General features: G+C 55.1%; 104 protein-coding genes and 3 pseudogenes (2 of these 107 only partly in view). 52 read left to right on the top strand and 55 right to left on the bottom strand.

From position 1 onward, the window contains the following. The 4 genes from rarA to lrp all read right to left on the bottom strand — a co-directional run. Window positions 1-1,124, bottom strand: the 5' portion of a protein-coding gene (gene rarA, locus AAHF05_RS07215; protein ID WP_129325301.1) for a replication-associated recombination protein RarA. It extends 220 nt beyond the left edge of the window; 1,124 of the gene's 1,344 nt are visible here — the first part of the coding sequence; its start codon is at window positions 1,122-1,124; its stop codon lies off the left edge, out of view. Between the two features lie 9 nt (window positions 1,125-1,133). After that, on the bottom strand, window positions 1,134-1,748 hold the full coding sequence (gene lolA, locus AAHF05_RS07210; RefSeq protein WP_108090351.1) for an outer membrane lipoprotein chaperone LolA: 615 nt from the start codon (window positions 1,746-1,748) through the stop codon (window positions 1,134-1,136). Between the two features lie 129 nt (window positions 1,749-1,877). Then, complete coding sequence (locus AAHF05_RS07205) at window positions 1,878-5,531, bottom strand: DNA translocase FtsK 4TM domain-containing protein (RefSeq protein WP_129325299.1); 3,654 nt, start codon at window positions 5,529-5,531, stop codon at window positions 1,878-1,880. Between the two features lie 135 nt (window positions 5,532-5,666). Next, on the bottom strand, window positions 5,667-6,161 hold the full coding sequence (gene lrp, locus AAHF05_RS07200; RefSeq protein WP_000228469.1) for a leucine-responsive transcriptional regulator Lrp: 495 nt from the start codon (window positions 6,159-6,161) through the stop codon (window positions 5,667-5,669). Between the two features lie 544 nt (window positions 6,162-6,705). Here lrp and trxB point away from each other — a divergent pair. The 5 genes from trxB to infA all read left to right on the top strand — a co-directional run bounded on the left by trxB (window position 6,706) and on the right by infA (window position 12,530). Beyond that, window positions 6,706-7,674 (top strand): thioredoxin-disulfide reductase, encoded by a 969-nt coding sequence (trxB, locus tag AAHF05_RS07195; protein WP_049005462.1) that lies wholly within the window; start codon window positions 6,706-6,708, stop codon window positions 7,672-7,674. Between the two features lie 114 nt (window positions 7,675-7,788). Continuing rightward, on the top strand, window positions 7,789-9,555 hold the full coding sequence (cydD, locus tag AAHF05_RS07190) for a cysteine/glutathione ABC transporter permease/ATP-binding protein CydD (protein ID WP_129325295.1): 1,767 nt from the start codon (window positions 7,789-7,791) through the stop codon (window positions 9,553-9,555). After that, window positions 9,555-11,276: a cysteine/glutathione ABC transporter ATP-binding protein/permease CydC gene (cydC, locus tag AAHF05_RS07185; protein WP_129325294.1), complete on the top strand. Its 1,722-nt coding sequence runs from the start codon at window positions 9,555-9,557 to the stop codon at window positions 11,274-11,276. The genes cydD and cydC overlap by 1 nt, the downstream gene beginning before the upstream one ends. 46 nt (window positions 11,277-11,322) lie before the next feature. Then, window positions 11,323-12,027, top strand: coding sequence for a leucyl/phenylalanyl-tRNA--protein transferase (aat, locus tag AAHF05_RS07180; protein ID WP_129325292.1), 705 nt, complete (start codon window positions 11,323-11,325; stop codon window positions 12,025-12,027). A gap of 284 nt (window positions 12,028-12,311) precedes the next feature. Continuing rightward, the gene (gene infA / locus AAHF05_RS07175) at window positions 12,312-12,530 is read left to right on the top strand and encodes a translation initiation factor IF-1 (protein ID WP_002211347.1); all 219 of its coding nucleotides are present in this window, start codon (window positions 12,312-12,314) and stop codon (window positions 12,528-12,530) included. A gap of 207 nt (window positions 12,531-12,737) precedes the next feature. Here infA and clpA read toward each other — a convergent pair whose 3' ends face one another. Both clpA and clpS read right to left on the bottom strand, forming a co-directional pair. Next, on the bottom strand, window positions 12,738-15,017 hold the full coding sequence (gene clpA / locus AAHF05_RS07170) for an ATP-dependent Clp protease ATP-binding subunit ClpA (RefSeq protein ID WP_014069560.1): 2,280 nt from the start codon (window positions 15,015-15,017) through the stop codon (window positions 12,738-12,740). 27 nt (window positions 15,018-15,044) lie between these two features. Beyond that, complete coding sequence (clpS, locus tag AAHF05_RS07165) at window positions 15,045-15,365, bottom strand: ATP-dependent Clp protease adapter ClpS (protein ID WP_006174393.1); 321 nt, start codon at window positions 15,363-15,365, stop codon at window positions 15,045-15,047. Window positions 15,366-15,632: 267 nt separating this feature from the next. On the opposite strand from clpS, the gene cspD reads away from it, so the two are divergent. Beyond that, window positions 15,633-15,854, top strand: coding sequence for a cold shock-like protein CspD (gene cspD / locus AAHF05_RS07160; protein WP_008499993.1), 222 nt, complete (start codon window positions 15,633-15,635; stop codon window positions 15,852-15,854). Between the two features lie 70 nt (window positions 15,855-15,924). On the opposite strand, the gene macB is transcribed toward cspD, so the two are convergent. Both macB and macA read right to left on the bottom strand, forming a co-directional pair. After that, entirely contained in the window at window positions 15,925-17,865 is a 1,941-nt protein-coding gene (gene macB / locus AAHF05_RS07155; RefSeq protein WP_129325290.1) for a macrolide ABC transporter ATP-binding protein/permease MacB, read from the bottom strand. Continuing rightward, window positions 17,862-18,977, bottom strand: coding sequence for a macrolide transporter subunit MacA (gene macA, locus AAHF05_RS07150; protein WP_129325288.1), 1,116 nt, complete (start codon window positions 18,975-18,977; stop codon window positions 17,862-17,864). Before macA ends, macB begins: the two co-directional genes overlap by 4 nt. Before the next feature lie 159 nt (window positions 18,978-19,136). Between macA and AAHF05_RS07145 the strand changes: the two genes are divergently transcribed. Next, window positions 19,137-20,093, top strand: coding sequence for a VirK/YbjX family protein (locus AAHF05_RS07145; protein ID WP_129325287.1), 957 nt, complete (start codon window positions 19,137-19,139; stop codon window positions 20,091-20,093). On the opposite strand, the gene AAHF05_RS07140 is transcribed toward AAHF05_RS07145, so the two are convergent. After that, a complete protein-coding gene (locus AAHF05_RS07140; RefSeq protein WP_028019268.1) occupies window positions 20,090-21,748 on the bottom strand; it encodes an ATP-dependent endonuclease in 1,659 nt (552 codons plus the stop codon). The genes AAHF05_RS07145 and AAHF05_RS07140 overlap by 4 nt on opposite strands. A 292-nt stretch (window positions 21,749-22,040) precedes the next feature. Here AAHF05_RS07140 and aqpZ point away from each other — a divergent pair, with 292 nt between their 5' ends. The 4 genes from aqpZ to hcr all read left to right on the top strand — a co-directional run bounded on the left by aqpZ (window position 22,041) and on the right by hcr (window position 26,594). After that, window positions 22,041-22,736, top strand: coding sequence for an aquaporin Z (gene aqpZ, locus AAHF05_RS07135; protein ID WP_025204573.1), 696 nt, complete (start codon window positions 22,041-22,043; stop codon window positions 22,734-22,736). 182 nt (window positions 22,737-22,918) lie between these two features. Beyond that, window positions 22,919-23,818, top strand: a complete 900-nt coding sequence (locus tag AAHF05_RS07130) for a lysine exporter LysO family protein (RefSeq protein WP_049005454.1) — start codon at window positions 22,919-22,921, stop codon at window positions 23,816-23,818. Between the two features lie 144 nt (window positions 23,819-23,962). Then, the gene (gene hcp, locus AAHF05_RS07125) at window positions 23,963-25,615 is read left to right on the top strand and encodes a hydroxylamine reductase (protein WP_129325285.1); all 1,653 of its coding nucleotides are present in this window, start codon (window positions 23,963-23,965) and stop codon (window positions 25,613-25,615) included. A 10-nt stretch (window positions 25,616-25,625) separates the two neighbouring features. After that, window positions 25,626-26,594 carry an NADH oxidoreductase gene (hcr, locus tag AAHF05_RS07120; RefSeq protein WP_129325284.1) on the top strand — a complete coding sequence of 323 codons (969 nt, stop codon included), beginning with the start codon at window positions 25,626-25,628 and terminating at the stop codon, window positions 26,592-26,594. 59 nt (window positions 26,595-26,653) lie between these two features. Here the strand turns inward: hcr and AAHF05_RS07115 are convergent, their stop codons facing one another. Beyond that, window positions 26,654-27,088 (bottom strand): DoxX family protein, encoded by a 435-nt coding sequence (locus AAHF05_RS07115; RefSeq protein ID WP_028019272.1) that lies wholly within the window; start codon window positions 27,086-27,088, stop codon window positions 26,654-26,656. Window positions 27,089-27,239: 151 nt separating this feature from the next. Here AAHF05_RS07115 and poxB point away from each other — a divergent pair, with 151 nt between their 5' ends. From poxB to AAHF05_RS07095, 4 genes are all read left to right on the top strand, one after another. Then, entirely contained in the window at window positions 27,240-28,958 is a 1,719-nt protein-coding gene (poxB, locus tag AAHF05_RS07110) for a ubiquinone-dependent pyruvate dehydrogenase (RefSeq protein ID WP_129325282.1), read from the top strand. Window positions 28,959-28,995: 37 nt separating this feature from the next. Continuing rightward, the gene (ltaE, locus tag AAHF05_RS07105; RefSeq protein WP_129325280.1) at window positions 28,996-29,997 is read left to right on the top strand and encodes a low-specificity L-threonine aldolase; all 1,002 of its coding nucleotides are present in this window, start codon (window positions 28,996-28,998) and stop codon (window positions 29,995-29,997) included. Window positions 29,998-30,007: 10 nt separating this feature from the next. Further along, window positions 30,008-31,444 (top strand): SDR family oxidoreductase, encoded by a 1,437-nt coding sequence (locus tag AAHF05_RS07100; RefSeq protein WP_129325278.1) that lies wholly within the window; start codon window positions 30,008-30,010, stop codon window positions 31,442-31,444. Between the two features lie 93 nt (window positions 31,445-31,537). Next, complete coding sequence (locus AAHF05_RS07095) at window positions 31,538-32,551, top strand: NAD(P)-dependent oxidoreductase (protein ID WP_028019276.1); 1,014 nt, start codon at window positions 31,538-31,540, stop codon at window positions 32,549-32,551. 90 nt (window positions 32,552-32,641) lie between these two features. Here the strand turns inward: AAHF05_RS07095 and AAHF05_RS07090 are convergent, their stop codons facing one another. The 15 genes from AAHF05_RS07090 to gspC form a co-directional block, all read right to left on the bottom strand. After that, window positions 32,642-34,435 carry a chitinase gene (locus AAHF05_RS07090; RefSeq protein WP_129325276.1) on the bottom strand — a complete coding sequence of 598 codons (1,794 nt, stop codon included), beginning with the start codon at window positions 34,433-34,435 and terminating at the stop codon, window positions 32,642-32,644. Window positions 34,436-34,566: 131 nt separating this feature from the next. Continuing rightward, the gene (iagB, locus tag AAHF05_RS07085) at window positions 34,567-35,007 is read right to left on the bottom strand and encodes a type III secretion system invasion protein IagB (protein WP_028019278.1); all 441 of its coding nucleotides are present in this window, start codon (window positions 35,005-35,007) and stop codon (window positions 34,567-34,569) included. A 102-nt stretch (window positions 35,008-35,109) separates the two neighbouring features. Beyond that, complete coding sequence (locus tag AAHF05_RS07080) at window positions 35,110-37,803, bottom strand: glycosyl hydrolase family 18 protein (RefSeq protein WP_129325274.1); 2,694 nt, start codon at window positions 37,801-37,803, stop codon at window positions 35,110-35,112. Window positions 37,804-38,058: 255 nt separating this feature from the next. Further along, a complete protein-coding gene (locus tag AAHF05_RS07075) occupies window positions 38,059-38,856 on the bottom strand; it encodes an A24 family peptidase (RefSeq protein WP_129325272.1) in 798 nt (265 codons plus the stop codon). After that, window positions 38,853-39,338: a type II secretion system protein GspM gene (gene gspM, locus AAHF05_RS07070; RefSeq protein ID WP_028019281.1), complete on the bottom strand. Its 486-nt coding sequence runs from the start codon at window positions 39,336-39,338 to the stop codon at window positions 38,853-38,855. The genes AAHF05_RS07075 and gspM overlap by 4 nt, the downstream gene beginning before the upstream one ends. Beyond that, window positions 39,335-40,468 (bottom strand): type II secretion system protein GspL, encoded by a 1,134-nt coding sequence (gene gspL, locus AAHF05_RS07065; RefSeq protein ID WP_129325270.1) that lies wholly within the window; start codon window positions 40,466-40,468, stop codon window positions 39,335-39,337. The genes gspM and gspL overlap by 4 nt, the downstream gene beginning before the upstream one ends. 15 nt (window positions 40,469-40,483) lie before the next feature. Further along, the gene (gene gspK, locus AAHF05_RS07060; RefSeq protein ID WP_129325268.1) at window positions 40,484-41,494 is read right to left on the bottom strand and encodes a type II secretion system minor pseudopilin GspK; all 1,011 of its coding nucleotides are present in this window, start codon (window positions 41,492-41,494) and stop codon (window positions 40,484-40,486) included. Next, on the bottom strand, window positions 41,491-42,087 hold the full coding sequence (locus tag AAHF05_RS07055) for a type II secretion system protein GspJ (protein WP_129325266.1): 597 nt from the start codon (window positions 42,085-42,087) through the stop codon (window positions 41,491-41,493). Before AAHF05_RS07055 ends, gspK begins: the two co-directional genes overlap by 4 nt. Further along, entirely contained in the window at window positions 42,084-42,464 is a 381-nt protein-coding gene (gene gspI, locus AAHF05_RS07050; protein ID WP_028019285.1) for a type II secretion system minor pseudopilin GspI, read from the bottom strand. The genes AAHF05_RS07055 and gspI overlap by 4 nt, the downstream gene beginning before the upstream one ends. Continuing rightward, window positions 42,457-42,942 carry a type II secretion system minor pseudopilin GspH gene (gspH, locus tag AAHF05_RS07045; RefSeq protein WP_129325264.1) on the bottom strand — a complete coding sequence of 162 codons (486 nt, stop codon included), beginning with the start codon at window positions 42,940-42,942 and terminating at the stop codon, window positions 42,457-42,459. The genes gspI and gspH overlap by 8 nt, the downstream gene beginning before the upstream one ends. Then, window positions 42,942-43,391, bottom strand: a complete 450-nt coding sequence (gspG, locus tag AAHF05_RS07040; protein ID WP_028019287.1) for a type II secretion system major pseudopilin GspG — start codon at window positions 43,389-43,391, stop codon at window positions 42,942-42,944. The genes gspH and gspG overlap by 1 nt, the downstream gene beginning before the upstream one ends. Before the next feature lie 3 nt (window positions 43,392-43,394). Beyond that, window positions 43,395-44,603 carry a type II secretion system inner membrane protein GspF gene (gene gspF / locus AAHF05_RS07035; RefSeq protein ID WP_049005441.1) on the bottom strand — a complete coding sequence of 403 codons (1,209 nt, stop codon included), beginning with the start codon at window positions 44,601-44,603 and terminating at the stop codon, window positions 43,395-43,397. Next, complete coding sequence (gene gspE, locus AAHF05_RS07030) at window positions 44,603-46,081, bottom strand: type II secretion system ATPase GspE (RefSeq protein WP_332613554.1); 1,479 nt, start codon at window positions 46,079-46,081, stop codon at window positions 44,603-44,605. The genes gspF and gspE overlap by 1 nt, the downstream gene beginning before the upstream one ends. A 12-nt stretch (window positions 46,082-46,093) precedes the next feature. Further along, complete coding sequence (gene gspD / locus AAHF05_RS07025; RefSeq protein ID WP_129323484.1) at window positions 46,094-47,983, bottom strand: type II secretion system secretin GspD; 1,890 nt, start codon at window positions 47,981-47,983, stop codon at window positions 46,094-46,096. Between the two features lie 13 nt (window positions 47,984-47,996). Then, window positions 47,997-48,728 carry a type II secretion system protein GspC gene (gene gspC / locus AAHF05_RS07020; RefSeq protein ID WP_374936446.1) on the bottom strand — a complete coding sequence of 244 codons (732 nt, stop codon included), beginning with the start codon at window positions 48,726-48,728 and terminating at the stop codon, window positions 47,997-47,999. A gap of 298 nt (window positions 48,729-49,026) precedes the next feature. Between gspC and AAHF05_RS07015 the strand changes: the two genes are divergently transcribed. Continuing rightward, window positions 49,027-50,574, top strand: coding sequence for an ExeA family protein (locus AAHF05_RS07015; RefSeq protein WP_129323486.1), 1,548 nt, complete (start codon window positions 49,027-49,029; stop codon window positions 50,572-50,574). Continuing rightward, window positions 50,574-51,203 carry a hypothetical protein gene (locus AAHF05_RS07010; RefSeq protein ID WP_129323487.1) on the top strand — a complete coding sequence of 210 codons (630 nt, stop codon included), beginning with the start codon at window positions 50,574-50,576 and terminating at the stop codon, window positions 51,201-51,203. The genes AAHF05_RS07015 and AAHF05_RS07010 overlap by 1 nt, the downstream gene beginning before the upstream one ends. Here AAHF05_RS07010 and AAHF05_RS07005 read toward each other — a convergent pair whose 3' ends face one another. The 3 genes from AAHF05_RS07005 to AAHF05_RS06995 all read right to left on the bottom strand — a co-directional run bounded on the left by AAHF05_RS07005 (window position 51,204) and on the right by AAHF05_RS06995 (window position 53,245). Continuing rightward, on the bottom strand, window positions 51,204-51,827 hold the full coding sequence (locus AAHF05_RS07005; RefSeq protein ID WP_028019294.1) for a helix-turn-helix domain-containing protein: 624 nt from the start codon (window positions 51,825-51,827) through the stop codon (window positions 51,204-51,206). 267 nt (window positions 51,828-52,094) lie between these two features. After that, window positions 52,095-52,925, bottom strand: coding sequence for an N-acetylmuramoyl-L-alanine amidase (locus AAHF05_RS07000; protein WP_129323488.1), 831 nt, complete (start codon window positions 52,923-52,925; stop codon window positions 52,095-52,097). Then, on the bottom strand, window positions 52,922-53,245 hold the full coding sequence (locus AAHF05_RS06995) for a heavy metal-binding domain-containing protein (protein WP_023310944.1): 324 nt from the start codon (window positions 53,243-53,245) through the stop codon (window positions 52,922-52,924). The genes AAHF05_RS07000 and AAHF05_RS06995 overlap by 4 nt, the downstream gene beginning before the upstream one ends. Before the next feature lie 97 nt (window positions 53,246-53,342). Between AAHF05_RS06995 and AAHF05_RS06990 the strand changes: the two genes are divergently transcribed. The 6 genes from AAHF05_RS06990 (at window position 53,343) to artJ (ending at window position 57,863) form a co-directional block, all read left to right on the top strand. Continuing rightward, window positions 53,343-53,861 (top strand): lipoprotein, encoded by a 519-nt coding sequence (locus tag AAHF05_RS06990; protein WP_028019296.1) that lies wholly within the window; start codon window positions 53,343-53,345, stop codon window positions 53,859-53,861. A gap of 226 nt (window positions 53,862-54,087) precedes the next feature. After that, window positions 54,088-54,816 carry an arginine ABC transporter ATP-binding protein ArtP gene (gene artP / locus AAHF05_RS06985; protein ID WP_028019297.1) on the top strand — a complete coding sequence of 243 codons (729 nt, stop codon included), beginning with the start codon at window positions 54,088-54,090 and terminating at the stop codon, window positions 54,814-54,816. A gap of 19 nt (window positions 54,817-54,835) precedes the next feature. Then, the gene (gene artI / locus AAHF05_RS06980) at window positions 54,836-55,567 is read left to right on the top strand and encodes an arginine ABC transporter substrate-binding protein ArtI (protein ID WP_028019298.1); all 732 of its coding nucleotides are present in this window, start codon (window positions 54,836-54,838) and stop codon (window positions 55,565-55,567) included. Window positions 55,568-55,573: 6 nt separating this feature from the next. Further along, window positions 55,574-56,290: an arginine ABC transporter permease ArtQ gene (artQ, locus tag AAHF05_RS06975; protein WP_129323489.1), complete on the top strand. Its 717-nt coding sequence runs from the start codon at window positions 55,574-55,576 to the stop codon at window positions 56,288-56,290. Beyond that, on the top strand, window positions 56,290-56,958 hold the full coding sequence (gene artM, locus AAHF05_RS06970) for an arginine ABC transporter permease ArtM (RefSeq protein ID WP_028019300.1): 669 nt from the start codon (window positions 56,290-56,292) through the stop codon (window positions 56,956-56,958). The genes artQ and artM overlap by 1 nt, the downstream gene beginning before the upstream one ends. Window positions 56,959-57,131: 173 nt before the next feature. Further along, entirely contained in the window at window positions 57,132-57,863 is a 732-nt protein-coding gene (gene artJ, locus AAHF05_RS06965) for an arginine ABC transporter substrate-binding protein ArtJ (protein WP_028019301.1), read from the top strand. Window positions 57,864-57,905: 42 nt separating this feature from the next. On the opposite strand, the gene AAHF05_RS06960 is transcribed toward artJ, so the two are convergent. Beyond that, complete coding sequence (locus tag AAHF05_RS06960) at window positions 57,906-59,378, bottom strand: HAMP domain-containing sensor histidine kinase (protein WP_129323491.1); 1,473 nt, start codon at window positions 59,376-59,378, stop codon at window positions 57,906-57,908. After that, a complete protein-coding gene (locus tag AAHF05_RS06955; protein ID WP_028019303.1) occupies window positions 59,375-60,097 on the bottom strand; it encodes a response regulator transcription factor in 723 nt (240 codons plus the stop codon). Before AAHF05_RS06955 ends, AAHF05_RS06960 begins: the two co-directional genes overlap by 4 nt. Window positions 60,098-60,241: 144 nt before the next feature. Here AAHF05_RS06955 and AAHF05_RS06950 point away from each other — a divergent pair, with 144 nt between their 5' ends. From AAHF05_RS06950 to AAHF05_RS06940, 3 genes are read left to right on the top strand one after another with little or no spacing between them, the layout of a single operon-like run. Beyond that, a complete protein-coding gene (locus AAHF05_RS06950) occupies window positions 60,242-60,838 on the top strand; it encodes a cytochrome b/b6 domain-containing protein (RefSeq protein ID WP_049005434.1) in 597 nt (198 codons plus the stop codon). A 9-nt stretch (window positions 60,839-60,847) separates the two neighbouring features. After that, window positions 60,848-61,618, top strand: coding sequence for a molybdopterin-dependent oxidoreductase (locus AAHF05_RS06945; RefSeq protein ID WP_128347884.1), 771 nt, complete (start codon window positions 60,848-60,850; stop codon window positions 61,616-61,618). Between the two features lie 29 nt (window positions 61,619-61,647). Beyond that, entirely contained in the window at window positions 61,648-61,893 is a 246-nt protein-coding gene (locus AAHF05_RS06940) for a pentapeptide MXKDX repeat protein (RefSeq protein ID WP_028019306.1), read from the top strand. Between the two features lie 42 nt (window positions 61,894-61,935). Here AAHF05_RS06940 and rlmC read toward each other — a convergent pair whose 3' ends face one another. The 9 genes from rlmC to nfsA form a co-directional block, all read right to left on the bottom strand. After that, window positions 61,936-63,063: a 23S rRNA (uracil(747)-C(5))-methyltransferase RlmC gene (gene rlmC, locus AAHF05_RS06935; protein WP_129323492.1), complete on the bottom strand. Its 1,128-nt coding sequence runs from the start codon at window positions 63,061-63,063 to the stop codon at window positions 61,936-61,938. 40 nt (window positions 63,064-63,103) lie between these two features. Continuing rightward, window positions 63,104-63,622 carry a YbjO family protein gene (locus AAHF05_RS06930; protein WP_129323625.1) on the bottom strand — a complete coding sequence of 173 codons (519 nt, stop codon included), beginning with the start codon at window positions 63,620-63,622 and terminating at the stop codon, window positions 63,104-63,106. A gap of 20 nt (window positions 63,623-63,642) precedes the next feature. Then, a complete protein-coding gene (gene potI / locus AAHF05_RS06925; RefSeq protein ID WP_023310934.1) occupies window positions 63,643-64,488 on the bottom strand; it encodes a putrescine ABC transporter permease PotI in 846 nt (281 codons plus the stop codon). After that, window positions 64,485-65,438, bottom strand: a complete 954-nt coding sequence (gene potH / locus AAHF05_RS06920; RefSeq protein ID WP_028019309.1) for a putrescine ABC transporter permease PotH — start codon at window positions 65,436-65,438, stop codon at window positions 64,485-64,487. The genes potI and potH overlap by 4 nt, the downstream gene beginning before the upstream one ends. A gap of 10 nt (window positions 65,439-65,448) precedes the next feature. Then, complete coding sequence (gene potG / locus AAHF05_RS06915) at window positions 65,449-66,582, bottom strand: putrescine ABC transporter ATP-binding subunit PotG (RefSeq protein ID WP_129323626.1); 1,134 nt, start codon at window positions 66,580-66,582, stop codon at window positions 65,449-65,451. 102 nt (window positions 66,583-66,684) lie between these two features. Continuing rightward, the gene (gene potF, locus AAHF05_RS06910; protein WP_049005430.1) at window positions 66,685-67,797 is read right to left on the bottom strand and encodes a spermidine/putrescine ABC transporter substrate-binding protein PotF; all 1,113 of its coding nucleotides are present in this window, start codon (window positions 67,795-67,797) and stop codon (window positions 66,685-66,687) included. Window positions 67,798-68,148: 351 nt separating this feature from the next. Then, complete coding sequence (locus tag AAHF05_RS06905; RefSeq protein ID WP_014169308.1) at window positions 68,149-68,625, bottom strand: YbjN domain-containing protein; 477 nt, start codon at window positions 68,623-68,625, stop codon at window positions 68,149-68,151. A 63-nt stretch (window positions 68,626-68,688) separates the two neighbouring features. After that, entirely contained in the window at window positions 68,689-69,591 is a 903-nt protein-coding gene (gene rimK / locus AAHF05_RS06900; protein ID WP_129323493.1) for a 30S ribosomal protein S6--L-glutamate ligase, read from the bottom strand. 69 nt (window positions 69,592-69,660) lie between these two features. Beyond that, a complete protein-coding gene (nfsA, locus tag AAHF05_RS06895; protein ID WP_129323494.1) occupies window positions 69,661-70,383 on the bottom strand; it encodes a nitroreductase NfsA in 723 nt (240 codons plus the stop codon). Between the two features lie 184 nt (window positions 70,384-70,567). Between nfsA and AAHF05_RS06890 the strand changes: the two genes are divergently transcribed. Further along, a complete protein-coding gene (locus AAHF05_RS06890) occupies window positions 70,568-70,837 on the top strand; it encodes a GrxA family glutaredoxin (RefSeq protein ID WP_014883149.1) in 270 nt (89 codons plus the stop codon). A gap of 30 nt (window positions 70,838-70,867) precedes the next feature. On the opposite strand, the gene AAHF05_RS06885 is transcribed toward AAHF05_RS06890, so the two are convergent. Further along, window positions 70,868-71,239: an inner membrane protein YbjM gene (locus tag AAHF05_RS06885; RefSeq protein WP_028019314.1), complete on the bottom strand. Its 372-nt coding sequence runs from the start codon at window positions 71,237-71,239 to the stop codon at window positions 70,868-70,870. A gap of 273 nt (window positions 71,240-71,512) precedes the next feature. On the opposite strand from AAHF05_RS06885, the gene AAHF05_RS06880 reads away from it, so the two are divergent. The 3 genes and pseudogenes from AAHF05_RS06880 to AAHF05_RS06870 form a co-directional block, all read left to right on the top strand. Beyond that, window positions 71,513-73,198: an aspartate:alanine antiporter gene (locus tag AAHF05_RS06880; RefSeq protein WP_028019315.1), complete on the top strand. Its 1,686-nt coding sequence runs from the start codon at window positions 71,513-71,515 to the stop codon at window positions 73,196-73,198. A 1,261-nt stretch (window positions 73,199-74,459) separates the two neighbouring features. Continuing rightward, the gene (gene tnpA, locus AAHF05_RS06875; protein WP_164989090.1) at window positions 74,460-74,969 is read left to right on the top strand and encodes an IS66-like element accessory protein TnpA; all 510 of its coding nucleotides are present in this window, start codon (window positions 74,460-74,462) and stop codon (window positions 74,967-74,969) included. A gap of 133 nt (window positions 74,970-75,102) precedes the next feature. After that, window positions 75,103-75,210, top strand: a pseudogene (locus AAHF05_RS06870) (transposase domain-containing protein); the annotation flags it as partial. Window positions 75,211-75,260: 50 nt separating this feature from the next. Here the strand turns inward: AAHF05_RS06870 and AAHF05_RS06865 are convergent. Both AAHF05_RS06865 and AAHF05_RS06860 read right to left on the bottom strand, forming a co-directional pair. Further along, window positions 75,261-76,103 (bottom strand): WcbI family polysaccharide biosynthesis putative acetyltransferase, encoded by an 843-nt coding sequence (locus tag AAHF05_RS06865; RefSeq protein ID WP_049005424.1) that lies wholly within the window; start codon window positions 76,101-76,103, stop codon window positions 75,261-75,263. 574 nt (window positions 76,104-76,677) lie between these two features. Then, window positions 76,678-77,126, bottom strand: a pseudogene (locus tag AAHF05_RS06860) (replication endonuclease); the annotation flags it as partial. Between the two features lie 237 nt (window positions 77,127-77,363). Between AAHF05_RS06860 and AAHF05_RS06855 the strand changes: the two are divergent. The 6 genes from AAHF05_RS06855 to AAHF05_RS06830 all read left to right on the top strand — a co-directional run bounded on the left by AAHF05_RS06855 (window position 77,364) and on the right by AAHF05_RS06830 (window position 81,555). Continuing rightward, the gene (locus AAHF05_RS06855) at window positions 77,364-77,675 is read left to right on the top strand and encodes a hypothetical protein (protein WP_239664017.1); all 312 of its coding nucleotides are present in this window, start codon (window positions 77,364-77,366) and stop codon (window positions 77,673-77,675) included. Between the two features lie 71 nt (window positions 77,676-77,746). Then, window positions 77,747-78,118 carry a hypothetical protein gene (locus AAHF05_RS06850; RefSeq protein ID WP_239664016.1) on the top strand — a complete coding sequence of 124 codons (372 nt, stop codon included), beginning with the start codon at window positions 77,747-77,749 and terminating at the stop codon, window positions 78,116-78,118. A gap of 453 nt (window positions 78,119-78,571) precedes the next feature. Beyond that, on the top strand, window positions 78,572-78,892 hold the full coding sequence (locus AAHF05_RS06845) for a metalloregulator ArsR/SmtB family transcription factor (RefSeq protein ID WP_049005421.1): 321 nt from the start codon (window positions 78,572-78,574) through the stop codon (window positions 78,890-78,892). A 40-nt stretch (window positions 78,893-78,932) separates the two neighbouring features. Then, complete coding sequence (locus AAHF05_RS06840; protein WP_129323495.1) at window positions 78,933-80,222, top strand: arsenic transporter; 1,290 nt, start codon at window positions 78,933-78,935, stop codon at window positions 80,220-80,222. 12 nt (window positions 80,223-80,234) lie between these two features. Next, window positions 80,235-80,666: a glutaredoxin-dependent arsenate reductase gene (gene arsC / locus AAHF05_RS06835; protein ID WP_049005419.1), complete on the top strand. Its 432-nt coding sequence runs from the start codon at window positions 80,235-80,237 to the stop codon at window positions 80,664-80,666. Window positions 80,667-80,784: 118 nt separating this feature from the next. Then, window positions 80,785-81,555: an SDR family NAD(P)-dependent oxidoreductase gene (locus AAHF05_RS06830; protein WP_129323496.1), complete on the top strand. Its 771-nt coding sequence runs from the start codon at window positions 80,785-80,787 to the stop codon at window positions 81,553-81,555. Here the strand turns inward: AAHF05_RS06830 and AAHF05_RS06825 are convergent. Further along, window positions 81,552-82,103 carry a TetR/AcrR family transcriptional regulator gene (locus tag AAHF05_RS06825; protein ID WP_129323497.1) on the bottom strand — a complete coding sequence of 184 codons (552 nt, stop codon included), beginning with the start codon at window positions 82,101-82,103 and terminating at the stop codon, window positions 81,552-81,554. The genes AAHF05_RS06830 and AAHF05_RS06825 overlap by 4 nt on opposite strands. 82 nt (window positions 82,104-82,185) lie before the next feature. On the opposite strand from AAHF05_RS06825, the gene AAHF05_RS06820 reads away from it, so the two are divergent. Next, window positions 82,186-83,400: an MFS transporter gene (locus tag AAHF05_RS06820; RefSeq protein WP_129323498.1), complete on the top strand. Its 1,215-nt coding sequence runs from the start codon at window positions 82,186-82,188 to the stop codon at window positions 83,398-83,400. Beyond that, window positions 83,390-84,202 (top strand): Cof-type HAD-IIB family hydrolase, encoded by an 813-nt coding sequence (locus tag AAHF05_RS06815; RefSeq protein WP_049005416.1) that lies wholly within the window; start codon window positions 83,390-83,392, stop codon window positions 84,200-84,202. The genes AAHF05_RS06820 and AAHF05_RS06815 overlap by 11 nt, the downstream gene beginning before the upstream one ends. 58 nt (window positions 84,203-84,260) lie before the next feature. Here the strand turns inward: AAHF05_RS06815 and AAHF05_RS06810 are convergent, their stop codons facing one another. Further along, complete coding sequence (locus AAHF05_RS06810) at window positions 84,261-85,493, bottom strand: MFS transporter (protein WP_049005415.1); 1,233 nt, start codon at window positions 85,491-85,493, stop codon at window positions 84,261-84,263. 168 nt (window positions 85,494-85,661) lie between these two features. Here AAHF05_RS06810 and AAHF05_RS06805 point away from each other — a divergent pair, with 168 nt between their 5' ends. From AAHF05_RS06805 to deoR, 3 genes are all read left to right on the top strand, one after another. Further along, a complete protein-coding gene (locus AAHF05_RS06805) occupies window positions 85,662-86,390 on the top strand; it encodes a phosphatase PAP2 family protein (protein ID WP_129323499.1) in 729 nt (242 codons plus the stop codon). Window positions 86,391-86,397: 7 nt separating this feature from the next. Beyond that, entirely contained in the window at window positions 86,398-87,006 is a 609-nt protein-coding gene (gene ybjG / locus AAHF05_RS06800; RefSeq protein ID WP_129323500.1) for an undecaprenyl-diphosphate phosphatase, read from the top strand. Window positions 87,007-87,074: 68 nt separating this feature from the next. After that, window positions 87,075-87,833, top strand: coding sequence for a DNA-binding transcriptional repressor DeoR (gene deoR, locus AAHF05_RS06795; RefSeq protein ID WP_028019333.1), 759 nt, complete (start codon window positions 87,075-87,077; stop codon window positions 87,831-87,833). A gap of 39 nt (window positions 87,834-87,872) precedes the next feature. Here deoR and dacC read toward each other — a convergent pair whose 3' ends face one another. Next, a complete protein-coding gene (gene dacC, locus AAHF05_RS06790) occupies window positions 87,873-89,078 on the bottom strand; it encodes a serine-type D-Ala-D-Ala carboxypeptidase (protein ID WP_049005413.1) in 1,206 nt (401 codons plus the stop codon). Window positions 89,079-89,319: 241 nt separating this feature from the next. Here dacC and AAHF05_RS06785 point away from each other — a divergent pair, with 241 nt between their 5' ends. After that, a complete protein-coding gene (locus AAHF05_RS06785; protein WP_028019335.1) occupies window positions 89,320-89,946 on the top strand; it encodes a glutathione S-transferase family protein in 627 nt (208 codons plus the stop codon). On the opposite strand, the gene AAHF05_RS06780 is transcribed toward AAHF05_RS06785, so the two are convergent. Together AAHF05_RS06780 and bssR are read right to left on the bottom strand one after the other, a co-directional pair. Beyond that, window positions 89,947-91,065 (bottom strand): PQQ-dependent sugar dehydrogenase, encoded by a 1,119-nt coding sequence (locus AAHF05_RS06780; protein ID WP_049005412.1) that lies wholly within the window; start codon window positions 91,063-91,065, stop codon window positions 89,947-89,949. A gap of 106 nt (window positions 91,066-91,171) precedes the next feature. Continuing rightward, entirely contained in the window at window positions 91,172-91,555 is a 384-nt protein-coding gene (gene bssR, locus AAHF05_RS06775; protein WP_028019337.1) for a biofilm formation regulator BssR, read from the bottom strand. A 216-nt stretch (window positions 91,556-91,771) separates the two neighbouring features. Here bssR and rimO point away from each other — a divergent pair, with 216 nt between their 5' ends. After that, window positions 91,772-93,097, top strand: a complete 1,326-nt coding sequence (rimO, locus tag AAHF05_RS06770) for a 30S ribosomal protein S12 methylthiotransferase RimO (protein ID WP_028019338.1) — start codon at window positions 91,772-91,774, stop codon at window positions 93,095-93,097. Window positions 93,098-93,160: 63 nt separating this feature from the next. On the opposite strand, the gene gsiD is transcribed toward rimO, so the two are convergent. The 5 genes and pseudogenes from gsiD to iaaA all read right to left on the bottom strand — a co-directional run bounded on the left by gsiD (window position 93,161) and on the right by iaaA (window position 99,383). After that, window positions 93,161-94,072, bottom strand: coding sequence for a glutathione ABC transporter permease GsiD (gene gsiD / locus AAHF05_RS06765; protein WP_028019339.1), 912 nt, complete (start codon window positions 94,070-94,072; stop codon window positions 93,161-93,163). Between the two features lies 1 nt (window position 94,073). After that, window positions 94,074-94,994: a glutathione ABC transporter permease GsiC gene (gene gsiC / locus AAHF05_RS06760; RefSeq protein ID WP_332613557.1), complete on the bottom strand. Its 921-nt coding sequence runs from the start codon at window positions 94,992-94,994 to the stop codon at window positions 94,074-94,076. 5 nt (window positions 94,995-94,999) lie between these two features. Further along, a complete protein-coding gene (gene gsiB / locus AAHF05_RS06755) occupies window positions 95,000-96,538 on the bottom strand; it encodes a glutathione ABC transporter substrate-binding protein GsiB (protein ID WP_129323502.1) in 1,539 nt (512 codons plus the stop codon). Between the two features lie 23 nt (window positions 96,539-96,561). Beyond that, the gene (gene gsiA / locus AAHF05_RS06750; RefSeq protein WP_129323503.1) at window positions 96,562-98,433 is read right to left on the bottom strand and encodes a glutathione ABC transporter ATP-binding protein GsiA; all 1,872 of its coding nucleotides are present in this window, start codon (window positions 98,431-98,433) and stop codon (window positions 96,562-96,564) included. Continuing rightward, a pseudogene (gene iaaA / locus AAHF05_RS06745) lies at window positions 98,420-99,383 on the bottom strand (beta-aspartyl-peptidase). The gene gsiA and the pseudogene iaaA overlap by 14 nt, the downstream one beginning before the upstream one ends. 188 nt (window positions 99,384-99,571) lie before the next feature. Here iaaA and moeA point away from each other — a divergent pair. Both moeA and moeB read left to right on the top strand, forming a co-directional pair. After that, window positions 99,572-100,804 carry a molybdopterin molybdotransferase MoeA gene (moeA, locus tag AAHF05_RS06740; RefSeq protein ID WP_129323505.1) on the top strand — a complete coding sequence of 411 codons (1,233 nt, stop codon included), beginning with the start codon at window positions 99,572-99,574 and terminating at the stop codon, window positions 100,802-100,804. A 1-nt stretch (window position 100,805) separates the two neighbouring features. Continuing rightward, window positions 100,806-101,558 (top strand): molybdopterin-synthase adenylyltransferase MoeB, encoded by a 753-nt coding sequence (moeB, locus tag AAHF05_RS06735; protein ID WP_129323506.1) that lies wholly within the window; start codon window positions 100,806-100,808, stop codon window positions 101,556-101,558. Between the two features lie 89 nt (window positions 101,559-101,647). Here the strand turns inward: moeB and fsa are convergent, their stop codons facing one another. After that, the gene (gene fsa, locus AAHF05_RS06730; protein ID WP_129323507.1) at window positions 101,648-102,310 is read right to left on the bottom strand and encodes a fructose-6-phosphate aldolase; all 663 of its coding nucleotides are present in this window, start codon (window positions 102,308-102,310) and stop codon (window positions 101,648-101,650) included. Window positions 102,311-102,438: 128 nt separating this feature from the next. Between fsa and AAHF05_RS06725 the strand changes: the two genes are divergently transcribed. The 4 genes from AAHF05_RS06725 to AAHF05_RS06710 all read left to right on the top strand — a co-directional run bounded on the left by AAHF05_RS06725 (window position 102,439) and on the right by AAHF05_RS06710 (window position 108,191). Next, the gene (locus AAHF05_RS06725) at window positions 102,439-103,338 is read left to right on the top strand and encodes a glycyl-radical enzyme activating protein (RefSeq protein ID WP_129323508.1); all 900 of its coding nucleotides are present in this window, start codon (window positions 102,439-102,441) and stop codon (window positions 103,336-103,338) included. 4 nt (window positions 103,339-103,342) lie between these two features. After that, a complete protein-coding gene (locus AAHF05_RS06720) occupies window positions 103,343-105,775 on the top strand; it encodes a formate C-acetyltransferase/glycerol dehydratase family glycyl radical enzyme (RefSeq protein ID WP_129323509.1) in 2,433 nt (810 codons plus the stop codon). Window positions 105,776-105,969: 194 nt separating this feature from the next. After that, on the top strand, window positions 105,970-106,785 hold the full coding sequence (locus AAHF05_RS06715; RefSeq protein ID WP_129323510.1) for a Cof-type HAD-IIB family hydrolase: 816 nt from the start codon (window positions 105,970-105,972) through the stop codon (window positions 106,783-106,785). Between the two features lie 149 nt (window positions 106,786-106,934). Continuing rightward, the gene (locus tag AAHF05_RS06710; RefSeq protein ID WP_129323511.1) at window positions 106,935-108,191 is read left to right on the top strand and encodes a DUF1479 domain-containing protein; all 1,257 of its coding nucleotides are present in this window, start codon (window positions 106,935-106,937) and stop codon (window positions 108,189-108,191) included. Here AAHF05_RS06710 and AAHF05_RS06705 read toward each other — a convergent pair. After that, window positions 108,188-109,261 (bottom strand): LacI family DNA-binding transcriptional regulator, encoded by a 1,074-nt coding sequence (locus AAHF05_RS06705; RefSeq protein WP_032667016.1) that lies wholly within the window; start codon window positions 109,259-109,261, stop codon window positions 108,188-108,190. The genes AAHF05_RS06710 and AAHF05_RS06705 overlap by 4 nt on opposite strands. Before the next feature lie 288 nt (window positions 109,262-109,549). Between AAHF05_RS06705 and AAHF05_RS06700 the strand changes: the two genes are divergently transcribed. Continuing rightward, the gene (locus AAHF05_RS06700) at window positions 109,550-110,851 is read left to right on the top strand and encodes an MFS transporter (protein ID WP_332613558.1); all 1,302 of its coding nucleotides are present in this window, start codon (window positions 109,550-109,552) and stop codon (window positions 110,849-110,851) included. A 17-nt stretch (window positions 110,852-110,868) separates the two neighbouring features. Next, window positions 110,869-113,232: a glycoside hydrolase family 31 protein gene (locus AAHF05_RS06695; protein ID WP_129323512.1), complete on the top strand. Its 2,364-nt coding sequence runs from the start codon at window positions 110,869-110,871 to the stop codon at window positions 113,230-113,232. Window positions 113,233-113,314: 82 nt separating this feature from the next. Here the strand turns inward: AAHF05_RS06695 and AAHF05_RS06690 are convergent, their stop codons facing one another. Continuing rightward, window positions 113,315-114,910, bottom strand: a complete 1,596-nt coding sequence (locus AAHF05_RS06690) for an ABC-F family ATPase (RefSeq protein ID WP_129323513.1) — start codon at window positions 114,908-114,910, stop codon at window positions 113,315-113,317. Window positions 114,911-115,132: 222 nt separating this feature from the next. Here AAHF05_RS06690 and ldtB point away from each other — a divergent pair, with 222 nt between their 5' ends. Next, window positions 115,133-115,343, top strand: partial view of a L,D-transpeptidase gene (gene ldtB, locus AAHF05_RS06685; protein WP_129323514.1) — the beginning only. It continues 710 nt past the right edge of the window; 211 of the gene's 921 nt are visible here — the first part of the coding sequence; the start codon lies at window positions 115,133-115,135; its stop codon lies beyond the right edge, outside the window.

Here is a 115,343-nt window from a genome sequence, read left to right as displayed (position 1 = left end):
GCATTACGCAGATGAACCGGCACATCGTAGTCCGGACGTTCACGCGCATCAGACATTGCCGCTTTAAAGGCGGTATAGACCGCATTGCTTTTCGGCGCACAGGCCAGATAGACAATCGCCTGCGCAATGGCGCGCTCCCCTTCAGCGGGACCGACGCGGGTAAAACAGTCCCATGCTGAGAGCGCCACCTGCATAGCCCGTGGATCAGCATTGCCGACATCTTCCGAGGCAATAGCCAGGCAACGTCGTGCAACATACAGCGGATCGCCACCGGCAGTGATAATGCGTGCGTACCAGTAAAGTGCCGCATCCGGCGCGCTGCCTCGCACGGACTTATGCAGCGCCGAGATCAGATCGTAAAAACGGTCGCCCTTGTTATCGAAACGCGCGCTACGTTCACCGGCAATCTCGGTGAGCAGCTCCGGTTTAAGCACTCTCTTGCCGGAGTCATCAATTTCGGCCATATCGGCCATCATCTCCAGCGTATTCAGTGCCCGACGCGCATCACCGTTGACCAACTCAGCAATCGCACGACGCGTCTCGTCAGGTAAAACGATATCCTGCCCACCGTAGCCGCGTGCTTTGTCGTCCATTGCCTGGGTGAGAACCTTTTCGATATCCTCGGTAGTCAGCGATTTGAGCAGGTAAACGCGCGCACGCGAAAGCAGCGCCGAGTTCAGTTCAAACGATGGGTTTTCAGTGGTTGCACCGATGAAGAAAATCGTGCCGTCTTCAATATGCAGCAGGAAAGCATCCTGCTGGCTCTTATTGAAGCGGTGGACTTCGTCCACAAAGAGGATGGTACGCCGCCCGGCATTGCGGTTCTGCCGCGCACGCTCGATCGCCTCGCGGATCTCTTTCACGCCGGAGGTGACCGCCGAAAGACGTTCAACGTCCGCATTGGCATAGCGGGCGATAACTTCTGCAAGCGTGGTCTTTCCGGTGCCAGGGGGGCCCCAGAGGATCATGGAGTGAAGATGCCCGGCCTCAATGGCGCGCGGCAATGGCTTACCGGCAGCCAGCAGATGCTGCTGGCCGATGTACTGCGCTAAATTTTCTGGCCGCATACGAGCGGCCAGAGGTTGAAACGCGTTATCTGAAAAATCGAGCGACAGATTGCCCACTCACGCCTCTTACTTATTGCGTTGGTCGTCCACCGTTACGCCCTTCGGCGGGGTAAAGGTGAATTTCGATGCATCCACGGCGCCGTTCTGCTGAGACTTAAGCTGGTAGCTGCTGCGCTGATCGTCCTGCTCAACCGCGCCGAACTGATTAATGGTTCCGTTGGTGCTTACGTTAATGGTGAACTGCTTCAGGTTGCCGTTGCTGCCTTTCGGCGTCAGGATAAACTCGTCACCCGTCTGTTTGATATTGTACTGCTGCCAGTCGCTGGACTGGTTGCGGGCAATCAGCATAAACGGCGTATTGCTGGTGGCATCTTTCAGCCAGGTCGCCGTTGCCTGCTCAACGAACGGGTTGAAGAACCATAAGGTTTTACCGTCAGACACCAGGATGCTCTCATCCGGCTGGGTCATGTGCCAGTTAAACAGATTGGGGCGCTTTACCCACAAATCGCCCTGGCCTTCCTGCACCGCGTTGCCGCTGCCGTCAGTCACTTTTTGCGTGAAGCTGGCGTGGAAGCTGCTCACTTTATCCAGTCGGCTTTTAAGGTCGCTGGCTGCATCAGCCCAGACGCTGCTGGCGACAAAACTGGTCAGTAATGCACAGGCGATGGCGATTTTTTTCATTGTTATTCCTTAAAATACGTCTTCCCGAAATGGGGTTTCCGTCTTCTATTCTGGACCTGCCCGAAGGCAGGCGACAGAAGAAAATGCTTAATTTTTTGCTGATTTACCCTTCTTTGCAATCGCTGAAGGTTAGTCAAACGGCGGCGGAGCCAGCACCTCGCGGTTACCGTTATGCCCCTGCTCGCTCACGATGCCCTGCGCTTCCATCTGCTCGATGATACGCGCTGCGCGGTTATAGCCGATGCGGAACTGACGCTGAACGCCAGAGATGGACGCTTTGCGTTTTTCGGTAACGAAGTTAACCGCCTGATCAAATAATGGATCCAGCTCTTCTCCACCGTCAAAACCGCCACCGCCGCCTTCGCTTTCTACATCGCTGGTAATACCGTCAACATACTGCGGACGACCACGCGCTTTCCAGTCCTGCACCACGGCGTGAACTTCCTCATCGCGGACAAACGCGCCGTGGACACGCACCGGAGAGGTGGAGTTCGGGCCGGAATAGAGCATGTCACCCATACCCAGCAGCGACTCTGCGCCACCCTGATCAAGAATGGTACGGGAGTCAATTTTACTTGATACCGTAAACGCAATACGCGTCGGAATGTTCGCTTTAATAAGACCAGTGATAACGTCCACTGAAGGACGCTGGGTCGCGAGCACAAGGTGAATACCGGCCGCACGCGCTTTCTGCGCCAGACGGGCAATCAACTCTTCCACTTTCTTACCGACGGTCATCATCAGGTCAGCGAACTCATCCACCAGAACGACGATATAAGGCAGTTTTTCCAGCACCGGATGCTGGGCATCCATGCTGTCACCCGGCTTCCAGTAAGGATCCGGGATCGGACGTCCCATGCGCACAGCCTGGGCAATTTTCTCGTTATAACCGGCCAGGTTTCGCACGCCCAGCGCAGACATCAGCTTGTAGCGGCGTTCCATCTCATTGACGCTCCAGCGCAGGGCATTGGCGGCGTCTTTCATGTCGGTGACCACTTCGGTCAGCAGATGCGGAATGCCTTCGTAGACCGACAGTTCGAGCATTTTCGGGTCGATCATGATGAAACGCACGTCTTCCGGCTGCGCTTTATAAAGCATGCTGAGGATCATGGCGTTCACGCCGACGGACTTACCGGAACCGGTGGTACCCGCTACAAGCAGGTGAGGCATTTTGGCGAGATCAGCCACCACCGGATCGCCCGCGATATCTTTACCCAGCACCACGGTCAGCGGGGATGGGTTATCGCGGAATTTGGTGTTATCCAGCACTTCGCGCAGGTAAACGGTTTGACGTTTTTTGTTCGGCAGCTCAAGGCCAACGTAAGGTTTGCCGGGAATCACTTCCACCACACGTACCGCAACGGTCGACAGCGAACGCGCCAGGTCGCGGGACAGGTTCGAAATACGTGCGGCTTTAACACCCGGCGCCAGATTCAGTTCAAAACGGGTAATAACCGGGCCAGGAGAGTAGTTCACCACGTCCGCCTTGATACGGAAGTCGGCCAGACGAGCTTCCACCAGACGCGCCATCTGCTCCAGCGCAAACGTATCGACCGGCTCAACTTCAGACGGCGGCGGCGTTAACAGGTCCAGCGACGGTAACGGCGTACTTGGACGTTGCAATGGACGGCTGTCACCATTACGCATCAGCAGCGGGTGAATCAGGCTTTCCTGCGCCTGAGGCGCAGGTTGCTGGAATTGCGGAGGCTGTTGCGCCTGTTGCGGCTGCGTATAAGCCTGCGGAGCTGGCTGCTGGCGCACTGGCTCGGCTTCCGGCATCACGCTCGGGGTAAATAAAGGCTCGCTCGGACCATCATCCACCAGATCCTTCATTGGCGAGAATTCAAAATCAGACAGCGAGAACGGGTTCGCACCAGCAGGTTGTTCACCGGAATAGCGTTGCTGCTGCGTTGCGGCAAACTGGCGCGCTAATTCGGCTTCCGCCGCGTCATCTTCATCTTCCAGAATCGGTTCATCGTGCTGGTATTCCTCACCGTAACGTTGATTCTGTTGCGCTGCGAACTGGCGGGCCAGCTCGTCCTGCTGCATTTCATCGGCGTCATCTTCGTAGTCTGGTTCACGCGCTTTTTCTTCGGCCATACGCTGGGAAGGCAGCTTGATACCGTAAGAAGCAAGCTCACGACGAGTGGGAACGCGGACGCGGTTAGGACGAGGCAATTGTGGGCCAATACCCTCTTTCACCTGAGGACGTGGTGTCCCACCGGTTGCCAGACTGAAGACAGGTGCAGCCACGGCCGCCGCCGCAGTTGCCTGCTTAACGCTTTCCGTAACAGGAGCAACAGCAGGTGTTGGGTCAACCGACGGAACAGAGAAAGAAGGTGCTTTGGTAACCGGCTCCTGCACCGGTTCAGGCACAGGCTGATACCAGGCTGCCAGCTGCTCGCGTTCACGAGCACGACGCTCTTCAACCTCTTCAAAATAATACATTGGTGGACGAGAGGGTTTCACCTCTTCCACCACTTCAGGTTCAGGCTGTGGCGCTACATAAGGCTGCACAGATTCGACCGGCTCAGGCACATACTCCTGATACGGCTGGGCCACAGGCTGTTCATATTGCTGCGGTTCATATTCAGGTTGCGGCGGCTGATAAGGCTCCTGCCACTGCTCCTGATGCACAGGGATATAGCTTTCCGGTTCAGGGGCGATAACGGGCTCCGGTGTGTGAACACCGGGTGCTGTCTGCCAGTCAACCTGAGGCTGCTGAATAACGGATTCCGGCGGCGAAACCGGCGCAGATGGCATCACGGCTTCGACAGGTGCAGCATACGCCTGCGCAGCGGTCGTTGCTGCTGCGGCTGCCGCAACCGGCGCGGTAACGGTTTGGCCATTTAGCAGCGGATCGTATTCGTCAAAGTCACCCGGCGTGGCACGGCTCCCGGAGAAAAGCACATCATCAGGATCGACGGCGTTACCTGCTGAGCGATACTCAACCTGCTCGTCTTCATCCATGCGTTTGCCGGAGAAGAGTGCCGCATCGGTTTTACGTCCAAGCGGGTTGGCAAATTTTTCAGCTACGCGCTGGCGACGCGCCAATGCCCCACGCAGGATACGGGCGCGACGGGATTCGCGACGTTGCACAGGCGCTTCATCCTCATCTTCGTCTTCATCTTCATACTCGTCTTCATCCACCCACGTATCGTCACGACGGGTACGGTTGCTGGCGAAGGTCAGAATGGTGAGGATAAAACTGCCGATTTTCTCGGCAATGCTCACCCAGGACCAGCCGGTAAACAACGTCAGCCCGGCAGCCCAGATGCACAGCAGCGCCAGCGTGCCGCCGCTGCTGTGGAGCATCGGTTGCAGTGCAGAACTCAACAAACTGCCGATCACTCCGCCAGAGGCAAAGTACCAGATATCATCGGCATTAATGGCCGCCAGACCGCATGAGGTCAGGATCAGTGCCAGCGCGCCGATCAGGCGCAGCGAAACCGCGAAATAGTCGATGTAATCATCGTTCTGACGATGACGCCACGCAAACCAGCATCCGCCAATGATAATGACGGGAAGGGTGTAGGCCATCACACCGAAAATGAAAAACAGCGTGTCCGCAAGCCAGGCACCGGGGACACCGCCTAAATTATGGATAGGCTCATGCCATGCAGTTTGTGACCAGCTGGGATCTGAGGGGTTGAAACTGAGTAAGGCTGCCATCAGCCAGACGGCAAAAAGGGCAATAACAATCAGCAAAGCCTCGAGGAGACGACGTCCGCTGCTTAGCTTCGATAGTGTGACTTCTTTGTCTTCAGTGTATTCCTGGCTCAAGAAAGGCTCTCCAGGTATCAGGCATATCCTGCCTGTTTGCTAAAACGGACAACAGCGCCGGGACTCCCCGGCACTGTTGCTGTATGGATTAACAGGAGTGTAATCAAACTACGCTGATTTTGCACCTGTTCCGTGTTAGCGCGTCTTAATAACCAGACGATTGCTCTGTTTGACCTCTTCCATCACCACATAAGTACGGGTGTCGTTCACGCCCGGCAGACGCAGCAGGGTCTCACCCAGCAGCTTACGGTAGGCGGACATATCCGGCACACGGGTTTTCAACAGGTAGTCGAAATCACCGGACACCAGGTGACACTCTTGAATTTCTTCAAGTTTTTGTACAGCAGCGTTAAATTGCTCAAACACATCCGGCGCACCACGATTCAGAGTAATCTCAACAAATACCAGAAGTGAGGCATCCAGATAATGCGGGTTCAGCAGAGCAGTATAGCCCTGAATGAAACCCTGTCTTTCCAGTCGGCGCACACGCTCAAGGCATGGCGTCGGGGAAAGTCCCACACGTTTTGAAAGCTCGACGTTGGAAATACGCCCATCCTTTTGCAATTCATTAAGAATGTTACGATCGATACGGTCGAGATCTTTGCCAGGGCGCTTCTTGCTATCTACCATTATTATTGTCTCTCTGTATTCCTTCCCTACTCCTGCCTGGACCCTGTGCACATCACTGTTCAGAGCCTGTACCCGTTAGTCATCACATCGCCTGGTTTTGTATTAGACGCGATGCGGATTCGGGTTCTGTTGGTAAGAAGACCGTTGCCCGAAGGCAGTCACCGACATCACGTATGGCGTCTGTCCACGCCATGCGTAGATTTCACTGACCCGGTAAAAATGGCATTTACGTGCATGCCTATGCGGCACACGGTTAACGCGGTTTTTTTTCTTCCTTGAATGTTTTCGCAAAAGCGCAGGGGATTGTCAAAGCAAAACATCGTTTTTTAGTACAACATGCCGGATATTCATTACGGCAGGGTATGAATCCTCATTTTATTGCCTTACAAACGACCGTTTTTCAAGGGAAAGCGCGATGTTATCGCGCGCCATTCATCGTCAGCGGCTATTACACAGATTGATATCAAAATTGCTGCGCTCTTTTTTTACGGCAACAAATTCCCTACAATCCAGCCAAATGTCTGCCAACAACAATGGGGATCTCATGGGCACGGCTAAACACAGTAAGCTGCTAATCCTTGGTTCTGGACCTGCGGGATATACCGCGGCGGTCTATGCTGCACGCGCTAACCTGCAACCGGTGTTAATTACCGGCATGGAAAAAGGCGGTCAGCTGACCACCACCACCGAAGTGGAAAACTGGCCAGGCGACCCGCACGACCTGACCGGGCCGCTGCTGATGGAGCGTATGCACGAGCATGCCGCTAAATTCGAAACCGAAATTCTGTTCGACCACATCAATAAGGTCGATCTGCAGAACCGTCCGTTCCGCCTGACGGGTGACAGCGGCGAATACACCTGTGACGCGCTGATCATCGCCACCGGTGCCTCTGCCCGTTACCTCGGTCTGCCATCCGAAGAAGCGTTCAAAGGCCGCGGCGTTTCTGCATGCGCTACCTGCGACGGTTTCTTCTACCGCAATCAGAAAGTCGCGGTCATTGGCGGTGGTAACACCGCAGTGGAAGAAGCGCTCTACCTGGCGAACATTGCCTCTGAGGTGCATCTGATCCACCGTCGCGACACCTTCCGCGCAGAAAAAATCCTGATCAAACGTCTGATGGATAAAGTGGCAAGCGGCAACATCGTGCTGCATACCAACCGCACCCTGGAAGAGGTGACGGGCGATCAGATGGGCGTTGCGGGTCTGCGTATCCGTGATACCCAGAACACCGATAATGTTGAAACGCTGGAAGTGGCGGGTCTGTTTGTGGCTATCGGCCACAGCCCGAACACCGCGATCTTTGACGGTCAGCTGGAGCTGGAAAACGGCTACATCAAAGTGCAGTCTGGTATTCACGGCAACGCGACCCAGACCAGCATCCCGGGCGTGTTCGCCGCTGGTGACGTGATGGACCATATTTATCGTCAGGCGATTACCTCAGCGGGCACCGGCTGTATGGCCGCGCTGGACGCTGAACGCTACCTCGATGGACTGGCTGAACAAGGTAAATAATCTTTACAAGTCAGTAACAAACGTAAATAAAGGCGGCGATAAGTCGCCTTTATTGTCTCACCGTTGTAACATTGCGCTGCCCAATTTCTAATAACGTCACCTGCAAAGTACGCAATGGAAAAAACCCGTCAACAAGAGTTAACACGCTGGCTGAAACAGCAAAGCGTTCTTTCCCGCCGCTGGCTTACGATCTCCCGTATTCTTGGGTTCGTCAGTGGTCTGTTGATTGTTGCCCAGGCATGGCTGCTGGCCCGCATTCTTAATCATATGATCATGGAGAACATTCCACGCGAAGCGCTCCTGCTGCCCTTTATTGTTCTGATCCTGATTTTTATCCTGCGAGCCTGGGTGGTGTGGCTGCGTGAGCGTGTCGGGTTTCACGCCGGACAGCATATCCGCTACGAGATCCGCCGTCAGGTGCTCGATCGCCTTCAGGAAGCCGGACCTGCGTGGATCCAGGGTAAACCGGCCGGTAGCTGGGCGACGCTGATTCTTGAGCAGATTGACGATATGCACGACTACTATGCGCGCTACCTGCCGCAAATGGCTCTTGCCGTCTTTGTTCCGCTGCTTATTGTGCTCGCCATCTTTCCGGTCAACTGGATGGCCGCGCTGATTCTGATGGGCACCGCCCCGCTGATCCCGCTGTTTATGGCGCTGGTCGGCATGGGGGCTGCGGACGCTAACCGTCGTAACTTCCTGGCATTGGGTCGCTTAAGCGGCCATTTCCTCGACCGTCTTCGCGGCATGGAAACATTGCGCATTTTTGGCCGCGGTGAAGCGGAAACCGAAAACATTCGCCAGGCATCGCAGGACTTCCGTCAGCGCACTATGGAAGTGTTACGCCTCGCCTTCCTGTCCTCAGGCGTACTTGAATTCTTCACCTCGCTGTCGATTGCCCTCGTGGCGGTTTATTTCGGCTTCTCCTACCTCGGCGCGTTGGATTTTGGCCATTACGGTACGGCGGTGACCCTTTCTGCCGGTTTCCTGGCACTGATCCTGGCCCCGGAGTTTTTCCAGCCGCTTCGCGATCTGGGGACCTTCTATCACGCTAAAGCACAGGCGGTTGGCGCGGCCGACAGCCTGAAAACATTCCTGGAAACGCCGCTAGCGCACCCGGAACGGGGTGACATTACGCTGAATGCTAAAGATCCCGTGACTATTGAAGCGCAGGACTTTTCCATTTTGTCACCCGAAGGCAAAGTGCTCGCGGGTCCGCTGAACTTTACCTTACCTGCCGGACAACGCGTAGTGCTCGTCGGCACCAGCGGTTCCGGGAAAAGTTCGCTGCTGAATGCGCTATCCGGTTTTATGGCCTACACAGGTTCACTGCGGATCAACAAAACGGAACTGCGCAACCTCGATCCTGACGCCTGGCGTAAACAGCTCAGTTGGGTAGGCCAAAATCCGCAGCTTCCAGCCTCTACGCTACGTGAAAACGTGCTGCTGGCGCGCCCGGATGCCCGAGAAGACGAGCTGCAATCTGTCCTTGACCGCGCATGGGTCAGCGAATTTCTGCCGCAACTCCCGCAGGGAGTGGATACCGTTGTCGGCGACCAGTCCGCCGGGCTGTCGGTCGGGCAGGCGCAGCGTGTGGCCGTTGCCCGCGCGCTGCTCAACCCATGCCAGCTGATGCTGCTGGACGAGCCCGCAGCCAGCCTGGATGCACACAGCGAGCAGCGCGTAATGGATGCTCTGAATGACGCCTCTCTGCAGCAAACCACCCTGATGGTCACCCATCAGCTGGAAGGCATTGCCGACTGGGACCAGATCTGGGTTATGGAGAACGGCCGTATTGTTGAGCAAGGCGATTACGCCTCTCTCGTTACCGCGCAGGGACCGTTTGCCGCCCTGCTGGCGAATCGTCAGGAGGACATCTGATGCGTGCTCTGCTGCCTTATCTTGCGCTCTATAAACGCCACAAATGGATGCTGACACTGGGGATTGTGCTGGCGATTGTGACGCTGCTCGCCAGTATCGGCCTGCTCACCCTTTCCGGCTGGTTCCTGTCGGCCTCTGCCGTTGCGGGCGTTGCCGGGTTGTACAGCTTCAACTATATGCTTCCGGCGGCCGGTGTTCGCGGTACCGCCATCACCCGTACTGCCGGACGCTATTTCGAGCGGCTGGTCAGCCACGACGCCACTTTCCGCGTGCTGCAGCACCTGCGTATCTACACATTCAGCAAACTACTGCCCCTCTCCCCTGCCGGGCTGGCGCGTTTTCGTCAGGGCGAGTTGCTTAACCGCGTGGTGGCGGATGTCGACACGCTGGATCACCTTTACCTGCGCGTGATATCCCCGATCGTGGGCGCGTTTGTGGTGATTGTAGTGGTCACGCTGGGACTGTCCGTTCTGGATGTTCCCGTTGCGCTGACGCTGGGTGGGATCATGTTGCTCACGCTCATTATTTTGCCACCGCTGTTTTACCGCGCCGGGAAATCCACCGGGGAAAACCTGACGCGCCTGCGCGGGGACTACCGTCAGCAACTGACCTCCTGGCTTCAGGGGCAGGCCGAGTTGACCATTTTTGGTGCCAGCAAGCGCTACCGCGCCCGAATGGAAAGTACGGAGCTGAACTGGCATGAAGCCCAGCGCCGCCAGTCGGAACTGACGGCCTTCTCTCAGGCGCTGATGATGTTAATCGGCGGCGTGGCAGTAATCGCTATGCTATGGCTGGCATCCGGTGGTATCGGCGGTAATACGCAGCCAGGTCCTCTGATTGCCCTTTTCGTGTTCTGTGCTCTGGCCGCATTTGAAGCGCTGGCACCGGTGACAGGCGCTTTCCAGCATTTGGGACAGGTAATCGCCTCCGCCCTGCGCATCACCCAGATCGCCGAGCAAGAACCTGAAGTCACATTCAGTGCCGCACAGACCGCGGTGCCAGACAACGTTGCGCTCACGCTTGATAATGTCACTTTCGCTTACGACAAGCAGGCGCAGAACGCACTGGAAGGTGTGAATCTCGCGGTAAACGCGGGCCAGCGCATCGCCATACTCGGCCGTACCGGCTGTGGCAAATCGACGCTGTTACAGTTGCTGACCCGCGCCTGGGACCCGCAGCACGGTCAGATTCGTTTCAATGATACGTTGCTGACAGATTTCAGCGAACAGTCTCTGCGCAAAACTGTCAGTGTGGTTCCGCAGCGCGTGCATCTGTTTAGCGCCACACTGCGCGATAACCTGCTGCTGGCATCACCAGAGGCCTCTGATGATGAACTGAGCGCCATGCTGGAACAGGTTGGACTGCATAAGTTGCTTGAAGATGCAGGGCTAAACAGCTGGCTGGGTGAAGGTGGCCGTCAGCTCTCCGGCGGTGAACTGCGCCGTCTGGCGATTGCCCGCGCGCTGCTGCGCGATGCGCCGCTGATGTTGCTGGACGAACCGACGGAAGGTCTGGACGCCACAACCGAGAGCCAAATCCTTGATTTGCTGGCCAATGTCATGACCGGTAAAACCGTGCTGATGGTCACGCACCGCCTGCGCGGACTGGCGAGTTTTGATCAGATAATTGTGATGGACAACGGACACATTATTGAGCAAGGTAGTCACACAGAACTGTTGGCGAAACAGGGTCGCTACTACCAGTTTAAACAGCGTCTGTAGACTATATTTGTACCGATCCTCACTCGCGTATTGGAGTTCTGCTGTCATGCGCCTGGTCCAGCTTTCTCGTCATAATATTGCGTTCCCTTCTCCGGAGGGGGCGCTACGTGAACCCAATGGGTTGCTGGCTCTTGGTGGCGATCTCAGTCCTGCACGACTATTGATGGCCTACCAGCGAGGTATTTTTCCCTGGTTTTCCCCCGGTGACCCGATTTTATGGTGGTCTCCCGATCCGCGTGCCGTGCTGTGGCCTGCGCAGTTTCACCTGAGCCGCAGTATGAAACGTTTCCATGCAAAATCACCGTATCGGGTGACCCTGAATCACGCCTTTGGTCAGGTGATTGAAGGCTGTGCTGAAGACCGCTATGAAGGGACATGGATAACCCGCGATATCATTACCGCCTACCACCAGCTCCATGAACTGGGTTACGCCCATTCCATCGAGGTGTGGGAAGGTGGTGAGCTCGTCGGCGGTATGTATGGCGTCGCACAAGGGACGCTTTTTTGCGGCGAATCCATGTTCTCCAGAGCAGTTAATGGCTCGAAAACCGCGCTGCTGGTCTTCTGCCAGGCGTTTTCCCAACGCGGCGGACGCCTGATCGATTGTCAGGTACTCAACGAGCATACGGCCTCGCTGGGTGCTGTTGAAATTCCGCGACGCCAGTACATCGAACAACTGGATGCCAGCCGTCAGGAGAAGCTCCCGCGCGACTTCTGGATACCGAGAACGCTCTTTCTGCCCAATGCCTAAATGTTTTCCGCATATTTTTTGTGAGGGTGTTATAATTATGCCGCAGAGTAGCTTCTGCCTGTTGCCCCGCCGCCGTTTGGGACCCTCGCTTCAGATAACGTCCTGACGTTTATCCTGTCGTCTCCCCTTTACGAATGCGCTTCCTGTTCGGTTGTACCGTGACGCTTGGGCAATGCGCCGAAACTGTTTTGCTGCGTTTTAATCGCGCAATTCTTTACTTAATTGATGAATTTCGGCATTATCTTGCCGGTTCAAAACTTGGTAGTGATACCCCAGAGGATTAGATGGCCAAAGAAGACAATATTGAAATGCAGGGTACCGTACTTGATACGTTGCCTAATACCATGTTTCGCGTAGAGCTGGAAAACGGTCACGTGGTAACTGCGCACATCTCCGGTAAAATGCGCAAAAACTACATCCGCATTTTGACGGGCGACAAAGTGACTGTTGAACTGACCCCGTACGACCTGAGCAAAGGCCGCATTGTCTTCCGTAGTCGCTAATTGTTTTCGCCTGTAATGGCAGATGAATATTTAAAAGGTCGGGTTAATCCCGGCCTTTTTTATTTGTGGCATTAATGTGGCTGTGCAGGAAGATGTATTTCAGTGCGGCACGATGCCCTCACCCTGACCCTCTCCCACAGGGAGAGGGAGAAAAGCGGGCACAAAAAAAGCCGGGTTAAAAAACCCGGCTTTTAGATTTAAAACAACTCAGTGAGCCGCTTCAGGCTTGTGTTTCTGCGCACTCTGGAAATCATACGTCAGCTCATTCTTCGCCTGATCCAGCGCCACCGTCACCTGGCCGCCATCCACCAGCGAGCCAAACAGCAGCTCGTTCGCCAGCGGTTTCTTCAGGTTGTCCTGAATCACACGCGCCATCGGACGGGCGCCCATCGCACGGTCGTAGCCTTTCTCGGCCAGCCAGTTGCGGGCCTCCTGGCTTACTTCCAGCGACACGCCTTTCTGATCCAGCTGAACCTGCAACTCGACGATGAACTTGTCTACGACCTGGTGGATCACCTCGGTAGACAGGTGATCGAACCAGATAATGTTGTCCAGACGGTTACGGAACTCCGGCGTGAAGATCTTCTTGATCTCCTCCATCGCATCGGTACTGTTATCCTGGTGGATCAGGCCGATAGATTTACGCTCGGTTTCACGTACCCCGGCGTTGGTGGTCATCACCAGCACCACGTTGCGGAAGTCCGCCTTGCGCCCGTTGTTGTCGGTCAGCGTCCCGTTGTCCATCACCTGCAGCAGAATGTTGAACACGTCCGGGTGCGCTTTCTCGATTTCATCAAGCAGCAGGACCGCGTGCGGATGCTTGATCACCGCGTCGGTGAGCAGGCCGCCCTGGTCAAAGCCCACATAGCCCGGAGGCGCACCAATCAAACGGCTGACAGTGTGACGCTCCATATACTCGGACATATCAAAGCGCAGCAGCTCAATGCCCAGCGCTTTGGAGAGCTGTACCGTCACCTCGGTTTTCCCCACGCCGGTTGGGCCAGCAAAGAGGAAGGAACCGACAGGCTTGTGATCATGACCCAGTCCGGCACGGGCCATTTTGATAGCCTCAGTTAAGGCCTCAATGGCTTTATCCTGACCAAAGACCAGCATTTTCAGGCGATTGCCGAGCGTACGCAGCGTGTCGCGGTCGCTCTGAGAAACGCTCTTCTCAGGGATACGCGCGATACGAGCCACCACGGACTCAATATCCGCCACGTTAACGGTTTTCTTACGCTTGCTGGCCGGCATCAGGCGCGCACGCGCCCCTGCCTCATCAATTACGTCAATCGCCTTATCCGGCAAATGACGGTCGTTGATGTATTTCACCGCCAGCTCCACCGCCGCACGTACCGCTTTCGCGGTGTAACGCACGTCGTGGTGCGCTTCGTACTTCGGCTTCAGGCCATTGATGATCTGCACCGTCTCCTCGACGGACGGTTCGGTCACGTCGATTTTCTGGAAGCGGCGCGCCAGCGCACGGTCTTTCTCAAAGATGTTGCTGAACTCCTGGTAGGTGGTGGAGCCAATCACGCGGATCTTGCCGCTGGAGAGCAGCGGTTTGATCAGGTTCGCGGCATCCACCTGGCCACCGGAGGCCGCACCTGCACCGATGATGGTATGGATTTCATCAATAAACAAAATGCTGTTGGTGTCCTGCTCCAGCTGTTTTAACAGCGCCTTAAAGCGTTTTTCAAAATCACCGCGGTATTTGGTGCCCGCCAGCAGCGAGCCGATATCCAGCGAGTAGATGGTGCAATCGGCAATCACTTCCGGCACGTCGCCCTGCACAATGCGCCAGGCAAGCCCTTCGGCAATCGCGGTTTTACCCACGCCAGATTCCCCCACCAGCAGCGGGTTGTTCTTGCGGCGACGGCACAGCACCTGGATCGCGCGCTCCAGCTCTTTATCGCGACCAATCAGCGGGTCGATACCGCCAACGCGAGCAAGCTGGTTAAGGTTGGTGGTGAAGTTTTCCATACGATCCTCCCCGCCTGCTTGCTCTTCATTGTTATTGACCTGATTGCTGGAATCCGATGCCTGGTTAGGCTCGTCTTTGCGCGTTCCGTGAGAAATAAAGTTAACCACGTCGAGGCGGCTGACTTCGTGTTTGCGCAGCAGGTAGGCAGCCTGTGACTCCTGCTCGCTGAAGATGGCGACTAAGACGTTTGCGCCAGTCACTTCGCTACGTCCGGAAGACTGGACGTGGAAAACCGCGCGCTGCAATACACGCTGGAAGCTGAGCGTCGGCTGCGTGTCGCGCTCTTCTTCACTGGCTGGCAGCACCGGTGTGGTTTGTTCGATGAAGGCTTCGAGTTCCTGACGTAGCGCCACCAGATCCACGGAGCAGGCTTCCAGCGCTTCGCGGGCAGATGGGTTGCTAAGCAGTGCGAGCAGTAAATGCTCGACGGTCATAAACTCATGTCGGTGCTCACGCGCTCTGGCGAAAGCCATGTTTAAACTGAGTTCCAGTTCTTGATTGAGCATAGGCACCTCCCCCAATTTTATGCCTTATCAGGCCTTTTCCAGCGTACACAGCAACGGATGCTCGTTCTCCCTCGCATAGTCGTTCACCATCGCCACTTTGGTTTCCGCGACTTCAGCAGTAAAGATGCCGCAGATCGCTTTGCCACGATAATGAACGGTAAGCATCAGTTGCGTTGCACGTTCTACATCATAAGAAAAGAACTTTTGTAGCACGTCAATAACAAATTCCATCGGCGTGTAATCATCGTTCATTAACATAACTTTATACATAGATGGCGGTTTTAGCGCGTCGCGCACTTTGTCTTCCGCCAGCTGGTCAAAATCCAGCCAATCGTTGGTCTTACCCATTATGCATAACCACTTTGAATCTACCTCAGATGTTAGATAACAATCATCTATTACTGTCATCCGCGATGTCTGTCACAAACTGTTGCAATAGCGTTAACTGCTTCAAACTTTGGTTGATTATTGTCCCATCTCCAGCCCCAAACGCTTGACGACTTCTTTCGTTTCTCTAAATTGTACAAGCGTGAGATGGCGAGGTTTTGAACAGCCCCCACTCCACCACCGGTTCATTCCATCTTAATTTATAAGATTTACGAAGGATGTCGAAGCATGGAAATGGGTACTGTTAAGTGGTTCAACAACGCCAAAGGGTTTGGATTCATCTGCCCCGAAGGCGGCGGAGAGGATATCTTCGCTCACTATTCCACCATTCAGATGGATGGTTACAGAACGCTCAAAGCCGGGCAGTCCGTCCGGTTCGATGTACACCAGGGACCAAAAGGCAATCATGCAAGCCTTATCGTACCCATTGAAGCAGAGACGGTTGCATAGCTCTCTGTTTTATTGTGTACATCCCGCAGTCAAAATGCCAGCCCGATCGGCTGGCATTTTTATTTTCAGCCTATTCGCGGGCCAGCGCATCAACCGGATCCAGCCGCGCCGCGTTGCGGGCCGGCAACCAGCCAAACAAAATGCCGGTAAATGTCGAACACAAAAATGCGGTAAGAATAGCCAGCGGCGAGAAGCCAATCTCCCAGCCGGGTAAAAAGAGCTGGAGCGTAAATGCAATCATCATCGAGAGCGCAATGCCCATTGCACCGCCGACCAGACACACCAGCACCGCTTCAATCAAAAACTGCTGAAGCACATCGCTGGCCCGGGCCCCGACCGCCATACGGATACCAATCTCCCGCGTGCGTTCGGTCACCGACACCAGCATGATATTCATCACCCCAATGCCACCCACCACCAGCGAGATCACTGCCACCAGCGTCAGGAACAGCTGAAGAGTACGTGTGGTCTTTTCAGCCGTTTTCAAGAGGCCGTCCATATTCCAGGTGAAGAAATCTTTCTTTCCGTGACGTAACGTGAGCAGCTGTTCCAGCTGCTGCTCGGCCCGGGCACTGTCGTAGCCTTCCTTCACGCGCACGGTGATGGAGTTGAGCCAGGATTGCCCCATGATCCGCCCTGAGATGGTGGTATAAGGCAGCCAGACGCGCAGGATCTTACTGCTGCCAAACATCGACTGCTTCTCTTCCGCTACGCCAATGACGGTGGCAGGCATATTCCCTACCAGGATCACCTCACCCACCACGTTGGTTTTATTGGGGAAGAGTTGCCTGCGTGAGTTCGCGTCCAGCACCACCACCTGTGCCCTGCCCGCCAGCTGCTCGGCGTTGAAGGTAGCGCCTTCACTGAAGGTCATGCCGTAGACGTTGAAATAGTCTCCACTCACGCCATTCGCGCTGGCGGCCACGTCAACGTTGCCCACGCGCAGACGCAGGTTCTGCGAAACCGCAGGCGTGGCGGAGTTCACCCACGGCTGCTTCTGAATAGCCTCCAGATCGTTATATTTCAGCGCCTGCTGATACTGTGGCTCGTCGTCGCCAAAGTCTTTGCCGGGATAGACATCAATGGTATTGGTACCGATGGCACGAATATCGGCCAGCACCAGCTGCTTGGCGGCATCGCCCACCACCACAATCGACACCACCGAGGCGATACCAATGATAATGCCGAGCATCGTCAGCAAGGTGCGCATTTTATTAGCCGCCATCGCCAGCCAGGCCATGGTCAGCGCTTCGCGAAAGCCGCTGGAAAATTGCCCCCAACCGGTTGACGCTGGTAGCACTTCTTTCGGCGCGGCTGCCCTGGCGTGGCGTGGCGGCGGGTTGCTGACCAGCTCGCCGTCGTGGATCTCAACGATCCGCTCCGCCTGCGCCGCGACCTGTGGGTCATGCGTCACGATAATCACCGTGTGCCCCTGATCGCGCAACTGATGGAGGATCGCCATGACCTCTTCACCCGAATGGCTGTCGAGCGCACCGGTCGGCTCATCCGCGAGGATCACCTGTCCACCGTTCATCAGCGCACGGGCAATACTGACTCGCTGCTGCTGACCGCCGGAAAGCTGAGACGGTTGATATTCCACCCGTTCTGCCAGCCCCAAACGCGTTAATAATGCTTGCGCCCGCTCCAGACGCTTTTTACGCTCCACGCCCGCATAGACCGCGGGCACTTCCACGTTCTGTGCCGCACTTAAATGAGAAAGCAGGTGATAACGCTGGAAGATAAAACCAAAGTGTTCGCGCCGCAGTTTTGCCAGCGCGTCACCATCAAGCGTGGAGACATCCGTTCCCGCCACGCGATAGGTGCCGCTGGTGGGTTTATCCAGGCAACCGAGAATATTCATCAGCGTCGATTTACCGGAACCGGACGCCCCGACAATCGCCACCATCTCGCCAGCCTCGACGCGTAACGAGATCCCCTTCAGCACCTCCACCGGGCCGTCGCCCGACGGGTAGCTGCGACGAATGTCGTTCAGCTCAAGCAGCGCCGTCATTTAGGCGCTCCTGGCAGGCTTTCGCTGGTGACAACCTCCTCACCCTCTTCCAGCCCTTTCGTCACCACCACGTCAGTATCGTTACGCGCGCCGATCACCACTTCTCGATCGCGGGTTTCGCCATTGCGCAGTACCTTCACCTTATAACGGCCCTCGCCAGTGGATTCACCCAGCGCGGAGAGTGGAATGGTCAGCACGTTTTTCACGCCGGTGAGCTGAATATGCACCTGTGCGGTCATGTCCAGACGCAGAACGCCCTGCGGGTTGGGCACCTCAAAACGGGCATAGTAGAAAATGGCGTCGTTGACCTTTTCCGGCGTCGGCAAAATATCTTTAAGCACGCCTTCATAACGCGTCTGCGGATCGCCAAGCACCGTAAACCAGGCATTCTGCCCCGGTTTAAGATGGATCACATCCGCCTCTGAGACCTGGGCTTTCACCAGCATGGTGCTCATGTCTGCCAGGGTCAGAATGTTTGGCGCCTGCTGTGCCGCAATGACCGTCTGGCCCTGAAGCGTCGTGATCTGGGTGACTTCCCCGGCCATCGGGGCAACAATTTGCGTGTAATCGAGGTTGGTTTTCGCCGTATCCAGCGAGGCCTGATTGCGTTTGATTTGTGCATCAATCGTGCCAATCTGCGCCTGCTTGACCGCCAGTTCTGTGGTGGCAGTATCTAAATCTTGTTTCGAAATAGCCTGAGTTTTGGCAAGCGCCTGCTGGCGGGTGAGCGTCACCTGGGCGAGGTTACGCTCTGCCAGTGCCTGTGCACGCTGCGCCCGCAGTTCCATCAGCGTCGCTTCCACCTCACGGATCTGGTTCTCAGCCTGTTCAGGGTCGATTACCCCAAGCAACTGACCTTTTTTCACCTTGTCGCCAATCTCTACCGACAACGTTTTCAACTGGCCGCTGACCTGAGCGCCGACATCAACCTTGCGCAGGGCGTCAAGTTTGCCCGTTGCGAGGACGTTTTGCTGCAGTTCACCCGGACGAACAATCAGTGTCTGATACTGCGGCACCGGCGCATTAAGCACCTGCCAGAGCCAGTATCCGCCGACCAAAACCACGACCGCCAGCAGCAGAAACAGCGTTCTGCGTTTTCCCTTGAGGTTCATAAATATTCCAAATAAATGTTCTGGCAATTATCAGTGTTGATTTTATCTAAACGACTCCTCAACGAAACCCCTGTTTCCCGAAATCGTCACAATTTGTTTACGAGATGTTGAACGTTCGCCTGCTGAAATGAAGCTCTTCAACAAGAAGCAGGATCTATCATGTCTTCCATCGTCGATACACCTTTTTCAAACCTGCCGCAGCCTAAATCAGGCTGGCAGCTTTTCAAAAATCTGGCTTTCGGTCAGCTCACACCTGGGCTTGCGTGGAAGAATCCCTCCTATCGACGTAAATTCATGTTACGTTCGCTGGCGTCACCTGTTAGCACCGCGCGCCTTTTAACGAGTCTGGCAAAACAACCGCGTCTGATGCAGATGTTGCAGGTACAACCTGGGCTACCATGCCGGCTGCATCGTCCCTGGTTAACGGTGAATATGGATAGTCAGCACGCGCTGGAATCCCTCAACTGGCACTATCAGACGATGAGCCGCCAGCTTCCTGCGACGCTGCTTAATGGTTATCTTTCTAAACAGGGCTTCACGCTGCTGACCTTAACCGGCAAAGATGAACAGCAATTTACCGTTCGTCTGTGCGCAGATGCATTCCTGGATAAAGAAGGAGAAGCCACCCTCGCTTTCTGTGACAGCCAGAACACGGTGCTGGCAGAAATGACCTTTACGTTGTGCCAGTTTGAAGGAAAATCGACGCTGTTTATCGGCGGTTTGCAGGGCGCAAAAGCACACGTTCCGCACGAGCTTATCCAGGGGGCAACGAAAGCCTGTCACGGCCTGTTCCCGAAACGTCTGCTCGTTGAAGCCGCAATGACCCTCGGCACCGCTTTCCCGGTAGAACAGATTGTTGCCGTCAGTAACGCCACCCATATTTATCGCAGCTGGCGTTATCGCAAGAAAAAAGAGGGGAAACTGCTGGCCGATTACGACAGTTTCTGGGTTTCCATCGGCGGTGAAAAACAGGATAACGGTAACTTTAGGCTGCCGCTTGTCATGCCACGTAAGCCGATGGAAGAGATCGCGAGCAAAAAACGTTCCGAATATCGCCGCCGCTACGAACTGCTGGATAGCCTGATTCAGCAAGTGAGCCAGGCAACCCAATCTTAATCCGCTTTCCCGCGTGCCAGCCATAGCACGCGGGAGAACATCTTGCGCAGCAGCGTCGGTACCGACTCCACGCCCCGTTTCCCCGCCTCCGTCGCCACTTCAATGGCTAAATCCGGTTTTGACGAACGATGAATGGCTTTGGCAATCACGCGCCGCATGTTCATCGGGACATCTACAGGTACCATCGCAATTCTGTGGAATACGTCGTCAAAACCCTGACGATACATAAAATGCTCCATGTCCATCGCAGGGAGCATGGTTAAATGGTCGCGCTCTTCTTCTCGTTCATTATTCAGCAGGCTACGCACGGTTGAGGCGTATTTTTTACCCGCTTCGTCACCGTCTACCAGGACATGCCACTCGATCCCCATCCGGCGGGCAAATTTTATCAACGGTTTTAATCCCGACTGGGCAAACTCAATCACCTTAATGCCTTCGGCATCAAAATGGTGGCCGCACTGGCGCGCCAGTTCGTTGATGACCCAGGTTTCCGTTTCCCCTTCCACCAGCAGCCAACAGCGGGCAAAAAGCGACGATGCTCGATTAAAGCGAATATGAAACGCAATACGGCGCCCGTCTTCCGCGTTCAGACCGCCAGGCCCGAGCCGGTAAGCAGAAACGCGCGAAGATTCACGCACCAGACGGCAGACGTGTTCAACCGGCGTCAGCGATAATAACTCGCCGGAATTGGTGGTGGTAATGCGCTGGAGCGGCAGCAGATTCAGCAGATGCCATGCCACGGAGAGCATAATGGGATGCAGACGGGTCTCAGGATCTTCCACCAGCAGCAGCGGGCGGGCGTCCCGGTCGAGACGAACGGTTCCTTTCGCCTGCAGAAGTGTTGAAAACAGCCCCAGCAAAATTACCCGATGGGAACGGCCTCCAGGCCGGTCGATCATCCGGTTAATAATATCGAGGTAACGCCAGCTTCGCTGCTCATCATGAGAGCGTCGGCGCATCAGACGATGGCGCGACTCCGACGTGCCCTGTTCGGAAAAATAGTGTTCGAGAAGTTGCACCATCGCGGACAATCCCTGACGGATTTGCCCATCGGTCAGATTTTGCGGACGCGAAACCAGCTCTCTGGCCAGGAAATCCAGCTCCCGGGCCGTGACTTCCACTTCCGGCATATGCGGTACGGTACCGTTACGGATACGCCGCATAAAGCGCGCATCACGCAAGCGTAGTACCGGCGTCAGGCGGGTCAGGTGGCGCGCCAGATCGTCGATATTCTCCAGGGGGATCGGGTTGGCTTTCTCATCAAGAAAATCGCGCAGGGTCAGTACCCCTTCGTTTTCCGACATCTCGCCTTCAAGCCGATAGAAAATACGATGGAAATCGTCATCGCACGGCACCCAGCAAGGTGATAACGGACGGAAACGACGCACGCGATGACGTCCTGGCTCAGATTCCCGGAACGTCAAAATGATATGCAGATGCTTCTCGCGGCCCGTGATGTCACCCGGTGGGAACCAGAAATCATCGTGGACGAAGTGATACAAATCATCTTCGGGCGAAAGCAACAACGTTAGCGCATCCAGCAGGCTGGACTTACCCCAGGCGTTCTCGCCGATCAGGACGTTGTTCTGTTCCAGCTGCAGCGACAGGCGGTTAATCCCGCGAAACCCGACAATTTCCACACGTTCGAGAAGCATAAATCCCCCGCGAAATGACCACTTTTTCCTTTAAGTTATCAGCAGTATAGCGGGCGGCGTTCTGTCACGACAGCATAACATTCGTCCTTGCGAGAATTGGTCTATGCTCTATTTACCGCTTATTTGAACAAGGATTGACATCACATTGCCTTAAATCAAATTAATCGAATTTATTTAAGTGGCGAAGGGGTGTTGTTGGTTTTTAGAATAACGGCTCTTTGAGTCGTCATCCCTTTAAGGCGATATATCCCGTACGCGGGAAAGCGTGCGGAAATTTATTATTGAGGTGGTTATGTTTAGAAAATTGGCAGCAGAATGCTTTGGTACATTCTGGCTGGTATTTGGTGGCTGCGGTAGCGCCGTTCTGGCTGCGGCATTCCCGGAATTAGGCATTGGTTTTGTCGGCGTCGCACTGGCGTTTGGTTTAACCGTATTAACCATGGCCTTTGCCGTAGGGCATATTTCGGGTGGCCATTTTAACCCGGCGGTGACATTGGGTTTATGGGCGGGCGGCCGTTTCCCTGCGAAAGAAGTCATTGGCTACATCGTCGCTCAGGTAGTGGGCGGTATTATTGCGGCAGCTGTGCTTTACGTGATTGCCAGCGGTAAAGCCGGCTTCGACGCGGCAGCCAGCGGGTTTGCCTCTAACGGCTTCGGTGAACACTCACCCGGCGGCTACTCCATGCTGTCTGCCATCGTGATTGAAATTGTGCTGACCGCAGGCTTCCTGCTGGTGATCCACGGCGCAACCGACAAACACGCACCAGCAGGCTTTGCCCCTATTGCCATTGGTCTCGCGCTGACGCTTATCCACCTGATTTCTATTCCGGTCACTAACACCTCCGTCAACCCGGCACGCAGTACCGCCGTCGCCATTTTCCAGGGCGGTTGGGCGCTTGAGCAGCTGTGGCTATTCTGGGTGATGCCAATCATCGGCGGTATTCTGGGCGGTGTGCTGTATCGCACCCTGCTGGAAAAACGCGATTAATGATTTTCTCCCTCTCCCGTGGGAGAGGGTTGGGGTGAGGGCATCAGGCCGCATAACCCCACATACACTCAAGCCGGGTAAGGCGCAGTCGCCACCCGGCTTTCTTTTTGCCGCTTTACTGAACAGCCTTTATTGGGTAGTGTCACTGGCGCTTAACAGATACTCAAAAGGACCAGCTGTTCATGTTTTCAGGACTCCTCATCATTCTGCTGCCCCTGATTGCGGGCTACCTTATCCCGCTGCATCAGGAATCCGCATTACGTCTTATCAACCGTTTTCTCAGCTGGATTGTATACGTCATTCTTTTCTTTATGGGGATCAGCCTGGCCTTCCTGGATAATCTGGCGACCAATCTGCTTTCTATCCTGCATTATTCAGTGGTCACCGTGGTGGTTATTTTACTGTGTAATATTGCCGCACTCTTCTGGCTTGAACGTACCGTTCCCTGGAAAAACCATCATCATCAGGAAAAGCTGCCTTCCCGAATTGCGATGGCTCTGGAATCATTAAAACTGTGCGGCGTCGTGGTGCTCGGGTTTCTTCTTGGGCTGACCGGCTGGGCATTTTTACAGCACGCAACAGAGGCCAGTGAATATACGCTGATCTTCCTGCTGTTCCTGATCGGTATTCAGCTGCGAAATAATGGCATGACGCTTAGGCAAATTGTTCTGAACCGTCGGGGAATGATGGTCGCGGTCATTGTTGTCGCCAGCTCCATGGTGGCGGGCGTGATTAACGCTTTTATTCTCGACCTGCCGCTGAAAACAGGCCTCGCGATGGCCTCAGGTTTCGGCTGGTATTCCCTCTCCGGGATTCTGCTGACCGAATCGTTCGGCCCGGTGATTGGTAGCGCCGCCTTCTTTAACGACCTGGCACGGGAGTTAATTGCCATTATGCTGATCCCGGGTCTGGTGCGCCGAAGTCGCTCTACGGCGCTGGGTCTGTGCGGCGCGACGTCAATGGACTTTACCCTGCCGGTATTACAACGCTCTGGCGGACTGGAGATGGTGCCCGCCGCCATCGTGCACGGTTTTATTTTAAGCCTGCTGGTTCCGGTTCTGATGGCAGTCTTCTCGGCCTGATACTTCTTTGGCGGTAGGGTTCCTGCCGCCAAAATTGCGCTAAATCAATCTCCCTTTATTTTGTAGCAAAAAGCCCTTTTCACCGTTCTGGCACAGGCATAACCTTAAACATGTATATCAAATATAACTTTAACAGGTGTGATTATGTTTTGTGTGCAATGTGAACAAACCATCCGTACCCCGGCAGGCAATGGCTGCTCTTACGCACAGGGTATGTGCGGCAAAACCGCAGAAACATCTGACCTGCAGGACCTGCTGATTGCGGCCCTGCAAGGCCTTTCCGCATGGGCGTGCAAAGCGCGTGAATATGGCATCATCGACCACTACGTCGACAGCTTCGCACCGCGCGCCTTCTTCTCCACGCTAACCAACGTTAACTTCGACTCTCCGCGCATTGTCGGCTACGCCCGCGAAGCCATTGCCCTTCGTGAAGCGCTGAAAGCGCAGTGTCTGAAGGCGGACGCTAACGCCCGCGTGGAAAATCCGATGTCAGAACTTCAGCTGGTGAGCGACGATCTGGGCGAGTTGCAGCGTCAGGCGGCTGAGTTCACCCCAAACAAAGACAAGGCGACCATTGGCGAGAATATCCTTGGCTTGCGTCTGCTGTGCCTGTACGGTCTGAAAGGCGCCGCGGCCTATATGGAGCACGCGCATGTGCTCGGTCAATACGACAACGACATCTACGCCCAGTACCACAACATCATGGCGTGGCTCGGCACCTGGCCTGCAGATATGAACGCGCTGCTTGAGTGCTCAATGGAAATCGGCCAGATGAACTTCAAAGTGATGAGCATTCTGGACGCCGGTGAAACCAGCACTTACGGCCACCCAACGCCCACCCAGGTCAATGTCAAAGCAACCGAAGGCAAATGCATCCTGATTTCTGGTCATGACCTGAAAGATCTCTACAACCTCCTGAAGCAAACCGAAGGTTCGGGGGTTAACGTCTATACCCACGGTGAAATGCTGCCGGCTCACGGGTATCCAGAGCTGCGTAAATTCAAACATCTGATCGGTAACTACGGCAGCGGCTGGCAGAACCAGCAGGTTGAGTTTGCCCGTTTCCCGGGCCCAATCGTGATGACCTCTAACTGCATCATCGACCCAACCGTGGGCGCGTATGACGACCGCATCTGGACCCGCAGCATCGTCGGCTGGCCGGGTGTAAGCCACCTTGAGGGCGATGACTTCGGTCCGGTCATCAAGCAAGCGCAGCAGATGGCGGGCTTCCCGTACAGTGAAATTCCGCACCTGATTACCGTCGGTTTTGGCCGTGAAACACTGCTCGGGGCTGCAGATACGCTGATCGATCTCGTCAGCCGTGAAAAACTGCGCCATATCTTCCTCGTCGGCGGCTGTGACGGCGCGCGCGGCGAGCGTAACTACTTCACCGATTTCGCCACCCGCGTACCGGAAGATTGTCTGATCCTGACGCTGGCCTGCGGTAAATACCGCTTCAACAAACTGGACTTCGGTAACATCGAAGGTCTGCCGCGCCTGGTGGATGCCGGACAGTGTAATGATGCCTACTCTGCGATCATCCTGGCGGTTACTCTGGCGGAGAAACTAGGCTGCAGCGTGAACGATCTGCCGCTGTCGCTGGTGCTGTCATGGTTTGAGCAGAAAGCGATTGTCATCCTGCTGACCCTGCTCTCTCTGGGCGTAACCAACATCGTGACCGGCCCCACTGCGCCGGGCTTCCTGACGCCGGACCTGCTGGCCGTGCTGAACGAGAAATTCGGCCTGCGTTCCGTGACCAACGTTGAAGACGATATGAAGCAGCTGCTGAGCGCGTAAGGAGTTATTCATGACCATGCCAACCTCACAATGTCCGTGGCGGATGCAGGTTCATCACATCCATCAGGAGACGCCGGATGTATGGACACTGTCACTGCTGTGCCATGACTACTATCCGTACCGTGCAGGGCAGTATGCGCTGGTCAGCGTTCGCAATTCGGCGGACACCCTGCGCGCCTATACCCTATCCTCAACGCCGGGCGTGAGCGAATACATTACGCTCACCGTCCGCCGCATTGACGACGGTGCGGGCTCCCAGTGGCTGACGCGTGACGTGAAGCGCGGGGATTACATCTGGCTGTCTGACGCGCAGGGTGATTTCACCTGTGACGACAAAACAGACGATAAATTCCTGCTGCTGGCGGCGGGCTGTGGCGTGACGCCGATTATGTCGATGCGCCGCTGGCTGGCGAAGAACCGCCCGCAGGCCGACGTGCAGGCGATCTTCAGCGTCCGTTCCCCGGACGATGTGATTTTTGCCGAGGAGTGGCGTGATTATCCGGTGACGCTGGTGGCGGAACATAACGCAACCCATGGTTTTGTGCCCGGTCGTCTGAGCCGCGAGCTGCTGCAAAGCGTGCCTGATATCGCAAATCGTACCGTGATGACCTGCGGCCCGGCGCCGTATATGGCTATCGTGGAAGAAGAAGTGAAAGCGCTCGGCGTGACCCGCTTCTTCAAAGAGCAGTTCTTTACCCCCGTGGCAAAAGCGGCTACCAGCGGGATTAAATTCAGCAAACTGCAACCAGCACAGACTTTCTTTGGCCGTGTGGGCACTACGCTGCTGGAGGCGCTGGAAAGCAATAAGATCCCCGTAGTGGCAGCCTGTCGTGCAGGCGTGTGCGGCTGCTGTAAAACGAAAGTGGTCTCCGGGGAGTACAGCGTCACCAGTACTATGACGCTGTCCGACGCGGAAATTGCAGAAGGTTATGTGTTGGCCTGCTCGTGTCATCCGCAGGGTGATTTGGTTCTGGCATAAACGGTAAACGTTCGATCACAGGCCCGGTAAGCGCTAGCGCCACCGGGCTTTTGTTATCCTCACCGCCACGCAGGACCTTTCCCTACCGCAAACCGCCCTGCCCCTAAACACGCCACCGCCAGCGAGCCGATAAAGAAGTACACCAGGCTTTCAATTGCCCATGCGCCTACCTTATCGAGCGCGAGCGTTTCCCCCATTCCCACCATCAGCCACGCCACAATCATCGTAAATGCCAGCACCAGCGCGGCCGGGCGCGTAAAGAGCCCAATAATAATCAGGATCGGTGCCACGACTTCGCCAATCAAAACGCCATAGGCGATAAACCCCGGCAACCCTTTTTCCACCAGCATGCCGCTGATGAATCCCACACCACCAAACAACTTATGCAAGCCGTGAAACAGCATTAGCCCACCCACGGCAAGTCGTAACAAGAGTTTGCCAAGATCGTCGCACGATAGCTTTTCATTAACAGCAATTAACAATGATTTAACCATTTGAAATGATTCCTGTTTTCACTGAGGTATCACCAGATTATGCCGAATAATTGCGCGTGAACAGCACCTTTTAATTGGGGGGATGCGGCGGGCAATACGGAGACTTTCTTCTAAGCTTGTAAGCGATATCACAAAAAGGAGACGGACAACCATGAAACAAACCGTGGCTGCATACATAGCGAAAACCCTGGAACAAGCAGGCGTAAAACGCATCTGGGGTGTCACCGGCGATTCACTTAACGGACTGAGCGACAGTCTCAACAAGATGAAAACCATTGAATGGATGCCGACCCGTCATGAGGAGGTCGCCGCCTTTGCCGCCGGTGCCGAAGCCCAGCTCACGGGGGAACTGGCCGTCTGCGCCGGATCGTGTGGGCCGGGAAACCTGCATTTAATCAACGGTCTGTTTGATTGCCACCGTAACCACGTGCCGGTGCTGGCGATTGCCGCTCATATTCCGTCGACAGAAATCGGCAGCGGCTATTTTCAGGAGACGCATCCGCAGGAGCTGTTCCGTGAATGTAGCCACTATTGCGAGCTCGTTTCGACACCCGAGCAGATCCCTCAGGTCCTGGCGATTGCCATGCGCAAAGCTGTGCTGAATCGGGGTGTTTCCGTGGTCGTGTTACCTGGCGACGTCGCGCTCAAGGCCGCACCAGAAACCGCCAGCAGCCACTGGTATCATGCGCCACAGCCAGTGGTGACGCCAGCCGAAGAAGAGCTGAAAAAACTGGCGCAACTGCTGCGCTATTCCAGCAATATTGCCCTGATGTGCGGCAGCGGCTGTGCAGGCGCACATAAAGAATTACTTGAGTTCGCCGGTAAGCTCAAAGCGCCGATCGTCCACGCCCTGCGCGGCAAAGAGCATATTGAGTACGATAACCCCTATGATGTGGGTATGACCGGCTTAATCGGCTTTTCCAGCGGTTTCCATACGATGATGAATGCCGACACACTCATTTTGCTCGGCACGCAATTCCCTTATCGTCCGTTCTACCCGACGGACGCTAAAATCATTCAGATTGATATCAACCCCGCCAGTATCGGCGCGCACAGCAAGGTCGATATGGCGCTGGTGGGCGATATTAAATCCACCCTTGCCGCCCTGCTGCCGCTGCTGGAAGAAAAAACGGACCGCAAGTTCCTCGATAAGGCGTTGAGCGACTATCGCGATGCGCGCAAGGGGCTGGACGACCTCGCCAAACCGAGCGACAAAGCCATCCATCCGCAGTATCTGGCGCAGCAGATCAGCCATTTTGCTGACGACGACGCCATCTTTACCTGCGACGTGGGTACCCCAACCGTCTGGGCAGCGCGCTATCTGAAAATGAACGGGAAACGTCGCCTGCTCGGCTCGTTCAACCACGGATCGATGGCCAACGCCATGCCGCAGGCGCTAGGGGCGAAAGCCACCGCTCCGGAACGCCAGGTCGTGGCGATGTGCGGCGATGGCGGGTTCAGCATGCTGATGGGCGATTTCCTGTCGGTGGTGCAGATGAAGCTCCCGCTTAAAATCGTGGTTTTCAACAATAGCGTGCTGGGCTTCGTGGCGATGGAGATGAAGGCCGGCGGCTACCTCACAGACGGCACCGAGCTGCACGACACTAACTTCGCGCGTATCGCCGAGGCCTGCGGCATCACCGGTATTCGCGTGGAAAAAGCGTCAGAGGTGGATGAAGCCCTGCAACACGCCTTTTCCATTGACGGCCCGGTACTGGTGGACGTGGTGGTCGCCAAAGAAGAGCTGGCGATCCCACCGCAAATCAAACTGGAACAGGCCAAAGGCTTTAGCCTCTACATGCTGCGCGCCATCATCAGCGGCCGCGGCGATGAGGTGATCGAACTGGCAAAAACGAACTGGCTCAGGTAAAACATCTGGCATCGCCTTTTAAATATAAGGACATGCCATGATTGATTTACGCAGTGATACCGTAACCCGTCCGAGCCGCGCCATGCTCGAAGAGATGATGGTCGCTCCGGTCGGGGACGACGTCTATGGTGACGATCCAACGGTTAACGAGCTGCAGCGCTATGCCGCAGAGCTCAGCGGGAAAGAGGCCGCTCTGTTCCTGCCCACCGGTACGCAGGCCAACCTGGTGGCGCTGCTCAGCCACTGCGAGCGCGGCGAAGAGTACATCGTGGGCCAGGGCGCGCATAACTATCTGTATGAAGCAGGCGGTGCAGCGGTGCTGGGCAGCATTCAGCCACAGCCGATTGACGGCGCGCCGGACGGCTCCCTGCCGCTTGATAAAGTCGCGGCGAAAATCAAAGCTGACGATATTCACTTTGCGCGCACAAAACTGCTCAGTCTGGAAAACACCCATAACGGTAAAGTTTTGCCGCGCGAGTATCTGAAGGCGGCGTGGGAATTTACCCGTGAGCGTAAACTGGGGCTGCACGTGGATGGCGCACGCATCTTTAACGCCGTGGTGGCGTACGGTTGCGAGCTAAAAGAGATCGCGCAATATTGCGATTCGTTCACCATTTGCCTCTCTAAAGGGTTGGGTACGCCAGTGGGTTCCCTGCTGGTCGGTAATGCGGACTACATCAAGCGTGCCAACCGCTGGCGTAAAATGACCGGCGGCGGCATGCGTCAGGCGGGTATTCTGGCGGCGGCCGGGCTGTATGCCCTGAAAAACAACGTAGCGCGCCTGAAGGACGATCACGACAACGCCGCGTGGATGGCGGCGCAGCTGCGCGAAATAGGTGCCGATGTTATGCGCCACGACACCAACATGCTGTTCGTTCGCGTGGGTGACGAACACGCTGCCGTGCTGGGTGAATTTATGAAAGCCCGTGGCGTGCTGATCAACGCCTCACCTGTCGTGCGTCTGGTCATGCATCTCGACGTGAGCCGCGAACAGCTGTCAGAGGTGGTGAAACACTGGCAGGCGTTTTTACAGCGATAAGGAGCATCACGTGCCGCAACGCATTCTGGTGCTCGGCGCCAGCGGGTATATCGGTCAGCATCTCACCACTGTATTAAGCCAGCAGGGGCATCAGGTGCTGGCCGCGGCACGCAACACCGAACGTCTGCAAAAACTCAGTTTGCCTCGCGTCACGTGCCATAATGTTGACCTCAACTGGCCGAAGGAACTTCCCGCGCTGCTGGAAGGGGTCGACACGCTTTACTACCTGGTGCACAGCATGGGTGAAGGCGGAGATTTTATCGCCCACGAGCGTCAGGTGGCGATGAACGTCCGCGATGCCCTGCTGCAAACGCCGGTGAAGCAGGTCATTTTTTTAAGCTCGCTCCAGGCGCCCGAACATCAGCAATCCGATCATCTGCGTGCCCGCCAGCTGACGGCGGAAACCCTGCGCGGCGCCACTATCCCTGTTACCGAACTGCGCGCCGGAATTATCGTCGGCGCGGGCTCCGCCGCCTTCGAAGTGATGCGCGATATGGTCTACAACCTGTCGGTACTCACGCCGCCGCGCTGGGTCCGTTCGCGCACCACGCCGATTGCGCTGGAGAATTTACTGCATTATCTGGTGGCGCTGCTGGACCACCCGGCGGAGCAACACCGCGTGCTGGAGGCGGCAGGCCCGGAAGTGCTGAGTTATCAGGAGCAGTTTGAACATTTCATGCGCGTCAGCGGCCGTAAACGCTGGCTGATCCCTATCCCCTTTCCAACCCGCTGGATTTCGGTGTGGTTTTTGAATGTGATTACCTCTGTGCCGCCGACGACCGCCAAAGCGCTGATCCAGGGACTCAAACATGATTTACTGGCGGACGATCGCGAGCTGCGGGCACTCATTCCCCAGGACCTGATCCGCTTTGATGATGCCGTGTGCAATACGCTGAAAGAAGAAGAGCAACTGGTGAACTCCAGCGACTGGGGTTACGACGCCCAGGCGTTTGCCCGCTGGCGACCGGAGTATGGTTATTATCCCAAACAGGCCGGTTGCACGGTAAAAACGCAGGCAAGCCTGGAGGCGCTGTGGGACGTGGTGAACCAGATTGGCGGCAAAGAACGTTATTTCTTCGGCAATATTCTCTGGCAAACGCGTGGAGCAATGGATCTGCTGGTGGGACACAGGCTGGCAAAAGGCCGCCCTGCTCGTCCTTACCTTGAAGTGGGCGATGCGGTCGACAGCTGGAAGGTGATCATCGTTGAACCGGAAAAGCAGCTGGCACTGCTGTTCGGTATGAAAGCTCCGGGGCTGGGTCGACTCTGCTTTACGCTGAAAGACAAAGGCGCACATCGCGAACTGGATGTCCGCGCCTGGTGGCATCCGCACGGGATGCCGGGTCTGTTCTACTGGTTGTTCATGATCCCCGCCCATCTGTTTATCTTCCGGGGAATGGCGAAGCGGATTGCGCAACTGGCAGAACAAAAGACGGAAAAGTTCTAAATAAAACTCTCTTTCTTTCACCTTTCCCATTGCAACCCGCCGTAATTCACGAAAGAATGCGCACGAAATTCTTTTTCAACACAGTGGATTGATATGAAGGTACTGGTTACCGGGGCGACCAGCGGCTTAGGCCGAAATGCGGTCGAATTTCTGCGCAACAAAGGCATCAGCGTCAGGGCTACCGGTCGCAACGAAGCGATGGGAAAACTGCTGCAAAAAATGGGCGCAGAGTTTGTCCATGCTGACCTGACGGAGCTGGTCTCCTCTCAGGCGAAAGTGATGCTCGCCGGTATCGACACGCTGTGGCACTGCTCCAGTTTCACCTCTCCGTGGGGAACCCAGGAAGCCTTTGACCTCGCTAACGTGCGGGCAACCCGCCGTCTGGGCGAATGGGCCGTTGCCTGGGGCGTGCGTAACTTTATCCATATCTCCTCCCCGTCGCTCTATTTCGATTATCACCACCATCGTGACGTGCAGGAAGATTTCCGCCCCGCACGTTTTGCCTGTGAGTTTGCCCGCAGCAAGGCGGCCAGCGAAGAGGTAATTGACCTGCTGGCGCAGTCAAACCCGCATACCCGTTTTACGGTACTGCGTCCGCAGAGCCTGTTCGGGCCGCACGACAAGGTGTTTATTCCGCGTCTGGCGCAGATGATGCATCACTACGGCAGCGTGCTGCTGCCGCGCGGCGGCGATGCGCTGGTGGATATGACCTACTATGAAAATGCGGTTCACGCCATGTGGCTGGCAAGTCAGCCGGACTGCGATAAGCTGATTTCCGGCCGTGCCTACAACATCACCAACGGCGAGCCGTGTTCGTTACGCAGCATTGTGCAACGGCTGATTGATGAACTGCAGATCAACTGCCGTATCCGTTCCGTGCCCTACCCGATGCTGGACATGATCGCCCGCAGCATGGAGCGTTTTGGCAGTAAATCGGCCAAAGAGCCCGCGCTGACGCACTATGGGGTATCCAAGCTCAACTTTGATTTCACGCTGGATATTACCCGCGCAGAGAACGAGCTGGGGTATAAACCGATCGTGACGCTGGATGAAGGGATTGTGCGCACGGCGGCGTGGTTGCGGGACCACGGGAAGCTTCATCGCTAGCCTTTTTGCCCGGTGGCGGCTTCGCCTTACCGGGCCTACAACAGCACAGTGCGAACACGAAAACGGCAACCTTTCGGTTGCCGTTTGCTTTTACAGCGCCGTCCAGGCGTCAGACCATGCCAGACCTGCGCCGGGTTCATAGTACGCCGGAGCCGTGTTACACCAGCCGCTGTACGGGAACGGTTTGCACTGGAACAGTTTACCGTGGTTGTTCACGATATCACCTGCTTTGTACTTACTGTTCGCACTCCACGCGGCGTAGGAGCCGGATGTCCCTTCGTCCTGAGACGGAACCGCTTTCGCCTTCACGTTCAGCAGGTAAGAGGTTGTGCTGCTCAGCTCGCCGTCGCTAACCGTGAGGCTAATTTCAACCTGCTGGGCCGTCGCCGCTTCTGGTGCCCTGAAGGTCACAACCGCTTTATCCTGACCCGTCACCGTCTGGCCATCCTGAGAACGCCAGGTGTAAGTCAGCTTGTTACCATCAGCGTCCGTCGAACCTTCGGCGCTCAGTGAAACCTGCGCGCCTGCATCAACCGCACCGATTGGGCCGGCAATATGCGCGACCGGTGCGTGATTCACCGCCGCCGGTTCTGCCGGCGTTTCATCCGGAACAGGCGCGGGTGCCGGAGCCGGGGTTTCATCCGGCGTGGTGGCAGAACCCTCATCGTTAACGATGTTCACTTTAAAGAACTTCTGCACGCACTTGCTGTAGTCGCCCTCTTTGAACGCGCTGAACGGCGTCTGGTAACCTACCAGCTGGCAAGAGTAGGTTTCGCCGCTTGGCGTATCCGCACTCCATCCCCAGTCCTGCTCCCAGTAAATCTTCAGCGCGCCTGCACCACCTTCATCGAACTGCTTCATGTTGGCGCAGCCCAGCACTTCATTCGCCGGAACCGGAACCTTCAGGTAGTTCGCAAACTCTTTGTAGTACTTGATACGGTTTTGCGACTGGGCAATTTCAGTCGGGCCGCCGCATTCTACGCCGCCGTTGATGATCTGGGTGGTCACGCCAAAGCCCGGTACCAGACCGTTGGCTTTATCGTGATCGTTCGGCTGCCATGTGCCGTCAATAACCTGCAGCATGCTGGGTTTTGGTGGCTGCGGATAGGCGAAGAAGAAGATCGCACTCGCCAGGTTCAGCCAGGTATCCGCCACCAGCTCGGGTTTATCGAGCAGCGTACGCACGTCACCGTACATCGCTTCAGAGAACGGGCCATAGTTGTAGTTGTAAGACAACTGTTTCGCGCCGCGACCGAAGTAGCTCAGGAAATCGCCGTCTTTATCTTTACCGCACGGCCAGGTCTGACCCTGCCAGACGTCCGGGTTACATTCGCCGTTATAGCCCCCCTTCTGCCCTTCGCTCCAGCCCATTTCACGTACGTGAACCAGCGCCTGACGCCATTCGGCTTCCGGACGCCAGCTTTCATGGCCGCCAGTCTCCTGAGCGAAGTGAGCAAACATGGTTGCCAGCTCTTTGCGGCAGATGGCGTCGCTGTCACGACCATCCTTATAGGTCTTACACAGCGCCGGGAATTTACCGACCGCTTTCAGGAAGTTGCTATAGGTGTACGCCTGCGCACGCAGCGGGAAGAGAAATTCCCAGTCGCTGGCCTTAACAATGCCTTCAACGCGCTTCACGTTTTCCGGGTTCGCTGCACGGCCTGGCTCAATCAGTTCAACCTGCGCATTATCCAGCGTCTGAATGGTCTCTTTCACTGAGGCCATCAGCGGGAAACTGGTCAGCTCTTTTTCTTTCTTCGCCAGATCGCTGGCTTTCATGGTGTATGGCTCACTGGTGGTCGCTTGCAGCGAGGCAGCCTGTGCCATAAAGGGAGCTACACATGCTCCGGCAACGAGCACACTTAGTAACGTCCTTTTGTTCATTTCCGATTCCTGTTAATTGAAGTTAAAATTAAAATCCCGGTTTATGTATTAATCCATTAATACATAAACCACAGACAGCTGTTTTTTCTTTTCGAAGAACACCCTGAGGAATTCTTCAAAAATAAAAAACATTAATATTGTGCAGCTAATTTTAATTGCTGATATTTTTTCCAGACTTTATGGGCATAGATCATACGCTGCGGATAATTCTCTTTTTTTAAACCTGCGTTATACGCGCCGACAGCCTCCCAGTTATAGCCATAGACCTTAATCATTCCGGACAGAATGGAAGCACCGACCATGATGGAGGTACAGGGCTCGGTCATCAGTCTGCGTTCATCAATACCTCTGGTCTCCAGTTCCGTAAAATGTGAGCTGTTAATTTGCATCAACCCAACATCACGCGTGCCATCATGATTTTGTCCCACCGCATACGGATTCATACCGGATTCGACATTGGCTATGGCATACAATAAATACGGGTCGACATGATAATAACGTGCCGCGTTATCCCAACAGTTTGCCAGTGCGCTTTGGCTTATTATTAATAACAACAAAATGATCTTTTTCATTTTTACCTGCTGACAGTTTCGGTTATTTCTCCCTACCAACATCCTGTAAAATGAATTTTTCATCACTCCCCCTTCGTGAGGGGGAGTGATTATCGGGTTAGATTATTTGCAATCTGTTGATGCGCCTTCTTTCACCCATACGTCGCTATTAGCCGGGTTATCGCCACGGGTCCACCATTTGGCACGGTAAACGTTACCCTGGTAAGTGGTGGTTTCACCGCCGTTGTAGACCAGATCAGAACGCCAGTTCATCTTCACGTTGCTCACCAGTTCCCAGGCATCCACACCGAAGCCAGGTTTGTTACCTTGCGTCCAGTATTTCGCTTTCCACACCAGGTGGTCAGCACTCACGGTGTCGCCATTGTTGTAGATTTTGCTGGCATCCCATGCGGCATATTTGCTGGCGTTAGCATCGACTGGCGCGTCGCAGCTACCGGTTGCCGTGCCTTCATCCGAAGGAGGTGTCACTTCATCAGACGGAGGGGTCACTTCATCAGCAGGCGGGGTGACGTCAGCAGGTTTAGGATTCACCGTGACCTGCACGTTAGACTGCACGCTGGTTTTACCATCGCTTACGACGACACTCAGGGTGTAAGTCGAGGCGGAGGTCACATCTGGCGCAGTGATATTCACGTTCGCCGTATCAGTCCCGGTCGCGTGCATATCCGCCGGAACGCTCCAGGCGTAGGTCAGTGCATCACCGTCTGGATCCGCGGCCTGCGCGTGCAGCGCATAGGTTTCACCTGCCTGCAGCGTCACTGCTTCCATTGGGTTCACAACCGGTGCCTGGTTCGCTTTTGGTGCTTTGTTTACAACCTGCACATCAATCGCGTTGCTCAGTCCTTTCGCGTCAGTCACGGTCAGGCGGAATGCCATCGTCTGATCGCTGGTCACCGCAGCCACGTTGAAGGTGGCTTTCGCTTTGGTGCTGTTGGTGAGCGTCACCGATGGGCCAGAAATCTGGGTCCACTTATAGGTGATTGCATCGCCATCCGGATCGCTGGAAGCAGACCCGTCGAGCGTTACGGTCGCCGGGCCAGAGACGTAAAGATCGGTCGAGGAAGCAATCGGCGCATGGTTGGTGACAACAGGTTCAACCGGGGTTGAACTACCGCCCAGCAAGCTTTCATTCATGGCGTTCAGAATGTCGCCGTTATCTGAGTCAATGGACCAGGAGAACAGACCGCCCAGCTGATTCGCCATAACATACTTGCCTTTTGCGGCAGCAGAACGCGCATCTTCATAAGTGATCAGGCCGCCAGTGGATTTATTGAAGACGTACGGTGCTTCCGCGTCTGCGTCGTAACCGTATTCCCAACCCGGCTTGCCTTTGTACTCATTCACAATCTGACGGTAGTCAACCACGCCCGGTTCCCAGGTCCCTTTCACCTTGCCGGTGGCGGTGCCAGTGAACGGATTGTTGCCGGTGTAACCATGAACCCCCGTCCAGCCGCGGCCGTACATGGCGGTTCCCACCACAATCTTGCCAGGCTGTACGCCCTGCTGCAGCAGCGCGTTAACGCCGTTTTCGGTGGTGTAGTTTGTGTCCGGACGCCATGCAGGTGCTTTCAGCGCAGCCTGGTGACCCAACTCTGTATTGCTCCAGCCGCCGTAGAAGTCATAGCTCATCAGGAAGATGTGATCGAGATACTGCTGTGTGGTGGTGTAATCCACGTCTTCGATCTTATCTTTGCCGGAACCGATCGCGGTGGTCAGTTCATAAGTACGGCCCGTTTCGCTGGAGAGTTCGTTCAGCATCGTGCGCAAATCATGCATCAGCGCGGTATACGTCGCTTTATCCTGCTGCGGATTACCCAGTGCCGTGTTCTCACCGCCGCCGCCCGGGAATTCCCAGTCGATATCCACACCGTCAAAGAATTTCCAGGTTTGCAGGAACTCTTTCACCGATGCTACGAAGCGGGAGCGAATAGCAGGGTTGTTCATCTGGAAGAACGGATCGGAGAGGGTCCAGCCACCGATAGATGGCAGTACTTTCAGCCCAGGATGTGCTTTTTTCAGCGCCATCAACTGACCAAAGTTACCTTTGTAGGGGTCATCCCAGCCAGAAACGCCGGCCTGTGGTTTTTGCAGCGCCGCCCACGGATCGTGAATGGCAACGGTATAATCCGGACGACCATTACAGGCGCGTTGCAACGCCTGGAAGCTGTTACCCCCTTCGATGGTTTTCAGGCTGTCGTTGATGCCGTCACCGCCACAGATTGGAATGAAGCCATACAGAATATGGTTCAGGTTAGCCGCCGGGATTTTATCGACCTGGAAGTTACGGTCATAGACGCCCCATTCCGGGAAGTAAGCCCCCACCACTTTGTCAGTATGCTGAGCAAAGGTCTTGTTGTTTTCCTTCATGGTAGTATTGAGAGGAAGCAAGTGGCTACCGTCGGTATCCGCGACAATAATCAGCTTGCTGGCGCTTTTGCTACAACCGCTGGTGTTACAGAGCTCTACCTGCTCCTGGTAACGTCCGCCTTTTTTCACCTTGAAGGTGGCAGAGCCTGATGCGCTGCCCGCACCGGTCCAGACGGTTTGCCCGTCCAGCAGCACCTTCGCGGACGTCGGTGCATCACCGCTCCAGACGTTCCACTCCACTTTTACATCCACGCCGTCTTTATGTACTTTGACGAGGCTGTTGTAATCCTGTGCTGCCTGATCGACTTCAACAAGGGCAAATTTGTCATTACCGTAGCCGATCGTCGGTGTACCCGGTGCTGCAGCAAATGCGGAGCTGGTTGCCGCCGCAATAAAGAGCGCCAGATATTTAGGCTTCATAAATTTCATTTTTATTTCCTGATAAATTTATTCGTAACGTTAATCATCCATGTCTTCCTTGAGAACATGGAGCTTTTTGCGTAATGCGTATTTAACCAATCTGAAAACCGAGAAAAAAAACGTTTTTGCTGCGTTGTATTCCTCCATAAAAAGATATAAGCCCCAATTCCGTGTAGCTTATATCCCTTACGATACACTGGGCGCAAAGAGACGTCCTTCTCTTCCACCGTCAAAAAAATTTATAAAAAAACTTGACCTGAATATTTAAAAAATGAAAGCAAACTGCTGACTAATAAACACCACTATTCCAGCAAATGAGAGATACGGCCCGAAAGAAATCGTGAGGTTATTTTTATTTAAATTAAATAACGTGAAATAGCCGACAATACCGCTCAACGCTGCCACTAATTCAAGTACAGGCAACGACTGCCAGCCGCACCAGGCCCCTAAGGCCGCCAGCAGCTTAAAATCGCCGTACCCCAGACCTTCCCGCCCGGTTGTCAGGCGAAACGCCCAATAAAGTAACCAGAGCGACAGGTAACCCGCCACGGCACCGAACAGCGCATCCCGTAAAGGCAACCGGTGGTCAAAAGCATGGAGCAGCAATCCCGCCCAGAGCAGCGGCTGGGTCAGGCAATCCGGCAGCAGTTGATAGCGCCAGTCGATCATGGTCAGCGGCAATAAAAAAGCGGCCAGCAGCCAAAGGGAAAACAATGCCTGTACGTCCGGCATACACCAGGCTGTAATACCAAAAAAAAGTGCAGAAAAAAGTTCGATTAAAAATATCCGCAATGGGATGGCGGTGTGGCAGCTTCGACAGCGTCCGCGTAAAACAAGCCAGCTGACCAGCGGGATATTCTCCCAGGCGGCAAGCGTGTGCTGGCATACCGGGCAGTGCGAGGCTGGGAACAGCAAATTGCTACTGCCTTCCTCTTCCATCACCATGCCAGGTACGCGCTCGGCGACGACGCCAAGAAAACTCCCCACAATGCTGCCCAATATCGCACTCATTGCCGGGAACCCCACAGGCCAGGTGTCCCGCATCAGCGCGAAAGTATTCATGCGGTTTTGCTCCAGGTGAGCTGTATTTCTGCTTTCACATCGCTGAGGTGATCGACCGGTGTGAGGTTCATTTTTTGCAGTCTGACACCGGATGTCTGGTTAATTTCCCGCAGCCAGCTTTTTAATTCGTAGACGTTAACGCGACTAACCACGAACGATAATGTTTGTCCATCCTGACGCACATCGGTCAGAGAGAGATTAATTTCATGTGCGCTGTTTTCCACCACCGTGCGCGGATTGTTTGTTTTAACAACCTGAACCGGAAGGTGGTTTTTATTTATTTCGCTGCGCATCCAGTTCAGCGTCTCTTTTTGTCTGGTGAGCGTGGCTTTACTATTTTGAATCATATTATCCAGAGGAATAACACCTGCATAATATATAGCGCCCCCCAATACGGTAATAGCACATATTTTCAGGATGTTTTTTTCTCTGGCGCTGTAATGCTGATAACGAGACTTGAGCTGTGCGATTCGCGCTTTCATTTATATTTCCCGGCGATCATAGCGGTATAAGGAGCAGAAGTAGAAACAGGCTGCAGGGTGAAATCAAAATTTTCACCCGCCTGATTTACAAACGTCTGCAATGCAGTTTGGCTTTGCGAACTGACGCTCAGCGTCAGCGAGTTTTGCCGGGCATCGTATTCGAGCAGAGAGATCTCCATTCCCGGTACGGCCTGTCTGGCTTTTTCCAGTTCGTCCAGTTGCAGAAATACGCCTTTACTCTGTTTTTTCATGTTTTGACCAAAGTGATATTTGATATTGGTCTGCTGACGCATACTGGGGAAATGATGCTGATAAACCTGAAGGATCTCCTGCTGAACCTGATTTTCCTGTTGCACCAGCATCCATGCCATGGCGATCCGCGGGCCCAGTAACAGGCCAAGAGAGAGCAGGCCCGCTGCGACCATCACCGTTTTGATGCTCTTCGCGGCTTTACCCGTGCTCGCTTTCGCGCTGAACTGCCCATGCAGGAGCGTGACGCGGCAGGTTTGCCACTGCGGCTGGATCAACACCAGTGGATGCTGCCAGGGTTGCACGACATCGACGTCAACATCGGCAGGCGTTTCCCCGTAACAGCACACCTCCCCCTCTCCCGCTTTCTGCAGTAAAAGGGGCAACAGGCCCGGCGCTATTTCGCAGGCGGCATGCGGCGATGAACGCAGCCAGTAACCATTGTCCATGGCGACAAGCGTGCTTCCGCCTGCCGTTGCGGGCAGCAGCCAGGCATCCGGCAGCGCCTGTATGATCTTCAAACCGGCCTCCTGGCAGCGGGTTAACCACCCGCGCAGACAATCGGCGTCGATGGCTACGGCGTCAACCTCGGCACCCTTTTTGTTAAGCACCGTCCAGTGAAGGTTGTCCACATCACCCATCAGCGTCTCTTCTGCCATCCACGAGAACGCCGTCGCCTGCGAGGCGACTTTCTTCGGCAGCGTAAAATGGCGGAAGATCATGTTGCTCGCGGGCAGCAGCAGACAAACACGGGCTGCCAGAGGATGCTCCACCAGTGCGTCCAGGCTATCCACTACCTCAACCTGTTCGCTGCCGGAGAGACACCACATTATTTTCCCGTCCTCGCGGCTGTCGGGACGAACAAAAAGTACCTGTTTCATAGCGTTCAACTTTTCTTATTCAATCATTCGGTAACGACGTTGCCACGTCACGATCTCGCCAGCCTCACTGTTGACCTGAAGCTGGCTCACCACGCGAAGCGTTAATTCATCAGTATTGCCGGTATAATTGACGCGGAAATACCGGCTATTGGTTGAGAAGAACTCAGCCACCTGCGGGAGATCGTCTTTTAGCTGTGGGAAGGCCCGTTCCAGCGCTTTGCTGAACGCTTCCATATTTTCCCAGCCAGTTTCAGGGCGCGATTCAATCAGGCGCAGGGCGTCATCTTCGGTTATTTTTCCGGGGAACATTGCGGCCAGTAAGGCCGCCTGCGCCGGTTTCAGCGTGTTCACATCCACCTTGCTGGCGGAGTCTGGTAATGCGCATAACAGCTTGTTCACCTTCGGGTATGCCGTTGCCGGAAATGCCGGCAGCAGCGTGATCTCCGCAATCGTGCGCATCATCTGGTTCGCCGGTTGTCGGGCGGGCACCACGCCAGCCCAGGCATCGGTCTCGCTACCCTCTTTGGCCGTCGTCGTATCGCCATCGAGATAGTCCACCAGCTGTTGATACACCTCTTCTGCCGTGTTGTGGCTCAGGCCACTCTCTGTCAGAAGCTGTTCAACAATCTGCTCTTTACGCGATTTTTCCGGTGTGACAGGCACATTTTGCCCTTGCGCAATTTTCTCAGCGGCCAGCAGGTTATTAACGTTAAAACAGTCCTGCGCGTCTTCTATCTGGCTGACGACCGTATAGTCTTCCCCGCGTGTTTCCAGCGGTTGATGCCAGTCGCCCTCAAGCGTGAGGGCTTTACTCTCGCCGCTAGCATCGGCTTGCAGCCGGTCTTTCACCACCTTCTCCTGCGCCTGCATCGCCCAGCGCAGCTGCTGCTGGCTCACCTGGTAATGCGTTTTTTGCAGGTTGCGGCAAAATTGCTGGCTGATTTTAGCGGCCAGCGCCGACATCATGACCAGCAGGATCAACACCACCAGCAGGGCCACCCCTTTCTGTTTGCGTAATACACTCATGATGTTGCTTCCGGTGCCGCTGGCGACGCAGCTTCCGGCAGATCGCCCGGGGTCGTAAACACCCAGCGCCAGGTATCACCGTTTTCCATGGTCAGCGTCAGTTCTACGCCGTCCGGCAGATGCGCCGGGTCGCTCCAGCTTTTCAGCCAGCCCTGATGGTAAAAACGCCACTGCAGGGATTTCACCTCGCTGACAATCGGCACCTCGTCGGGTTTGGCGTCCGCCGGGCCGTCAATCACCGGCCAGACGTCGCGATACAGGCGCCCCTCTTCCAGCCGCCAGCGCACGCGCTCCAGTTGTACCGTTCCGCTCACGCCGTTCAGGGTGGTCAGTTCAAGCACATCACCAACCTGACGAAACCGATCCGGCTCGTTACGCGGGGCGCGCGCCTGAAGCTGGTAGAAATCACGCTCCATCAGGTTCCAGGCCCGCTGAAGCTGATTGAGCTTCGCCGCGCTGGCATCGGTGGCCGAGCTGGTACGCATCGCGCCGTCCAGAATTTGCCAGGCCAGGGTGCTGATCACCGCAAAGATGGTCAGCGCAATCATGATCTCCAGCAGGGTAAATCCGCGCTGGCGTCGGGTTTTCTTCACTTGCTCTCTCCCGGCCCAATGATTTGCAGTGAGATTACCGGCTGGCTGTCGTCGCCTTCCGCATACACGCGGATGGCGTTAGCCCAGCTGTTGTCGGCGGTTTTGACCCGCTGCTTGCGCCAGTTCCAGCTGCGTCCGCCCATGATTTCCGTTCCCTGCTGCTCAGCATCCGGGAAGTCGGTTTTCGCGAGCTGCGCTTCCGCCAGCTGGTTCTCGGCAACCCAGCTCGCCTGCAATGTGTCGGCCAGACCATGGGTGAAACGCACGTTCAGGGAGACCGAGTTCATCAGCGCCAGTGCGGCAGTCGAGAAGATGACCAGCGCGACCATCACCTCCAGCAGCGTCATGCCCTTTTGCTTAGCGTTGCCTTTAGTCATCGTTTTCTACCGATACCGGGGCCGCACCTTGCGACACCACGCGAAAATGGTGCTGTTTGTCGTCGCTTTGCAGCGTCAGCGTGAAGCGGCTGATTTCACCATCCGGCAAAAAGAGCACCTGCGGCTCGGAGGCGACCGTGGCGGCAAGGCGCTGCGGCGAGAGCGAAACGTGCATCTCCTCAGGGAAATCGCCTTTGGTGGTAATACGACCTGCGGATAACGGTACCCAGTGCCGCTCGCCGTTTTTATCATCGAGCGTCACCAGCTGATAGTTATCCGTGGTTAGCACCAGCCCGACGATATTTCCGTCCATCACCGCACGGTCTGAACCATAATCAACGAGGGCTTTTAATTGCTGGCCAAATATATCCGCACCGCTGCGCGAAGGTATTGTTGACACCACCATCATGGCGCAACTGGCAAATATCACCAGCGCCAGAATAATTTCCAGCAACGTAAAGCCGCGTTGATTTTTCATTATTTCTCTTTCTTATCCAGAGACCAGTTCGTAATATCATCGGCGGTATTGGCTTCACCATCAGGCCCTGCCGAGAAGACATCGACCGCACCGTGTTCGCCCGGGCTCACCAGAATATACTCTCCGCCCCATGGGTCCTGCGGCAGGCGACGAATATAGCCGTCAGCACGGTAGCCGTTCGGGATGGGGGCGATTTCAGGTTTAGTCACCAGCGCCTGCAAACCCTGTTCCGTTGTCGGATAACGGTGGTTATCCAGCTTATACATATCCAGGGAGCCTTCGAGCGCGACAATATCGCTGGTCGCTTTTTGGGTATCGGCCTTTTCTTTATTTCCCATTAAGTTTGGCACTACCATACTCGCTAACACGCCGAGAATAACAATAACCACCATTAATTCGAGCAAAGTAAACCCCGCCTGGCGTGCCAGGTGTTTTCTTTTCATAGCCATGTTTTAACCTACCATATTATTAAGTTGCAGAAGCGGTTGTAATATTGACAGCACGATGAATAAAACAATCGTTGCCATGGATACCACCAGCGCCGGTTCAAATACCGACAGCGTTAACGTAATTCGATGCTGTAATGCCGATTCCTGGTTTTCCGCCGCGCGATCCATTAAATTGCCTAATTCGCCGCTCTCTTCGCCGGAGGCAATCATATACAGCATGGTCGGCGGGAATAATTTCGCCTGTTCCAGCGCGGCATACAGCGACGCCCCCTGGCGCACGGTATCTGCTGCCTGCTCCAGCACCTGACGGGCATAGAGGTTTTCAATGCCGTCCATCGCGATGTACATCCCTTCCAGTAACGGCACGCTGCTGGCCTGAAGAATGCTCAGGGTACGGATATAACGGGCGCTGTTAATGGCGCACACCAGCTTTTTAACTGGCGATCCGTTAACCAGCCAGCGGTTCCACGTGAAACGGTTTTTGGCATTTCGGAGCCAGGCCTTAAAGCCGACGAATCCACCGCCCAGCACGCCGACAATGTAGATGCCGTAGGCCTGCAGGAAATCACTCACCGCAATCAGCGTCCGGGTGGTGATCGGCAGCTGCTGTTTCATGTGGGTAAACTGCTCGATCACCTGCGGCACCACCGCCACCAGCAGAATGCTGATGACCGCGATGGCCACCACCGTCAGGGTGATGGGGTAGACCATCGCCTGCGTCAGCTTGCTTTTCATCTTCTGACGCTGCTCGTTGTACTCGGCCAGCTTCTCCAGCACATCGCCGAGGTGGCCGGTTTTTTCTCCGGCCATCACCAGCGTGCAGTAGAGTTTGTCGAAGGTGCGCGGAAACTGGCTGAAGGCATCGAAGAGCGTGTGCCCTTCCACCACCTTATCGCGGATCTCCACCACCATCGCCGCCAGCTTTTTGTCTTCCGTCTGCTTCGAGATCGCTTTCAGCGCGCTCTCCAGCGGCAGCGCGGCGTTGACCAGCGTGGAGAGCTGGCGGGTAAACATCGACAGCACCGGGGTGGAGAGCTTTGTCCCCGTTTTCGCTTTTCCGGTTGACGCTGCTTCCCGGGTCTCGGTGATGCTGACGGGCATCAGCTTTTGCTCGCGCAACATCTGGCGAACCTGCTTTTGCCCTTCGGCCTGCAGCGCGCCACGCACGGTTTTGCCCGCGACATCCGTTGCCGTCCAGGCGTAGAAGGCCATTACGCGTCCCCTCCACGCTCGGCGGTCACCCGCATCACCTCTTCAAGAGACGTTACGCCGCCGATGACTTTCAACAGGCCGTTTTCACGCAGGCTGTAGGCCTGCTTAAAGAGCTGCGTTTCGATGGACATCTCGTCTTTATCTTCATGAATGGCGCGTCGCATAGCGCTGTCCACCACCAGGAATTCATGAATACCGGCCCGGCCCTGATAGCCGCTCTGGCGACAGTGTTCACACCCTACCGCGCGATAGATCGTTTTGGGTGGCGTCGCCATAAAGCTGAACAGCGCCTTTTCATTGTCATCCAGCGGACTGGTGGTTCGGCAGTGAGAGCACAACCGGCGCACCAGACGCTGGGCAATGACACCGAGTAACGATGACCCGATTAAGAAGGACTCCAGCCCCATATCCCGCAGACGGGTAATCGCCCCTGCGGCACTGTTGGTGTGCAGCGTAGACATGACCAGGTGACCGGTCAGCGACGCCTGCACCGCAATTTGCGCAGTCTCACCATCACGAATTTCCCCAATCATCACCACGTCCGGGTCCTGACGCAAAATCGCGCGCAGGCCGCGGGCAAAGGTCATGTCCACACGCGGGTTAACCTGCGTCTGTCCCACCCCTTCCAGCTCGTATTCAATCGGATCCTCAACGGTCAGAATATTGCGTTCATGGCCGTTCAGCGCCGACAGAATGGCGTACAGGGTGGTACTTTTACCGGAACCCGTTGGCCCGGTGACCAGGATAATGCCGTACGGGCGGTCAATCAGCCCCTTTAACTTCTCCAGCTCTTCATCAATCAGCCCCAGCTTGTTGATGTCGGGCTTGAGATTGCTTTTATCGAGCAGACGCATCACTACGCGCTCGCCGTACTGGGATGGAATGGTCGACACGCGCACGTCGATCGCCTTACGGCCAATACGTAAAGAGATACGACCATCCTGCGGCAGGCGCTTCTCGGCGATGTCGAGTTTTGACATGACCTTGATGCGCGACACCAGCAGCGGCGCGAGTTTACGCGCGGGCTGCAACACCGGGCGCAGTACACCGTCGACGCGGAAGCGAATGCTCAGCGTGCGCTCAAAGGTTTCGATATGAATATCCGACGCGCCGTCCTTGACCGCCTCGCCGAGAATGGCGTTGATCAGGCGGATCACCGGGGAGTTTTCGTCGTTATCGAGCAGATCTTCGTTATCCGGGATCTCCTCGGTTAACGCCATCAGATCGATATCTGCATCCATATCGTCCACCAGCTGCTGAGATACGCCGCTGCTCTGCTGCCAGATTTTGGCCAGCATCTCATCGAAAGCGTCAGACGTCAGGGTTACCGGAACGAACGCGCGCCCCAGCACCCGGTGCACCTCCAGCAGGGCAAACGCCGGGGTGTCAGCACGGATATAGACAGCATTGTTGTAAAATAAAACGCCATTATCTTTCGCGTAGCTGCTGCTACACAGAGTTTTCCCCAGCTCGTCCACGTTATGCCTCCCTTACTCTTTAAGCGGGTTGCGGGAGGCAGAGGGCAATGCAGGCAACACCGCATTATCGGTTGGCTCAACGATACCGAGCTTTTTCTCCTCCACGCGCTGCTGCTGGCGAGCGCGGATTTGGTCATACTTCTCTTTCGATGCAGCGCTGTAGTTATCGTCGTCACGCAGGACGGTGGTATGGATGAAGACCATCAGGTTGCGTTTGGACGTATCCTGCGAGGTGTAACGGAACAGCTGACCGACCAGCGGGATATCGCCGAGCAGCGGCACTTTGGAAACCGACTGTTTGGTGACGTTTTCCATCAGACCGCCAAGCACCACCGTCTGCCCACTGTGCACCATCACTTCGTTGTTGATGGTACGGGTGTTGAAGGTTGGGCCGAGGCTGGCGTCTTCCGTCGCACTGTTGTCGACGCTGGACACTTCCTGCTCAATCTTCAGGTGGATCATGTCGCCGTCGTTGATTTGCGGCACAATTTTCAGCTTGGTACCGACCGTCTTACGCTCAACGGAGTTAAAGACGTTGTCGCCGCTGGTGGTCTGCGAACCGGAAAGCACCGGCACATCCTGACCCACGTTGAACGACGCTTCTTTGTTATCCAGCGTGACCACGCTTGGGGTCGAAAGAATGTCATTTTTGCCATCGGTGGAAAGCGCGGTCATCAGGGCCCCGAAATCACCGTTAAAGAAGCCTGTCGCCAGGCCGGTGAAGCTCGCCCCTTTCATCACGCCATTTTTCACCTGGCTGATGGGCAGCCCGGTGGAGCCGAACTGCACGCCGCCGTGCTTACTGGTCCACTGCACGCCGAGATCCAGTCCGTTACCGTCCTGCACCTCAGCAATGATCGCTTCCACCAGCACCTGCGGACGGCGGATGTCGAGCTTGTCGATCACCTTCTCCAGGGAGTTCATCACGTTAGGCTGCGCGGTGATCACCAGCGAGTTGGTTGCCTCATCGGCGGTAATATTCAGATCGCTGGCTGCAGTCGCGGCTTTCGCCTTTGGTGCGCCCGCTTTGTCTTTCAGCTGCTCGCCGATACCGGTAAGTACCGGAACCACTTTCGTGGCGCTGGCATACTTGAGATAGAAGACGCGGGTGTTCCCCTCGTTGTTCTGCTCGCGATCCAGCTGATGAATAAGGGAACGGGTACGCATCCGCGCATCTTCCGAACCGCTGATCACCAGACTATTCGTTTCGTCATCCGCCACCACTTTGGTGGCCAGCTGCGGCGCGTTTTGCCCTTTCTGCTCTTCGTTGTTGAGGTTGTTCAACATGTCTGAGAGCGCCTTCGCGGACGCAAAGCGCAGCGGCACGATCTCACGACGCTGAACCCCGTCTTTATCCACGCGCTGAACCAGATCCACCAGGCGGTTCACCACCGAGGCTTTCCCGGTTAACAGCAGCACGTTGGAGGGCTCGAAGTGCACCACGTTCCCGATGCCGGTGGCATCGTTGAGCTGACGCAGCAGCGGAGCCAGTTCACGTACTGGCACATTTTCCATGCGCACGACGCGAGTGATGATCTCATCGCCTTTGCCCGGATTGTTGCTGTCTGCCAGCGGCGCGCCGGCGGTGCGGGCTACGCTTGAACGCACCACTTTGACCATGCCGTTGTCCATCGGGATCACCGACAGCCCGTACAAATCCAGCACGCTCAGGAAGAACTGGTAATACTCATCTTCCGTCAATACGTTGTAGGTTCTGACCGACACCGTGCCCTGAACGGACGGGTCGACGAGAATGGTTTTGTTAAGATTGCGGCCAACCGTATCAATAAACTCGCGGATATCGGTATTTTTAAAGCTCGCGCTAAAGTTGGCTGCAAGCAGCGAACTCGAATATAACGACAATGCGGTCAGCGCCACGCACGCCCAGGGAAATTTCTTCATGTCTGTACACTTGTTAATTGTTTAAAACATTAACCCGAATATTTTCAAGGTGAGCGTGACGTCTGACGACGACCTCCGCTTCTTTTATTTTCGACCAGCTGGCAATAATACTTTTTGCCTTTGCTTGATCGGTCATATCGACTGAGTTCACTTCTACTGCCACATCCCCTTTTTTCAACCCTGAATGGCTGTAGAAGGTGGAAGCATCCTTTGGATTAATGTTATAGCCTTCCAGTTGCCCATTTTCGATTATTGGTTTTAACACCAGATAATCATCCAGATGCACATTGTCCGCACCTGCATCTTTCTTCGATTGGGTTACCAGGCCGTTGTCAACGCCGCCCTTAAAATAATCAGGTTTATTTAAAGCCAGTACCTGCGTAGCACCTTCGTAATTAACCACCACATTATCTTTGTTAATTTCCTGAATATAGGCATCGTCAAATCCCGCCAGTGGCTCACCTTCGCGGTAACTCTTTTGACCACCGGGTGTTTTGATGACGGCGAAGGAAAGCCAGGTATCATCACTGCGTACGATGCCTTCAATTTCCGCAGCCAGAGGGGCTTTGACTGCCGCAGGTAAGTTATCCTGACGTACAGCAGCGGCGAAAAGTGTGAATGTCTTTTCTTCACGAGGATTTTTCGCTGGCTGCACATCAGAATTAACCAACTTATTCGTCACTTTTTTATAATCTTTAAACGTCCGATACCCTTGCTGGCCGCAAAAAATTAACAGCACAAACATAATGCAAGGCGTTATCCACCGAGACAGATATGAGAACCTCATTTTTCATCTGGCCTTTAGCAAAGCGAAAATAAGCAGCATCACGCTGCACTAATATGTGTGGAAAGCGTAATACCTCGCGATAAATACGACCACTGGCTTTGCCGCTAACTTTCATGAAAAAACATATTGACCGTATAAAATTCAGATGTTAGGTATCGACAGCAGGATATTTTTACCCTGTGTATAAATTGCCCCCTCGGTGGCGTTGCTTTACTTTCTCGTCCTGTTGCTATTCAATCAGAGACGGTAAGTCGTTATGTATCAGAGCCACTTTAATTTTAAAAATCCGCCCTTTCGGAAGATCACTCGTTTATCCGGGGATTTTCTGGTGCCTTATCATCAGGACGTTTTCAACCTGCTGAAAGAGAAAACCCAGCTGGCGGGAATTACGGGGCTCTTTTCTGACGATCTCCCGCTGCTGGGCCAGTTCAGCGATGCCCTGAAATCTGCTAACCCTAATGTTCTTGCCATCAACGCGTTCCCAAAACTGAGTGCCAGTAGCCTGCTGTATAAGCTCAACCCGGGAACGAAAGAGAACAAGAACAGGATTCAGGCGGTGGATGCGGTGTTGCACCAGTGGCAAGGCGGTAAAACCAGGTCGAAAGTGCTGGTGATCGCCCACACCGAAGCCATGAAAGACACCTGCCGGGAGGTGCTGGCTCTGTTGCTCACGCGCGCCCAGGAGCTGGAGTTTGCTCTTTCCATCGTGCTGATGGGCGCAACAGCTCAGGAAGCTGTCCTGATGCAGCAATCTGTGTTGCGGGAATATACGCATACCCATCACACGTTGCGCTCACTCACCTGCCGGGAATATCTCAACTACGTGCAGGCGCAGTGTGACGAACAGGGATGCGAGAACTCACCGTTAACTCCGGCCCGCGTGCGTAAAATGCATGCCCTGACCAAAGGGAATATCAGCAAGCTGAATGAACTGGCGCACCTCGCGATGCTTGCCGCCTGGACCGAGCGTGCAAGCCAGGTCAGCCCACGTCATTTACGCCTGGCCGCGGGAGAGATCCTGCCCGGGAAAAAATGCGGTAAGTACCTGGCTACCGTGGGATTATTCGCGTCTGTGCTGTTCGCTGCCTGCGGCTGGTATTTCAGCTCAGCGATGACGGCACGCCTTCCGATTCAGCTGCCGGTTCCGGTAAGCTGGCGGCATCAGACGCCAAAAGTTCAGGCGCCTGTTGTGCCGGTTATCGATAACGAAATGATCACCCCGTCAGATGCCATGCATCAGCTCTACCTGATGTGGGGTTATGACGCCTCGGCGGACGATGCTCTGTGTCAAAACGCCGCGAAGGTGAACCTGATGTGTAAACAGGGAAATGCCTCACCGGAGGCGCTGGCACAGGAGGGCTATCCGTGGATCAGTGAACTGAAAACGGGTAACCACCTCAATTATGCCGTGGTCGCCCGCGTCGGAGAGACCTCAATCGACCTGCTGATGAACAACCGCACCTGGCAGGTGAGCCGCAACTGGTTTAACCAACACGCGACCGGAAACTACACCCAACTGCACAGCCTGACGCCGGAAGGTAAAGACGCGATCGGCGCCGCCAGCGACAGTAAAGATATGACCTGGCTTGACCAGCAGTTGAGCCAGGCCCTTGCCCAACCGGAAACCCACTCTCAAACCTGGACGACGGAAATGATGAAACGCACCCGCGAGTTCCAGCAAAAAATGCATCTGCATGTGGATGGTATTCCCGGGGAAGAGACGTTGATGCAGTTGATGCGCGTAACCAATACCACGCCGAGCGTATTGATTCAGACCACTCAAACGCAGGAGGGGCGTTCCTGATGTCTACCATCTGTCTTGCGGCTCAGCGCAGCTACACAACCGGGGAGGCGGTGTGGTTTTCGTATCGTTTCCCCCACCTGAGAACAATATTCACCAACACCGTCGTATGGATGGTGAGTCTGTGTGCCATGCTGATGGCGGGACTGTACACGCATACCTACTGGAACCTGCGTCATCCCGCACCGGAACTGGCAAAAAAAGTCAGCGTCGTAAAACCCGAGACGCAGATTTCAGATATGCACTATGTGTATGTGAGTAAGCCGTTCCCGCATCCGGAGCCGAAACCTGCGCCAGTACACCATGATATTCCTGCCATGCAGGATCTTCCCATTAACAGCGATGATGCCGACTGGCAGCAGGCTCCTCAGGGTACGGAACCGCACGATACGTCGCGGGATACGTTACCCGGAACTGAAGCTCACGATGTTTCGCCCGCCAGCACAGACACAAATAATTCATCGTTAACCGAGTTGTTTAAGCAGGCATTAAAAGAACAAGAACAGGATTACTCGCACGGAAAAATTCCCGCGCCGCCAGTTGACGAAACGCACGAGAATTCACAGTCTGGTGTATTACATAAAGCAGACACCCGATCGCCTTTGAGTCAGAAAGGCGATCGGCTGGAATAATTAATATTTCTCAGGCAATGTTGCCATATTAAGGAGACGCCCCTTTTCCACGACAATATACTGACCTTTTTTCAGGTCGGAGAGAATTTTAATGATGGTACTACGCGCCAGATTGGTGTACTCCTGAATATAATCATAAACATTAATATCACGTTGATGATGAATAATCAGTTCATTAATTTCGTACAGGAATTCGCGTACGACTGAATAGGCACTGCGGGCAACCAACACATCGTCTCGCTTGCTCAGCATACAAATGTACCAGGAGAGGACTTTAGTCAGTTCCGGCCATAAGTTGTTTTCAGTCATTAGCTGGGCGAAAACCTCTTTTTTAATTGATCGCACCACGGTATTGGCACGAACGAGGCCATACATGTGCGTTGCGTTGTAGTACATGGCAGAGAGACCAAAAATGCACTGGCCCGTCACAGTGAACATACACAGCTCGTCGGATTCACGGCGGAACTCAACTTCGCCGCTGACGATAATATGAATATACTGTGAATCAGAGGTCGATATTTTTTGCCATTTCTTTAAGGTTCTTTCTTCAAAACCTGACGTTGCAGAGATAATGGTTTCCATTTCATGCTGCGGACGTAATTTTTTCGCATAGATGCTTAACATTATTATACCCGATTTAAGATGTGAAATTTAAAAAGCAAGACTAAGGTATAAAACCTTAACCTTTTAATATTTTCCTGATGATATTCTCAAGGAGAAAATAAAGGACGAGTACGTTATATTTATTTGCTGCATTACTTAGCAAGCTATGTGTCTATCTTAAATCCGGATAATTTTAAGTCAATTAACTAAAAATGAATTGAGTTTGTACTTAAGATTAATCTCAAGCAATTCAGCATAAACAGGCGCATTCGGGGGCAATCCGAAGGATTATCCCTGCCCGTATGTCTCTAAAAGTGCTTCTGCAATGGCCATCGTTTCGATATCCGCGACACCGTTCCACAGATCGGGCCGGAAATGCATCTGGAAGACCATGATGATGCGTTTTTGCTGCGCCGGCGTACTGTCTGCCGGTACTTCATAGCCATAACGCGCAAGGAGATCGAGTAACGCGGGAGTATCCACCTGCTGATAGCGCGGACGCCCGTTCATATAGAACGCAACACGTGCGGGATCGGGCCATGCGCCGATGCCTTGCTGGGCCAGTTGCCGCCACGGAAACAACGGACCGGGGTCATCTTTACGCTGCGGCGCGATATCCGAATGGGCCACGACATTTTCAGGTCTGATGTTGTAGCGGGCAATAATGTCTTTGGCGAGCGGCACCAGCGCCGCGATCTGCGCAGGTTCAAAAGGAGTAAAGTGCTTAACGCCAGACCTCTTTTGCCAGCCACGGTTTTCCAGCTCAATGCCGACAGATGTATCATTGATACGGTTAGTACCCCGCCAGAAGCTAATGCCTGCATGCCAGGCCAGCTCGCTCTCGGGCACCAGTTGCCAGATGCGCGGTTTTCCTTTCGGTGCCGGTGGCTTTGCAGGGATCAAATAGTGAGAGCTGACGTTTTTATCCGTTAGCGTGGCGAGCGAGCTGTCAAAATCATCCGCGGTGTAGTGGATCACCAGCACCTTGATGCGCGGGTAAGCCGCCTGCGCCTGATGCCGGGTATCCAGCTCGTAGGCACCTTTATCAATAATCCCTTTTTCAGCGGTGCACCCTGCCAGCAACAGCGCCAGCAGGAGCGCCGTAAGCGAACGCGTCATCGAAGAGTTTTCACCGCCGTACCGCTTACGCTCACCATCAGCATGCTGGCATCTTTCCCGACCGTTTCGTAGTCGATATCAATCCCCACGACCGCATCCGCGCCGAGCGCTTCCGCCTGCTCGCCGAGCTCTTTAAAGGCGATCTCGCGCGCTTTGCGCAGCTCTTTTTCGTATGCGCCAGAGCGTCCACCCACGATATCGCGGATGCCGGCAAAAAAGTCACGGAAGATGTTGGCACCGAGAATCGCTTCACCGGTGACCACACCGCAGTACTCGGTAATGGTCTGCCCTTCCAGGGTTGGCGTTGTTGAAAACTGCATATTTTATCTCCTTCTTTAGCGTTCAATGCCTTAGGCACAGCATTATCGGTTCGTTACGCTATGATTGAAAGGATAGTTAATAAATAAGGAAATCAACATGCGCTATTCTGCTTTAACACTTTTCGTGCCCTGCGCGCTGGTGCTCAGCGCCTGTACCACCACGGTCACGCCAGCCTTTAAGGATATCGGTACCCGCAGCGGCCCCTGTATTGATGGCGGCCCGGACACCGTGGCGCAGCAGTTCTATGATTATCGCATTCAGCACCGCAGCAACGATCTCACCGGCCTGCGCCCGTATCTGAGCGATGGGCTGGCAAAATTGCTGAACGACGCCACCCGCGATCCGCAGCACAACGCGCTGTTGAAATCCGATCCGTTCTCCAGCCGCGCCACGCTGCCTGACAGCGCCGAAGTGGCCAGCGCGTCAACTATTCCGAACACGGATGCGCGAAACATTCCGCTGCGCGTGAAGCTGACTCAGGGTACTCAGACCTGGCAGGATGAAGTGCTGATGATCCGTGAGGGTCAATGCTGGGCGGTGGACGACGTACGCTACGTCGGCGGCAGCGTTCATGCCCCGGCAGGCACGCTGCGTCAGTCGATTGAAAACCGTTAAACCATCCGATACAAAATTGTAACCCCCGAAAAATGTGCGGCATTTCATTCGGAATGCCGACATTTATACTCGCCGACCTTGCCGTTCGCTATTTTGTGCTATGTTTAAGAGGAAATACGGGTTATATTTAACTTTTAACGCAGAAATATTGCATAACTATTCTGTCAACGGTACTATCTGCGGCCTCAATTGCTATAGATTGCCTGGATGAGTAAAGACTGCCCCGATGAGTATTAAACTAAACGGCATTAACTGCTTCTACGGCGCACACCAGGCGCTGTTTGACATCACGCTGAACTGCCCGGAAGGCGAAACGCTGGTTTTGCTTGGCCCAAGCGGTGCAGGTAAAAGCTCCCTTCTGCGTGTCCTTAATCTGCTTGAAATGCCACGTTCAGGTACGCTGGCAATCGCCGGTAACCATTTTGATTTCGCGAAGACCCCGTCAGATAAAGCGATTCGCGAGCTGCGTCAAAACGTCGGCATGGTCTTCCAGCAATACAATCTCTGGCCGCATCTGACCGTGCTGCAAAACCTGATTGAAGCCCCGTGCCGTGTGCTGGGGTTAAGCAAAGATCAGGCGATTGCGCGTGCCGAAAAACTGCTGGAGCGTCTGCGTCTTAAGCCTTACAGCGACCGCTATCCGCTGCACCTTTCTGGTGGGCAACAACAGCGTGTGGCGATTGCTCGTGCGCTGATGATGGAGCCTGCGGTACTGCTGTTTGATGAGCCGACGGCGGCGCTGGACCCGGAAATCACCGCCCAGATCGTCAGCATCATTCGTGAGCTGGCGGAAACCAATATCACTCAGGTCATCGTAACCCACGAAGTGGAAGTGGCGCGCAAAACCGCCAGCCGCGTGGTGTACATGGAAAACGGTTATATCGTCGAGCAAGGTGATGCGAGCTGCTTCTCCAACCCGCAAACCGATGCCTTCAAAAACTATTTATCTCATTGATTGTGTCAGGGGAAATATAATGAAAAAAGTATTACTTGCCGTGCTGCTTGCTGGCGTTACCCTTTCCGCTACCGCAGCCCAGACCATTCGTTTCGCCACGGAAGCGTCCTACCCTCCGTTTGAGTCCATGGATGCCAGCAACAAGATTGTGGGCTTCGATGTGGATCTGGCGAACGCTCTGTGTAAAGAGATCGACGCAACCTGTACCTTCAGCAACCAGGCGTTCGATAGCCTGATCCCAAGCCTGAAGTTCCGCCGTATCGACGCTGTGATGGCCGGAATGGACATCACCCCTGAGCGCGAAAAACAGGTGCTGTTTACCACCCCTTACTACGACAACTCCGCCCTGTTCATTGGTCAGAAAGGGAAATTCACCTCTGTTGATCAGCTGAAAGGCAAGAAAGTCGGTGTACAGAACGGCACCACGCACCAGAAATTCATCATGGATAAACATCCGGAAATCACCACTGTTCCGTATGACAGCTACCAGAACGCGAAGCTGGACCTGCAAAATGGTCGTATTGATGGCGTCTTTGGTGATACCGCTGTGGTGACCGAGTGGCTGAAAGCCAACGACAAGCTGGCACCAGTGGGCGACAAAGTGACCGATAAGGATTACTTCGGCACCGGTCTGGGGATTGCCGTTCGTCAGGGCAACACTGAGCTGCAGCAGAAATTTAACGCTGCGCTGGAAAAAGTGAAGAAAGACGGCACCTACGAAACCATCTACAAAAAATGGTTCCAGAAGTAATTCCTGATGAATGAAATTTTTCCTTTAGCAAGTGCCGCCGGGATGACCGTCGGCCTTGCCGTTTGCGCACTGATTATCGGCCTTGTGCTGGCGATGTTCTTCGCGGTGTGGGAATCAGCAAAATGGTTCCCCGTCGCCTGGGCAGGCTCCGCGCTGGTCACTGTGCTGCGTGGACTACCGGAAATTCTGGTGGTCCTATTTATCTATTTCGGTTCCTCACAGCTGCTGTTAATGCTGTCGGACGGCTTCACCATTAATCTTGGCGTTGTGCAGATCCCGGTGCAGATGCAAATTGAGAATTTTGACGTTAGCCCGTTCCTGTGCGGTGTCGTTGCCCTCTCTCTGCTCTACTCCGCCTACGCGTCGCAAACGCTGCGCGGTGCGCTGAAAGCGGTACCGCAGGGGCAATGGGAATCCGGTCAGGCGTTAGGCTTGTCGAAGTCAGCCATCTTCTTCCGTCTGGTGATGCCGCAAATGTGGCGTCATGCCCTGCCGGGGCTCGGTAACCAGTGGCTGGTGCTGCTGAAAGATACCGCTCTGGTGAGCTTGATTAGCGTAAATGATTTGATGCTGCAAACCAAAAGCATCGCCACCCGTACTCAGGAGCCGTTTACCTGGTACATTGTGGCGGCAGCTATCTACCTGGTGATTACGTTGCTCAGTCAGTACATCCTCAAGCGTATTGACCTGCGTGCGACGCGCTTTGAACGGAGACCAGGCTGATGCTTGAATATTTTCCCGAGTTGATGAAAGGGCTGCACACCAGCCTGACGCTGACCGTGGCGTCCATCATCGTGGCGCTGATCCTGGCCCTTATCTTCACCATCATCCTGACGCTAAAAACGCCGGTGCTGGTGTGGATTGTGCGCGGCTACATCACCCTGTTTACCGGTACGCCGCTGCTGGTGCAGATCTTCCTGATTTACTACGGGCCCGGCCAGTTCCCGTCGCTGCAGAACTACCCGGTTATCTGGCACCTGCTCTCTGAGCCGTGGCTGTGTGCCCTGATTGCTCTTTCGCTGAACAGTGCTGCCTACACCACCCAACTGTTCTACGGGGCTATCCGCGCTATTCCTGAAGGGCAATGGCAGTCGTGCGGGGCGCTGGGCATGAGCAAGAAAGACACGCTGGCGATTTTGCTGCCGTACGCCTTTAAGCGCGCGCTCTCCTCGTACTCCAACGAAGTGGTGCTGGTGTTCAAGAGTACCTCTCTGGCCTACACCATCACCCTGATGGAAGTGATGGGTCACGGACAGTTGTTGTACGGACGCACCTATGACGTGATGGTATTTGGTGCCGCAGGCGTGGTGTATCTGGTGGTTAACGGTCTGTTGACGCTGATGATGCGTCTGATTGAGCGTAAAGCGCTGGCATTTGAGCGCAGAAATTAACCACGCGAATGCATAAAACGGTATTCATGGAGCGGGTAACCTGATGGGTTATCCGCTTTTTTTTACAACAGACATAATATTTAATCATTTTTATTGCATACAAATTCATTAACTGGCATTGTACATCCAGGCCGCAGACACGGCGCATAAATAAGACAGACGGGAGCATTACAATGAAAAAGTTAGTTCTGGCCGCATTACTCGCCACCTTCGCCGCTGGCGCATCCGCTGCGGATAAAATCAATTTCGGCGTGTCCGCCACCTATCCGCCGTTTGAATCGCTGGATGCCAGTAACCAGATCGTCGGTTTCGATATCGATCTGGCAAAAGCGCTGTGCAAACAAATGCAGGCCGACTGCACCTTTACTAACCATGCTTTTGACAGCCTGATCCCGTCGCTGAAGTTCAAAAAATACGACGCGGTGATCTCCGGGATGGACATCACGCCTGAACGCAGCAAGCAGGTCGCGTTCACCGACCCGTACTACGCCAACTCGGCGGTGGTGATTGCGAAGAAAGGTGCTTATAAATCCTTTGACGAACTGAAAGGCAAACGCATTGGGATGGAAAACGGCACCACGCACCAGAAATACCTGCAGGACAAACATCCTGAAGTGAAAACCGTGGCCTACGACAGCTACCAGAACGCGATTATCGACCTGAAAAATGGCCGTATTGATGGCGTGTTTGGTGACACTGCCGTGGTGAACGAGTGGCTGAAAACTAACCCGCAGCTGGGTACCGCAACCGAGAAAGTGACCGATCCACAGTACTTCGGTACCGGTCTGGGCATTGCAGTACGTCCGGATAACAAAGCGTTGCTGGAAAAACTGAACGGCGCCCTGAAAGCAATTAAAGCGGACGGCACCTATCAGAAAATCAGCGATCAGTGGTTCCCGCAGTAAGTATTTTTGCCGGGTGATGGTTTCGCCTTACCCGGCAATTTCTTACAACGGCACAAAGAACCGGAAACGTGCCCCGCTCACCGAATCCATCAGCCTGATCCCTCCCCCATGCAGCTCCAGCATTCGCTTCACAATCAGCAAGCCTAATCCGCCGCGATTCTCCCGCGATGCCTGCGGGTTTAACGCAGAAGGACGCTGAAACAGATCGTCACGCAATGCACGCTCGATACCTGAGCCACTGTCCGCCACCTCAACCTGCAGAAGCCCATTCTCCTGCCAGACCTTAAGCAAAATCTCGCCTCCTGCCGGGGTATGGCGAACGGCGTTATCCAGCAAATTCGTGACCACCCGCTCAATCATCGACACATCGGCATACACCAGCGGCAGCGGGCCAGGGACGTCTATATGCATTCGCAACTGCCTTGTCTGTGTGGTCAGCTCGAATTTTTGCGCCACATCTGAAATCAATTCAGCCATGGCAAAACGTTCGCGCTGCGGTTTAATCCCCCCATGCTCAAGGCGCGCCAGTTCAAACAGCTGTTGCGAGAGATGGCGCACTTTCTGCCCCTGACGCAGTGCGATAGCCAGGTATTGATTCTGCTCCTCGGCACTCAACGTGGCGGACTTAAGCGAGAGGGTTTCGAGATACCCCAGCAGCGAAGTCAGCGGCGTGCGAAGATCGTGAGAGATATTGGCGATAAACTCCCTGCGCTGACGGTCACCGTCAGCCAGCTGATCCCATTGTGAAGCAATCTTGCGCGATAACTCGATAAACGTGTTACGAAGCAGTTCAACTTCGTTTTCAGGAGCCAGATTGACCGGCCGGGCGGCCAGACTTTTTATGGCGCTGATGCTGTCCTGCTCAAGGTCATTTACCTCGCTGGTTAACTGTTCCACTGGACGGGTAACCCATTTTTTGACCAACCACCAGGCCAGCGAGCCAAAGAGTAATGCCAGTAAAAGCGATCCTACGATAGCGTCGGTCAGGGCCTTGTGCCACGCGGTGTTCGCCAGTGCATTCAGGTCTTCGCCCTGGAGAATAATATACAAGTAGGAGTGCAGATTGCCGTTCAGGAGGATCGGCGCCACGCTGAACACCTTACGTTGATCCAGACTTCGTGGATCATCGCCATACACAGGGAAAGCAGCCCCGGATAAATAGTTGTTTAACGGGGTAAGATCGATCGTTTGACGCTTCATGTGCCCGACCGGGGCCGCGTCTGCCACAATATGTCCCTGAGGCGACACCACATAGAGTTCAACGCTGGGATTAAGCGTCATCAGACGATCGAACAGCGATTTGAGATTCTCAGTGTTTGCTTTACCCTGGTTATCAAGAAGCGGTTCACTGTTAACTATCTGCTGCGCCAACCCCGCTGACAGACGTTGCACCATGGCATCGCCGTACTGCTTACTGCTATAAAGCTGCACGCCACATGCCACAAACATGCATAAAACAAGCGTGGCGCTAAAAAGAAGTGACAGGCGCTGGCTTAAGGTTAAGTGGCTTATCATGCGTGGGGCTCCGCTTTTTCGACGGCAAATTTGTACCCTTTCCCCCACACCGTCAGGATGATATCTGGCTCTGCGGCATCTTTTTCAATTTTGACGCGCAGACGGTTAATGTGCGTATTTACCGTGTGCTCGTACCCTTCATGCTGGTAGCCCCAGACATGATCCAGCAACGATAAACGGGAGAACACCTCGCCCGGATGACGGGCAAACCAGTAGAGCAAATCAAACTCACGCGGGGTCAAGTCAATGGTTTCCCCCCGCAGGCGAACCTCTCGTGCCAGGGGGTCAATTTCCATGCCGTGACAGCGAATAATACCCGCCTCCAGACGAAGATTTTGCCCCATCGCTTCCTGACGTCGAAAGAGCGCCTTGACGCGAGCAATCAGCTCCAGAACGGAGAACGGTTTAGGCAGATAATCGTCAGCCCCCATCTCAAGACCCAGTACCCGGTGCGTCTCGCTGGTGCGAGCGCTGATGATAATGACGGGCAGATAGCGGGTCATCTGGCGGATACGGCGACAGATCTCCAGCCCGTCCACGCCAGGCAGCATCAGATCGAGAATGACCGCATCCCAGTGCTGTTTTTCCAGTTGGAGCAGCGCACGTTCGCCATCGGCTTCGTGCACAATCTCAAAACCTTCATCTTTTAAGTTCAGGCTCAGGAAGGCGGCGATATCGCTATCGTCCTCCACCAGCAATATTTTCTTTGCGTTACTCATGACCCACATCCACGCCGTTTCATTACAGTTGAGCTTACCTAATAACGCCCGCCGGAGTTATCACATTTTATTTAAACTTCCGTGAGGATGTGGTGACCGAATTTATCTTAGGATTTGACCACGCAATGGAATAACGAGGTCACCATGTCTCTGCCAACAGCTGTTATTCATCCCCTTTGGGTCAGGGTGTGTCACTGGATTAATGCCCTCGCCATGGCTGGCATGGTATTCAGCGGATGGCGAATTTATAACGCCTCGCCGTTGTTCCCATTCACTTTTCCGTCCTCTTTCACGCTGGGAGGCTGGCTGGGCGGCGCGCTGCAGTGGCACTTCGCCATGATGTGGGTTTTAGGTATTAACGGCCTGATCTACTGCACGTTAGGTATTGTCACCGGGCGCTTTGCACGCACCTTTTTCCCTTTGTCTGTTAAGGGGTTGCTCAAGGATATGGCGCTGGCCCTGCGGGGAAAACTGCAGCATGCCGATCTCAACCACTACAACATGGTGCAAAAACTGGCCTACTTGCTGGCCATATTAACCGGCGTAATGCTTGTGCTTTCCGGGCTGGTTATCTGGAAATCCGTTCAGTTTCCGCTTTTACGTGAACTGTTGGGAGGCTATGACACCGCACGTTACATCCACTTCTTTTGTATGTCCTTCATTGTCGCGTTTGTCGTGATCCACCTGCTTATGGTGCTGCTCGTTCCTAAAACATTACTGGCAATGCTGCGCGGTCGCTAAGGGTATCTCATGAAAAAACCAACCTTTCTCTCTTCCCGCGACGCGGAATATCTGGTCAAGGACGCCGAAAAATCCGTAAACGCACGGCGACGTCACTTTCTTAAACAGGGGCTGACGTTAGGCGGGATTATGCTGCTTACAGGCTGTGACCTGAGCGACAACGCCAGTGTTGAAACTGCACTTTCACGAATGTCGCGCTTTAACGATCGTGTCCAGGGTTTCCTGTTCAGCGACCGTCATCTGGCACCTGAATATACCGAAAGCGACATCACCCGCCCTTTCCCGTTTAACGCCTTTTACGATCGCGACCAAATTCCGCAGGTCGACGGCCGGGATTATCAACTCGCCATTCGCGGCCTGGTGCGAGACACCCGCAGCTGGTCCCTGCCTGAGTTGTATCGTATGCAGCAGGTAAACCAGATCACGCGCCATATTTGCGTGGAAGGATGGAGCGCCATTGGCCGTTGGGGTGGAATCCCCTTCCGCCATTTTCTGCAGGCGATCGGTGCCGACACCCGCGCCAAATACATCAGCTTCCGCTGCGCGGATGATTACTACACCAGCATTGATATGGCGACCGCGTTGCACCCGCAAACGCTGCTCGCCCTGACCTGGGATAACCAAATCCTCCCTCCTGAGTACGGTTATCCCATGAAGCTCCGAATTCCGACCAAGCTGGGATACAAAAACCCGAAGCATATTCAGGTCATTGAAATCACCAATCGCTTCCCTGGCGGCTACTGGGAAGACCAGGGTTACAACTGGTTTGGTGGCAGTTAATACAACAACGTAAACGACGAGGAAATACCATGAAAAAAATGATCATTGCGGCAACCGTGCTTTCGGCTCTGTTTATGGCAAACGTGCAGGCGGCAGACTCCATGAGCAAAGAGACGATGGCAAAAGACAACATGTCCCAGCCACACGATAAAATGTGTAAGGGCGACATGTGCAAGGACGCCATGAAGAAGGATCACATGGGGAAAGACAAAATGGGCAAAATGGACAACATGAAAAAGGATGAGATGGGTAAAAAAGACGCCATGAGCCAGTAAGTCTCATCGCAGCCGGAGGCACCCGCCCTCCGGCTGCTTCACTTATTGCTTAACGAGTAGCGTCAACACTTCATAGTGCGCAGTGTGCGGGAACATATCGAAAAGCTGAACGCGCTCAATGCGGTAACCCGGCAAATGCGCAATATCTTTCGCCATCGTCTGCGCGTTGCAGCTTGAATAGACGATGTAATCCGGTGCCATCTGGCTCAGGTAATCGCATAGCGCTTGTCCGATGCCACGGCGCGGCGGGTTTACCAGTACCAGCTCTGGCACATTACCCTGCCCGGTCGCGAACTGCGTAGAGTCCAGCGCCTGGAAGTGCAGATTCGTTAACCCCAGCTCAGCGGCGGACTGTCTGGCGCAGGCAATCGCCTCAGCAGAGATCTCAATCCCGGTAAGCTGCATCTCAGGCGTGGCGCAGTGCAGACCAAATCCCCCCACGCCGCAGAACAGATCCCACATATGATGGATGTTTAACGCCCGAACCCAGTCGCGCGCGGTGGCGTACAGCGCACTGGCGACAGTCGGGTTGGTCTGGAAGAAGCTTTGCGGGCGGATCCACAGCGGCACACCGTTGAAATTCTCCGCCAGCGCGTGCTGTTCGGTGAAGAAGACCTCTTTTTCCCCTTCCATGATCGCCATATGCACCGGCTGAATATTTGCCGTAATGACCTTGAGCTGCACAAGCTGTTCCTGCAACCACGGCAGCGCCGCGCGAAGCTGTTCCAGCTTGGTTTCGGAACGCAGCACGAAACGCAGCATCATGCCGCCGTCAATCTGGCTTTCCGTCAGCAGAAGGTATTTCAGCTCGCCGCGCTTGCGGGCGACGTTGTAAGGCGTTAACCCGGCCCGCGCAATAAACGGTTTGAGTGCCGCAAAGACGGGCTCAAATGAGGCGGGGTAAAGCGGGCAGTCAGTTAAATCTTCCGGCGTGCCGTCGCGGTGCAGCATCCCCAACAGCGGTTTTTCTACGCTGCCGCTGACCACCATTTTGGCTTTGTTGCGAAAGCCCTGCTCCGGGCCGCTGACGGGTGCGCACCACTCGTCCACCGCGTGTGCTGCCAGCAGCTGTTGCAGGTCGGCCATTTTGGCGGTGAGTTGTTGAGAGACCGGCTGTTCTATCCACTGACAGGAGCGGCAGCGACCGGCGTCATAGAGTGCGCACTGCATATGAAAACCTTAAAAATCACGAGGGCTGCGATTATACACATTATTGCAGGCGGAAGAACCGCCGACTGGAAGCCGGAATAAACAGCAGGAACAGAACCAGTATGTCCGGCAGTTTTTGCATAAACAGCGCGCGCAGGATTTCGCGTTTGGATTCACCGGCAATGCTGAACAGCTCCGGGTAGCCATAGCCCAGCGAGGCGGCCCACAGATAGCTGGCGGCGGTAATTTGCGTCAGCAGATAGACCCAGCGCGCCCAGTTGCGTCCTTTCACCAGCGAAAAGGCGCAGTAGATCTCGATAAACACCAGCACCAGGCTGCTCAGAAAGACCAGCGTCAGATTCCACGTCTGCACGCTGCGGTGAATAAATTCACCAATGCCGCGCGCGCCCAGGGTGTTCAGAATCATCAGCACATCCAGGCAGCGGATCATAATAATGGCGAGCGCCGCCACCTGAACCAGCGCAGGAACGTTTGGACGAGCGTGCGTAAGACGTGATTTCTTTAATAATCCCAATGTTTTACTTCCCTGAAAAACAGTGCCGCGTCGTACGCGGCACATCACTGGAAATTTTAAATCCTTCAGCCGCGTCTTGCACGCTGGATATCACGCACACGCTGTTTTTCCGCGCGCGCCATCAAATACCAGGCGATAAATCCGACAATTCCGACCACGCCAAGAATAATCGAGGCCAGGGCGTTGATTTCCGGGTTCACCCCCATGCGCACGCTGGAGAAGACCAGCATCGGCAGCGTCGTCGCCCCCGGGCCAGAAACAAAGCTGGCGATAACCAGATCGTCGAGCGACAGGGTAAACGCCAGCAGCCAGCCCGAGATCACCGCTGGCATAATCATCGGCAGGGTGATGATGAAAAAGACCTTCAGCGGCGTCGCACCAAGATCCATCGCCGCCTCTTCAATGGAGCGATCCAGCTCGCGCAGACGCGAGGAGATCACCACCGCCACGTATGCGGTACAGAAAGTGACGTGCGCCAGCCAGATGGTGAGCATCCCGCGATCAGCCGGCCAGCCGATGGCATGCGCCAGCGCCACGAACAGCAGCAGCAACGCCAGACCGGTGATCACGTCCGGCATAACCAGCGGGGCGGTGATCATAAAAGCAAAGCCGTTCGAACCGCGAAAACGCCCGAAGCGCACCATCACCAGTGCAGCGATGGTCCCCAGCACCGACGCCATGGTTGCGGCCAGCGCAGCAATCGTCAGGCTCAGCCCCACCGCGCTCATCATCGCATCATCGTGGAACAACTCGCTGTACCAGCGCGTCGACCAGCCAGCCCAGACCGTCACCAGTTTGGAGCTGTTGAAGGAGTAGATCACCAGCATCAGCATTGGCGCATACAGGAAGGTAAAGCCAATCACCAGGATCGCAATTCGCCACGGGGAGCGCACTACCGGTAAGTTGTTCATCCGTGGTCTCCCATCTGTTTCTGCTGATGCTTGTGGAACCACATGATCGGCACGATCAGCAGGAGTAACATCACTATTGCCACCGCAGACGCCACCGGCCAGTCGCGGTTATTAAAGAACTCTTGCCACAGCACACGACCAATCATGATGCTGTCCGGCCCGCCGAGCAGTTCCGGGATCACAAACTCCCCCACCGCCGGAATAAAGACCAGCATCGACCCGGCAATAATCCCGCCTTTGGTCAGCGGGACGATCACACTGAAGAAGGTCTTCAACGGGCGCGCGCCGAGATCGAGCGACGCTTCCACCAGCGAGTAATCAATACGCGTCAGCGCCGTATAAATCGGCAGCACCATAAACGGCAGATAGGCGTAAACAATGCCGATGTAGACCGCGAGGTTGGTGTGCAGGATCGTCAGCGGCTGATCGATAACTCCGAGCCACATCAGGAAGTTATTCAGTACACCGTTGTTTTTCAGGATCCCCATCCAGGCGTAAACGCGGATCAGGAACGAGGTCCACGACGGCAGGATCACCAGCAACAGCAAAATGTTACGCGTCGACGGCTTACTGTGCGCCACGGCCCAGGCCAGCGGGTAGCCCATCACCAGACAGCAGATCGTCGAAATCGCCGCCACCTGTAACGACTGTAAATACGCTTCGAAATAGAGCGGATCGTCCGTCAGCTGCAGGAAGTTGCCGAGATTAAGCGTCAGCGTGAGCTGCCCGTCGGCCCAGTCCAGCAGGTTGGTATAAGGCGGGATCGCCCGCGCCATTTCTGCGAGGCTTATCTTGAAAACAATCAGGAACGGCAGCAGGAACAGCAGGATCAGCCACACGTATGGCATGGCGATCACCAGCTTGCGACCGTGGTTCATCTGCATACGCGCCAGCCAGTTCGCAAAACCACCCGTTTTTTCTGCGCGGGCTGGAGGTTCTAGTGTACTCATGGGCCGCTCCTTATACCGTCAGCACAACGCAACTGTCAGCATCCCAGCACAGGCGCACTTCGTCACCCCAGGTCGGCTGCCCCTTGCGATAGCGATGTTCGTTCTGCAACTGAGCGCTGAGCATCTGTCCGCTTTTCAGACGCACATGGTAGATGGAAAGATCGCCCAGGTAGGCAATATGCACCACTTCACCGACGGCAAAGTTATAGCCATCGGCAGGGGGATCCTCACAGAGCATGATTTTCTCCGGGCGCAGCGCGACGTAAACCGGCACGTTATCCACCACCGAGTTATCCGGATCGACCTTAAGCGGGTGTTGCAGCCCCGGTGATTCAATGACCAGTCCATCTTCCTGGCGGTCTTTCAGCAGCCCTTCGAAGACGTTGACCGAGCCAATGAACTCCGCGCTGTAGCGGGTAGTCGGGTGCTCATAAATCTCTTCCGGTTCGCCAATCTGCACGAACTTCCCACGGTTCATGATGGCGATACGCCCGGCCATGGTCATTGCCTCTTCCTGGTCGTGGGTCACCATCACGCAGGTCACACCCACACGTTCGAGGATATCCACCACTTCGAGCTGCATACGGTCGCGCAGTTTTTTATCCAGCGCCCCCATCGGCTCGTCGAGCAGCAACAGTTTAGGACGTTTTGCCAGACTGCGGGACAGGGCGACACGCTGACGCTGACCGCCAGAGAGCTGGTGCGGTTTACGCTTCGCGAACTCCTGCATGTGAACCAGGCTCAGCATCTCGGCCACACGCGCGGTAATTTCGGCTTTCGGCAGTTTGTCCTGCTTCAGACCAAAGGCGATGTTCTGCTCCACCGTCATGTGCGGAAACAGCGCGTAGGACTGGAACATCATGTTAATCGGGCGCTGATACGGCGGCACGCTGGAGAGATCCACGCCATCCAGCACAATCTGCCCGGCAGTGGGCTGTTCAAAACCGGCCAGCATACGCAGCAGGGTCGACTTACCGCAGCCTGATGCTCCCAGGAGGGCAAAAATTTCACCTTTGTAGATCGTCAAATTGACGTCGTCCACGGCATGCTGGCCATCGAAAGATTTGGTGAGGTTACGAATTTCAAGAAGCGGGGTCAGCGCTTTACGGACTTTCGCCTGCGGGCGGGGGATCGCGTCATTCACGGGGTGCTCTCCGGCAGAAATCAAATCATGGTGCAGGCGCACCATAACGGTGCGCCTGTTGCCGGGGGCGCTGTGCTTGCCCGGCCTACAACTCACGGGTAATTACTTACCGCTTTTCACCTTGGTCCACGCACGGGTACGTACGCGGTCAATTTTTGGGTCCTGAACTTTCAGGGTAAACAGCTTGGCGAACACATCCGCAGGCGGATAGATAGCCGGGTTATTGCGGATCTCTTCACTGACCAGCGGCACGGAAGCCTTGTTACCGTTCGCGTAGTAGACGTGGTCACTGATATGGGCGATGACGTCAGGACGCATCAGGTAATTGAGGAACTGATAGGCTTCATCTTTGTTTTTCGCATCGGCTGGCATCGCGAAGACGTCAAAGAACGCCAGCGCCCCTTCTTTCGGAATGAAATAGGAAACGTTCACGCCGTTTTTCGCTTCTTTCGCGCGGTTCGCCGCCTGCCACACATCGCCCGCCCAGCCAATCGCGACGCAGATGTCGCCGTTTGCCAGGTCGTTGATGTACTGGGACGAGTGGAAGTAGCGAATGTTTGGACGCAGCTTCAGCAGCAGATCGGTCGCCGGGCCGGTGTAGTCGTCAGCCTTGTTGCTGTTCGGATCTTTGCCCAGATAGTTCAGCACGGTGGCGAAAATCTCTTCCGGCGCATCGAGGAAGGAGACGCCGCAGCTTTTCAGCTTCTCAAGGTTTTCCGGCTTCAGCACCACGTCCCAGCTGTCCAGCTTGACGTCCGGGCCCAGCACCGCTTTGACTTTATCAACGTTGTAGCCGATACCGGTGGTCGCCCACAGGTAAGGCATGGCGTATTTGTTGTCCGGGTCATGCTTCGCCACCAGCTTCAGCACTTCCGGATCGAGGTTTTTCCAGTTCGGTAACTTGCTCTTATCCAGCGGCTGGAAGACGCCTGCCGTCAGCTGACGCTCCAGGAAGCTTGCAGAAGGCACCACAAGATCAAACCCGGTGCTGCCCGCCATCAGTTTTCCTTCCAGCACTTCGTTGGAATCGAAAACGTCGTAGACCACTTTAATGCCGGTCTCTTTTTCAAAATTCGCCACCGTGTCCGGCGCGATATAGTCAGACCAGTTGTAAACGTGCAGCGTTTTTTGTTCCGCAGCGAGCGTGCCGGCAGAGACGGCCATCAGAGCACCCGCAACCAGACCCGATAACCATTTTTTATTCAAGGCGATCATATCTTTATTCCTTCTGAAAGCTCGTTAACAAACGAACTAAAACTGTGCAATCTGAAGATATGCAATAATCATGCATAGTTTGTCGCTCTGCCTAAAATAAAAAGAAACCTCTTTACCCGGCAGCTTCCGCTCGCTTTTTTAAGCATCGCAAGAATAACTGTAGCCCGTGTCTCCGGCTATAGCCCAGACGAAAAAACGCCTTTTATCAATTTTTTATGCAGGTTATGTCTACGTGATAAGCCGAAACGGCCTTGAGGGAGGTGAAAAATTCTTTAAAGAAAGGTTAAAAGCAGCAGAAAAAATGGCCTTCTGCAGCCGCTATGGCAGCGACTGCGCAAAAGTCAGACAGGCTTAGTGAAGAAAATTGGGAGATGCATCATTATTCTCTGCATCATCTTCCGCGCTATACAGCAGATGATGTGCATTGGCTTCCATCATTACCATGGAAATTTGCTCTTCACTCAAGCGCATAAACCATGAGAACTGTTTGAACGACAGCCCTGCACCGGAGAATAAAGACTGGCAAACGACCAGTTTTGGCAGATTATCATCCTGTATATCGAGAAATGCCTTCACGGTCAAAGAACTAGCATTGATGGCCGACAGGTCGGAGGCCAGCGCCAGCAGCGCAGACGGCTTCACTTCAGCCAGCGCAGAGAAAAGAATCACGTCGTTAATGAGATCGATTTTGGCATCAAAAATGCCATCGAAATTCTGCATATGAGGCAGATGCAGCGCCTGGCAGGAATCGCATTCGAAGAACGTAATCCCGGCATCATCAAGCCATTGACGTAACGTATCCAGTGTTGGAACGACCTGTAAATCCATCGCTGTGCAGCCTCTTTAATAAAAACTTCGCATAGATTACGCAAAAAGTGGGTTCAATTCCATTTAACCGCCCGTTTTCAGACAGTAGCCCGGCGTCGCATGACGTTCGATCCATGAGATCATTTTACCCGCGATATTGACCCCTGTGGTTTTTTCCACGCCTTCCAGCCCCGGCGAGGCATTCACTTCCATGACCAGCGGTCCACGCGTTGCTCGCAGAAGGTCTACCCCCGCCACGTCCAGCCCCAGGGTTTGTGCCGCTTTCACCGCAATTTCCCGCTCGCGCTCGCTGATATCCGCCACCCGCGCAACGCCGCCACGGTGCAGGTTTGAGCGGAAGTCGCCCTCTTTTGCCTGGCGCTCTATGGCCGCCACCACCTCGTTCCCCACCACGAAGCAACGAATGTCGCGACCTTTGGCCTCTTTGATGTATTCCTGCACCAGAATGTGGGCATTCAGCCCCCGGAAAGCATCAATGACGCTTTCTGCCGCCTGGCGTGTTTCCGCCAGCACCACACCAATGCCCTGCGTGCCTTCCACCAGCTTGATCACCAAAGGTGCGCCGCCCACCATATCGATCAGATCGCTGGTGTCGTCCGGTGAGTGGGCAATCCCCGTAACGGGGAGATCGATCCCCTGCCGGGCGAGCAGCTGTAACGAGCGCAGCTTATCGCGGGCGCGAGAAATGGCGACGGATTCATTGAGCGGATAACTGCCCAGCATCTCGAACTGGCGCAGCGCGGCGGTGCCGTAATAGGTTATCTGGGAGCCGATGCGGGGGATCACCGCATCAAAATGCGGCAGCTTGCGGCCTTTGTAGTGAATCGACGAGGCGGCCGGATCAATGTTCATATAGCAGGACATTGGGTCGAGGATCTCAACCTGATGTCCGCGTTTCGCCGCCGCTTCTCGCAGACGTTTACATGAATAGAGCGTTCCATCCCGGGACAAAATGGCAATTTTCACCCTGCACCTCTCTAAAGACATGGAAAAAGCCTGCATATCATATACGCAGGCAGGCGCAGGAGGAATGGACTATCGCGTCGCCCAGCCCTGTTTATGCAGATAATCGAGAATAAACGGACGGTTTTCTTTGATGATGGTGCGACGAATATGGTCACTCCAGGTATCGCGGCGGTTATTGCTGCCGCGCGTCATATAGTAGTTCGCAAGTTCTTCATCGTATTGCGCCAGGACAACCTGATCGACAGGTTGATAGTGATTTTCATGCACCAGCATGGCGGCAGGAATACGCGGCTTCAGATCCGGGTTATCCGCTGGCCAGCCGAGGCACAGGCCAAACAGCGGCAGAACGTGTTTTGGCAGCTTCAGCAGTTCGGTGACGCTTTCGATGTTATTACGCAGGCCGCCGATGTAGACACCGCCTAACCCCAGCGATTCCGCCGCCGTAAAAGCGTTTTGCGCCATCAGCGCGGTATCCACCACGCCCAGCAGCAGCTGTTCTGCCAGCCCCAGCTCCGCCTCAGGGCAGATCTGCAGGTGACGGTTAAAGTCGGCGCAGAACACCCAGAACTCCGCCGCCTGGGCCACATGCTTCTGTCCGCCCGTAAGCGTGACCAGTTGTTCCCGCATGGCCGGATCGGTAATGCGGATAATAGAGCTGCACTGCAGGAAGCTAGAGCTGGAGGTCGCCCTTGCGCTGTTAATAATGGCTTCGCGCTGCACCTCGGTAATCGGTTCATTGGTAAAATGGCGAATGGAACGGTGGGATGTGAGCAGGTCTATGGTTGGCGTCATTTTGTCTCTCTTTGTCTTGCTTAATTCGCATGGCAGCCAGTATAGGCAATGATTGTCACAGTGTAATTGGCGAAACATAGCCTGACTGTATCAAAGCGACAGGCGAAACCTTCTTTAATGGCGGCAGGTTATCGGGCACTATATATGTTATTCGCCGTCAGGCTTGTTTTTTGAGGAGAGAGAAATGTTTGCAGTAATTTTTGGTCGTCCAGGGTGCCCTTACTGTGTGCGCGCGAAAGAGTTGGCTGAGAAACTGACCGCAGAGCGCGATGATTTCAACTTCCGCTACGTTGATATTCACGCGGAAGGCATCACGAAAGCCGATCTGGAAAAAACCGTCGGTAAGCCGGTTGAAACCGTCCCGCAGATCTTCCTCGATCAGAAACACATAGGCGGTTGCACAGATTTTGAAGCTTACGCCAAAGAGCATCTTGGCCTGTTTGCTGAGCAGTAATACCTGAACGCCCTCACCTTGAGGGCGTTTTTATTTGGTGTGCCGCCGGTGTATCAGACTGCGCACAAACAGATAGCACAACGCGCCAAGGGCGCACCAGAACACACCGCTCAGCAACCACGCCAGCTCCTGCCAGAAACTTCTCACGGGAACAAACAGCAAGCGCATCAGCAGCAGACACAGCGGTGCTGCAAGCATTGCACCCAATAGCGGTTTCACCACCTCCCCTTTACGGGAGAGAAAGCTGGCGGCCGCGCCCGGCAGAGTGAAAAAGAGTAAACCCAGCTCCGGATGACCCGACGCCCTGAATGCCCCTTTCACATTAAAAGCAAGCGACATGCACACGACCGTGAACAGCAAAAAGCAGCTGATCACCCCCGCCCAGTTTCGTTTAATGTTCAAACAATCCTCCTGACTTATCTCTATCAAATACACATTCGTCGGGTAGACGCCCAGTCAGATAAAGCAATGCGGCAATCCTTGCCAAAGTACGCACAGGGTGATGCGATAATCAGTAGCTGTCAGTAGCTAATACGATTAAACTACACGCCAGCTAATGTTTTAGGGAATAAAGCAGGAAACAGGGAGCGTTAACGCCTTTCCCTGACCCAGAAAACAGTAGCCCAAAAAGCCCTTTCATTCAACAACTTACTGGTAAACAAGAAGTTAGCCTCCGTGAATATAAACGTCGCAGACTTGTTAAATGGGAATTACATCCTGTTATTATTTGTTGTACTCGCGCTGGGCCTTTGCCTGGGTAAATTGCGCCTGGGGTCGGTTCAACTTGGTAATTCCATTGGCGTTTTAGTCGTATCATTAATATTAGGTCAGCAGCATTTCAGCATTAACACGGACGCGCTCAACTTAGGTTTTATGCTGTTTATTTTTTGTGTTGGTGTGGAAGCGGGTCCCAACTTTTTTTCAATTTTTTTCCGCGACGGCAAAAATTATCTGATGCTGGCGCTGGTCATGGTCGGTAGCGCACTGCTGATCGCGTTAGGGCTGGGTAAACTGTTTGGCTGGGATATCGGGTTAACGGCCGGTATGCTGGCAGGTTCGATGACCTCTACGCCAGTGCTTGTCGGTGCAGGTGATACCCTGCGCCATTCCGGCATGGCTGGAGCACAACTCTCTACCGCCCTCGACCACCTGAGCCTGGGCTATGCCCTGACTTATCTGATCGGTCTTGTGAGCCTGATTGTGGGCGCGCGCTACCTGCCGAAACTGCAACACCAGGATCTACAGACCAGCGCCCAGCAAATCGCCCGCGAGCGCGGCCTGGATACCGATTCCAAACGTAAAGTCTATCTCCCGGTGATCCGTGCCTACCGCGTCGGGCCAGAGCTTGTGGCATGGGCAGACGGGAAAAACCTGCGCGAGCTGGGCATTTACCGCCAGACCGGTTGTTACATCGAACGTATTCGACGTAACGGCATTCTGGCGAACCCGGACGGCGATGCGGTGCTGCAGATGGGCGACGATATCGCACTGGTGGGTTACCCAGATGCTCACGCCCGTCTTGACCCAAGCTTCCGTAACGGCAAAGAGGTATTCGACCGCGATCTGCTCGACATGCGTATCGTCACCGAAGAGATCGTGGTGAAAAACCATAACGCCGTCGGCCGTCGTCTGGCGCAGCTGAAGCTGACCGACCACGGTTGCTTCCTCAACCGCGTGATCCGCAGCCAGATTGAGATGCCTATCGACGACAACGTCGTACTCAATAAAGGTGATGTTCTGCAGGTCAGCGGCGACGCCCGCCGCGTGAAAACCGTTGCTGACCGCATCGGCTTTATCTCCATTCACAGCCAGGTCACCGACCTGCTGGCCTTCTGCGCCTTCTTTATCGTTGGCCTGATGATCGGGATGATCACCTTCCAGTTCAGCAACTTTAGCTTCGGCATCGGTAACGCCGCCGGTTTGCTGTTCGCCGGGATCATGCTGGGCTTCCTGCGAGCGAACCATCCGACCTTCGGCTACATTCCGCAGGGCGCGCTGAATATGGTGAAAGAGTTCGGCCTGATGGTCTTTATGGCGGGTGTCGGCTTAAGCGCGGGTAGCGGCATTGGCCACAGTCTGGGTGCCGTCGGCTGGCAAATGTTGGTTTCCGGGCTGATCGTCAGCCTGGTGCCGGTTGTCATCTGTTTCCTGTTCGGTGCCTACGTGCTGCGCATGAACCGTGCCCTGCTCTTCGGAGCCATGATGGGTGCCCGTACCTGTGCGCCAGCCATGGAAATTATCAGTGACACCGCGCGCAGCAACATCCCGGCGCTGGGCTATGCGGGCACTTACGCTATCGCTAACGTACTGCTGACGCTGGCAGGTACGCTGATCATTATCATCTGGCCTGGACTCGGATAACTCCCAAGTTTGCGCATAAAGAAAAAATTTTCGTTATGCGCAGAACTTTTTGATCAGGGGGCAGTCATAACTAGTGCCACTGCTTTTCTTTGATGTCCCCAATTTGTGGAGCCCATCAACCCCGCCGTTTTGGTTCAAGGTTGATGGGTTTTTTGTTGCTTAAAATAAGATACCTTTTAAATCAGGTTGTTAGAGTGATACTTAGATGTCAGTGGCGACAAAATGGCGGCAAAGAACGCAAGTGTATATCCCTGATTTAGTATCGAGCATTGTTGTATCGGGAAAAATTCGCACTATTGACCACACTGAAGCCATCAAAATCTGGAAAAGTGTTAGTAAGCGAATATCAAAGGTTTTCTCAAGCATTTTCAAAAATTGTCTTTTTTTTTCTTGGTGTTATCCCAAATGCTATGAACGCACCACTCTCCTTGCTTAGAACTAAGCTCCCATTCGATCATGACTAACGACGCTATATAGAAACTGTGCAGATTGCTCTGCAATTCTCTTTGTTACTACAGGTGGTTGCCAGATTGTTGGAAAGATATCGTGCTCTATTTTCTCCCCTGGTGGAAAAGCGTCGTTGTAAGCACTATTTTCCGAGTTGCCTTCAAGACCAAGAATTGCCCCTTCGTTTACACCAAACAAAAGACCAGTTACATCTGGTTCTGACCCGCTCTGTCATTGGCTTTGCGGGTTTTTCTTTTCCAGCCACATTACTGGACTTAGGAACTGTCCATTGACATAAAAATAAATTTATTCAACATTATCAATTAATTATAAAAAGCACTTAGATCGTTTTTGATCCATAAAATTGAAAAACACTGAAATTCCTTTCAATCTTTTCAGTTTGTGGTTTCCGCAAAGTCGCTAGTGCTGGCGCTGCCCGGCGCGGTGGTTTGTAGAAAAATAAAACTGAAAAATTTTTATGATCCAAAAACCGCAGGCGGGTGCGGTGTAGTGCGATTTTTGTCTGCGAAAGAATTTTTTTGCCATGCTGTGACGCTCTCAGCGCCGCGCAGTAGGCACGATCTATTTCGGTTGATGCGTAGAGACTCCTAAGAGGATGGAGGCGGCAGAATGCCACTGATGGCGTATGGTGCAGCCACGAAAAATTTATTAGTTGGGCATGAAACCCGGCATGGTACAGAGGGCAAAAAAAAACGCATTTCGCTGGTTATGTTCGTAAGCGTCTCGTTCACACCGTCTTCCATTTCTGGCCGTGTTTCCTACCATGGACACTTTCGCGAACATGGACACTACCGTGGACAGAAACACGCCTTATACCAGTAGACCCTTGATCACTACTGCACTCAGCCTGCGGTTTAACGACGCCCTGACCTACCGGGAAATCGCTGAGCAACTGAACATCAGCACTTCCGCCACGCATAAAATGTTCAAACGTTTTCGCCGCACGGGTATCAACTGGCCATTGCCGGAGGATTACACGCCTGAGCGCCTCGAAGTGGAGCTTTACGCCTTCAACCTTGAAACAAACCTGCCTGTCAAAAAACGCCGTCCGGACTGGCCGCTGGAGTTCAAAATCCGCATGGCGGAGCTGAGTCTGCAGCCGGGTGCCTGCGTGGCAGAGCTGGCGCGGGAAAATGGCGTTAACGATAACCTGGTGTTTAACTGGCGGAACCTGCATCGCCAGGGACTACTGGACCCTGCCAGCAGAGCCACTCTATATTCCGGTCACTGTGGAGCCGCTTCCGCCGCCATCCAGACACAACGGGGCCGCTTCATCAGACCAACCACCGGTCATCAGTTGTAAGCTGATACTGCCGGGCGGCAGCCTCAGCCTGACGGGACCACTGACGCCGGAGCTGCTGCACGTACTGGTCAGCCAACTCAGGGAGGGTGAGGCATGATTAACTTTCCGGCTGGCTCGCGCATCTGGCTGGGGCGTTGAACCCGAGGCGTGGCTGCGTTACGTCATACGTCATATCCAGGACTGGCCGGTGAACCGGGTCAGCGACCTGCTGCCCTGGAAAGCCGACCTCGCATCTGCATAATCATCTATACGGTCTGTATATGAAGCTTAAGGATATAAATGAGAATGGAGTCATATATTAGTGAAGCCATCTTTGAGGGATTGATAATACGCTGATTTCAATAAATTACGTGTGAGATCGTTCTTTTCTTGGCTTTCAAAAAAAACATAATTAATTTTAGCAGCAAGAGTAAGTCCACTCTGACGCATCATAAAATAAGATGTATCTCCTGAACCCAGAGTCGGTGCGATGTAGTTGAGTAACATGTCGTTACCCTGCAGAGAAAATTTTTCAGTAATATTATAGGTTTTACGATATATGGCACTGAGCAGTACCGCAAGATTTTCGTTATTAGGATGACTTATAGTTGAATAACTTCCCGTATTTTCACTCAGGCTGCGAAAATAATCACCAGAATAATCAAAATACACTTTGCCCTGCTTGAAAAGATTTTTATATTTTTTGGCATCGTTTTCAAGCATAGACAGTTGCTTCTTTTCAGAGAACTCTGCCTGATGGTAGCATTTGACAGCATGGGTGACATCGTTACCGCTCAGATAAAGATGCAGAAAACGGTAATCTACATAAACCATCATGTCGGGCAAAGGTAAATCATAATACCCTAGCTGGGAGCATGAAACTCTGGACTCCAGAGTAGGCAAGACAGTCAGATCAAAATATTTACTGAGCGTTTCCGTGGAAAACCCCCTCCATCTTTCAGAATGGTACTGCATAAAAATCGCATCACACTGCTCAATTTCATGATAAAAATTTACCAAGTCTCTCTTTTCATCAAGCTTGTAGACAGGAGTATTGTATACGTAAGTAAACTTATCTTCATGAAGAGCGGTATGATTTTTTATCAAATCACCTAAAACTTCTAACTGACAGTTTCCAATTAAGGCTAGTTTCATGAACCTGTTCCTTCCAGTTTGCCGGTAAGCCAATGGTATGCCTCAGGCAGTCGAGTCAATGGCGAAAAAAAAGCGCCTGTTAAGCTTTATTCGTACCGATTGGCAACCAGGGCCTGACAGATTTTCTAATCTTGCAATGTCAAGAAGGTCACTATGTAACGCTTACGTTATGTTCTGGGTAGGTTTACTGGCCAATAACTGGGGAGTATTTTCCGTTAAGCGTTTCCGCTTTCGTTCCGGTGTTCCGGATGGCTCCCGCGTTGGTTGGTGCTCCTGTATTGCTGTGCGTGTGGCTTGCCGTTTACTCTGCCAGCTCTTTCACCACGTCCAGCATCAACTGTGCCACGTTGATGGTGCCAGAACCAATCCACACCACCGGGGCGATTATCTGCTGCTGAACGGCCGCCACGCTTTTACGTATCTGCCCGATTTTCTCGATCAGGTCTTTTCCCGTTGTAACTGACTGGCTCCCGGCTATGTCCGTTTCATCATTGCCGCGGATACTCGCCACGCGGTTATTGACTGCCTGGCTGTAATCACCCATGCATACCTGCTGAATGGCTCCGGCCATCAGCGTGGATGACCCTTTAGCGGGATCGATAGGCTCAACATGAAAACGCGCCTTAGGCGCGTTGGGGGTTTGAAGTTCTTCTGAATCGGCAATCCTGGCGTGATAGCAAAGGATATCGCGCACCGCCTCAACGTCATGCGGCCGTATAAACAGCAGCATATGCCAGTGCGGTGTCCCGTCATGGTGTGACTCCACCACGCGAAAACCAAAAACATGAAAACCGGCACGGGAGATCGCTGCGCGTACTTTTGCCCAGACGTTGCATAAATAACGCTGCGTGTCCCGTGGGCTGAATCCGTTCCACTGAGACACAAAGCCGCCCTTACTGTGTACAGCGTTATAACGTGAAGGCGCAGTGATTGTGTAAAATTCGCCAGCCAGCCCTGTTCATTGGCGATATCTTCAAACCCACGCATACGTACCATCAGTTCGCAGCGACGAATGGCCGGGTTTTGGAATGCGTCACTCTAAATTGAACTCATCTATTCTCACTTTAAACTCCCGATAAATCATATTTAGGTTAAAAAATATCAAGTCATTATCCTAAAAATCCCTTGTTTTTCATAAACATGATCTGTTTAGAACTTCCATACAAGCTACGAGAATAATCTGGAGCGGATAGAAACATACTATGGAGGAGATAGGGATGCGATTTTCAAGCTCAGTAACGGCAATGCCGGTCTTAGGGAATGCAGCAAAAGATCGCTCAATTGAGCTTAAGCGCGAGGCCAGTAGGCATGTACCATTCTGAAGAGATCATCCGCCAGCTTCAGAGCCAAAAAATACTGGCCATGAAGCTGGACCAGGCGGTACGCGCGGTAGGTGAAGAGGTAAAGAGCCACCTGAGTAATATCGGGGCCGGTGCCCAACGCCTGCTGTACTACACTTCCTGCTTTACTGATGAATATTACGATGTATGCACCAGACAAAACCTGGAGGACGCTCGCTTTCGAAAAGGCATATTCCACCTCGTTTCTCGCTGGACATCGTCTTTGACCTAATCAACACGTACGTTGAAGAGCTGGTTAAGAATTATTCACCGGAAGAATTATCAGCGATAAAGCATGCTCTAATGCGCGCGAACGTTCACATATCCACCAGCACGCTAACCTCGTATTCATTCTCTGCAGGCGTTGCATCGACTATTTGCCTCTATGTGACCCTCCCACCTTCAGGGTTAAAGGTCGTTTCAGGATTAACGGGTGCAGCTATTGGCGGGTTGGGGATATATGGGATTGTGCAAAAGGCCGCTGACAGCGCTCACCGCTTGCAAGTGATGCATCCCGCCTACTATCAAGCGTTGTACCTGCGAGAACTGGAAATGATGTATTTCCTGGTGGAACCTGCGTTTATGCGAGCGGGCGTACTAACCCAGCAATGGACTGACAGTCAAAGCCCTTATGATGCTGCTGACACGATCCTGAAGCTCATGGGCAGGCACTAATGAGCTTTCTAAGACGCTGGTTCAAATCTCAGGCCCAGTTTTTCTTCTGGACCTATATACCCATCATCCTCACGTTCATTTTTGGCTATGTCCTTGACGTTTATTTCCCTGAGGTTAGCCAGGGATTCATCCTCCTGTTTTACCTGGTCACACTGGGGCTGGCTTACTGGATATGGCATTGAGGACCATAAAATCTACCGTGTCACCTGGAACGATCGCTGTTGCGCATAAGCACAGAAGGGCGTTGAAACTGAGCAGGTAAAAAGAAACTGTTCCAGGGGACGGTTTCTTTCCCATGACTGTCAGGGGGGGCCGGGCAAGCCATAAAGACTATTTTGGTCTTCTACAAGCCCCCCGGATTTTTTTCTATCCTTCCTGCTTTTCACTCTTCTCTCTCCAGCCAAAGACATATATGATTTAATGCATATGACAAAAGACATTCAGGATGACCGAATGCTCCACCCGCTCCAACTCTTCAAAACCCTCTCCGACGAAACGCGGCTCTCCATCATCATGCTGCTCCGCGAAGCGGGCGAGCTGTGCGTTTGCGATCTCTGCTCCGCGACCACCGAGTCGCAGCCGAAAGTCTCCCGCCATATGGCGTTGCTCCGCGAGTCCGGGCTGGTTATTGATCGCCGGGAAGGGAAATGGATCCATTACCGTTTATCCCCCCACATGCCTGCATGGGCGGCAGCCATTATCGACAACAGCTGGAACTGCCTGCGGGAAGAGACGCGTGAGAAGCTGAAAAACAGACTTCCAGGTTCGTGCTAATCAATACACATTCACAAAAACAGATATGATGGAGTAAGCAATGTTTCTGGCAGGGGCAATTTTTCTGTTTACGCTGGTACTGGTTATCTGGCAGCCAAGGGGACTGAGTATCGGCTGGAGCGCGACCATTGGTGCCGTGCTGGCGCTGGTCAGCGGTGTGATCCACATTAATGATATTCCGGTGGTCTGGAATATTGTCTGGAATGCGACGGCCACGTTTATCGCCGTCATTATCATCAGCCTGCTGCTGGATGAGTCTGGCTTTTTCGAATGGGCTGCGCTGCACGTCGCCCGCTGGGGGAATGGCCGGGGGAGATTACTTTTTACGTATATCGTGCTGCTGGGCGCGGCGGTGGCGGCGCTCTTTGCCAATGACGGTGCAGCGCTGATCCTGACACCTATCGTGATTGCGATGCTGCTGGCGCTGGGGTTCAGCAAACAGGCGACGCTGGCGTTTGTGATGGCGGCAGGGTTTATCGCCGATACCGCCAGCCTGCCGCTGATTGTCTCTAACCTGGTCAACATTGTGTCAGCCGATTTCTTCACGCTGGGGTTCAGCGAATATGCCTCGGTAATGATCCCGGTAGATTTAGCCGCGATTGCCGCCACGCTGGTGATGCTGCATCTGTTCTTTCGCAAGGAAATTCCGCCGAAATATGACCTGTCGAAGCTTCGGGAACCGGCACGCGCTATTACCGATCTGCCGACGTTCAGAACGGGCTGGATCGTCCTGCTCCTTCTACTGGTCGGCTTCTTTGTGCTTGAACCTCTCGGCATTCCGGTCAGTGCCATCGCCGCAGCTGGCGCGCTAATTTTATTTGCCGTCGCCAAACGCGGACATGCGATTAATACCGGAAAAGTGCTGCGTGGCGCACCGTGGCAGATCGTTATCTTCTCCCTGGGGATGTATCTGGTGGTGTACGGCCTGCGCAATGCCGGGCTGACGGACTATCTCACAGGCGTACTGAATAGCCTGGCCGGTCACGGGCTGTGGGCCACCACGCTGGGAACCGGGTTCATCACTGCGTTCCTGTCATCCATAATGAACAATATGCCCACGGTACTGATTGGCGCGCTCTCCATTGATGGCAGTACGGCAACAGGATTGATTAAGGACGCGATGATTTACGCCAACGTGATTGGTTGCGATCTGGGGCCGAAAATCACACCTATCGGCAGCCTGGCGACCCTGCTCTGGCTTCATGTACTGGCGCAGAAAAACATGACGATTACCTGGGGCTACTATTTCCGGACGGGCATCATTATGACGCTGCCGGTCCTGTTTGTGACGCTCGCCGCGCTGGCGCTACGTCTCTCCTTCACACTGTAATGAGCCACTGATATGACCCACATCACCATTTACCACAACCCCGCCTGCGGTACCTCGCGCAACACGCTGGAGATGATCCGCAACAGCGGCACGGAGCCAGAGATTATCCTCTATCTGGAAACCCCACCGTCCCGTGAGAAGTTGACCACTCTGATTGCCGATATGGGGATTTCTGTTCGGGATCTGCTGCGTAAAAACGTGGAGCCCTATGAACAGCTCGGCCTGGCCGAAGATAAATTCGCCGACGAGCAGCTGATCGACTTCATGCTGCAATACCCGATCCTGATTAACCGTCCGATCGTCGTGACGCCGCTGGGCACTCGCCTGTGTCGTCCTTCTGAAGTCGTCCTCGACATCCTGCCTGATGCGCAAAAAGGGGCATTTACGAAAGAGGATGGCGAAGCCGTCGTTGATGCCAGCGGGAAAAAAATCTCACAAAAGTAACCCATTGATAATGGCGCAGTAAGGCTTGCATGCGGCATACCCCACCTACCGGCTGAGTTGCATCAGCCGAAACCCGGCACATACTTTTGAGGGTTAAGTCTGGTGAGGGTATGCGGATATGGGCTTTAAAAACAAAATCGCGGTCATCTTCGGCGGCAGTGGCGCCATCGGCAGCGCTGTGGCACATGCTCTGGCGCGCGAGGGGGCTGAAGTGCACCTCGCTGCACGCACCTCTACCAGGCTGGAACACGTTGCCAACAGCATTCGCAACGCAGGCGGGTCTGCCAGCGCATTTATTTTCGATGCGCTGGATGAGTTCGCGCAGCTTCCTGAGCTTGCCCACATTGATATTGTCGTCAACGCCACGGGCTTTATGCACGATCAGGGAAAACGCCTTGACGCATTAGCCCTTAGCGAATTCAGGCAGGGTTTTGATCCCTTCCTGACCGCGTACTTTAACATCGCCAAAGCTGTTTCACCCCTCATGGGCGGCGAACATGGCGGAACCCTGATTACCGTCGTCGCGCCCGCCGCGAATATGGCGATCTCCGGGCACCTGGGGCATATCGTTGGCTGCGCGGGAACAGAGGCGTTTACCCGGGCGCTTGCCGCAGAACTGGGCGTTAAAAATATTCGCGTCGTGTGCGTGCGTTCGCACGCGATTGCCGACGCGGTGCAGGCAGGTTCGTATGTCGGTGCCATTTTCGCCGCTAAGGCGCAGGAGATGGGGATTACGGTCGAGCAGTTTCTCGGTGGTGCCGCGCAAAGTACCCTGACGCATCACCTGCCCACGCTGGCACAGGTAGCAGACACGATTACGTTTCTGGCCTCAGATGCGGCAAGCGCCATCACGGGAACTACCGTCAATATGACCGCGGGCGCAACCTAGCAGCCGCCCTCGCCCGCAATTCTGCCCACCATCACCCGGATCTCCTCCCGGGTTAACGGCGCCCGGTCGGTGACATAGTGCAGCGTCATCCCTTCGATAAACGCGTCCAGCGCGCGAGTGGTGACCGGGTCAAACCACTGCTCAAGCGTGGTCTGGCTCATCTTCATCCAGTCCTGCATCACCGTTTTGAGCGCCGCGCTGCGGTGCATAAAGGCGTAGAGTTGATACATCAGCGCCATGTTGTGCGGCGTCGTCACCTGCGAACTGTGGATCAGCGTGGTAATGGCTTCACACGCCATTTCGGGCCCGGTGACACCCGCGAAGAAATCCCGGTACTGTTGCGACATCTGCCGGGTAAACCACGTGAAAGCTTCCTCCAGCAGCGGCTCCATACCGTCGAAATAGTAGGTCATCGACCCCAGCGGCACACCTGCACAGGTCGCGATTTTACGGTGCGTGACGGCATGAATACCGTGCTCAGCGATGGTGTCCAGCGTCGCCTGCAGGATCTTCTCCCGGCGATGAGGATCGTTCGGTGGTCTGGTCATAAATTCCTCACGTGATTTGTGTACAAATGTACACAAACTTGCTAGTGTTGTCGCTATTGTTGTACTTCCGGTGCTAATCTCAATGACTCTCGCCTCCCCTCGTCGAACTCTGCAGCTACGCCTGTGGGCGCTGTTTATGTTCTTCTTCATTCCCGGCCTGCTGATGGCCTCCTGGGCCACGCGTACCCCCGCCATTCGCGATATTTTGTCCGTTTCTACTGCCGAGATGGGTATTGTGCTGTTCGGTCTGTCGATAGGCTCTATGAGCGGCATTCTTTGCTCGGCGTGGCTGGTGAAGCGCTTTGGTACACGAGCGGTGATCCGCACCACCATGTGCTTTGCCGTGTTCGGGATGGGGGTACTGAGCGTTGCGCTATGGTTTGCCTCACCGGTTCTGTTTGCCCTGGGGCTGACAATATTTGGCGGCAGCTTCGGCTCGGCGGAAGTGGCGATAAACGTTGAAGGGGCGGCGGTCGAGCGCGAGATGAACAAAACCGTGCTGCCGATGATGCATGGCTTTTACAGCCTTGGCACGCTGGCCGGTGCGGGCGTGGGGATGGCGCTGACGGCCTTTGGCGTCACTGCGAATCTGCATATCCTGCTGGCAGCACTGGTTTGTATCATTCCAATTTTGACCGGCATCCGGGCAATCCCTGACGGCACTGGTAAGAACTCCTCGGATGAACAACATTCGGCGGAAAAAGGGCTGCCTTTCTACCGCGATATTCAGCTGATGCTGATCGGCGTGGTGGTGCTGGCGATGGCTTTCGCGGAAGGTTCCGCCAACGACTGGCTGCCGCTGCTGATGGTGGACGGCCACGGCTTTAGCCCGACCTCCGGCTCGCTGATCTACGCCGGGTTTACGCTGGGGATGACCGTAGGGCGCTTTACCGGCGGCTGGTTTATCGATCGCTACAGCCGCGTGGCGGTGGTTCGCGCCAGTGCTCTGCTCGGAGGGCTGGGAATTGCGATGATCATCTTTGTGGATGTGGACTGGATTGCCGGCGTGTCGGTCATCCTCTGGGGGCTGGGTGCATCACTCGGCTTCCCGCTGACCATTTCGGCCGCCAGCGATACCGGCCCGGATGCCCCAACGCGCGTCAGCGTGGTAGCGACCACGGGCTACCTCGCTTTCCTGGTCGGGCCGCCGCTGCTCGGTTTCCTCGGCGAGCACTACGGGCTGCGCAGCGCCATGCTGGTGGTGTTAGGGTTAGTCATCATCGCGGCGCTGGTGGCGCGCGCGGTGGCAAAGCCGGAAACGAATCAAACGACACTGGAGAAGGGATATGAGCGTTAAACTGATCGCCGTCGACATGGATGGTACTTTTCTGAGCGATGCCAAGACCTATAATCGCCCGCGTTTTCTGGCCCAGTATGCGCGCATGAAGGCGCAAGGAATTCGCTTCGCCGTCGCCAGCGGCAACCAGTACTATCAGCTGATCTCCTTTTTTCCGGAGATCGCGCATGAAATTGCATTTGTCGCCGAAAATGGCGGCTGGGTCGTAAGCGAAGGTGAAGATATCTTTAACGGTGAACTGTCGAAAACCCATTTTGAGACCGTCGCGAGTGTCTTAAACGACGTTCCGGGCATTGAGATTATTGCCTGCGGGAAAAGCAGCGCGTATACGCTGAAATGCTATGACGAGGGCTTTAAGGAGATCGCGGCGAAGTACTATCACCGTCTCGAAATGGTCAGTGATTTTGACAACCTGAACGATATTTTCTTCAAGTTCGGGCTTAACGTGTCTGACGATGAAATTCCGCGGATTCAGGCGCTGCTGCATGAAAAACTGAGTGACATCATGGTGCCCGTCACGACCGGGCACGGCAGCATAGACCTGATAATCCCAGGCGTACATAAAGCCAACGGCCTGCGGATACTGCAAAAACGCTGGGGCATAGACGATAGCGAAGTGGTGGCCTTCGGCGACAGCGGCAACGACGTGGAGATGTTGCGCCAGTCCGGGTTCAGCTTTGCGATGGCGAATGCCGGACCGCATATTAAAGCGGCGGCGCGTTTTGAAGCGCCGCATAATAACGAGGAAGGGGTTTTAAACGTGATTGAGAAGGTGTTGAACGGGGAGGCACCGTTTAATTAATACCGTGCTGTCTGGTGCCCTCACCCTAACCCTCTCCCACAGGGAGAGGGAATTAGACTTAAGGCTGCAGGGCGTTTCCGACGCGTTTGTCTTTCAGGAACACCACCATCAGTCCAACCCATAGCACGCCGTTGGCGAGGTTAAACAGGCTGAACAGTCCGTTGCCGCCCATCGCGTAAGCATGCTTGCTCACTTCGATACCGACGGTAAAAATTAGCATCTGCAACATCCCCATCGCCGCGGACACCGTACCTTTACTCATCTCGCTGGCAAACAGAGTCAGGCGTACCAGCCCGGCATTCGCCACACCAATCCCGAACGCATAAATGCTTAACCCTGCGGTCATCCACAGATACGCATGTGATGACACCACGGTCGCGACCGCCGCGACAATCAGCCCCGCAGCAATCGGCCAGCCGCCCATAATAATCAGCGAACGCACGGTGCGGCGTGACGTCAGACGTGCCAGCACCAGGTTACCTATTATCAACGCGCCGAAAATCGGCACCTGCAGCAGGCCATACTCGTAGCTGCTGAGCTTTTCACCGCTGATGATAATGACCGGAGACTGCGCAATCCACGCCAGCAGCGGCAGACTGACGAACCCCGTCGCCAGCGCACCCGCGACAAATCGTCCATTCTTCAGGACTTCTTTGTAATCCCGGCCCAGCTCTTTGAGCGAAAGTTTCTCGCCGATGCGGGTAGCGGTTTCCGGCATCGCACGGTGCAGGCCAAAGAATGAAATGGCGGCGAGAACCGCAAAGAGCACAAACATCCCTTCCCATGGCGCAACGTGCACCCACGCGGCCCCCACCAGCGGGCCGAGCAACGGGGCGATCAGCGCCACGTTCGCCATTAGCGCGGTAATTTTGATACACACCGCCTCTTCAAACGATTCCTGAATGGCGGCATACCCCACGGCGCCGATAAAGCACAGGCTCACCCCCTGCAGGAAACGCAGCAGGGTAAATTGTTCAATATTTTGCGCCAGCAACGTGGCGAGACAGGTGACGATAAACCACACCACGCCCGTCAGCATCACCGGACGGCGGCCAATACGATCCGACAGCGGGCCTAACAGCCACTGTAAAAACATGCCGCCGGCCAGATAGGCGGTCATGGAGGTCGGCACCCACTCGATTCCCGCGTTGTACTGTTCCACAACGGCCAGCATACCGGGCTGGATCATATCGTTGCCGATATAGGTAGAGAATTCGTAGAGCACCAGACACAGAGGAAAAAGCAACGCCTGACGACCCAGACGCGCTCCAGAAGAAGAACGGTTTAACATGCAATCTCTTTTTAATGACAAAATCGCGACGAGTGTAATGAAATGCCCCAGCCCGAGATAGTGATTTATCGAGGATAAACAGAAATAAGGCACATATCGTCTTCGTTTAAGGTTTCCTTAAGTTGACAGATTTATGATAGCCCCATTATTCGTCAACGACCCCAGATTATGGCACTCACTTCCAGCCGTTCAGAATTATCTAACTTACAGACAAATAAGACAAAACAACTTTACCGCTTACCGGCCCGCTTTTATGGTTACCAGCTTCTGGTCCTGATAGCCCTTGCCGTGCTGTTTACGTGGTTATCCCGCGATGAAACGCTCGACAAATGGGTGACCGGCTTTTGGTACGACGCGGCGACACAGAGTTTCCCGCTGCAGAAAGACCATCTGCTGGATCTGCTGAACCACCGCATGGCGAAGTATATCGCCATCGCCTTAGGTGCCGTGGCGCTGTTTTACGGCGCTTACAAGCGTAACGCAAGACTGGTTACGGCTGCGTTGTTGATGGGACTTGGCGCGCTGGTGGTTGGCGTACTGAAAAGCGTAAGCCATCACAGCTGCCCGTGGGATCTGGTGGAATATGGCGGTAAGGCTATTTCTTATCCCCTGTTCAGTTCCGTCCCTGCAGACAGTGGTCCCGGGCGTTGTTTCCCCGGCGGTCACGCGTCCAGTGGCTTTATGGTAATGGGCCTGTTTTTTGCCTTCTGGCGCGAGCGTCCACGTCTGGCATGGTCCTTTGTCTTACTTGGCGTGGTGTTAGGCCTGGTGATGGGTTATGGCCAGGTGATGCGAGGCGCACATTTCTTATCTCACAACCTGTGGGCTGGGTGGTGGGTTTGGTTTTCCCAGGTGGTGGTCTATGGCCTTGTTTCCACCCGGTTTGCTAAAGAGTAACGACATTATGTTAGAGCAATTGAACTACGGGCTGTTTTATCTGATTAACGCTACCCCGGCATCGCCGGAGTGGATGATTGATATCGCCACCTTTTTTGCCAAAGATCTGATCAGTATCGTTCCTGTGCTGGCCGTGATCCTCTGGTTATGGGGCCCGCGCAATCAGGTCGTCGCGCAGCGTCAGCTGGTTATCAAAGTCGCGATGGCCCTTGCGGTAAGCGTACTGATGAGTTTTGCACTGGGGCATCTGTTCCCGCACGATCGTCCTTTTGTTGCCCACGCTGGCTATACCTTCCTGCATCATGCACCTGATGACTCCTTCCCGAGCGATCACGGCACGGTGATTTTCACCTTTGCACTGGCATTCTTGTTCTGGCATCGCCTGTGGTCTGGTGCACTGCTGATGGTGGTGGCGGCAGCTATTGCCTGGTCGCGTGTTTACCTGGGCGTGCACTGGCCGCTGGATATGGTCGGCGGTTTCCTGGTGGGGCTGATGGGTTGCGTGAGTGCAGCTATCCTGTGGAGCCTCTTTGGTGAGGCGCTCTACCGCAGGATCTCCCACCTCTATCGTATCCTCTTTGCGATCCCGATCCGCAAAGGCTGGGTGCGTGACTAACCCTGGCTCAACAGGTTACACTTGAACCCCCGCCCTGCGGGGGTTCACTTTTTCCACGACGAGGTTCTATGGAAACACGACGCGATGACCGCATAGCTCAGCTGCTACAGGCGCTGAAGCGCAGCGATAAGCTGCATCTGAAAGAGGCTGCCACGCTGCTTGGCGTCTCCGAGATGACTATTCGTCGTGACCTGAACAGCGATAGCGCGCCCGTCGTGCTGCTGGGTGGGTATATTGTGCTGGAGCCACGCAGTGCCAGCCACTACCTGATTAGCGATCAAAAAACGCGCCTGGTTGAAGAAAAACGTAAAGCCGCACGGCTGGCGGCTTCGCTGGTACAGCCGCATCAGACGCTGTTTTTTGACTGCGGCACGACTACACCGTGGATAATCGAAGCCATCGACAGCAGCATTCCTTTCACTGCCGTGTGTTATTCGCTGAACACCTTTCTGGCACTTCAGGAGAAACCCGAGTGTCGGGTGATCCTCTGCGGCGGTGAATTTCACGCCAGCAACGCCATTTTTAAACCGCTTAATCTCCAGGACACGCTCAGCAATTTGTGCCCGGATATCGCGTTTTACTCCGCTGCGGGCGTCAATGTCCGGCAGGGCGCGACCTGCTTTAATCTGGAAGAATTACCGGTGAAACACTGGGCGTTAAGCGCAGCGCAGTATCATGTCCTGGTAGTGGACCACAGCAAGTTTGGCAAGGTGCGCTCGGCGAGAATGGGAGAGCTGGCGCAGTTCGATGCCATCGTCAGTGATTGCCGTCCGGATGATGAGATAGTCTCCCATGCGAAGGCGCAGCAGGTGAAGTTGATGTATTGAGGTTGTGCCGGGTAAGCGCAACGCCACCCGGCAAAAAACTTAGCTAAACCAGCTGCCAAACCAGCTATGGAATTTCATTAATACAAAATCCCACATCCGGCTGAAGAAGCCGCCCTCTTCGACCGCCTCCATCACAATCAGCGGACGCTGTTCAATCGACTTGCCGTTAAGCTGGAAATCAATCGTCCCCACCACCTGGCCTTTTTTCAGCGGCGCGGTGAGCTGCGGTTCAGTCAGGGTATAACTGGCTTTCAGGTTTTTAAGCTGACCGCGTGGAATGGTCACCGAACCAGCCTCACCGGCCCCCAGATTCACTTCGTTCTTGTCACCAAACCAGACGCGCTGGTTGACGAAGGTGGCATCCGGTTTAATCGGCGTCACCGTTTCAAAGAAGCGGAAACCCCAGGTCAGTAATTTTTCTGATTCGTTAAAACGGATACGGTCGGTTTTGGTCCCCAGTACCACCGAGATCAAACGCATGTCGCCCTGGGTTGCGGAGGCCACCAGGTTGTATCCCGCCCCGGCAGTGGTACCTGTCTTCATCCCGTCCACGTTGACGTTGCTGCTCCACAGCAGGCGGTTGCGGTTCGGCTGACGAATTTTATTGAAGGTAAACTCTTTCTCTTTATGGATAGCGTATTCATCCGGCACGTCGTGGATCAGCGCTTTACCCAACAGCGCCATATCACGGGCGGTGCTGAACTGGCCCGGCGCATCAAGACCGTGAACGGTTTTAAAGGTGGTGTTGGTCAGGCCCAGCTTTTGCGCATAGCCATTCATCAGGCCGATAAATGAATCCTGACTGCCGGCGACATAATCCGCCAGCGCGATACAGGCGTCGTTACCGGACTGGATAATCACCCCTTTATTCAAATCAGAAACGGAAACCTGATCGCCTGGTTTGAGGAACATCACTGATGAGCCCCTCAGCGCCGGGTTGCCGGTCGCCCAGGCGTCCTTCCCGATGGTGACCATATCATCAAGCTTGATCTTGCCTGCTTTTAACGCCTGGCCGACCACATAGCTGGTCATTATTTTGGTCAGACTGGCTGGATCGAGTTTCTCATCCGCATTGCCTTCCGCCAGCACTTTACCGCTGGAGTAGTCCATCAGGATCCAGGCGCGCGCGTCCACCGGCGGCGCTTCGGGCGCAGCCTGCTCAGCTGCGTAAAGAGTTGGTGCAAACAGGAAAAGGAGCGCAGAGCCTGTCGCAAGGCTGCGCAGAGAAGTCATTTTTCGCGTCATAAATGCCACCCGAGTGTCCATTCAAAAATTACGTCACATCACCGTGTCGCAAGAAGCGATGAGTAATAGCGCACTAAAACCGTTAAAGAAACCCAACGAGGGTAAAGTTATTAAAGTTTATGCAATAACATTCAGATACGCTTTGATTAAGGCGATTTTTTTGTCTTCTGTTGCGTAATTGTTAGGTTTATCTCACCATGGCAAAAAGCTGACTCGGATTCACATCTCATCGGGAGTAAATATGATTACGCTGTGGGGCAGGAACAATTCGACCAACGTTAAGAAAGTGCTCTGGACACTGGAGGAGCTGGATTTACCGTTCAATCAAATCATGGCTGGGTTATCGTTTGGTGTGAACAAAGAGGCCGACTATCTGGCCATGAACCCGAACGGCCTGGTGCCGCTGCTGCGCGATGATGAAACAGACGCGACGCTTTGGGAGTCCAACACGATTGTGCGTTACCTTGCGGCTCAGTACGGCCAGGGTCGCCTGTGGGTAGAAAATCCGGCTCGTCGTGCTCAGGGTGAAAAGTGGATGGACTGGGCGAATCAGACGCTTTCGCCAACCCATCGCGTGATCCTGATGGGACTGATCAGAACACCAGAAGCCGAACGTGATTATCCCGCCATCCATGCCGCACAGGATGCCTGTGAAAACCTGTTTGCCATGATGGATGACGAACTGGCGAAGCACAAATGGTTCTCCGGTGACGCATTTGGTACAGGCGATATCGCCGTCGCGCCGTTCGTCTGGAACCTGACCAACATGGGCCTGAAGTGGACGCCGCGCCCTCACCTCGAGCGCTGGTTAAAGCAGCTTAGCGATCGTCCGGCATACCGTAACGTTGTGATGATCCCGGTAACCTGATTACGTTCCGGACGGGCTGACTCTCAGCAGTTGCCCGTCCGTCTCATCGGTCAGGACATACAGATACCCATCCGGTCCCACCCTCACATCACGGATACGCTGCTCCCGGTCGCCCAAAATCCGCCCGTCTTCAGTCACTTTATTGCCGCTCACGCTCAGCACAATAACGTCCTTTTCCTTCAGTGCGCCGATAAACAGTTTGTTTTTCCACTGTGGAAAGACGTCGCTGTTGTAGAACGCCATACCGCTCACGGCGGGCGAAACTTTCCAGACAAACAGCGGTTTTTCGGTTCCCTCAACGTGCTCACCTTTGGCTTCCGGAATTTTCAACCCGCTGTAATTAATGCCGTGCGTTGCCAGTGGCCAGCCGTAGTTTTTTCCTCTCTCCGGGATATTGATTTCATCTCCGCCGCGCGGACCATGCTCGTTAAGCCACAGCGTGTCGCTCCAGGGATTCATCGCCATCCCCTGCGGGTTACGAATGCCATAGGACCAGATTTCAGGCCGCGCGCCAGAGGTGTTCACGAACGGGTTATCCGCAGGCACTTTGCCGTCCTCCGTCAGGCGCACCACTTTGCCCTGCAGTTTATCCAGATCCTGCGCCGTCGGACGCTGATTGTTCTCACCGAGCCCAATAAAGAGATAGCCTTTACCATCGAACACCAGTCGTCCACCAAAATGGTTCCCGGTAGAGAGTTTCGGCATCTGGCGGAACACCACCTGGAAGGCTTCAATGCGCGTCAGATCGTCGCTCAATCGGCCATAGCCCACCGCAGTTCCGGCTTTGCCGTCACTCCCTGCTTCGGCGAAGCTCAGCCAGATGCGGCGCGATTTTTCAAAATCCGGGGCGAGAGCCACGTCCAGCAATCCTCCCTGACCGTTTGCCCATACCTTCGGCACGCCGACAATCGGAGCGGAAAGCCCGCTCCCGGCCTGCCAGTGTTTGAGTTGACCTCCCCTGAGGGTCACCAGCAGCCCTTTATTATCCGGCAGAAACGCCAGAGACCAGGGATGATCGAGTCTGTTTTGTAACACCTCGACGTTGACCGCGACCGGTGCAGCAAGAAGAGAAAATGAAAATAACAACGCAGGCAGGAAAATCAACGAGGATCGAGGCATAACGCGCTCCTTTAACGGCATATGGCTTAAAGGTTAGCCATAACGCCCGGGCACGTTATCACTTTTACAAAAGCTTAATCAGAAGGGGGAGTTGCCTCCCCCGGATTCAGTACTGTTCGAGCTTGTCGTGCTCGTTCAGACACATGATGCAAAGAGAGAGCGTTGTCAGGCAGTTTTCAAGCTTCTCCGCGTTAACAGCGATAAAATTCGGGCAGTCGTGGCGTCCGTTCATCAGGCACACCCCTGCAATGGAGAGCACCTCAGCGGCGCGACGGAGCGCTATCAGCTCACTTTCGCAGTATTCCGCTTTCAGGGTCGGTGCTTTTTCACGCATAAAATTACACAGTTCAAACAGATTATCACGCAGATGTTCGCTTTCGCTGACTGACATATACCCTTTTGCCTTCCTCAACTGCAGGTACGCGGCCAGGTCGATTCGGGCGTTGATCAGCTTGTTCAGCAGATCGCGTTTCAGTCTGTCAACGGACATTCTCTTTCCTCCTCTGTCAGCCATTTTGCATATTCAGAGTAAGGTTATTTTTTGTACAATTTAATGCCTCAGATCAATAAAACATAACTGATTAACATCATTTACAATGTTACAACACCAGCCAACCGCATCCACCTTGCAAAGAGTGTATAAATCCCCCGCGATACGCTGTAAAATCCCGCCCTGATAACTCCATAATTGATGAATTTTTAACCTATGAGCAATGTTACGCACCAGCCGAAAATCGGCTTTGTCTCCCTGGGCTGCCCGAAAAACCTGGTGGATTCCGAACGTATCCTGACCGAACTGCGCACCGAGGGCTATGACGTGGTGCCAAGCTACGACAACGCCGATATGGTGATCGTTAACACCTGCGGGTTTATCGACAGCGCGGTTCAGGAGTCGCTGGAAGCCATCGGTGAAGCCCTGACTGAAAACGGCAAAGTGATTGTGACCGGCTGCCTGGGCGCGAAAGAGGATCAGATCCGCGAAGTGCACCCGAAAGTGCTGGAGATCACCGGCCCGCACAGCTACGAGCAGGTGCTGGAACATGTTCATCACTACGTGCCAAAACCAAAACACAACCCGTTCCTGAGCCTGGTGCCAGAACAGGGTGTGAAGCTGACCCCACGCCACTACGCGTACCTGAAAATTTCTGAAGGCTGCAACCACCGCTGCACCTTCTGCATTATCCCGTCCATGCGTGGCGATCTGGTGAGCCGTCCAATTGGCGAAGTGCTGGCGGAAGCGAAACGTCTGGCCGACGCGGGCGTGAAGGAGCTGCTGGTCATCTCCCAGGATACCTCGGCCTACGGCGTGGACGTTAAGCACCGCTCCGGTTTCCACAACGGCGAGCCGGTGAAAACCAGCATGGTCGGCCTGTGCGAGCAGCTGTCTAAACTGGGTATCTGGACGCGTCTGCATTACGTCTACCCTTACCCGCACGTTGACGACGTGATCCCGCTGATGGCGGAAGGTAAGATTCTGCCGTACCTGGACATCCCGCTGCAGCACGCCAGCCCGCGTATTCTGAAGCTGATGAAACGTCCTGGCTCCGTTGACCGCCAGCTGGCGCGCATCAAGCAGTGGCGTGAAATCTGCCCGGAACTGACCCTGCGTTCCACCTTTATCGTCGGCTTCCCGGGTGAAACCGAAGAAGACTTCCAGATGCTGCTCGACTTCCTGAAAGAAGCGCGTCTGGACCGCGTTGGCTGCTTCAAGTACAGCCCGGTAGAAGGCGCAACCGCCAACGAGCTGGCGGACCAGGTGCCGGAAGAGGTGAAAGAAGAGCGCTGGAACCGCTTCATGCAGCTGCAGCAGCAGATCTCTGCCGAGCGTCTTCAGGAAAAAGTGGGTCGCGAGATCATGGTCATCATCGACGAAGTTGATGAAGAAGGCGCGATTGGCCGCAGCATGGCGGATGCCCCTGAAATCGACGGAGCGGTGTACCTCAACGGTGAAACCAGCGTTAAGCCGGGTGATATTATTCGCGTGAAAGTTGAAAACGCGGACGAGTATGACCTGTGGGGTAGCCGGGTTTAATCTCCCCACTCCGCTTTTGTATGCCGGGTAAGGCGTAGCCGCCGCCCGGCACATTTCACTGCACTACCCCTTAATCCTCGGATCCAGCGCGTCGCGCAGCCCGTCACCCAGCAGGTTAAACGCCAGCACGGTCAGAAAAATCGCCAGGCTCGGGAAGATCGCCACGTGCGGTGCAATCACCATATCTGCCCTCGCCTCGTTCAGCATTGCGCCCCACTCCGGCGTCGGAGGCTGCGCGCCTAATCCCAGAAACGACAGGCTGGCCGCCGAGATAATCGACACGCCAATACGCATGGTGAAATAGACCACGATGGACGACACCGTACCCGGCAGAATATGGCTGAACAGGATGGTGGCGTCGCTGGCCCCCATGCTGCGGGCCGACTCGATAAACGTCTGCTGTTTCAGCACCAGCGTGTTGCCGCGCACCAGACGGGCAAAGGCCGGAATGGAAAAGACTGCCACCGCAACGATCACGTTCGCCATGCCGCTGCCCATGATCGCCACCACCGCAATCGCCAGCAGAATACCCGGGAAGGCAAACAACACATCGCAGATACGCATGATGATGCGGTCCCACCAGCCTTCGTAATACCCGGCAACGAGACCCAGCACGGTACCAATGGCCGCGCCGATCAGCACCGCGAACACTCCGGCGGCTAGCGAGATCTGCGCCCCTACCAGCACGCGACTAAAAATATCGCGCCCCAGCGAATCCACCCCAAACCAGTGCATCATGGAGGGACCGTCATTCAGCCGGTCGTAATCAAAATAATTTTCCGCATCAAACGGCGCTATCCACGGGGCAACGATCGCCAGAATGATGAGCAGTAGCACAAATAACCCCGCAGTCATGGCAACCGGCTGACGGCGAAAGCGCCGCCAGAATTCGGACCACGGCGTGCGGATATGTTCCGGTTTGAGCCCCGGCATAGCGTTTAAAACGGCCTGACGTCGCCAGTTTAACAATCGCATCTTACTTATACCTGATGGCCGGGTTAATGGCGGCGTAGAGCACGTCCACCACTAAGTTGATAAGAATAAACTCCAGCGAGAAAAGCAGGACTTCCGCCTGAATCACCGGGTAGTCGCGCATCTCGACGGAATCGACCAGCAGACGCCCCAGCCCCGGCCAGTTGAAGACCTTTTCCACCACAATAGAGCCGCCCAACAGGAAGCCAAACTGTAGCCCCATCATCGTTACCACCGGGATCATCGCATTGCGGAACCCGTGCTTGAGAACGACCCACTTCTCGCTAACCCCCTTCGCCCGCGCGGTGCGGATATAATCTTCGCTAAGTACGTCAACGAACGAAGCGCGGGTAAAGCGGGCCATCACCGCCGCAACGGCAGCCCCCAGCGTCATGGAAGGCAGGATGTAATGCTTCCAGGTATCGGCGCCGACCGTCGGCAGCCAGCCCAGTTCGACGGAGAAGATCTGCATCAGCAGCATCCCCAGCGCGAACGCCGGGAAAGAGATACCGGTCACCGCCAGCGCCATACCGAGCTTATCCGGCCAGCGGTTGCGCCAGACGGCCGCGACAATTCCGGCCGCCAGCCCAAACAGCACCGCCCAGCTCATACTGTCTATCGTTAACCAGAACGTCGGCATAAAGCGGCTGGCAATCTCTTCTGATACGGGACGACGCGACACCATCGAGGTACCAAAATCCCCCTGCAAAACGTTGCAGATATAATGGAGAAACTGCATATACAAAGGTTGATCGAGCCCAAGTTGTTTTCGCACCAGCTCAATGACGGCGGCATCCGCTTCAGGCCCCGCAACCAGGCGCGCCGGATCGCCCGGCAGCATATGGACAAACAAAAACACCAGCACCGCCACAATCAGCAGCGTCGGGATAAGCCCCAGCAGGCGTTTACAAACATAATTCAGCATGAGTGTTATTTTATATCCGCATCGTCAAAGCTAAAGCCGGTGTCCGGCATGATGTAGAAACCGGTCAACGCTTTGTTATGGGCTGACACCAGTTTCTCGACCACCAGCGGCACCCACGGTGACTCTTTCCAGATGATATCCTGCGCATCTTTGTAGAGGCGGGCCTTCTCTTCCGGTTTGGTGGTTTTCAGCGCATCGGCCAGATCTTTGTCCACCTGCGGGTTACTGTAGAACGCGGTATTGAACAGGGTTGGCGGCCAGTTCTGCGAAGCAAACAACGGTGATAATGCCCAGTCGGCTTCACCGGTCGAGGCCGTCCAGCCGGTGTAGAACATCCGCACACCGCTCTCTTTTTGCCCTTTACCTTCCACTTCAGCCGCACGCTGTCCGGCATCCATCGCGGTGACCTGCACCTTAATCCCGACCTGTGCCAGCTGCTGCTGGGTGAACTGCAGCACCTTCTGTGCGGTACTGTGATTGTGCGACGACCACAGCGTGGTGCTAAACCCGTTCGGGAAACCAGCCTCTTTCAGCAGCTCGCGCGCTTTGGCCGGATCGTACGGCCACGGCTGATAGCTTTGCGCATACGCGATAGCCGGCGGCAGCACGCCGGTTGCCGGGATGGCATAGCCGGCAAAAGCGACTTTCACCAGCGCCTGACGGTTAATGGCATAGTTGATTGCCTCACGTACCTTCGGGTTATCGAACGGCTTTTGCGTCACGTTCATGCTGATGTAGCGCTGCATGATCGACGGGCTGGCCACCAGCTCCAGCTTGCTGTTTTTCTGCAAAATGGCGGCCTGCTCATATGGGATCGGGAAAGCAAACTGCGCCTCGCCGGTTTGCAGCATCGCCGCGCGGGTGTTGTTGTCCACCACCGGGCGCCAGGTAATGGTGTCCAGCTTCGGCAATCCCTGCTGCCAGTATCCGGCGAATTTCTTCACCTTCACAAAATCGGTCTGGTTCCAGGTCAGCAGTTCGTAAGGGCCGGTGCCAACAGGGTGGAAGCCGATCTCCTTGCCGTATTTCTTCAGCGCGGCAGGGGAAATCATTGCCGTCGCCGGATGCGCCAGAATATTGATAAACGCGGAGAACGGCTCTTTCAGGGTGATTTTTACCGTCGTCGGGTTGACCACCTCGGTGCTGGCGATATTTTTATACAGGTTATAGCGCTTGAGGCTATTTTCCGGATTACTGGCGCGGTCGAGGTTAACCTTTACCGCCTCCGCATTGAAATCTGTACCATCCTGGAATTTCACGCCGGTTCTGAGCGTGATGGTATACACCAGCCCGTCGTCGGACACGGTGTACCCATCAGCCAGCACGTTTTTGAGCTTCATCTCTTTATCCAGGCCGAAGAGTCCCTGATAGAACGATTTCGCCACCGCCTGAGAGAGCGTGTCGTTGGCGTCATACGGATCCAGCGTGGTGAAATTGGAGCCGACGGCCACCACCACATCTTTGGCAGCGAACGCGGGGCCAGCGGCCAGGGCTGCCGTCACGCTCACAGCTAACACCCATCTACGCGCGACAAATTTAACCATTGTGTTCTCCTGCCTGTTGTAAGTTATAGCCGCGAAAAGGCGTTGTCCTGACGCGGGGGGGCCACAAAATGGCCCGGACCGACTTCACGCAGCATGACTCGCTCTACGACCTCGCCGCGTTTACGAATATTGCCCGGCATTTCATCCTGCAGCAGCACGCGCTGGCCGTGACGATGCGCCGGATCGGCAACCGGTACAGCAGCGATGAGCTTGCGCGTGTACGGATGCTGTGGGTTCTCAAACACCGCCCTTCGCGGACCAATCTCCACGATTTGCCCCATCAACATCACCGCCACGCGATGGCTGATACGTTCTACCACCGCCATATCGTGTGAGATAAACAGGAAGGCGATGCCCATATCCCGCTGTAAATCGAGCAATAAATTGATGATTTGCGCGCGGATAGAGACATCCAGCGCCGAGACGGACTCATCGGCAATCACCACTTTCGGGTTTAACGCCAGCGCACGGGCAATGCAAATACGTTGCCGCTGACCGCCGGAAAACTCGTGCGGATAACGCCAGGCATGTTCCGGCTTCAGGCCGACGCGTTCCAGCAGCCAGGCCACGCGACGCTGTGCCGCGCCGCCATCGAGCAGGTTATGTACCCGCAGCGGCTCCATAATCGAGTATCCCACCGTATGGCGTGGATCGAGGGAGGCGTACGGATCCTGGAATATAAACTGGATATCCCGCCTTATCGCCTGCAGCTTACTGTCTGGCAAGGTATCAATACGTTCGCCGTTAAAGGTAATGCTACCTTCCTGAGATTCCACCAGCCGGAGCAACGCGCGCCCGGTAGTGGATTTCCCACAGCCGGACTCTCCCACCAGTGCCAGCGTTTCGCCTGGCCATAAATCAAAACTGACGTTTTCCACTGCATGCACTTCGCGCTTCACGCGATTAAGAATGCCGCTGCGCAGTGGAAAACGGGTGACCAGATCGCGCACCTCCAGAATAGGCTTGCCTGGCACCACCGTGTCCTGCTCGCGTTCCTCCACTTCCGGCCCTGTTGCTTCAGGGGAAATCAACGGGAAGCGGCGCGGTAAATCACTGCCGTTCATGGCCCCGAGACGCGGAACCGCCGCCAGCAGCGCTTTGGTATAAGGGTGAACGGGTGCGTGGAAGATTTGCTCAACCGTACCGGTTTCCACCGCATTGCCCTTGTGCATCACCAGAACGCGATCGGCAATATCGGCGACCACGCCCATATCGTGGGTGATGAAAATCACCCCCATTTCCATCTCCTGTTGCAGCACCTTGATGAGCTGCAGGATCTGCGCCTGGATCGTCACGTCCAGCGCCGTGGTCGGTTCATCGGCGATCAGCACTGCCGGGCGGCAGGAGAGCGCCATCGCAATCATCACCCGCTGGCGCATGCCGCCAGAAAGTTGATGCGGATAACGAGCCAGAATGGCCTGCGCCTCCGGAATGCGCACCAGCTCCAGCATCCGTCGGGCTTCTTTGAGCGCTTCATCACCGCTCAACCCCTGATGTAACCGGATAGATTCCGCAATCTGCTCCCCGACCGGGAAGACCGGGTTTAGGGAGGTCATCGGCTCCTGGAAGATCATCGCAATATCCGCCCCGCGCACGCCCTGCATCTGGGCGGCGCTAAGCGTGTTTAAATCAATCACCTGGCGGTTGCGACGGCGCAGGAGTATTTTCTCGCTGCTGATTTGCCCACCTGTCTGTTCCAGCAGGCGCATCAATGCCAGAGCGGTGACCGATTTTCCGGAACCGGATTCACCGACAATGGCCAGCGTTTCGCCGCGCCTGAGCGAGAACGATAAATTCTGTACTGCGGGGATGAACTGCCGCTCTTCCTGAAACGCAATATTCAGTTGATGGGCAGCCAGCACTTCGCGGTTGTCCAACTCTTCACTGTGCGGCACGTGTTGCCCCCTTATTCACGATAGATCCCGGTACTGGGTTCATCACCGGCATATCCCCATGCGCGGTACATGCCTTCGCTGTTGAACGGCAATGCCACATTGCCCTCACGATCCACCGCAATGAGCCCGCCGACGCCGCCGAGCGCAGGCAGTTTTTCCATGACTACCCGCTCGCAGGCCTCAGCCAGACTTAAACCACCGTAATCCATCAGCGCGGTGATGTCATAGGCTGCGAGGGCGCGAATAAACACTTCCCCGGTTCCGGTACACGATACGGCCGCCGTCGCGTTATTGGCATAGCAGCCGGCACCGGGCAATGGACTGTCGCCGACACGTCCCGGCAGTTTGTTGGTCATTCCACCCGTGGAGGTGGCTGCCGCGAGGTTCCCGGCTTTATCGAGTGCCACCGCGCCAACCGTGCCCATTTTGGTGGTTTCATCGAGCGGTGCAGTGTGGTCAAGCTGCGTCATGCCCGCAGAACGAGCTTCCAGAAGCTGCTGGTAACGCTCCGGCGTTGAAAACAGGTCAGGAGAAACAGATTCCATCCCATGTTCAATGGCAAATTTTTCCGCGCCTGCGCCCATCAGCAGCACATGCGGACTCTCTTCCATGACCAGACGCGCAGCCAGCACCGGGTTCCGTAGATGGCTGACACCTGCCACGGCCCCTGCTTTCAGGGTAATACCGTCCATCACGCAGGCATCCAGTTCGTGCGTTTCATCCCGGGTAAAGACCGAACCGATCCCCGCGTTAAATAACGGGCACTCTTCCAGCAAACGAACCGCCTCGGTGACCACATCCAGCGCGCTTTCGCCCGCTGCCAGCATTTTCTGGCCTGTTTCCACAATGGCGTACAGCGCGTCGATATAGCGCTTTTCCTGTTCGGGACTAAGCTGTGCACGGGTTATTGCCCCGGCGCCGCCATGAATTGCGATTACCGCATTACCCATTCGCATCACCTGTTAGCCTGACTCGCGGCTTTTTCTATAAATATCATTATCGTCGATGAAACTTCAGATGATTTTTGAATATAGAAAGACGCAACTGTGATGTAAAGCGTACACCCATCGGGTCATACAGTTAGCCGCACTTTTCTGCCATAATGAGCGCTTTCGTTGTTACTGTGCAGGAGCCCACCATGGATTTTACCGCCGGACTGATGCCGCTTGAGACGGCACTCACGCAGATGCTTAACCGAATTTCCCCGCTGCATGACGTTGAGACGCTGCCCCTCGTGCGCTGTTTTGGCCGTATTGCCGCACGCGATATCGTCTCTCCGCTTAACGTGCCGGGATTCGATAACTCCGCAATGGACGGTTACGCGGTACGCCTGGTGGATCTCCAGACGGGTAACGCCCTGCCGGTGGCAGGTAAAGCCTTTGCGGGTCAGCCGTTTAGCGGTGAATGGCCTGCGGGCACCTGCGTGCGCATCATGACCGGAGCACCCGTTCCGACAGGCTGCGACGCGGTCGTGATGCAGGAAGAGACGGAACAGACGGACGACGGCGTGCGCTTTACCGCTGGCGTTAAAGCGGGTCAAAATATCCGCCGCACGGGCGAAGACATCACCCTCGGTGCGACCGTTTTTGCCGCCGGGCAAAAGCTGACGGTGGCGGAGCTGCCGGTGCTGGCCTCGCTCGGCATCGCGGAAATCGACGTCGTTCGCAAGGTGCGCGTCGCTGTATTCTCCACTGGCGACGAGCTGCAGCTTCCGGGCCAGCCGCTGCAGGACGGCCAGATTTATGACACCAACCGTCTGGCGGTACACCTGATGCTGGAGCAGCTGGGCTGTGAAGTGATCAACCTCGGGATTATTCCAGACGATCCGGAACAACTTCGCGCGGCGTTTATCGAGGCGGATAAATCTGCCGACGTGGTCATCAGTTCCGGCGGCGTCTCCGTGGGCGAAGCGGATTACACCAAAACCATTCTTGAAGAACTGGGCGAAATCGCCTTCTGGAAGCTGGCTATTAAGCCAGGCAAACCGTTCGCGTTTGGCAAACTCACGCACAGCTGGTTCTGCGGCCTGCCGGGTAACCCGGTCTCTGCCGCGTTGACCTTCTACCAGCTGGTGATCCCGCTGCTGGCAAAACTTTCGGGCAACCACGCCAGCCCGCTGCCGATGCGCCAGCGCGTACGTGCCGCCACGCGCCTGAAAAAATCACCGGGTCGTCTCGATTTCCAGCGCGGTATTCTGGCGCGCAACGCGGACGGCGAACTGGAAGTGAGCACCACCGGACACCAGGGCTCGCACATCTTCAGTTCCTTCAGCCAGGGTAACTGCTTTATCGTGCTGGAGCGCGAACGTGGCAACGTGGAAGCCGGTGAATGGGTTGAGGTTGAGCGCTTTAACCACCTGTTCGGAGGCTAAGATGACGGTGGAACTGACTGACCAGGAGATGATGCGCTACAACCGCCAGATTGTGCTGCGTGGTTTTGATTTCGAGGGCCAGGAAGCGCTCAAGGCGGCCAGCGTGCTGGTCGTCGGTCTTGGAGGTCTGGGCTGCGCTGCCGCACAATACCTTGCCGCAGCGGGCGTGGGCAGGATGACGCTGCTGGATTTTGATACCGTGTCAGTGTCTAACCTGCAGCGCCAGACGCTGCACAGCGATGCGACAATTGGCCAGCCGAAAGTGGACTCTGCCCGCACGGCGCTGGCGCGCATCAACCCCAACGTTCAGTTCACCCTGATTAACGCGATACTGGATGACGACGCGTTGCGCGCCCAGATTGCGCAGCACGATTTGGTACTCGACTGCACCGATAACGTGGCTATCCGTAATCAGCTAAATGCAGGCTGTTTTGTCCATAAAACCCCGCTGGTTTCCGGCGCGGCGATCCGCATGGAGGGGCAAATCAGCGTCTTCACTTACGCTGAGGGAGAACCCTGCTACCGTTGCCTGAGCCGTCTGTTTGGCGAGAACGCGCTGACCTGCGTTGAAGCGGGCGTGATGGCGCCATTAGTCGGCGTGATCGGCTCATTGCAGGCGATGGAAGCGATCAAAGTGCTGACGCACTACGGCACGCCTGCAGCAGGGAAAATCGTGATGTATGACGCGATGACCTGTCAGTTTCGCGAGATGAAGCTGATGCGCAATCCGGGGTGTGAGGTTTGCGGAGGTTAAAGCAAACGGCAACCTTCAGGTTGCCGTTTTAGTGTTTGCTCCCTCTCCCTGTGGGAGAGGGTTGGGGTGAGGGCATCAGGCCGCCCCTGTCAGATAGACGTCCGACCAAACGCCCCCTGCCAGTCCTGCTCAAACTTCACAATCGCCGCATCCACGGCCGGAGAGTTAATGAACTGCTGCGCCACGTCCAGCGGAAGCGTAATGGACTCGCAGCCCGCCAGCAGGCAATCCAGCGCCTGACGCGGGGTTTTAAAACTCGCGGCCAGCACTTTTGACTGCGGGGCATGCAGCGTCAGCAGCTGCTGTAATTCCACTACGGTCTGGATCCCGTCCCCGCCCTGCGCGTCCACGCGATTAACGTAAGGGGCAACATACTCTGCGCCCGCCAGCGCCGACAGCATCCCCTGTGCAGCGCCGTAGACCGCCGTACCCAGCGTCGGGATCCCTTCCGCTTTCAGCATTTTGATTGCCGCCAGCCCTTCCGCCGTTACTGGCACTTTCACGACCAGATCGTGAATAATCGCACGTAGCTTACGTGCATCCTCAACCATCCCGTCTGCGGTCGTTGCCATGACTTGTGCAAACAGACGCCCCTTCCCACCCAGTGCGTCGTGCAGTTCCGGGAGCAAAACATCCAGCGGCGTTTTACCCGCAGCAACAATACTTGGATTAGTGGTCACGCCCGCCAGCGGGAAGATACGCACCAGCTTTTTGACTGCCGCAACGTCAGATGTGTCGAGATAAAGTTCCATGATGTCACCCTCAAAATTAGCCTGCACTTACCCTATCACAGCAAAACCTGCTCAGTAGTTGACCTGCATCAAGATAACTTTCATTCGAAAGTAATTTAATCTTCGTATGCAAGATGAGAGGCAAAAACATGATCTTCAATATTCAGCGTTACTCCACCCACGATGGCCCCGGTATTCGTACCGTGGTGTTCCTGAAAGGCTGCTCGCTGGGCTGTCGCTGGTGCCAGAACCCGGAAAGCCGCTCCCGCAGCCGGGACGTGCTGTTTGATGCGCGCCTTTGCCTGGACGGCTGCGACCTGTGTCAGCAGGCGGCACCGGACTGTATCGAGCGTGCGCTGAATGGCCTGGTCATCCACCGTGAGAAGCTTGATGAAGCCACGATCAACGCCCTTACCAACTGCTGCCCGACGCAGGCACTTACCGTCTGCGGTGAAGAGAAGCAGGTGGAAGAAATTATGGCAACCGTGCTGCGCGACAAACCCTTTTATGATCGCAGCGGCGGCGGGATCACGCTTTCCGGCGGCGAGCCGTTTATGAACCCTGAGCTGGCTCAGGCTCTGTTTAAAGCTAGCCACGAACAGGGGATCCACACCACCGTTGAAACCTGCCTTCACGTGCCGTGGCACTATATCGAGCCCTCATTACCGTATGTTGATCTGTTTCTGGCCGACCTGAAGCATGTGGATGGCGAGGTGTTCAAACAGTGGACGGACGGCTCGGCCAAACGGATCCTGAACAACCTGAAACGCCTGGCCGCTGCCGGGAAAAAAATCACCATTCGCGTGCCGCTGATTCAGGGCTTCAACGCCGATGAAGCATCTATTACCGCCATTACCAACTTTGCCGCCGACGAACTCGGCGTCGACGATATTCATTTTCTGCCATACCACACGCTGGGCATGAACAAATACACCCTGCTCGGCCAACCCTACTCTGCCCCTGACAAACCGCTTGATAACCCTGCGCTACTGGGCTTCGCTCAGCAGTACGCCTGCCAGAAAGGGTTAACCGCGACCTTACGAGGATAAACCTATGACGACCCTGAATCTCAACACCCTTAGCGAGCGCATTAAAGCGCACAAAAATGCCCTCGTACATATCGTTAAGCCGCCGGTCTGTACCGAGCGCGCCCAGCATTACACCGAAATGTACCAGCAGCATATGGACAAACCGATCCCGGTGCGCCGTGCTCTTGCGCTGGCACATCACCTGGCGGAACGTACTATCTGGATCAAACACGATGAGCTGATCATCGGTAACCAGGCAAGCGAAGTGCGCGCCGCGCCGATTTTCCCGGAATACACCGTCTCGTGGATTGAGAAAGAGATCGACGATCTGGCAGACCGCCCGGGCGCGGGCTTTGCGGTAAGCGTAGAGAACAAACGCGTGCTGCATGAAATCTGCCCATGGTGGCGCGGGCAGACAGTACAGGATCGCTGCTACGGCATGTTCACCGACGAGCAGAAAGGTTTGCTGGAAACCGGCATTATCAAGGCAGAAGGCAACATGACGTCAGGTGATGCACACCTGGCCGTTAACTTCCCGCTGGTGCTGGAGAAAGGTCTCGACGGCCTGCGCGCCAAAGTGGCCGAACGCCGCTCGCGCATCAACCTGACGGTGCTGGAAGACCTGCACGGCGATCAGTTCCTGAAGGCGATTGATATCGTGCTGGAAGCGGTAAGCCTGCACATCAAACGCTTCGCCGATCTGGCGCGCGAGATGGCCTCTACCGAGACCCGCGAAAGCCGCCGCGACGAGCTGCTGGCGATGGCAGAAAATTGTGACGTGATTGCTCACGAGCCGCCAAAAACCTTCTGGCAGGCGCTGCAGCTGTGCTACTTCATTCAGCTGATCCTGCAGATCGAGTCCAACGGCCACTCCGTCTCCTTCGCGCGTATGGATCAGTATCTCTATCCGTACTACCGTCGCGACGTGGAGCTGAACCAGAGTCTTGACCGCGAGCACGCGATCGAACTGCTCCACAGTTGCTGGCTGAAATTGCTCGAAGTGAACAAAATCCGCTCCGGCTCGCACTCTAAAGCCTCTGCCGGTAGCCCGCTTTACCAGAACGTCACTATCGGCGGCCAGAAGCTGGTGAACGGCGAGCCAATGGATGCCGTGAACCCGCTCTCCTATGCCATTCTGGAATCCTGCGGTCGTCTGCGCTCTACCCAGCCGAACCTAAGCGTGCGTTACCACGCGGGCATGAGCAACGACTTCCTCGACGCCTGCGTGCAGGTGATCCGCTGCGGCTTCGGCATGCCGGCGTTTAATAACGATGAAATCGTGATCCCGGAATTCATCAAGCTCGGCGTTGAACGAGACGACGCCTACGACTACGCGGCCATCGGCTGCATCGAAACCGCGGTGGGCGGCAAGTGGGGCTACCGCTGCACCGGCATGAGCTTTATCAACTTTGCACGCGTAATGCTCGCCGCGCTGGAAGGCGGCCGCGACGCCACCAGCGGCAAGGTATTCCTGCCGCAGGAGAAAGCGCTCTCTGCCGGTAACTTCGACAACTTCGAGGAGGTGATGACGGCGTGGGATAGCCAGATCCGCTACTACACCCGCAAATCCATCGAGATTGAGTACGTGGTGGATACCATGCTGGAAGAGAACGTCCACGATATTCTCTGCTCGGCGCTGGTGGACGATTGTATCGAGCGTGCGAAAAGCATCAAGCAGGGCGGCGCGAAGTATGACTGGGTCTCCGGCCTGCAGGTGGGCATCGCCAACCTCGGCAATAGCCTTGCGGCGGTGAAAAAGCTGGTGTTCGAGCAGGGCACTATCGGTCAACAGCAGCTGGCGGCCGCGCTGGCGGATGACTTCGAGGGGCTGACTCACGAGCAGTTGCGCCAGCGTCTGATCAACGGCGCGCCGAAGTACGGTAACGACGATGACAGCGTGGATATGCTGCTTACCCGCGCCTACGAGACCTATATCGAAGAGCTGAAGCAGTACCATAACCCGCGCTACGGTCGCGGTCCGATTGGCGGTAACTACTACGCGGGCACCTCTTCTATTTCCGCGAACGTGCCGTTTGGCGCGGCAACGATGGCCACCCCGGACGGACGTAGGGCGCACACCCCGCTGGCAGAAGGGGCAAGCCCGGCCTCCGGTACGGACCACCTTGGCCCGACGGCGGTGATCGGCTCCGTGGGTAAACTGCCGACGGAAGCGATTCTCGGTGGTGTGCTGTTAAACCAGAAGCTGAACCCGTCGACGCTGGAAAACGACAGCGATCGCCAGAAGCTAATGGTGCTACTGCGCACCTTCTTTGAGGTGCATAAAGGCTGGCATATTCAGTACAACATCGTCTCGCGCGAAACGCTGCTGGAAGCGAAGAAACATCCTGACCAGTATCGTGACCTGGTGGTGCGCGTGGCGGGCTACTCGGCGTTCTTCACCGCCCTGTCGCCGGATGCGCAGGACGATATTATTGCGCGTACTGAACATACGCTGTAACGGTGCATCCTCTAAGGGGAAATGTGCAGGCTGATGCCCTCACCCCGCCCCTCTCCCACGGGGAGGGGGAGAAAACACTAAAAACGGCAACCCTGGTTGCCGTTTTGCTTTTACTTTCGAATGAAATTAAATTTGTGCTCTCCGTCACCTTGTTATTAGAATGTTTCAAACGCAGTGATCCAGGAGCGCAATGTATGACCGTAAAAGTTATCGTCACCGATATGGACGGAACTTTCCTTAATGATGCCAAGCAGTACGATCGTGACCGCTTCCAGGCGCAGTTTGAACAGCTTAAAGCCCGTGATATTGAATTCGTTGTCGCCAGCGGCAACCAGTATTACCAGCTCATCTCCTTCTTTCCGGAGTTGAAAGATCAGATATCCTTCGTGGCCGAAAACGGTGCACTGGTGTTCGACCACGGCGAGCAGATTTTCCACGGCGAGCTGACGCGTCATGAATCGCAAATCGTGATTGGCGAACTGCTGAAAGACAAAGGGCTGAACTTTGTGGCCTGCGGGCTGGAGAGTGCTTACGTTAGCGACAAAGCTCCGGACGCGTTCGTGGCGCTAATGTCAAAGCACTATCACCGTTTAAAACGCATCAGTGACTACCACGAAATCGACGACGTGCTGTTTAAGTTCTCCCTGAACCTGCCGGACAGCGATATCCCGAATCTTATCGACAAACTGCATGTGTCGCTGGATGGCATTATGAAGCCCGTCACCAGCGGCTTTGGTTTTGTCGATTTGATTATCCCCGGCCTGCACAAGGCCAACGGCATCAGCCGTCTGCTGAAGCGCTGGAATGTTTCCCCGCAGGCGTGCGTGGGTATTGGTGACAGCGGCAATGACGCAGAGATGCTGAAGCTGGTGAAATACTCGTTTGCGATGGGCAACGCGGCAGAAAGCATCAAAGAGATCGCCCGCTACAGCACCGACGACAACAATCATCAGGGCGCGCTGAACGTCATTCAGGCCGTGCTCGACGCCCATTCCCCGTTCGACGCGTAATCCTTTCCTCGCCGGAGCCTCGCTCCGGCTCTTCCCTTCTTTTCCATCCTGTGGCGCACGTCAAGTTTTTAAACTTGCATTAACTTATTTTTAACTTAAAGTATCACTTGTAGATACTTTTACTTTCGAATGAAAGATGCGAGGCGGTTATGACGTTTACCAGTGAAATTTTGCCAGCAGATCACAAAGCAGCAATTCGCCAGATGAAGCGTGAATTACGCGCCCAGATTGGCGACGTTCAGGCAGTATTCAACAAGCTCAGCGATAAAATCGCCACCCGCGTGGCGGAAATCAACGCGCTAAAGAACAAAGGCGAAACCGTCTGGCCGGTAATCCCATTTGCCGATGTAAAAAACGGCACGATTGGTGCGGAACAGCGTGAAGCCGTTAAACGTCGTGGCTGTGCGGTCATCAAGAATCACTTCCCGCGCGAGCAGGCGCTGGCGTGGGATCAGTCGATGCTCGACTACCTCGATTTGAACAAGTTTGACGAGGTATATAAAGGACCAGGCGATAACTTCTTCGGCACCTTGACGGCCTCTCGCCCGGAAATTTACCCGATCTACTGGTCGCAGGCACAAATGCAGGCGCGCCAGAGCGAAGAGATGGCGCAGGTGCAGTCGTTCCTGAACCGTTTATGGACATTTGAGAGCAACGGCAAACAGTGGTTCGACCCGGACGTGAGTGTGATTTACCCGGACCGCATCCGCCGCCGCCCGCCGGGAACCACCTCGAAAGGACTGGGCGCGCATACTGACTCCGGCGCGCTGGAGCGCTGGCTGTTACCGGCCTATCAGCAGGTGTTTGCCCGAGTCTTCGACGGCAACGTCGATAAATACGATCCGTGGAACGCCGCGCACCGTACCGAAGTGGAAGAGTACACAGTCGATAACACCACCAAATGTTCGGTGTTCCGTACCTTCCAGGGCTGGACGGCGCTGTCGGACATGATTCAGGGTCAGGGGTTACTGCACGTGGTGCCGATCCCGGAAGCGATGGCTTATATTCTGCTGCGTCCGCTGCTGGATGACGTGCCGGAAGATGAGCTGTGCGGCGTGGCTCCGGGGCGCGTGCTGCCGGTTTCAGAGAAGTGGCACCCGCTGCTGATCGAGGCGCTGACCAGCATCCCGGCACTCGAAGCGGGCGATTCCGTATGGTGGCACTGTGATGTTATTCACTCCGTCGCACCGGTGGAAAACCAGCAGGGCTGGGGCAACGTGATGTACATTCCTGCCGCACCGATGTGCGAGAAAAACCTCGCCTATGCGAAGAAGGTCAAGGAAGCGCTGGAAACCGGCGCGTCACCGGGCGATTTCCCGCGTGAAGATTATGAAAAAAGCTGGCAGGACCGCTTTACCGTGAACGATCTCAACATCCACGGCAAGCGTGCGCTGGGCATGGTTTAACTGTCGTATAGCCCTTCCCGCTCAACGGCGGTGCGTCGTTTCCCCTGACGTATCCGCCGTACCGATTCCCGCACGGTCAGCGTGCCGTTGAGCAGCAATGTTCCTACAGGCGCGTCCGGTCGCATCAGCCGCTGCTGAAGCATATGTACCGCTTCCGTTCCCAGTTCATCACGCGGAACATGCACGGCCGTCAGAGGCACATCCTGAATCGCCGCCAGATTAAACCCGTCGATACTCATCACCGACACGTCCTGCGGCACGCGAAGACCGTGGTTTTGCAGCGCGCTGATGGTGCCCGCCGCCATAAAGTCGCCCCCCACCAAAAACGCGGTAGGTAAATCCTTCCCCTGCATGTCGTCGAGCCAGCTGCTGACCAGCTGTTCCGTTTCGCGTGCACTGAAGCTGGGTACCACCAGCAGATCATGTTTATCGCTGAACTTCAGATTATGGGACAGCCACGCATCGCGGATCCCCGACAGACGCTGCTCCATGGTGTAGCGTCGCAGACACAGCACGTTCATCACCTCACGGTGTCCCATCTCGAACAGATATTCCGCCGCCCGCTCGCCAATGGCGCGATGATCCGGCGCGACGGCAGGCAGGCGCATATGGCGGTCACGACAGTTAATCAGCATACAGGGTTTACCTACATCCACCGCCAGATCGTGGATATGCGGATCGTCAATGCCGAGCAGAATGGCTGCCTGGGTATCCGGTTCGTTCATGCGTGCCAGAAAAAGTTGCGCGTCGCTGTCGTTCTCTTCCAGCGCACAGTAGCGTAACCGCACTTCATGGGATGCCAGCCCTTTACCTACACTCTGGATCACACGGTAGTAAAAGATGTCGGACCGCTCGTCAAAAGCCCTCTGGGGGGCAAAAACCACCAGGCTATTAAGCAGCAGACGCCCTGCCGCCATGCCGTCCATTACCCCCAGCTCGCGCGCGCACGCCAGCACCTTTGTACGCGCTTTTTCGCTGGTATTCGCTTTTCCCGCCAGCACACGCGATACGGTGCTGATTGAGAGCTGCGTTCGGGCGGCGATTTCGGTGATTTTTAGCCTTTTGTCCATTTTGTGATCTGGCTCCATTTGCGAAATGAAAAAATTTTCATAGCGTATCTATCAGGCAGTAACTGACATAAAAGCCATCATGCCAGAGGGTTCAGGTCAGTTATGAGAAATTTTGCACAAAATCCACTATTGCCCACTCATTTTCTCCCTTAAGGTGAACTTGTCACACAACTTCCATACTAGTTGTATACCAATTAAGGCAGTATAACCGGATAGAAATCAAAGCCATAAAAAACTGTGTGACACCTGAACCTCCGTCCCCTTACCGTCCGTCTTGTGGAGAGTAAAATGAGTCAGGACATCAATAACACTGTTGCGGCAAGCAAAACCCGTCGCGTCATCAAGAACCTGCGCTGGTACGTGCTGGTGCTGTTCTTACTTGGCGTCACCGTTAACTACATCACCCGAAACTCATTAGGGATCCTCGCCCCGGAACTGAAAGAGAGCCTCGGGATCACCACCGAGCAATACTCCTGGATCGTGGGAGCATTCCAGATCGCCTACACCATTTTCCAGCCTCTGTGCGGCTGGTTGATTGACGTCATCGGCCTGAAGATTGGCTTTATGGTCTGCGCCGGGATCTGGGCGCTGATGTGTATTTTCCATGCAGGTGCCGGAAGCTGGCTGCACCTGGCTATTCTGCGCTTCTTTATGGGTGCCTCTGAAGCCGCCGCTACCCCGGCGAACGCCAAAACCATCGGTGAATGGTTCCCGAAATCAGAGCGACCTGTTGCCGCCGGTTGGGCGGGCGTGGGCTTCTCCATCGGTGCGATGCTGGCCCCGCCTATTATCTACTTTGCGCACGCGTCGTTTGGCTGGCAAGGCGCGTTTATGTTTACCGGCGTGCTGGCGCTGCTGTGGGTGATCCTGTGGTGGGCGTTCTACCATAACCCGGAGCAGCACCCGAACCTGAGCAAGGACGAGCTGGCGTTTATCAAGCAGGATAACGAACCGCCTGCGGTGAAACTGCCCTTCCTGACCGCGCTGAAAACCGTCTCGAAGAACAAACGTTTCTACGGCATCGCCATTCCGGCCTTTATGGCGGAACCCGCCTGGGCGGTACTGAGCTTCTGGGTGCCGCTGTACCTCGCCAAAGAGCACGGCATGGATCTGAAGCAGATTGCGATGTTTGCCTGGCTGCCGTTCCTCGCCGCGGATCTCGGTAGCGTGGCGAGCGGCTACCTGACGCGTCTGTACACCCGTCTGTTCGGCTGCTCCCGCGTTAACTCGGTGGTGGCAAGCTCCGTGACGGGCGCGTTCCTGATGATCTCTTTGGGCATCGTCGCCATTACCCGCGACCCGTATATCACCATCGTGCTGATCTCCATCGGCGGCTTCGGGCACCAGATTATCTCCTGCATGCTGAGCGCCCTGGTCGTGGAGTCCTTCGACAAAGGTCAGATGGCGACCGTCAACGGCATGCGCGGCTCGGCGGCGTGGATCGCCAGCTTCCTGTTCTCCCTGTTAATCGGTGTGACCGCCGACAAAATCGGCTTTAACCCGCTCTTTATCGCCATGGGCTTCTTTGACCTGATTGGCGCTCTCTTCCTGGTAGCATTTATTGCTGAACGTCGCGCCAAGCGCGCCTGATAGTGGATGTATTGCATATGAAAACCCTGAAAAACTGGACCCTTGATACGCAGTCGGCAAACCATCTTGAACTGCTGGTCGATAACCAGCACCGCCTATGCCTGTATGTGCTGGAAGAGAGCTTGTTCCGCGTGCTGATCAAACGCAAAGGCGAACTGGCGCTGGACCGTACCTGGAGCATTGCCCCGGAGCATGACGTGCCGTGGGAAGGTCGCCGTCGCGATGATTTAAGCGGTTTCACTTGTCCTGTCTGGACGCTGACGCAGCAGGATGAGACGTTAACCGTGGCAACCGAACGGCTGCGCGTGACCGTACACCAGCCGCTGTGGCTCGAATGGCACTACCGCAATGACGCGGGCGAGTGGCAGCCGCTGGTCAACGACCGCCCCACCAGCGCCTACCTGCTGAACGCCCACGGCGACGGCGTGGCGCACTACCTGAGCCGCCGCAAGGACGAGCGTTTCTACGGCCTGGGTGAGAAAGCGGGCGATCTGCAGCGCAACGGTAAACGCTACGAGATGCGCAACCTCGACGCCATGGGGTACAACGCCGCCAGCACCGACCCGCTCTACAAGCACATTCCGTTCACCCTTACCCGCCGCGACGACGTGAGCTACGGCCTGTTCTACGACAACCTGAGCAGCTGCTGGCTGGATCTGGGTAACGAAATCGACAACTACCACACTGCCTATCGCCGCTGGCAGGCGGAAGCGGGCGATATCGACTACTACATCTTTACCGGCAGCCGCGTGCTGGACGTCACCAAAGCCTTCGTGCGCCTCACAGGTAAGACGCTGTTCGGACCGAAATGGAGCCTGGGCTACAGCGGCTCGACCATGCACTACACCGACGCGCCGGACGCGCAGAATCAGCTGATGAACTTCATCCGCCTTTGCGAAGAGCACGCCATTCCGTGCGATTCGTTCCAGCTTTCGTCTGGCTATACCTCCATCAACGGCAAGCGCTACGTCTTCAACTGGAACTATGACAAGGTGCCGCAGCCGAAGGTGATGAGCCAGGCGTTCCACGACGCGGGATTGAAGTTGGCCGCAAACATCAAGCCATGCCTGCTGCAGGATCATCCGCGCTACAGCGAAGTGGCGGAGAGCGGCCTGTTCATTCGCGATTCAGAAACCGATGCACCCGAACGCTCCAGCTTCTGGGATGACGAAGGTTCGCACCTCGACTTTACCAACCCGCAGACGGTGCAGTGGTGGCAGAACGGCGTCACCACGCAGCTGCTGGAGATGGGCATCGACTCCACCTGGAACGACAACAACGAGTATGAAGTGTGGGACGGGGAAGCCCGCTGCTTTGGCTTCGGCAAGGAGATCGCCATCAAGCATATTCGCCCGGTCATGCCGCTGCTGATGATGCGCGCCTCGCTGGAAGCGCAGCAGCGCTTTGCGCCGGAAAAACGCCCGTATCTGATCTCCCGCTCCGGCTGCGCCGGGATGCAGCGCTACGTTCAGACCTGGAGCGGTGACAACCGCACCAACTGGGACACCCTGCGCTATAACATCCGCATGGGGCTGGGCATGAGCCTGTCCGGGCTGTTCAACGTCGGTCACGACGTGGGCGGTTTCTCCGGCGACAAGCCGGACGCCGAGCTGTTCGTGCGCTGGGTGCAGAACGGCGTGATGCATCCGCGCTTTACCATTCACTCGTGGAACGATGACCACACCGTGAACGAGCCGTGGATGTACCCGGGCGTCACGCCGGCCATTCGCGGCGCGGTTGAGCTGCGCTACCGTCTGCTGCCGTACCTCTATACCCTGCTCTGGCAGGCGCATGCCGACGACGAGCCGATGCTGCGCCCGACGTTCCTCGACCACGAGCACGATGTGCAGACGTTTGAAGAGTGCGATGACTTCCTGCTGGGCCGCGATCTGCTGGTCGCCAGCGTCGTCGAAGCCGGGCAGCGCGAGCGCCGCGTCTGGCTGCCGGATAACGCCACCGGCTGGTATGATTTTTACACCCACGCGTGGTATGCGGGCGGCCAGTCGATCGTCCTCGACGCGCCGCTGGAAAAACTGCCGCTGCTGGTGCGCGCCGGTGCCGGTCTGCCGCTCAGCGAACGCATTAACCACGTGTCCGCTGAAAAAGACAACACCCGCGAGCTGAAGCTGTTCCCGGTGAAGGGCGTCGGGACAACCAACGGCATGCTGTTTGAAGACGACGGCGAAAGCTGGGGCTACCAGAACGGCAATGCGCTGTGGGTGGAGTGGAAAATGGTGTGCGATGGCGCAACCATCAACCTGAAGGTCAACGCGCGCGGGGATTATCGTCCGGCGTGGAAAGCGCTGAAGGTGTCGCTGCCTGTAGGGGAAAAACGTACGCTGCTGGTGAACGGGGTTGAAGGGGGTGAGTGGGTGCTTTGAGCATTGCCGGGTGGCGGCTTCGCCTTACCCGGCCTACAAACTGACTCGTAGGCCCGGTAAGCGTAGCGCCACCGGGCTTTTTTTAGTTCTCGATACCTTTACTGCGCAGGTAATCTTCGTAATTACCGGTGAAGTCCACCACGCGCTCTGGCGTAATTTCGATCACGCGGGTCGCCAGCGAGCTGACGAATTCACGGTCGTGAGAGACGAAGATCAGGGTGCCCTGGTACATCTCCAGCGCCATGTTCAGCGATTCAATCGATTCCATATCCAGGTGGTTAGTCGGTTCGTCCATCACCAGGATATTTGGCTTTTCCATCATCAGCTTGCCAAACAGCATACGCCCTTTCTCACCACCGGAGAGCACTTTGGCTGGTTTTTTGATGTCGTCCTGGCTGAACAGCAGACGCCCCAGAATACTGCGTACAGCCTGCTCGTCGTCGCCTTCCTGCTTCCACTGGCTCATCCAGTCAAAGACGGTCAGGTCGTTTTCGAACTCGTATTCGTGATCCTGCGCGTAATAACCAATCTGCGCATTTTCAGACCACTTCACGGTGCCATTGTCCGGCTGCAGTTCGCCGACCAGGGTTTTGAGCATGGTGGATTTACCCACGCCGTTGGCACCGAGGATGGCAATTTTCTCACCCACTTCCAGCAGTAAATTGAAGTTTTTGAACAGCGGACCTTCATCGAAACCTTTGGTAAGGGCTTCCACTTCCAGCGCGTTACGGAACAGTTTCTTATCCTGCTCGAAACGAATGAACGGGTTCTGACGGCTGGACGCTTTGACTTCTTCCAGCTTGATTTTATCGATCTGGCGCGCACGCGAGGTCGCCTGACGGGATTTAGAGGCGTTAGCGCTAAAGCGGCTGACGAAGGACTGCAGGTCAGCAATTTGCGCTTTCTTCTTGGCGTTATCGGCCAGCAGACGTTCACGCGCCTGGGTTGCAGCCGTCATGTATTCATCGTAGTTGCCCGGATAAACGCGCAGCTCGCCGTAATCCAGATCCGCCATGTGCGTACACACCATATTCAGGAAGTGACGGTCGTGCGAAATGATGATCATGGTGCTGTCGCGATCGTTCAGCGTCTGCTCAAGCCAGCGGATGGTATCGATGTCCAGGTTGTTCGTCGGTTCATCGAGCAACAGGATGTCCGGGTTGGAGAACAGGGCCTGCGCCAGCAGCACACGCAGTTTCCAGCCTGGCGCGACTTCGCTCATCGGGCCGTAGTGTTGTTCTACCGGAATGCCAACGCCCAGCAGCAGTTCACCTGCACGCGCTTCCGCAGAATAACCGTCCATCTCACCGTGTTGCGTTTCCAGTTCGGCCACTTTATAGCCGTCTTCTTCGCTCATCTCGGCCAGCGCGTAAATACGATCGCGCTCTTGTTTTACTTCCCACAGCTCCGCGTGTCCCATGATCACCGTGTCGAGCACGGTGAATTCTTCGAAGGCGAACTGATCCTGACGCAGCTTACCGATACGCTCGTTGGGATCGAGCGATACGTTGCCGAGCGTCGGCTCCAGGTCACCGCCGAGGATCTTCATAAAGGTGGATTTACCGCTACCGTTGGCACCAATCAGGCCGTAACGGTTGCCGCCGCCAAATTTGACGGAAATGTTTTCGAACAGCGGCTTACTGCCAAACTGCATAGTGACGTTGCTGGTAACTAACACGGGGAGATTCCTGCGAAAAGTGTGATAAACACGGCATTATGCCACAATTCCGAATTGAGATCCCGCGTTGCAACCATCCACTAAACTTTAACAAAATCGAAAAAAATGTGATTTCGTACACATCTGAATTCCCAGTGAGCGGGAATGCACATATAATGCGCTCCCATCACAGATTCAGACTTATCAACTCATCGCCAGAATGGCTTAGATACCTCGCACAACATGAACATGAAATTAACAGCGCTTTTTGCGGCGGCGTTAGCCGTAGTAGGTTTTTGTAAGACCGCGTCTGCGGTGACGTATCCCCTGCCAACAGACGGTAGCCGTCTGGTAGGCCAGAACCAGGTGGTGACGGTACCAGAAGGTAACTCTCAGCCACTGGAGTATTTCGCTGCACAGTACCAGCTGGGCCTGTCTAACATGCTGGAAGCGA

The organism is Enterobacter adelaidei (genome assembly GCF_041937165.1).
Taxonomy (GTDB): Bacteria; Pseudomonadota; Gammaproteobacteria; order Enterobacterales; family Enterobacteriaceae; genus Enterobacter; species Enterobacter adelaidei.
The sequence above is the reverse complement of the archived record's forward strand: the minus strand, read 5'-3'. Positions and strand labels throughout refer to the sequence as shown.

Bases quoted from the DNA above. Each gene is read 5' to 3' on its own strand.
- lolA (WP_108090351.1), bottom strand. From the start codon at position 1,748: ATGAAAAAAATCGCCATCGCCTGTGCATTACTGACCAGTTTTGTCGCC.
- lrp (WP_000228469.1), bottom strand. From the start codon at position 6,161: ATGGTAGATAGCAAGAAGCGCCCTGGCAAAGATCTCGACCGTATCGAT.
- trxB (WP_049005462.1), top strand. From the start codon at position 6,706: ATGGGCACGGCTAAACACAGTAAGCTGCTAATCCTTGGTTCTGGACCT.
- cydD (WP_129325295.1), top strand. From the start codon at position 7,789: ATGGAAAAAACCCGTCAACAAGAGTTAACACGCTGGCTGAAACAGCAA.
- cydC (WP_129325294.1), top strand. From the start codon at position 9,555: ATGCGTGCTCTGCTGCCTTATCTTGCGCTCTATAAACGCCACAAATGG.
- aat (WP_129325292.1), top strand. From the start codon at position 11,323: ATGCGCCTGGTCCAGCTTTCTCGTCATAATATTGCGTTCCCTTCTCCG.
- infA (WP_002211347.1), top strand. From the start codon at position 12,312: ATGGCCAAAGAAGACAATATTGAAATGCAGGGTACCGTACTTGATACG.
- clpA (WP_014069560.1), bottom strand. From the start codon at position 15,017: ATGCTCAATCAAGAACTGGAACTCAGTTTAAACATGGCTTTCGCCAGA.
- clpS (WP_006174393.1), bottom strand. From the start codon at position 15,365: ATGGGTAAGACCAACGATTGGCTGGATTTTGACCAGCTGGCGGAAGAC.
- cspD (WP_008499993.1), top strand. From the start codon at position 15,633: ATGGAAATGGGTACTGTTAAGTGGTTCAACAACGCCAAAGGGTTTGGA.
- macB (WP_129325290.1), bottom strand. From the start codon at position 17,865: ATGACGGCGCTGCTTGAGCTGAACGACATTCGTCGCAGCTACCCGTCG.
- macA (WP_129325288.1), bottom strand. From the start codon at position 18,977: ATGAACCTCAAGGGAAAACGCAGAACGCTGTTTCTGCTGCTGGCGGTC.
- AAHF05_RS07145 (WP_129325287.1), top strand. From the start codon at position 19,137: ATGTCTTCCATCGTCGATACACCTTTTTCAAACCTGCCGCAGCCTAAA.
- AAHF05_RS07140 (WP_028019268.1), bottom strand. From the start codon at position 21,748: ATGCTTCTCGAACGTGTGGAAATTGTCGGGTTTCGCGGGATTAACCGC.
- aqpZ (WP_025204573.1), top strand. From the start codon at position 22,041: ATGTTTAGAAAATTGGCAGCAGAATGCTTTGGTACATTCTGGCTGGTA.
- AAHF05_RS07130 (WP_049005454.1), top strand. From the start codon at position 22,919: ATGTTTTCAGGACTCCTCATCATTCTGCTGCCCCTGATTGCGGGCTAC.
- hcp (WP_129325285.1), top strand. From the start codon at position 23,963: ATGTTTTGTGTGCAATGTGAACAAACCATCCGTACCCCGGCAGGCAAT.
- hcr (WP_129325284.1), top strand. From the start codon at position 25,626: ATGACCATGCCAACCTCACAATGTCCGTGGCGGATGCAGGTTCATCAC.
- AAHF05_RS07115 (WP_028019272.1), bottom strand. From the start codon at position 27,088: ATGGTTAAATCATTGTTAATTGCTGTTAATGAAAAGCTATCGTGCGAC.
- poxB (WP_129325282.1), top strand. From the start codon at position 27,240: ATGAAACAAACCGTGGCTGCATACATAGCGAAAACCCTGGAACAAGCA.
- ltaE (WP_129325280.1), top strand. From the start codon at position 28,996: ATGATTGATTTACGCAGTGATACCGTAACCCGTCCGAGCCGCGCCATG.
- AAHF05_RS07095 (WP_028019276.1), top strand. From the start codon at position 31,538: ATGAAGGTACTGGTTACCGGGGCGACCAGCGGCTTAGGCCGAAATGCG.
- AAHF05_RS07090 (WP_129325276.1), bottom strand. From the start codon at position 34,435: ATGAACAAAAGGACGTTACTAAGTGTGCTCGTTGCCGGAGCATGTGTA.
- iagB (WP_028019278.1), bottom strand. From the start codon at position 35,007: ATGAAAAAGATCATTTTGTTGTTATTAATAATAAGCCAAAGCGCACTG.
- AAHF05_RS07080 (WP_129325274.1), bottom strand. From the start codon at position 37,803: ATGAAATTTATGAAGCCTAAATATCTGGCGCTCTTTATTGCGGCGGCA.
- AAHF05_RS07075 (WP_129325272.1), bottom strand. From the start codon at position 38,856: ATGAATACTTTCGCGCTGATGCGGGACACCTGGCCTGTGGGGTTCCCG.
- gspM (WP_028019281.1), bottom strand. From the start codon at position 39,338: ATGAAAGCGCGAATCGCACAGCTCAAGTCTCGTTATCAGCATTACAGC.
- gspL (WP_129325270.1), bottom strand. From the start codon at position 40,468: ATGAAACAGGTACTTTTTGTTCGTCCCGACAGCCGCGAGGACGGGAAA.
- gspK (WP_129325268.1), bottom strand. From the start codon at position 41,494: ATGAGTGTATTACGCAAACAGAAAGGGGTGGCCCTGCTGGTGGTGTTG.
- gspI (WP_028019285.1), bottom strand. From the start codon at position 42,464: ATGACTAAAGGCAACGCTAAGCAAAAGGGCATGACGCTGCTGGAGGTG.
- gspH (WP_129325264.1), bottom strand. From the start codon at position 42,942: ATGAAAAATCAACGCGGCTTTACGTTGCTGGAAATTATTCTGGCGCTG.
- gspG (WP_028019287.1), bottom strand. From the start codon at position 43,391: ATGGCTATGAAAAGAAAACACCTGGCACGCCAGGCGGGGTTTACTTTG.
- gspF (WP_049005441.1), bottom strand. From the start codon at position 44,603: ATGGCCTTCTACGCCTGGACGGCAACGGATGTCGCGGGCAAAACCGTG.
- gspD (WP_129323484.1), bottom strand. From the start codon at position 47,983: ATGAAGAAATTTCCCTGGGCGTGCGTGGCGCTGACCGCATTGTCGTTA.
- gspC (WP_374936446.1), bottom strand. From the start codon at position 48,728: ATGTTTGTGCTGTTAATTTTTTGCGGCCAGCAAGGGTATCGGACGTTT.
- AAHF05_RS07015 (WP_129323486.1), top strand. From the start codon at position 49,027: ATGTATCAGAGCCACTTTAATTTTAAAAATCCGCCCTTTCGGAAGATC.
- AAHF05_RS07010 (WP_129323487.1), top strand. From the start codon at position 50,574: ATGTCTACCATCTGTCTTGCGGCTCAGCGCAGCTACACAACCGGGGAG.
- AAHF05_RS07005 (WP_028019294.1), bottom strand. From the start codon at position 51,827: ATGTTAAGCATCTATGCGAAAAAATTACGTCCGCAGCATGAAATGGAA.
- AAHF05_RS07000 (WP_129323488.1), bottom strand. From the start codon at position 52,925: ATGACGCGTTCGCTTACGGCGCTCCTGCTGGCGCTGTTGCTGGCAGGG.
- AAHF05_RS06995 (WP_023310944.1), bottom strand. From the start codon at position 53,245: ATGCAGTTTTCAACAACGCCAACCCTGGAAGGGCAGACCATTACCGAG.
- AAHF05_RS06990 (WP_028019296.1), top strand. From the start codon at position 53,343: ATGCGCTATTCTGCTTTAACACTTTTCGTGCCCTGCGCGCTGGTGCTC.
- artP (WP_028019297.1), top strand. From the start codon at position 54,088: ATGAGTATTAAACTAAACGGCATTAACTGCTTCTACGGCGCACACCAG.
- artI (WP_028019298.1), top strand. From the start codon at position 54,836: ATGAAAAAAGTATTACTTGCCGTGCTGCTTGCTGGCGTTACCCTTTCC.
- artQ (WP_129323489.1), top strand. From the start codon at position 55,574: ATGAATGAAATTTTTCCTTTAGCAAGTGCCGCCGGGATGACCGTCGGC.
- artM (WP_028019300.1), top strand. From the start codon at position 56,290: ATGCTTGAATATTTTCCCGAGTTGATGAAAGGGCTGCACACCAGCCTG.
- artJ (WP_028019301.1), top strand. From the start codon at position 57,132: ATGAAAAAGTTAGTTCTGGCCGCATTACTCGCCACCTTCGCCGCTGGC.
- AAHF05_RS06960 (WP_129323491.1), bottom strand. From the start codon at position 59,378: ATGATAAGCCACTTAACCTTAAGCCAGCGCCTGTCACTTCTTTTTAGC.
- AAHF05_RS06955 (WP_028019303.1), bottom strand. From the start codon at position 60,097: ATGAGTAACGCAAAGAAAATATTGCTGGTGGAGGACGATAGCGATATC.
- AAHF05_RS06950 (WP_049005434.1), top strand. From the start codon at position 60,242: ATGTCTCTGCCAACAGCTGTTATTCATCCCCTTTGGGTCAGGGTGTGT.
- AAHF05_RS06945 (WP_128347884.1), top strand. From the start codon at position 60,848: ATGAAAAAACCAACCTTTCTCTCTTCCCGCGACGCGGAATATCTGGTC.
- AAHF05_RS06940 (WP_028019306.1), top strand. From the start codon at position 61,648: ATGAAAAAAATGATCATTGCGGCAACCGTGCTTTCGGCTCTGTTTATG.
- rlmC (WP_129323492.1), bottom strand. From the start codon at position 63,063: ATGCAGTGCGCACTCTATGACGCCGGTCGCTGCCGCTCCTGTCAGTGG.
- AAHF05_RS06930 (WP_129323625.1), bottom strand. From the start codon at position 63,622: ATGTGCCGCGTACGACGCGGCACTGTTTTTCAGGGAAGTAAAACATTG.
- potI (WP_023310934.1), bottom strand. From the start codon at position 64,488: ATGAACAACTTACCGGTAGTGCGCTCCCCGTGGCGAATTGCGATCCTG.
- potH (WP_028019309.1), bottom strand. From the start codon at position 65,438: ATGAGTACACTAGAACCTCCAGCCCGCGCAGAAAAAACGGGTGGTTTT.
- potF (WP_049005430.1), bottom strand. From the start codon at position 67,797: ATGATCGCCTTGAATAAAAAATGGTTATCGGGTCTGGTTGCGGGTGCT.
- AAHF05_RS06905 (WP_014169308.1), bottom strand. From the start codon at position 68,625: ATGGATTTACAGGTCGTTCCAACACTGGATACGTTACGTCAATGGCTT.
- nfsA (WP_129323494.1), bottom strand. From the start codon at position 70,383: ATGACGCCAACCATAGACCTGCTCACATCCCACCGTTCCATTCGCCAT.
- AAHF05_RS06890 (WP_014883149.1), top strand. From the start codon at position 70,568: ATGTTTGCAGTAATTTTTGGTCGTCCAGGGTGCCCTTACTGTGTGCGC.
- AAHF05_RS06865 (WP_049005424.1), bottom strand. From the start codon at position 76,103: ATGAAACTAGCCTTAATTGGAAACTGTCAGTTAGAAGTTTTAGGTGAT.
- AAHF05_RS06855 (WP_239664017.1), top strand. From the start codon at position 77,364: ATGCAGCAAAAGATCGCTCAATTGAGCTTAAGCGCGAGGCCAGTAGGC.
- AAHF05_RS06850 (WP_239664016.1), top strand. From the start codon at position 77,747: ATGCGCGCGAACGTTCACATATCCACCAGCACGCTAACCTCGTATTCA.
- AAHF05_RS06845 (WP_049005421.1), top strand. From the start codon at position 78,572: ATGCTCCACCCGCTCCAACTCTTCAAAACCCTCTCCGACGAAACGCGG.
- AAHF05_RS06840 (WP_129323495.1), top strand. From the start codon at position 78,933: ATGTTTCTGGCAGGGGCAATTTTTCTGTTTACGCTGGTACTGGTTATC.
- arsC (WP_049005419.1), top strand. From the start codon at position 80,235: ATGACCCACATCACCATTTACCACAACCCCGCCTGCGGTACCTCGCGC.
- AAHF05_RS06830 (WP_129323496.1), top strand. From the start codon at position 80,785: ATGGGCTTTAAAAACAAAATCGCGGTCATCTTCGGCGGCAGTGGCGCC.
- AAHF05_RS06825 (WP_129323497.1), bottom strand. From the start codon at position 82,103: ATGACCAGACCACCGAACGATCCTCATCGCCGGGAGAAGATCCTGCAG.
- AAHF05_RS06820 (WP_129323498.1), top strand. From the start codon at position 82,186: ATGACTCTCGCCTCCCCTCGTCGAACTCTGCAGCTACGCCTGTGGGCG.
- AAHF05_RS06815 (WP_049005416.1), top strand. From the start codon at position 83,390: ATGAGCGTTAAACTGATCGCCGTCGACATGGATGGTACTTTTCTGAGC.
- AAHF05_RS06810 (WP_049005415.1), bottom strand. From the start codon at position 85,493: ATGTTAAACCGTTCTTCTTCTGGAGCGCGTCTGGGTCGTCAGGCGTTG.
- AAHF05_RS06805 (WP_129323499.1), top strand. From the start codon at position 85,662: ATGGCACTCACTTCCAGCCGTTCAGAATTATCTAACTTACAGACAAAT.
- ybjG (WP_129323500.1), top strand. From the start codon at position 86,398: ATGTTAGAGCAATTGAACTACGGGCTGTTTTATCTGATTAACGCTACC.
- deoR (WP_028019333.1), top strand. From the start codon at position 87,075: ATGGAAACACGACGCGATGACCGCATAGCTCAGCTGCTACAGGCGCTG.
- dacC (WP_049005413.1), bottom strand. From the start codon at position 89,078: ATGACGCGAAAAATGACTTCTCTGCGCAGCCTTGCGACAGGCTCTGCG.
- AAHF05_RS06785 (WP_028019335.1), top strand. From the start codon at position 89,320: ATGATTACGCTGTGGGGCAGGAACAATTCGACCAACGTTAAGAAAGTG.
- AAHF05_RS06780 (WP_049005412.1), bottom strand. From the start codon at position 91,065: ATGCCTCGATCCTCGTTGATTTTCCTGCCTGCGTTGTTATTTTCATTT.
- bssR (WP_028019337.1), bottom strand. From the start codon at position 91,555: ATGTCCGTTGACAGACTGAAACGCGATCTGCTGAACAAGCTGATCAAC.
- rimO (WP_028019338.1), top strand. From the start codon at position 91,772: ATGAGCAATGTTACGCACCAGCCGAAAATCGGCTTTGTCTCCCTGGGC.
- gsiD (WP_028019339.1), bottom strand. From the start codon at position 94,072: ATGCGATTGTTAAACTGGCGACGTCAGGCCGTTTTAAACGCTATGCCG.
- gsiC (WP_332613557.1), bottom strand. From the start codon at position 94,994: ATGCTGAATTATGTTTGTAAACGCCTGCTGGGGCTTATCCCGACGCTG.
- gsiB (WP_129323502.1), bottom strand. From the start codon at position 96,538: ATGGTTAAATTTGTCGCGCGTAGATGGGTGTTAGCTGTGAGCGTGACG.
- moeA (WP_129323505.1), top strand. From the start codon at position 99,572: ATGGATTTTACCGCCGGACTGATGCCGCTTGAGACGGCACTCACGCAG.
- moeB (WP_129323506.1), top strand. From the start codon at position 100,806: ATGACGGTGGAACTGACTGACCAGGAGATGATGCGCTACAACCGCCAG.
- fsa (WP_129323507.1), bottom strand. From the start codon at position 102,310: ATGGAACTTTATCTCGACACATCTGACGTTGCGGCAGTCAAAAAGCTG.
- AAHF05_RS06725 (WP_129323508.1), top strand. From the start codon at position 102,439: ATGATCTTCAATATTCAGCGTTACTCCACCCACGATGGCCCCGGTATT.
- AAHF05_RS06720 (WP_129323509.1), top strand. From the start codon at position 103,343: ATGACGACCCTGAATCTCAACACCCTTAGCGAGCGCATTAAAGCGCAC.
- AAHF05_RS06715 (WP_129323510.1), top strand. From the start codon at position 105,970: ATGACCGTAAAAGTTATCGTCACCGATATGGACGGAACTTTCCTTAAT.
- AAHF05_RS06710 (WP_129323511.1), top strand. From the start codon at position 106,935: ATGACGTTTACCAGTGAAATTTTGCCAGCAGATCACAAAGCAGCAATT.
- AAHF05_RS06705 (WP_032667016.1), bottom strand. From the start codon at position 109,261: ATGGACAAAAGGCTAAAAATCACCGAAATCGCCGCCCGAACGCAGCTC.
- AAHF05_RS06700 (WP_332613558.1), top strand. From the start codon at position 109,550: ATGAGTCAGGACATCAATAACACTGTTGCGGCAAGCAAAACCCGTCGC.
- AAHF05_RS06695 (WP_129323512.1), top strand. From the start codon at position 110,869: ATGAAAACCCTGAAAAACTGGACCCTTGATACGCAGTCGGCAAACCAT.